Raw genomic sequence first — 115,343 nt, 5'->3', positions numbered from 1 at the left:
ACGAGTCGGGCACCGCGCCGACCGGCGGCCCGCGTTACGAGGCGGCCGACGGCAACGCCTACGGCGACGAGACGTCCACCTACCCGCGTCTGACGGTGACCTACGGGGCTGTGGGAACGTCGCTGAACTCGCCGACCGTGGTCCACTCCACGGGCCCGGAGCTTTCGTGGCCGGCGTACGCCAACAGCAGCGGTGACAGCGGCCTAGACATCGTGGAGTACCAGCTGCACCGTTCCACGCAGCAGGTCTTCACCCCGTCCGCGGCGACGCTGATCGCGCCGATCGCCTTGACCGCGACGACGTACACCGACACCACGGCGGTACCGACCCCGGACTCCAGCAGCGCCGAGATCGGGAAGTCGTACTACTACCAGCTCGCGGTCAAGACCAAGAGCGGGCAGCTCCTCGGGTCGCCGACCCGCATCGTGGGCATTCCCAAGGCCGGCCGGACGATGAAGATCATCCAGGCGGGCCAGACCGACACCACGCTCTCCTCGCTCCAGCCGACCGTCAACCACGACGGTCTGGTCTCCGGCAAGGCACAGACCTGGCTGAGCGTCGGCAACAATTCCGGCACCTACGGCAAGACCCGCGCCGTCCTGAAGTTCCCCACCACGTCCATCCCCACCACCGCCACGGTGCTGGAGAACAAGATGTACATGTGGGGCGCGGAGACCACCAGCACCACCAACGGCACGATCTACGAACTCCACGCCCTGACAAGGGACTTCACCGAGACCCAGGCCACGTGGAACAACGCCACCTCGACGACCCCGTGGACCACCGCGGGCGGTGACTTCTCCGCCACGGTCTCCGACACCGTCCCGCAGATCACCGACGAGGTCGGCCGCCACTGGTGGGACGCCACTGGACTCATGCAGTCCTGGGTGCGCACCCCCACCAACAACAAGGGCGTCCTGGTCAAGCTGAAGGACGAGACCACCACCGGCCCGCAGGAGCGCACCCTGTTCCTGTCGGCGGAGGCGTCCGACCCGCAGCTGCGTCCGTACATGCAGGTCATCTACGTCGACGCGACCACCGAGGACACGTATTACGCGCCGACCACTCCGGCCCGTATGACGCCGAACTCGCAGTACACCGTCGAGTTCACGGTCACCAACACCACGTCTGCGGCGTGGGCGGCCGGTGAGCGGGTGCTCTCCTACACCTGGAAGTTGCCCGACGGCACGGACGTCACCACGGGTGGCAACCAGCTGTCCACCGCGATCCCGGCCCTCCTGCCGGGCAAGTCGGCCACCATCCAGGCGCAGGTCAAGACCCCCATCAACTCCGATGAGGGCAACAAGCGCCTGGACTACGTGCTCGGCTGGGACATCAAGAAGGTCGCCGACGGCACCTGGCTGTCCGCCGGCACCGGCGCCATCCCGTCGCTGAAGCAGAACGTCACGGTCGAGGACCCGACCTCCAACACGCTCGGCCTGGAGAAGTTCTACTCCTACACGGGCAAGAACACCGGCGCCGGCTCGACGGTCATGAACAACCTGGCCTCGGGCAACAGCGTCTGGTCGTACAACGCGTTCACCAATCCCGGCCGAGGCCTGACCACGTTCGCTCGGTTCGCCTACAACTCGCTCGACACCTCGGACACCGTGCTGGGACACGGTTGGTCGGGGCAGGCGGCAGGTCCGACCCGACTGGGCGCGCCGCTGGAGTTCCACCCGAAGCCGAACCCGACGGAGATCCGTCTCCCCGACGGTGACGGCACCACGCACGTCTTCCGCTGGGACGCCACCAACAGCGTGTGGAAGGCACCGGCCGGTGTCCACTACAAGCTGACGATGAAGGCCGGCCTCGACTGCAAGCCCACCAAGGACCCCGTCCCCGACGCCTGGACGCTCACGCGCCCCGACGGCACACGGTTCCTGTTCGGCTGCGACGGCTACATGACGTCTGCCGTGGACAAGAACGGCAACACGCAGACGTACACGTACGAAGAGCGCAAGTCCAACAACAAGCCGACCAAGTTCCTCACCTACATCACCGACCCGGCCGACCGTCAGAGCCTCACGGTCGACTACTACAAGAAGGGCGACGCCACCTACGAGTACATCAACGACTCGGGCGTCAAGGTCAGCGGCACCAACCTGACCAACTCGAAGATCTACGACCACGTGAAGTCCATGACGGACATCTCCGGCCGCAAGATCTCCTTCTACTACACCGACAAGGGCCTGCTCGGACAGTTCACTGACGGTGCCGGCTCCAGCCAGCCGAAGGACTTCAAGTTCACCTACGACGCCACGCAGGGGAACAAGAACGTCAAGCTGGTCAAGGCAACCGACCCGCGCGGCAACGCGACGCAGCTTGCGTACTACGCCCCGCAGGTCGGGGACGACCCGAAGTACCACTGGTGGACCAAGACGATCACTGACCGTCTGAATGGCACCACCAACTTCGCGTACGCAGCGAACGCCGGCAACAGCAAGTTCACCGACACCAAGGCCACCGACGCCGAGAACCACGCCACGGACTACGTGACGGACGACTTCGGCCGCCCGGTCCAGACGACGAACGCCAAGTCCCAGACCGCGAAGATGTCGTGGGATGCCGACAACAACGTCACATACCTGGAGGAGGCCAACGGCGCCAAGACCGCGTACTGCTACGACCAGAAGACCGGATACCCGCTGTGGCAGCGTGACGCCGAGAACAACAAGGCCGGCGTTCCGCCGTCCTCCGAATGCGCGCCTGGCACCTACCCGGTCAACGCGGCGAAGTACGAGTACCAGACCCGACTGGACGGCTACTCCGCCGACCTGTTCAGGAAGACGTCTCCCGAGGGCCGGACCTGGCAGTTCGGCTACGACACCTTCGGCAACCTGAAGACGGTCACGGACCCGAAGGGTGTCGCGACTACGTCGGTTCCGGACGACTACACCACGAAGTACGACTACGACTCGTACGGGCAGCTGGCCAAGGCGACCGATGCCAACGGCAACCCGACCACCAACAGCGGCTTCGGGCCTACAGGCTATCCGGCCACCATCACGGACGCCCTGAACAAGGCGACGACGTTCGTCTACGACGAGCGGGGCCAGGTCACCCAGGCTACTGACGCGCTGGGCAAGAAGACCACGCAGACGTACGACACATTCGGACGTCCGCTGATCAACACGGTGCCCAAGGATCAGAACGCGGGCGTGCTGATCACGACACCAGCGCCGGTGTACGACGCCAACGACAATGTCACCACGTCCACCGCCCCCAATGGCGCGGTCTCGACCGCGGTGTACGACGCGGCGGACCAGATCAGCGAGGCGACCGCGCCGAAGGACACCTCCACCGGGCCAGAGCGCAAGTCCGCCTACACCTACGACAAGGCCGGCCACCTCAGGACGACCATCGAGCCGAAGGGCACCGCGACCACGGCGGACCCGAACGACTACCTCACCACGAACAACTACGACGAGATCTACCAGCTCACCTCGGCCGTCAACGCGGCCGGCGACAAGGTGTCCTACGAGTACGACAACGTCGGCAACATCACCACGGTCGTCGATCCCAAGAAGAACGCGACCGCCGACACCACCGACTACACGTCGAAGACCGCCTATGACCTCAATCACCGGGTCACCACGGTCACGGATGCCGTAGGCAAGACCACCAGCCGGTCCTATGACAAGGACTCCCTGGTCGTCTCCTCCACGGACGCCGAGAACAACACCACCGAGGTCACCTACGACGAACGGGGCAAGCAGACCCAGGTCAAGGCCCCGTACACGGGCACCAGCCCCGGCATCACGTACCGGACGACGAAGTACGAGTACGACCAGGTCGGCAACACCACCAAGGTGATCAGCCCGCGAGGTGTGGACACGGCCGCCGCGGACGACTTCACCGCCCGTACCGAATACGACGCACTGAACCGCCCGGTCAAGAAGTTCCAGCCCTACGACCCGGCGGACGCGCGCTACAACAACCCGAACGTCTACACCCAGACGGTCTACGACGAGGTCGGCCGGGTCTCCAAGACCTCCCTGCCGCCCTCGGAAGGCCAGACGGTCCGCAACGACACCACCTACAGCTACTTCGACAACGGCTGGGCGAAGTCGTCCACCGACCCGTGGGACATCGTCACCACGTACGACTACGACGAGCTCGGCAAGCAGACCGCCCGTACCCTGACGTCCGCCGGCGGTTCCTCGAACCGCACCATGAGCTGGTCGTACTTCCCGGACGGCAAGCTCAAGTCCAAGTCGGACGACGGCGTGCCAGTCGGCAGCGCGGTCGTGCTGGCCGACAACTCCGACACCCAGAACACCACCTCCACGGGCACCTGGACCAAGGGCAGTCTGACCGGCCAGCAGGGCTACGACCACCAGGTCCACGCCGCCGGTGCGGGCACGGACGCCTTCACCTGGACCCTGAACATCCCCAAGGACGGCACCTACACCGCCTACGTCAAGTACCCGCAGGTCACCGGGGCCGCCACGGCCGCGAAGTACACGGTCACCCACTCCACCGGCACCACCGACGTCACCAAGGACCAGAACGCGGCCGCCGGAAGCTGGGTCAGCCTCGGCTCGTTCACCTTCACCCAGGGCAACGCCGCCAAGCTCCAACTGTTCCAGAACAGCGCGGGCGCGGTCGTCGCCGACGGCGTCAAGCTCGTCCGCAACAACGCGGGTGACACCGACAACGAGAAGAAGACCTTCGCCTACGCGTACGACGTCAACGGCAACATGACCTCGATCGACGACACCTCCTCCGGTGCCAAGATCGACGCCTACACGATCGCCTACACCGGACTGAACCAGGTCCAGAAGGTGACCGAGGCGCTCGCCGGCCAGGAGAAGAAGTCCACCTCCTACACCTACGACACCAACGGCCAACCCGAGACAGTCACCCACCCCGACCAGTACTCCAAGTACACGTACGACCTGCGCGGCCTGGTCAAGACGGTCTCCGTCGGCAAGACGGCCACCGACACCAACCCGAAGATCACCAACTACACCTACACCGACCGCCGCCTGAAGCTGCAGGAGACCAAGGCCAACGGCAACACGGTCGACTACACGTACTACCTCAACGCGGCGCTGAAGACCCAGACCGAGAAGAAGCCCAACGGCACCCTGGTCTCCTCGCACACCTACGCCTACGACGCCAACGGCAACAAGGCGCAGGACGTGGCGAAGAAGATGAACGCCGACAACCACGCGGCGTACCTCGACTCGACCACCGACTACATCTACGACCCGGTCGAGCGGCTCGCCAAGTCGGTCAAGACCGGCAACGGCGCGGGCACCGAGAGCTACGTCCACGACGACAACGCCAACGTCATCAGCCAGACGGTCAAGAGCACGTCCACGACGTACTCCTACGACCGGAACCGGCTGCTGAGCGCGACGACGTCCGGCGTCTCTGCGAGCTACAACTACGACCCCTTCGGGCGTCAGGAGTCTTCCACCAGCGGCGGTCAGGTCATCGAACGGAGCCTGTACGACGGCTTCGACCACGTCATCGAGAGCAGCAAGCTCGACGGCGGGTCCATGAAGACCACGAAGTACACCTTCGACCCGCTCGACCGCACCTCCACCAAGACCGCCGACGGCAAGACCACCGACTTCACCTACCTCGGCCTGTCCAACGAGGTTCTGAACGAAGAGGTCGCCGGCGTCCTGACCGCGTCGTACCAGTACAGCCCGTGGGGTGAGCGCCTCTCCCAGGTCAAGCACAACACCGACGGGACGACCGAGGACGGCTACTACGGCTACAACAGCCACACCGACGTCGAAGCCCTGACGACCAAGGACGGGGATACCAAGGCCACCTACGGCTACACCGCCTACGGTTCGGACGACAAGGCCGAGTTCACCGGCATCGACAAGCCCGACGCAGCCGACCCCACCAAGGAGGCGTACAACCCCTACCGGTTCAACGCCAAGCGCTGGGACGCCCAGGCCGGCACGTACGACATGGGCTTCCGTGACTACAACCCGGGCCTGAACCGCTTCACCAGCCGGGACATGTACAACGGCGCCCTCGCCGACATGGGCCTCGGCGCAGACCCGTACACAGGCAACCGCTACGCCTTTACCGGCGGTAACCCCACCAGCAGGGTTGAGCTTGATGGCCACGACTGGTGGGACACCGTCAAGAGCGTCTTCAAGGGTGGCGGAAGCGTGGCCACGAAGACGGCCGGAAGCGGTTGGCTGACCGCCATTGAGGTCTTCGGGAACGTCATCGGCTGGAATTCGGACAACGGGCCGAAGAAAACGCCGTATGACGAAAGCAAGCCGAAGTACAAGTCGGGATTGTTCGTTGAACCGCAAGAAATCAACGAGTACAGCAATTACGACTCGTATCCGAGTTCGGTGACCAAGGATGGCTGCAAGGATAGCGGTAACACGGCCGCGTTCTATATGCCACTCGACAGTGCGGGTCGGGCGCAAGGGGTCATGGCGTGCCTCAACAAGGCAAATATCAACAATTTCGACAAGGAGACCGGAGAAATCGGGGAGGACGGTCCGGGGCTCGTGGGAAGTGAAACGGTGTGGCCCACAGATAATCCTCTTTTCATTCCCGAGGGGATGCGTGAGGGGCAAAGTCTGTATGGGCAGGGCCTCCATCGCGGGCATCTTCTCGGGAACCAATTCGGCGGAACCGGAAGGGATATTCGGAACCTTGTCCCGATGTACCCGACGACGAACCTCTCCAGAATGAAGCGAGTGGAAACGCAAATCGCCAACCATCTCAGGGCGGGGGAGACGGTGTATTATAGCGCAATGGCGCACTATCCGGATGGAAATACGTATATTCCGGACAGTGTGACGATTACGTGGTACAGCGCCGACACGGGCGCCGGGGGTACCTTCCCTGTAGCGAACACGCCTTAGTGGTGTGACTGGATGGGGCGGAGTAGAGTCCCGACTCCGCCCCGTCTGGTTCCTTCTCTGTTTATGTCATTCAGTGAGGTTAGGTATGTGGATCGATCGACTGGTAGAAGTCACCCATTGGGAGCCCCGTCACGCGGATATGCACTGGGGTGAGACCGAGGAGCGTCTCGGCTTGGCCCTGCCCGAAGATTACAAGCGCCTCGCCGAGACCTTCGGCAAGGGGCTCTTCTCGGACTTCCTCCAGATTCTTTCCGTCGCACCCGGAGGGGCCTTTGATCTCTCCACTACCTGGCAGAGTCTCAGCGTCGACGCTCCAGCCGAGGGGGAGGATCCACTGTACGCGCCGTACCGGATCTACCAGCCTGGTCAGATTGGGCTCATCCCATGGGGATTCAGCCAGACCGAAGGCGAGTACTTCTGGCTGGAAAATGGCAAGGCGGCGGATGAGTGGCCCATCGTTACGCGGGGGCGAGGTTACCAGGAGTGGCGCCAGGTCGACATGTCCACACCCGAGTTCATCTACCGCGTGGTGGCTGATCCGCAGTTCGAGCCCTTCTCGATCGCCGCCCTGGTACCAGAGCCCTTTTTCGCGCCCGCTCCGGAAAGTACGTTCTGAGCTAAACGGAAGTTCGCCGGGTCGCTCTATCTGTCGATCTTGGCTTCTTCGTGGGGCATCCATTTCTCGTGCTCCGAAGTGTGGAGCGGGAAAACGCCAGCCGGATAGGGACTTCCAAGCCGCCGCCAGGGCTGCTTTGCAGACCGAGGCATGGCCTTTCAGGAGGCTTCCGAATCCACGGGGGCCGTCGATGGAAGAGGGAGGGCTGGCCCTCCGTGCAGATCGGTGCGGAATCCTCGGCCGACCGGATTCCAGTCTTCGAAGGTGGCCGGCTTTCAGTCGGGCCGGTCCGGAACGGTGGTGGCGTCGGGAGCGGGCGGGCTGCCCCGGCTCTTGTGGCTGCGGGCGGCCTGGACGCTGATGCCCAGGTGGGCGGCGACCTCCGGGTATCACCAGAGCGGCTGGTCGTCTGCCATGGTGTCCTCCTCCTTCGTCGGGGATGAGCGTGCGCACCTGCGGCCGGGCGCACGGCAAGGCCGCCCCTGCCTGATCGGCGAGAGGCGGCCTTCTGCGGTTCTCGGTCAGACCTCGGCGAGGCGGTTCGAGAGGTCCAGGGCGGCGGTCGCGAACGCGAGGGCGGCGCAGAGGCCGGTCACCTCGTGGAGGGTCGGGCGGACCAGGCGCGGCCAGTCGTCCGGGGCGGACGGCCAGGAGGCGAGGTGGACCTCGGTGGTGGCCAGGCCCAGGTGGGCGCTCACGTCCCAGCCGAGCGAGAGGCGGGCTTCCAGCGGAGGCGTATGCGGCCGAGGGGGAGCTTCGGGGTTCTGGCGGCGAGCCACGTGACGTCGAGCGGGCCGTCGTGCCGGGGGGAGACGCGCTGGACCAGCGCGCCGCGGACGCCGTCCGGCATGGGGCGTACGGCGAGGCCGTGCAGAGGGTGTACGTGCGCCGAGATGGAAGCCTCCAGAGAGTAGGAGGGAGGGGATCAGGACCAGTTGAGGGCGTCGCGCACCGACGGGGGGAGGTGGTCCTCTTGGCCATCGTCGACGATGAACGCCTTGCCGTCCCGGACGACGACCTCGGCCGCCAGGTAGTGGGTGAAGGGCCAGTCGGGGTTGACGGCGAGGCGGATCGGCAGGTTGGGGTCGATGTTCTGGAGCTGGTGGAGCAGGTGGCCGACGGTCAGGTACTGGGGCAAGGAGGCCTCCGGGAGAGGTGAGGGCGTACGGGGTGGGAGCGTCAGGAGGCGTCGAGACAGAGCAGGTCCCGGAGGACCTTCGGCCCCTGGGCGTGGCTGGCGAGGTGTCGTCTACGGCACTCGGTGACGTAGCCCTTGCCGCGCTGCCTCATCTCCCAGCCGCCGCACGAACAGACGGCCTGGGTGTACGAGCGTCCCGGGCAGTCGTCGTGGAGCGGCTTGCCGGAGCTCGTGTGCTTGTGGTCTGCCGGGCAGAGGGTGCCGTCGGCGTGGTGGTTGGTGAGCGGGGCGTGGAACGGCATGGTGGATTCCTCGTGTGGGGAAGGAGGTCCGGGCAGCGGGGTCAGGGCGCTCGGTCATTCGAAGAGGTCGCGCTGCCAGTGGTGTTGTTCGACTCGGCGTGTGGCCCGGCGGCGAAGGGGCTTGGCGCGGCGGCTGTACTGGCCGGGGAGGTAGTAGCAGGTGCAGCGACGGGCGAAGGCGCACTTACGGCGGTAGCCGGGGCGGGTGGCCAGGAGCATGCGTGCGATCGGGGCCTCCTGCTGGACTGGTGATAAGGGAGGGGCTCCCGGCCGAGGGAGGGTGAAGTCAGAGGGCCAGTCGGTAGGAACGGGCGGCAGGGGGCGGGCCCGCCTCGGAGGCGACCGTGCCGTCGGCGACCAGCCGCTGAAGGGAGCTGGCGATGCATCCCTCGCTGAGGCCGGTGGCGGCGCTGATCTCGGCGAGAGCAGTATCGGGGTTGTTCGAGAGGTAGGCGACGACCCGGGTGTCGCGGCGGCGGAGGCGGTCCTGGAAGCTACCGGCGGTGTAGACCAGCGTCATCCCGCAGCAGGCCAGGGGAAGACCGAGCGAAGCCGAGCCGGAACCGGCGACAGCGTCGTAGGCCGCGAGCACACTGGCTCCCAGGCCGACGATGTGGCCGGAGGCGCGGACGAGATCGTCTGAATAGATGGTCACTTTCAGGGCCTTTGGTTCGTGAAGGAGGAAGGGCACGCGGATCGTTGGGCGCGAGGCCGAACGGGTATCGGTGGCCGGGGCGGGTCCTCACCGGCCCGTCTCGGCCACCGGGTTCAGCGGGAGGAGTGGGCGACGAGGGCGGCGATGAATCCGGCCACTGCCTCGGCGGGGGTGTGGGTGCCGAACTCCTGGACCCACGCGTCGCCTTCGGTGGGCTGTACCTGGACTCGCCAGACGATGTCGCGCGTCCAGGCGGCGGGGTCCTCGGGGAGCCAGCCGACGTAGACGAGGCCGTCCGGGCTCGTCGCGTGGACGTTGCACTCCGGGGTGTCGACGACCGTCCAGCCGAGGGCGTGGAGGAGTTCGAGGACCGGGGTGGCGCAGTGGTCCGAGGAGAGCCAGTGGCGGTCTTCCACGGAGGGGTGGACGACGGCGGGCAGGAGGGTGGCGGAGGCGTTCACGGTTGGACGATCCCTTCGTTGAACTGCGGTTTTTCCCGACACCCGTACGTTGACATGGGGCGTGCCGAAGTCCGTAGTCGTTTCCGGGGGTGACCCGTCTGCCGTGGGCGAACTGGTCACGGGCAGGCGGCCAGGACGCCGGCGGCGCGGGAATGGAACGGCGGCCGGGGTTGTCGTAACCGAGTTACGGCGGGGAGCCGTACGGAGCCGAAGGGGGAGCAGGGATGGCGGAGCCGAGCAGGTACTGGGACGGGGCCGGGCTGGAGCGCAAGATCCGCGCCGTCGGGCGGCCGTGGACCGTCGGCGACATCGCGATGGTCGCCGAGGGCCAGTGGGGCGTCGAAGCGCAGCCCGACAAATGGCCGGACGAGGACGAGGCGGTGGAGCACCGGGCCGCGGACGGGCGACGCGTCGAGCTGACGGTGGAGGAGCTGGCCCGCGCGGTGGGTGCCCGCACTGAGGGCGCCCACCGCGACGAGGACCTCGCCTGACCAGTCAGCGGCGCAGCCCCGGGGCGGGCGTCGGAGACCCGACGACAGCCGCGGGAACGGGCTGGTCGGGCACCTGGCCCAGGGCGCGCGGAGCGAGCCCCGAGCGGGCGACAGCGGCCCGGGACAGGCTCGCCGCCGGGCCGCGGTCCGCCGTCGAGGAGGCTTCGCGCGCCTCGATGACGCGCCGGATCGCCTGCAGGTGTGCGCCGCCCTCCGCGAGCGCGACGCGAAGGTCGGCGGCCGAGCTGACGATCCGTTCCAGCTCGTAGTACGCCGGCACGTATCCAGGCCGGGTCAGGGCGTGCAGGCGGTCTTGGTGGACGGCCGCCGAGTTGTCGGTGATGGCCAGGGCCGTACGGATGTGCATGGCCGAGCGCAGGAGCGGGTCGTCGCAGGGGCGACGGACCGCGAGGACCTCCAGGACTTCGATGGGCTGGGCCCAGGCTTTCTCGATCATGGAGGTCGCCTGGTCGAGCGCGGTGGCGTCGGGCATGAGGGAACTCCTGGTGTCCGGAGGGGCGGAGAGGGCGTCCGGGTAGGTCCGGGCGGGAGTCAGCGGCTGGGCCGGCGCGCCGACGAATCGATCGGCGCTCGGGCTGCGGCAGCGGGCGTGAGGGTGGACGACCGCATCCGGGCCGAGGACGTGGTACGGCTCTGGGCTGCCATCACGCGGAGGTCAGCGGCTGTCCGAGGAGCGTGCGCGGCACGGCGGACGGCCTCGGTGACGGCGGTACGGCGTACGTCGAGCGGGGTCGGAGCGCGAGAGCCCTGAGGAGCGGCGATTGGGCCTACCGGGGTCAGTGTGACCAGGTGCTCCACCTCGCGGTGGATCATGTGCCGCTCGCGGACCGCCGGAGCCGAACTCGCCATGGCTGCGGCCGTCGCGGCGATCAGGTGGGACGGGGTGCGTGCGGTGAACACCGCCTCCGCCCGCGTGCCCCAGCCCCGAGGGCCGGCCCACAGCGTGACGGCCTCGTCGTCCCAGCGGGGGTGGCTGGTTCGGATCAGGGCGCCTGCTTGCCCGTCGGGAGCCCTGACGTTGACGGTTCCGTGCATGGCCGGCTCATGGCGCCAGCCGGCGTCGAGGAGCGGCTGGAGGGAATCGGTCCAGTAGACCGACGGGTCCGCCAGGAAGCGCCCGTTGTTCTCGTACGGGTCGGATGCGGCGTAGTCCTGGGCCAGGGCGGTGGTGAGGCCGGCGACGATCTCGGCCGGGGTGACGTGGTTGAAGGTCGCCGTCCAGCGGGGCGGGGCGACGGCCTCCTCGGAGGCGGTGATCCTCCACAGCTCGAAGTCGTCGCCGAACCACCCGATCCGGATCCGCTGGTCGGGCGAGGTCACGAGGAGCTGGCAGGGGCCGTCGTCGAGGTAGTGGTGCGGCCAGTGGGCCACGGGGGCGAAGCCGGCGTCACCGGTCCCGTAGGAGCCGGCGAGGTACATGGGGCTGACCAGTACCTCTTCGTAGCGGGAGGGGTCGGGAAGGGCGGACATGGTCGAAGCTCCGGGCGTGGGTGGGAGGAGAGCGGGTCCGCGTGCACGGATGCCGCCGCGGTGACGGGGAGTGGCTGGCTCTCGGTGCCATCCGAATCACCGGGACCGCCCCGGCGCCGGCTGGGCGGTCACGGAGGCCGACACCCGCGGTTGCGGCTGGGGAGCGTGGCTGAACAGGGAGGTCGGCACGGCAGCGCTCCGGCGCAGGGCTGCTGCGGTCCGGGCGCCGTCCGCCCCCAACGGGATGCCGGAGTGAGTCCGCTGGGTCGTCGCGGCGGGGGCAGGGGGAGTTGGGGTCCACCGCGTGGCCAAGGGGACGCTCCAGTGCTCGACGGTCGCGTAGACGGGGCCCAGCGCCTGGCCGGCTTCGGTCAGCATGTAGGGGCGCCGTGTTGCGGTCCCGTGCGGGTGACCAGGCCGTCGGCCTGGAGCCGGAGGAGACGCTGCCGGGTGAAGGCGTCGGCCCGGCCGATGCCCTCGGCGATGTGGCCGAATCGCATCGGGCCGCCGTCAGCAAGGACTCGGATCAGGGCAGTGGAGTGACGCGGACGCAGACGCCGTACAGCGTCCTCGACGCGTTCGGCTTCAGCCGTTACGTCGGGCGCCAGGTAGATCCGGGACCAGTCGGCCAGGGTGCGGTGCACGGGCGTCAGGGACTCACCGAGGCTGCTGAGCCGGTAGGGCGCTCTGTGGCGGGTGTCGGTCCGGGTGACCAGCCCGCCGGTGTGCATGGCGGCCAGCCGCAGGCCGAGCACCTGCTCGCTGACGGAGGGAAGCTTGGCGGCGATCTCCCGTATGCGCAGGGGGCGGCCCTCCTGGGCCAGGGTCATCACCGACCAGGTGGTCCACTTCGGCCCCATCAGGGCGAACGCGTCTTCGATGCGCTGGGCGTCGAACGAGGTGATGGGGAACACGGGCTGGGCGGGGACGTGTGGCTGGTTCATTCGGCTGCCTCCATGCGGGCGAGGAGCGAGCGGACCAGGGTGGGAAGGCCCCCGGGTTCGCCGCCGGTCCAGATGCGGTCGGCCGTCTCGTCGAGGACGTACGCGGCGTCTTCGAGCAGGCCGCTGGAGATTTCCATGCAGGCGTCGGTGATCCGGGAGGCCGCGAGCAGCGACTGGGAGAACACCCCGACGTAGTCGCTGGGCGGGAGGCCAGCGGCCTCGGCGGCGGTGCGGATCGCCGCCAGCTCCAGCGCGCTGAACGCGAAGTCGAACCCGTCTTCCTCCTCGCCGTCCTCGGACGCGGCGAAGGCCAGGTCCTGGGAGTGCGTGGAAATGCCTACGCGCGTGCAGATTTGGTCGACGACGGTGGTCAGCTCCGCGAGGGACTCGGTGAGCCAGCCCAGCGCGGAGGCGTAGGAGGCCAAGGTGAACAGGCCGGCCGGGGTGGCGGGACGCAGTTCGGCGGCCATGAACTCTTCGAGATGTTCGTTCAGTTCCCCGACCACCTGCGGGCCTGCGGACAGCGCGCCCAGGACGGGGTGCAGGTATGAGCGGCTGGCGGGCGTCGGGTACTCGACGGTGAGGATCCCGGAGACGCTCTGCGCGGCCTCGGTGAGGAGGCCGGCCAGGTCGGTACGGGACATGGGAGCTCGGGCTGCGGTCATCGCTGGGGACCTTTCGAGGGGCGGCTGCCGTGGAGGGGGCCACTGTGGAAGGAGCTGCCGGGGCGGCCGGCGGGCGGTCGGAGGTGAGGGAGGAGCGGGACCGGGCGGCCTGGACACGGGCCTCGGCGGCGGAGGCCGCCGCAGTGTTCTGCGGCGGGGCGGTGCGCAGGTGGGCCGTGCGGTAGACCGCGTAGTCCTTACGGCTTCCGGCGGCGACGAGGTAGATCTCGCGCTTGTGCGTTGAGGTCGGCGGGGCCGAGCGGAACTGGATGACCATCCGGTAGGACACGGACGGGTCGACGTAGACCTTGTGGTAGCTGGCGAGACGGCCCTTCAACGGCAGGCAGTCGCCACTTCCGTGGACAAGGTTCTGCAGCTCCAGCAGCGCCAAGTCACGGATCTCATCGGGAAGTTCCCGAAGATCGGCGATGGCGTCCGGGTGCGCGGCGAAGGCGAAGCGGGCGCGACTCACAGCAGCCGCCTCCTCTGTACCGGACGCTGGACCGGTCCCGCCGGAGGTGTACGGGGGGCGTCGAGGCCCGCCTTCGGTGCTGTGGAGGCACCGGCCGACCGGGCGAGGGCGATGCGGGCCACGCGGGCCCGGACGACGGCGCCGTTGCCATCGCCGTACTCCGGCGGCTCGGGCAGCGGCCCGCTGCGGTCGTCCAGCCAGGCGCGGGCGGCGCCGACGTCGGCGAAGGCGCCCTCGCGCATCGTGTATGTGTCGGCGCCCGCTTCCCACTCCTCGTGGAAGACCCGGATCGGCGCCTCGACGGACCGGGAGTCGCGGGTCAGCGTCCACGTCTCGCTCGGGTCGAAGTCCGAGGTGTAGGTGTCGAGGACCTCATATCGGGTGCCGGATTCCTGGATCTTCCGCTCGACCTGGACCGTGAGGTCGTCGGCGGGTTTGACGACGTCGCCGTAGAGCTTGGCGATCTTCTCGGGCGGGCAGCCGCGCTCGACCAGCCACGCCTGGGCGAAGGGCACCGTGGCGTGGTAGCTCGTCTCCAGGGTGAACGTGAACCGGCTGAGATCCCGCGCGACCGCGATCGCCATGATCTCCGGCTCGCCGCGTGCTCCCCACGTAACGGACTGGTCATGGGCGACGACGAAGCCGCAGGAGCCGTCGGGCGTGATGTGGTGCCGGGACAGCGCCCTCAGATCACCGGACCAGAACCGCTCCACCGCTTCCGCGGACGCGTCATCGGAGGGGGCGAGTTCGTCGAGATCGAAATCGAAGTCGAAAGTGTCGTTCACGCCGCCACCTCCGCCTGTTCGGGAGCGGGAGTGGACAGGACCCGGTGGTTGGGGCGGGTCGGGCTCGTCGTGCACGCGGCGAACGGACCGTCTGGGGCGCGCAGGTGCACCAGGGCCTGGTCCAGGTGGTCGCGGTGCCAGGTCGACGGACCGGCCAGGCCGGCCTCGGTGTCGGTGAGCTGCTGCCACGCGAGCCAGAGGGCGTGCAGCCGAGCGACGGCCTCCGGGTGCTCGTACCACTGCGCGCACCACGGACGCGTCGTGCTGATCTCCCTGCCGTACACCGGCAGGAGGAGGTGGTTCACCCAGTTGCTGAGGGCGGCGAGTTCGACGGCGTACGCCTCGCCGCCCAGGGCGACGATGAACACCGAGGCAGGACCCTCGGCCTTCTGGCCGGCCGCCCCGGCTTCCGTAGCGCCGTCCGTCTGCCCGTCGGCAGCGGGGGGATCGGGCTCGGAGCCGAGGCGGTCGAGGATGACGCCGTGGCGCCTGACCTCCGCGATGGTCTTGGCGAGGGTGCTGGCGAGGTCGTCGAGGTTTTCGTCGGAGACCCGGAACGGCTCAGGGCCGGGGGCGGTCGGGCTGGTGTCGGACATGAGAGCGTGCTCCATCTGTGAGACGGCGACATGCCCGAGAGGATGCGGAGAATCCGCGGTTTGGCCCGGCCGGGAAAACCCGGTAGGCAGCCGCTACCCGTCCGCGCAGCGCGGACAGCGCCGGAACGGTGGTGCCAGCAACTGCAGAGCCCGCGCAGCCTGTTGGGGGACGACTCCGTTCCCGAGCGCGGTGAGCTGCGCCGGGCGTCCGAGGCCCGGGGTGGCGGTGACCCAGCCGGCGTCGAGGCCCTGCATCCACTCGACGAAGTCGGCCCGCAGCCGACCGGCCGCGTCGGTGGGCGCCGGTGCGGGGCGGGTGAGCTTCTCCCATCGGGTGATGGCGGCTGCGTATGGTCCCCACCGTCCGCCGTATCCCCGGCTTCCGGCGACGGCGCCGTCCACAGCGGCAGGACCACCGCTGACAGGGGAGGGCGCCACCCCTTGCCGGGGCGGCGGCCCGGGGTGCCCGTGTCGCCGGCCCGGGGTGTGGGCAGCAGCGATGCCGCCGCACTGGGCAGGGTCATGTCCCCGTTGCCGTGCCGCTGGTTGGGCGAGCCCTTGATGCCGTCCGATGCCTTCGGGGTCGGCAGGAGCCACTCGACCTCGTCGGCCAGGTTCGGGCCGTGGCCTCCGCTCTTCCTCTTGGCCGGGTGCTGGGATCCACCGTTCTTCCCGATGTTGCTGGTCGGCGTCTTGAGCAGGGTCTCCGGCGGGCCAGGCCGCCAGGAAGGTCCACTCGCGACGGTGCGGGGCTCCGACGTCGGAGGCGCGAAGCACGAGCCACTTCGCGTCGTACCGGAGGTCGGCCAGGGATCCGAGTACGGCACCGAGTGCCCGCAGAGGAGGCTGACCTGTGGTGTCTCCCAGACACCACGGGCAGGGTTCCACGTCGCCAGGGGAACCGGCGGGGGAGGTGAGGAGGCCGCGCACATTCTCGATCACTACCAAGCAGGGTCGGAGGGCCTCGACCGCACGGGCGACGTGCAGCCACAGCCCGGAACGGGTGTGGGAGTTGAGTCCGGCCCGGCGGCCGGCGACCGAGACGTCTTTGACAGGGGAAGCCGGCCGTCAGGACGCACACCCGGGGGACGGCGGACCAGTCGACGGTCGTGATGTCGCCCAGGTTGGGGACGCCGGGCCAGTGGCGGGCCAGGATGCGCGAGGCGTTCGGATCGACCTCCGCGTGCCAGGCCAGGGTGCCGCCGAGAGCGGCCTGTACCCCCAGGTCGAGGCCGCCGTACCCGGAGCACAGCGACCCGATCAGCGGAGAGCGGGAGAAGGCGGAGGACATGTCACCGGCCCCGTACGGTCCGGGCTGCGGGAGCCGACGCCGCCGCCGACGGGGCGGGGGCAGCCGGTGCGGCCCCGTACACAGGGGTCGCGGTCCGGGTGAGAGCGGCCCGGAGCCGGGAGGACGGCGGCGAGACCGTGGTCGAGGCGGCGTGCAGGGAGTCGGCCGCCTCCCGCAGGGCCGTGTCCGCCGTTTCGAGCCGGTCTTCGATCACCAGCCCCGCAGCTTCCCGGGCGTCCCGGGCGTCGGGCTGCTCGTGCAGGTGCTCGGTCTGCTCCAGGAAGGTGAGCTGCTGGGCCACTTCTCCGAGAGCGGTCGCAGCCTCACCGGCATACCGGACGGCGGCGGAGAAACCGGAGACGGCCGGGGTGGTGCGGGAGCCGGCCTCCTTGTTGACGGTGCGGAAGAGGACCTCATCGCCCAGCTCGGTGATCAGCTTGCCGAGTTCGGAGATCTGCTGGGCGACAACGATGCTTCCGGGAAGGCGGTGGGGGTCGCCGGGGACCGGGAGCTTGCCGCGCTGGGCGTCGAAGGCAGAGGCCATAGCGCGTATGGCCAGGGCGTCGGAAAGGGAGTTCGTGGTCACGGTGGATCCCGTCTATGAGGAGAGGAGCGGTGGAGGGGGGTGTCAGCTGTGGGTGCGTGAGGGTGGGCACGCGGCGGTTGGGGCGGGGCCGAGGGAGAGCCGGTTTGGTGGAGATGGAGCGGCACGCGGGGCGCTGCGGGTGAGGGCCGCGTGCACCCGCGCCGACGGCGGCCCACTCGGGGAAGACGCGGAGGACGGTGCCCGGGAGGCCGGCCGGCCGTGTGCGGTCTCCCAGCGGGCGCGGACCTCGTCGAGCGGGCCGAGCGCGTGCAGGGCGTGGTTGATCAGCCGCCCCGGGGCGAGGGCCTCGTCCTCGGCCAGGGCTCGGACGGCGCGAGCGGAGGTGGCGGCGGTCCGGGTGATTGAGGAGCGCATCACCTGTTTGCCGAGCCATTCGGCGTCGCCGGCGCCCACGCCGTCGCAGATGACGGCGAACCGGTCCTTCGACAGCGTGCCCTTGGCGAGCAGGCCGCGCCGCTGGGCCTCCCAGAGCAGGGTGATCCGGTCGATGGGCTCGCCGCGGTGGTGCAGCGCACCGAGGCACCGGTAGAGCTGTCCGCGGACCGGGTCGGCGAAGTCCCCCGGCCGCAGCCAGTCGACCACCTCGCCCATGGCCCCCGGCCGCTCGACGAGGACGGCCAGAAGGAACGCCTAGTCCTCGGCCGCCTGATCGGCCTGAGCCGGCGGAAGGGCGGACGGGATGGTGGCCGGCGGTGTCGCGGGTGCGACCGGTCGCGGTTCGGTGCCCCACCGCCGGGCGAGATCGGTGAGCACCCCCGTCAGGACGTCCGCGTAGTGCAGCGCGCCCTCGACCTCGCCGCGCAGCGTGCCCGTGCGAGCCTCCTGGTGAAGCCGGATCGCGTGCTGGGTGACGGTGCGGTGGATCGCGCCCTCCAGCACCATGCGGCCGTACACCGGGGCGTGCGCGGGGCGCGGACAGGCCGAGATCAGGGTGTGGGCGTACGAGGCGGTCAGCCCCCGTACGTGGAGGCTGGCCTCGGCGACCGCGTCGGTCACCCACGACAGCGGCACCGGCCCCTCGCCTTCCACCGCGGGATGGCCGTCGCTCCGGAGCTTGCGCAGCGCGCCGAACAGGGCCTGGTGGACCGGCCGGTAGAAGTGATCCGGCGCGAGCCACTCCAGGTGCGCGAGCTGCCCCGGGTCGATTAGCACCGCGCCGAGGACCGCCTGCTCGGCGTCCATCAGCGGGTTCATCGCCAGCCTCCTGTATTGGGAACAGACGCGGACGGCTCACCCGGCCGGGCACGCAGATCGGCGACCGTCCGGTCGGCGGCGGACAACGCCTCGGCGAAGCCGTCCAGCGCGGTGGTGAACGCGGGATCGGAGACGGGAACCGCCCCGGCCCCGCCGACCAGCCACCACCGGCCGTCGAGCCGGACGGCCGGGGACTGCGCGAGGCGCGCGGATCGCGGCGTGGGCGCGCTCATGCCGACAGCCCGAAGTCGTCGTGGCCGACGGACTTCGCCAGGGCCCGATCGGTGATTGCCTTCGTGGCGCGGGCGGAGGCAGGCCCGACGACCTTGGCGGAGGGCTCCTTGTACCAGGGCCGGATGTTGAGCATGGCGATCCGCAGTCCGGTGGCCAGCAGGAGCACCTTGCCCTTGGGCAGGGCGCGGATTGCGTCCGGGGGCAGGATCCGCTCGGTGCGCATGCTGACCGAGGTGGACTTGCCGCCCTCGCTCGTGGAGACCGAGACGGTCTGGACGTCGTGGTCGCCGACCTGCCTGCTGAGGCGGTCGGCGAAGTCCGCGTCGTCGATGCCCGAACCGACGATCTTGACGGTGGCGGCGGACCAGAGGGCGTCCATCCCGGCCTCGCCCCAGCACCGCTGGCCCTGCCGGTAGCTCTGCAGGATGGTCATCGGGATGACGCCCCGGCTGCCCAGGTGAGAGTAGAGGTCCGGGAGATCAGAGATCCGGCAGACGTTGGCGGCCTCGTCGAGGACGCACAGGGCCGGCGGGTCGAGCCGTCCACCAGAGCGCTCGGCGACGATCACGGCAGCGCGCATCACGGCGTCGGCCGCCGCCGCGATGATCGCGGACGCGCTGCCTCCGCCGTCCTTGCTCAGCAGGTACAGCGTGTCGCGGGAGGTGGCGAAGGCGAGGGGCTTGAACTCGGGGAGGTCCTCGCTCGGGGTGACCCAGGCGGCGACGTCCGGGTCGAGCAGGCAGCTCGCGTACTGCCTTGCCGTCTCGTAGATGCCGTCGCGGGTTTCTGTTGCGCCGGAGACGGTGCCCTGGAGCTGGGCGGCGACCGCGTCGTGGCCGGCGTCGGTGAGCAGGTCGACCGGGGTCCGGTCGGCGGGGGAGGCGAGCCAGGCCAGCACGTCGGTGATCGGCCGCCGGTGGCTTGCGGCGGCGAGGAACAGGGCGCTGAGCGTGTTGGACGCGGCGGTGGACCAGAAGTCGGATCCGCTCGATTCGTCCACGCTTGCCGCGACGAAGTGCCCGGCCAGCCGCTTCGCTCCGGCAAGGTCGCGGGCGTCGGCCAGGATGTCCCACCACATCTCGCGCGGGTGGTGGGCGATCTGCTGGGGGTCGAGGGTCCAGACCGTGCCGACCTCGGCTCGGGCGTCCACCGTGGCGGTGAACGCGTCGTTCGCGGCCTTGTTGCTGGTGAGCAGGACTGGGCCGGGAGCCGCGAGGATCGCGGGGATCGCCAGTCCGGAGGTCTTCCCGGAACGCGGGGCCATGATCGCGACGATCACGTCCTCCCAGGACGCGCGAACCTCGGCACGGCCCGGGTCGAGGGTGCCGAGCAGGATGCCGCGGTCGGCGGGAGCGACCTCTTTTACACTCCCGGTCGCCGAGGGACGGGCGCAGGCTCTTGGCCTTGGCGGTGATCTCCTTGTCCAGCAGCGGCGCCAGATCGGCCTTGTGGGCGAGACCGGTCTTGGCACCGGAGCGCCGGCGCATCCAGAGCACCAGGCCGGTGGTGAGCAGGGCCAGGGTGAGCAGGCCGGGCACGACGCGGGCGCCGACCAGCAGCGCGGTGGTGCTCAGGGCTGGCCACAGCACCTCGGGGTGCAGCAGGGCGTCGGTGGCGCGGAACGGAGCCCACTGGCCGCTGCCGACAAGGGAGTTGGTGAGGTTGCCGGTCAGCCAGGCGAGGGAGCCGAAGGCCATGGCGGCGCCGAGGACGCCGAACAGGAGGTAGAGGAGCGCGTCGGAGCCGGTGGTGGTCGACGGCGCGCTGGTGCGCGGGGAAGGCACAGGCGGTTCCTTGGGGTGCGGGCGGGCGGGGGCTGGACGCGCTCGGCTCTCGTGCAGCTCATGGGCCTACTCCTTCGGGATAGAACGGAATCGTTTCAGCGGGAACGTGGGGCGGGACGTCCTGCGGACAGAACCGGCGAGGGGGCAGGAGGGGCGTTGGTGCCGGTGCCGGTGCTGGCCTTGGCCGCGATGGGTGAGGTCTGACGGGCAGCGGCCTGACGCCGGGCATTGGTGTCGGACGTCTCGCCGACGTAGCCGACGGCCAGGGATGGGTCGATCGCGACCCGGTACCCCAGGTCGGCCAGCTGGCTGGCAGCAGCGGAGGCAGCCAGTTGCCGGTCCGGGCCGGTGACATGCGAGTCGAGGCTGAAAGAGGCGGGATCGCCCTGGTCGGCCGGGGCGATGAACCCACAGGAGCGCAGGATCCGCTGGGCTGACCCGGGCAGGCCGGTTCGGCAGTCGGCCCAGACCAGGCCGTCGGCCCAGGGGTAGATCTCGACTTCGGTGCCGTAGGTGTCGGCCAAGTTGCCCATCGGGGATCCTTCCGTAGAACGGGGCGAGGCAGGAGAAGTCGTGGAAGAGGACGTCGGCGACGAGCAGTTGCTCGCGGAGACCGGACGGTCCGCTTCCTTCGGGCTCTGGATGCCGGGAGGCGAGGGGTCCGCGCCGGCGCCGAGGACGTCGTCGAGCAGCTCGCGCGTCCGAAGGACATAGATCATGTTGTGGTGCCGGGGGTCGGTGCGCTCGGCCGGGCAGGCGGCGATCCCGTCCTCGGCGGCCTCCAACTGCTCCCGGACGTCTTCGAGCAGGCCGTGGGCGGCGGCCAGCCTTGTCCAGGTCTCCATGGCGGAGTTGTGGTGCGGGTCGTCGAACGCCAGGCGGACGCGGACCCAGTCGGCGGCAGCGGCGACGAGTTCCGTCAGCTGAGGCAGAGCCCCGACGAGCGCGCCGTTGATCTCTTCGACGATCCCGGCCACCTCGTCAGGCGCGGCGTCCTCGGTGAGTCGGGCGATCATCCCCGGGACGGAGTACGGATCGTCGGCAGCCGACGGGATACGACGGACCTGGAGGGGTGGATCGTCGATGGGCCTCCTGCCGCTGTGGGCGAGCCGGATGTTGTGCTGCATCGCGGCGCCGATGGCCTCGCCGATGCTGGAGTAGTACTCGGGCGCGGGTCCTCCTGGTTGGTGGTGCTGACGGGTCAGGCCGGGTGGGAGCACGTGCTCCCACCCGAGGAGGCGAGATTGGTCTGGTGGCCCAGGGCGGCGGCGGGGTCACGGCGCGACCGACAGGGTCAGGGCGTCGGCCGCCCGCATGAGATACGTACGGGACAGACCGGCGGAGGGCACGGTGGAAGAAGGCATCCCGATCACCGCCGAGGGCCGGAGGCGCGCGGCGGACGGGCAGACGGGACGGATTCCACGACATCGATACCGAAGGCCGTGGTGGCGACCTCGGCCTTGGCCGCCGCAGGCGAGACGGCCAGCGCCGCGCTCCGGGAGGCGAACGGGTTCGAGGAGCGCGTCGGCGCTTCGGCCTCGGACCGGGAAGGGCCGCCGACACGACGCAGCTCGTCCTCCGAGTCGACGAGTTCCGACTGGGCCGAGCAGACGAAGTCCGCCGCGAAGCCGAACCGGTCGGCCAGCCGGTACGCCTCGTCGTCGAGGTCGCTGATGTGCTCGCCGGCGACCTCCAGCGCTTCCCGCACGCGCTCCAGGGCCCCGTGCTCGGGGTGGAGGAGCTGGTCGACCGCTCGCCGGAGGCCCTCGCCGTTCTCGGCCGACCTGATCGCGTCGGTGATCTGGAGAAGTGCGGCGCCGGCGGCGTAGGACTCAAGCGGATTCGCAGGGGTGCTCATCCGAGCCACGTCCAGGGAGGGCGCGAGAGCGACGTCGTAGCGGGCGGCGCGGAGCATCTCGGCGGCGTGGCTGGCGATGGCGACCTGGTCGGCGACCGGTGTGGTGGTGGGAAGCCGGTGACGCCGACCGTGCCAGTCCTGGATCTGCTGGAAGCCGGCGTGCTTGAGGATCATGGCGGAGAGGTCGTCGGTGGCGCCCTTGGCCACGACGCTGCCGCTGAACTCGGAGGAAATGGTGATCGGAGGAGCGGGCACAGAGGTCTCCTGGGCGCGGGAAGTCGGAGGGGAGGCGGTGGCCAGGTGCCCCAGCTCGGCTGCGATCCGGCGGCATTCGGCCTGGAGGCGGAAGGCGTCGCGGTAGCCGTGGTGCAGGCCGCCGTCCTCGCGGGCGAGGGTGGCCACGACGTGCACTTGCCGGGGCTGGTTGCGCAGGGCGATCCACCGGCAGGCGCCCGGATCACCGTCCGGGGCGATCCCGGTGGCCGACACCAGCCGTCGGGCGACGTCGGCCCACTGCGCGTCGGTGAGGTCCGGCAGACGTGGGTCTGACCGCACCGAGCAGACCCACGTCGGTCGAGCGGGCGCACGGACCCCGAGGCGCTCGACGGGAGCGTCGAGCGCCTGCGCCAAGTACGACAGCGAGCCCGGCTCGGTGAGCAGTTCGATCGGCGCCCCATGGCCGTCACCCGCGACCAGCCGGGGGTTGACGTGGTCACCACGTTCACCCGGCCCGTACAGGTAGGTGAGCAGGCCAGCGGTGTCACTGGCGCGCTGCAGGTGGGCGATCACGGCGGCTACCTCGGAAGGGAATGACGGAGCGACGGCCCGGGAGGTCGGACCGACGGGGAGAGGATCCGAAGGATTCGGGATTTGGCCGCGCCGGAGATCACTGATAAACGCCGCGCTCACCGGCCCTGACCTGTGGGAGAGCAGAACCGGTGCCCCGCCGCAGCGGGGCACCGGACGGCTAGAAGTAGGGGTTCTCGTTGGGCCGGTCGGCGTCGGTGGCGGCCCGGAGCAGCTCGGGGAGGTCGTCCGGTTCGGAGGAGCGCTGGTCGATCCACCAGCCGGCGCGGTTGATCGTGCGAGCGGTCTCCTCGATCTCCTCCCACTCCGCTTCGCTGGTGTCCCCTTCGACGACCAAGGCGATGTAGGCGGCGGCCAGGACCTGATGGCGGCAGCGCGCACCCCAGGGGACGGCACGCTCGGTTCCCTCCAGCGGAGGCATCCGGTACTGCTGGGACCAGGCTTCGGACTCGGCCTGTTCCTCAGCCCGCTTGGTCTTCAACCAGGCTGCTTTGTCCTGCTTGTTGACCTCTTTGGAGGCGCGCCAGCAGTCGGTGCATTCCTGAGTGGCGAGCCACTCGGCGAAGCCCGCGCGACGGTCGGCCGGCCGATCGGACAGGTCGCGGTCGGTGTGGTGGCCGCAGGAGTGGTGGATCGGCCAGATGGTCTTCGACCCCGGGGAATTGCGTTGGATGCGTGATCCGGAGTTGGTTGAGCTGGTGTTCTGCGGCTTCATGCCGAGTACCTCTCTTCGAAGTTGAGGCCAGTGGCCTGGGGTGTTGCGCGCACGCGTGCATCTGATGCATGATTCGCGCGGCTAATGGAGGGGGTGAACGGATGCCCGGAGCGGAACTGCGGGAGGCTTCAGCCCCGCTCGTGCTGCTCCAAGGCGTGTCTCTGCTGCATCCCGAGGACGCGGTCTTCGAGGCGATGCTCGAAGGCTGGGGGCGGCAGCAGCGCGGCGGGCGCCGACTGCAGCCGGACACGATCAGCGACCGGCAGAGCGCGGTGCGGCGCTTCGCCGCGTACAGCAACGCCTATCCGTGGCAGTGGTCGGCGTCCGATCTCGACAAGTGGATGACCTACCTGATCGCCGAGTTGAAGCGGGCGGAGTCGACGATCCGCGGGTACCAGGGCGCGATCCGGATGTTCTGCGACTACGTCGCCTCGCCGCACTACCAGTGGCCGGCCGAGTGCGAGACTCGCTTCGGGGCCCACCCGGTGCAGATCTGCCACGAGTGGAACACCGTCGCGCACCTGGTCGACTACGAAGGCGGCGCCCAGCGGCGGCCGATGACGCGGCAGGAGATCCAGATTTTCCTCGACCACGCGGACGAGCAGGTCGACCGGGCCATCCGGCTGGGGCGCAAGGGAGCGCTCGCGGCCTACCGGGACGCCACCGTGTTCAAGTTGATGTACGGCTGGGGTACGCGGTGCACCGAGACCTCCCGGCTGGACGTCACCGACTTCTACCGCAACCCCAAGGCGCCGGAGCTGGGCAACTTCGGTTCGCTGCACGTGCGTTACGGCAAGCGGACCAAGGGGTCGCCGCCGCGTCGGCGCACGACGCTCAGCGTGATGCCCTGGGCGGTGGAAGCGGTCGAGGACTACGTGATCAACGCCCGGCCCCGCTACGCGGCGGCCCCCGAACAGTCGGCGCTGTGGCTGACGGAGCGAGGCGGGCGCCTTCAGGCCCGCGAGATCGAGGATCGTTTCGCGGCTTACCGTGACGCGTTGGGTCTGGACAAGGCCCTGGTCCCGCACTGCCTTCGGCACAGCCACGTGACCCACCAGATCGAGGACGGCGCGGACCCGGCCTTCGTCCAGCGGCAGGTCGGCCACCGCTACGCCTCCACGACCGCGCTCTATACCGGTGTGAGCGGGGACTTCATGAACACGATGATGCGCAAGGTCTTGGACCGCGCTCTCCAGGGCGGACAGTAGGGAGACGACGTGACGCCGAAGCTGGACTACCGCTGGCACCTGCGGGAGGTGATGGCCACCCGCGGCATGTTCTCCACCACCGACCTGCGCCCCCTGTTGGCCGAACGCGGCATCGACCTGTCGCCCAGCCAGACCTACCGCTTGGTGGTGGAACGGCCCGAGCGGCTGAGCCTGAAGACCCTCATGGCGTTGCTCGACATCCTGGGCTGCACCATGGACGAGCTCATCGAGCCCGTCGCGGCGGCCGGTTCGCGGCGCCGTCACAGCGCCGCAGCCGGCGGCGGACTGGCGCCCGGGAAGGACACCGGGCTCGGCGACTTGCGGCCCAAGAGGGCCCGGATCGTGCCCGAGTAGGCGCCGATCATGCCCGACCCTGAGCTGCCGCGCTCCGCTACGGAGCCCGAGGCCGTGATCAGCGAGATCGTCCGGTCGGCCGACCCCGCGTGCGAGCGGATCGACGTCGTCGCCGTGCTCCAGACAGTCTTCCGCCAGCGACCCCAGCTGCGGACGCTCGCCGAGGTCCTCCAGGCCAGGGGAGACCTGCTGACGTCCGGTCGTCCCGACGGACCACGCGCGATCGAACGGCTCGTCCGGGCGCTGCGCGAGGCCGGCGCCGAACAACTGGTGCTGCCCCGCTGCGGCGACTGCGGGCGCGAGCGTCCGCTGACCGGTCTCGGAGACGGTGCACGCATCTGCGGCGCCTGCAGCAACCGCCGCGTTGCGCGCGCCAACCCCTGTGTGATCTGCGGAAGCACCACCCTCGCCGGACGCGACCGCGCCGGCCGGCCCCGCTGCCGGGCCCATCCGCCCTGGGGCGCCACAGACCCGGCCGAGGAACTGGCCAAGCTGATCGCCGCGCGCCCCTTCGGCGTCTCGCCCGCGACCGCACAGCAGGCCATCCGCTCGATCGAACCCACCCGCCCTGGCCAGCTCCGGCTGCTGTGGGCGCTGGAAGGCACCCCCGACCTGCTGACCGGACGCGGCGCTGAAGGCCCGCCCAAGATCTCCGCCCTGGCCCAGGCACTGATCGCCCGCGGCGCCCGCGGCGTAGTCGTCCCCTTGTGTCCGTTCTGCCAGCGCACCACCGACCTCAAACAGCGTCGTGACGGACTGCGCTGCTGCGGGCCGTGCTGGAGCGACACCAAGATCGCCACCTGCGCGGCCTGTGGTCGCGCGCGACCGATCGGCGGCCGCAGGTTCGACGGCCAGCCCCTGTGCGGCACCTGCCGCCAGCACGACCCCTTCAACCACAGACCGTGCAGCGTCTGCGGCGAGATGCGCCTGAGGAATTCGCGCACCGACGACGGCGGAATCTGCGCCGCCTGCCGAGAGATCCCCACCGCCCTCTGCGCGACCTGCGGTGAACGCGGACCCTGCTACTTCGCCGCCACCGACGCCCCCAAGTGCCTGCCCTGCAGCGCCAAGGAACGTGCGGAGGCCGTGTGCGCCGCCTGCGGCAAGCACCGGCGCGTCAACAACCGCACCGCCACCGGCGAGCCGCTGTGCAGCAACTGCGGCAACAAGCCCAAACCCTGCGCCGGCTGCGGCGGGATCTTCCGCACCAGCGGCCGGACCCCCGAAGGCGAGCCCCTGTGCCAGACCTGCTGGGCCAAGCATCCCGCCGCCCACCGTCCCTGCACCCAGTGCGGGTCCGTCGAACGGCTCCACCGGCACGGACGGTGCGCTGCCTGCGCACGCGCCGCTGACCTGCGCCAACTGCTCAGCCCGCCAGGCGGCCTCATGCGCACGGAACTGGAACCCGTCTTCCAGGCCCTGCTGAAGCCGCCGCCCCGCACCGTCTTGCACTGGATCCACAAGGTCCCCGCCCGCAGAGCCGTCCTCCAGACCCTGGCGACCGAGCGTGGGCCGCTCACCCACGAGGTCCTCGACCGCTTCGCCACCGCGCCGACTATCGAATATCTGCGGGCCGCGCTGGTCGCCGCAGGAGCCCTGCCCGACCGGGACGAGCAACTAGCCCGACTGGAACGCTGGTTGGCCAAGACCATCGCCCGCGTCTCGTCCGCCGAGGAGCGCAGGATCCTGCGCAACTACACGAACTGGCACCCCCTGCGCAGACTCCGCCGCCTGCCCGCCGGACAGCTGGTCACCCACGGCCGGGCCGAGACAGTCCGGATCGAGATCCGCAACGTGGCCCGCCTGCTGGAATGGCTCCACGACGGCGGCACCACCCTGGCCACCTGCACCCAGGACCAGATGGACGCCTGGCTCAGCGACGGCCCCACCACCCGCGCCACGGTCCGCGGATTCTTGCTCTGGACCAGCAGGCGCGGCCACAGCCGACCACTGACCGCACCGGTCATCAGCACCTACTTCGCCGCGCGCACCATCGGCAAGGATCAACGCTGGGCCCTGGTCCGCCACCTCGTCCACGACGAGCAACTTCAGGTCGCCGACCGGGCCGCCGGCCTGCTCCTGCTGCTGTTCGCCCAGCCCGTTGGCCGCATCAGCCGCCTCACCACCGAGCACATCGTCGACCGCGGCGACACACTCGCTCTGAACCTCGGGCGCGTCCCCGCCGAGATCCCCGCGCCCCTGGACGACCTGATCCGCCAGCTCGTCGAACGACGGAACGGCCGCGCGGCCACAGTCCCGCTCAAGGAACCCAAGTGGCTGTTCCAGAGCATCTATCCCGGACAGCCGATCGACCCGCACACCCTCGGCCGACGCCTGAAGGCGATCGGCGTCCCGCCGCAGCTCGCACGCCACGCGTCGCTGATGGACATCGCCTCGGAACTGCCCGCCGTCGTCATCAGCCGACTGCTCGGCTTCCACCAGTCCACTGGAGACAACTGGACCCGCGAAAGCCAGGGCTTCGGCGCCGACTACGCCGCAGAAGTCAGCCGCCGGTGAGCTGCCAGCAAGCACTTGCCGGGAATACCCGGTACTTCCAGAGCGTGTGTCCGTGGAACGCTGTCCCTCATGAGCGAGCCGACTCCCTACGACGACGACCGAGCCGCCTACTCCCGACAGGGACTGGCCCGGCTCGTCCTCTCCGACCATGCGCGAGACGTGGCGGACAGCGCCGCTGGGCTCGTGGGCACCCGCCACGATGCCGAGACCGGACTCGCCGGTCGCGCCAGTCAGGCCCGACAGCTGGTTGAACTGGCCGAACAAGCCCTGCTTTCGGCTGTCGTCTATGAAGTCGAACGCGGCGCCTCCTGGGGCCAGATCGCGACCTACCTGGGGATCAGCGCGGACGAGGCGGAAGAGCGATACTCGCCTGGTCTCCAGGCGTGGAAGGGCGCCTTCGAGAAGCCGTATCGACTGGACGAGACGGGGCGCAAGCGCATCCCGCAACTGCCCACTGCGGCATACGACCCCAGCTGGGCGTGCGCCCAGCTCGACCAGTGGGCCCTTCTCCAGCGCATCGGAATCAACGACCAGCAAGCCGTCAGTGCCGGTCTCGTCATGGCCGGCGCGACAGACGAGCCACTCCCGTAGGCGGAGAGAGGTCCAGCGCTCGCGCCCACCATCCTCGGTCCCGAGAGGGCGGAATGAGTCTCGGGTCTCACCATCGACACCGAGGCTGAGCCACCGTCCCATGGTGATCATGACTGTTGGCCCGTGGCATTCCGCAGCCTGCGATAGCCGGGCTTACCGGTAACCTGCGGCCCGGTTCTCCTGCCCGAACACGGTCCGGACGGCGAGAACGGCTGCCGTTGCGACCTCGACCTGCTCGGCGCTGGGGCAGAAGCGGACATATCGCCGGTGGCACTATTGAGTGCCACCGAAATTCCGACAATGTGTCCGCTCCAGCCGCCTAGTGTCCTGGCCATGGACTCTGAACAGCTCAAGCTCTCTTCGCGTAAATGGATGATCGCGGCCTTCACCGCGCTCGCCGAAGGCCCGTCGTCTCATGACCTGGCGGTCCACCACGCCGGGATCGCTGCCGAGCATCTCCTCAAGTCATACCTGGCCAGCCTCCACCCGGCTCTCGTAGTGGAGGGCAAGGACTTCAACTCCTTGCTGCACGCGACGGGTCACGGGGCACACGCTTCGGTTCCCGCGGAGCAGGTCAAGACCATCGGCTTGGCCGAAGCCCATGCTCGAGCGCAGAAGATCTTGCGAAAAAGGATGCCGGTCGATCAGCGGGCGCTTGGACCGCTAGCCAATGCTCGTAACGGCGTCGCACACAGTGGCATGTACGACCGGTCAGAGGTCAATGCCGTCTTCACCACGTGTCTCCGGCTGATCGACCCCTTGCTCGTCGAGCTCAAGATCGACACTTCCTACTGGGGCCGTTACGAGTCCCTGCACGACCGGCTTCTCGAAGAGAACGTGGAAGCTGTCCGTGTCCGGCTGGAGAGCAAACTTGCTCGGGCCAAGGAGGTCTTCTCTGAACGTTACGGCCACTTGCCCCAGAAGGAACGCGAGCTCGTCCTCGGCACGATTGCACGAGTCTCTCCTCCCGGCTACATCGAACACGACGAGCCCGCCACCTGCCCGGCATGCGACTCGCAGGGCTGGCTTAGTGGTGACACGCACGTGGACGAGGATGAGTGGGCGGTCATGTTCACCCCGTTCGTCTTCACCTGCCCAGCCTGCGATCTGCGTGTCGAGCACGAGGAACTTGAAGAGCTGGGGGGGCTTGCGGAGGAGGTCAAGCTGGATGAGCCACCAACCGACTTCTACGCGGACTGGGAGCCAAGTGAAGTCCGTGGATCTTCATGGGATGGAGGACCATTCCACAACTTCTGATAGCCGGACTTACCAACAACTGCCATGGAGGAACTTCCTTACGGGGGTTGGATCAACGGTCGCGGGAGAAGGCGATGCGCGGGTCGACCGGCCGGGCCGCCGCGACGGAGGTGGCGGGAGCGGTCACCGGCCGCTTGCCTGGGAGGCCGGCGAGGGCGGGGCTGGTGGCGAGCGCGGCGGCGCTGATCGGCGAGCGACGGACGCCGACGTCCTGGGCGCGGTCGTGGGACGGGGCCGGCACGGGCGCCGGATGGTGGCGGGTCGCTACGTCCTGCGCGAGGTGAGGGTGTACGGCGACCTGGACACCGGAACGGTCCAGGGCCAGCGTCGCGGCGGCGACCTTCCCCAGGGCCTCGTCGCGTCCGGTGGTGGCGGGCAGCGTGTAGATGTCGAGGCGGGGGTCGTGTCGCCAGCCGTGGTCGAGCAGGGCGAGTCCGGTGATTCCGGAGGCCCGGTCGTCGATGGCCGCGATGATGCCGAGCCGTGGATGCTCGGCGAACGCGACATCGGGCTCGCCGAGCGGGGTTCGGCCCGGGACGGGGCGAGGCCCGGATGCGAGGGAGGGGTTGAACACAGCGTCCGTGTCGACTCGGAAGTCGGCGTTGCGCAGCAGCTCGACGGCCCGGGTGGTGCGGCCCTGTCCGTCACGCTGCTGGTCGGTCAGGGCGTACATGGTCGGCTCGCCCGGGACGGGACGGAAGTCGAGCCGCTCCAGCATCCAGGTGCTGGCGGCGAGGTTCTTGGGGTTCGCGGCGACGATGCCGTAGTCGGGGTGGCGGCCGATGGCGACGTCGGGAAGCAGTTCTTCGGCGGAGTTGGGCAACACGGCTGATCCATCCGGTGCGGGCGCGATGACGGGGGAGGTCGAGGGCCGGAAGGGGTCTGCTGGTGCGAGGCATACGGCGAACTCCGAGGCGGGAAGAGGTCAGCGACCAGGTGCGGTGGAGGGACGCGCGGGCGGCGGCGCGGCACGCTGGAGGGCTTCCGCCGCCAGGCGTGTGCGGACCGTGCGCGAGCCGGTCGACGGCGAGGGTGTGAGAGCAGCGCTCACCCGAGGTGGAACGGAGGCTGGCAGAGCGGCCGGGGCTACCGGGCTTCGGACCGGGTCGGGCTGGGTGGTGAGGACGTCGCCGAGCCGTGCCTCGTGCGGCCGGGCAGGGGGAGTACCGGGCCTGAGCAGGGCCGAATCGCATAGGACGTTGAAGCCATCGGCCTGTAGTGCAGTGAAGGCCCGGGTCACCATCTGCCGCTGTTCGGCCAGGCCGGTCATGGCCGTGGGCAGCCGGTGATAGCGCTCCCCATCGAACGAGATCGCGGAGATGAAGCCCGCCCGGCGGAGAACCTCGTCGGCGGCGCGCTCCCGGGAGGAGCGGTGCTGCCCGGGACGGGGCGGCACGCCGAGCTGGTCCAGACGCGCGTCGACGGCGGCGAGCAGGCTTGAGACGTTGCTGCCGTGCCGGGCATCTGGACCGTCGGGCTCGGAGTCGTAGATCACCTCGTACACCGCGGGCGCGGCCTCCCGGTGACGGACCACCGTCCAGCTCTCGGGGAACTCGGGGTCCTCGGAAGGCGGTTCCTGCGGTGGCGAGATGATCACCGAGCTGCCGTCGGGGAGGGCGACGTCGACGATGTAGTCGCTCAGGCCGTACTCGACGGTGACCTCCAGGCCTCGCTGGCGAAGGGGACCGGTGAGGTAGCCGTACCCGTGATCCTGTTTCGGGCCGTCGGAGACAGCAGGCGAGGAGGAACTGATCCACGCGGTGATCCGCGGTCCCTCCTGCTGGATGGTGATCAGGAGATTGTCCTGGTGCATGGGTTTTCTCCGTGGTGAGACGCCCCAGCGGCCGGCGGCGCACCGCAGTGGGTACGGGCCGGACCGCGTCGGGCGGGCGGTGGTCCACGAGGATCTGGTGATCGGGCGGTTTGGTCCCGCCGGGACTCGGTGCTACGGGCGTCAGCGGGAGCGGCCCGGGACCGGTGCGTTGGGTGCCGACGGTGCCGGGGGAGAGGCGGGCAGGGTTCCACGAGGGCCGGAGGCGGAGCGGGCGAGAGCCACGCGCGCCCGCTCTGCGTGCGCGGACTGCTCGGCGTCCGCCCGGCGGACCAGGTAGTCGGCGGCCCGGCCGAGGGCCGGGCCGCGGATGGCCAGCTCGTCGGCGTAGTGCCAGCCGTCGGCGTTCCGTTCCTCCTGCGCCTGGCTCTCGTAGAGCTTCCGCGAGCCGGGCAGCGAGGCGTCCATGAGGGCCATGATCTGGTCCCACTCGCGCTGGAGCTTTGCCGCGTGTTCCAGGGTGCGGTCGATGCCGCGCAGCGAGCGGAGGTCTTCGCTGATGGGCCCCTCGACGTAGTCGGCGACTTGGGCGGTCGCGCGGACGCCGGCCAGGACCTCGGGGCCGTGGTCGAGGAAGACCTCGACGTGCTGCCATGCCTCGGCGTCGCGCTTCACCTTGCCGTTCTCGTACCCGTGCTCGTCGACGGGCCAGCCGTCGGTGTCGCAGAAGGAGTCCGAGACCGCGTCCCAGGCGTCGGACGCCTGCCGGATCCCGGCGACGGCGGAGGCCAACGCCGGGATGTGCCTCCGCCACGCCAGGTCCTCGGTGGCCGCCGGCTGGTTCTCGGCCGGGGCGGGAGAACTGGGGGAAACGGACTTGATCGTTCCTCCGGACATGTCTAGGCCGCCACCCGGGCGTCGGTGTCGAACAGTTCGCGTTCGGCCGGGTGGAGGATGTGCTGCGTGATGAAGGACCGGCCCGCGACCTTCCACAGGCCCCGGCCCTTGGTCAGGGCGGACACCGCCTGGGTCTCGACGCCGGTCAGGCCGAGCAGGGACGCGGCGGCGTCGAGCTGGTCGGGCTCCTGCCGATAGATGATGCGCGTGGAGCAGTCGGCCAGGAGGCCCTCGGCCAGGACCCGGCCACGCGAGCCGGCGTCGCCCGCCGAGAGCAGGTCGCTGAGCCGGTGGATGACCATCAGGTTCGCGATGCCGAGACCACGGGAGAGCTTCCACTGGGACTGCATCCGCTCCAGCAGGCCGACGTGTCGCATCACCCGCCACGCCTCGTCGTAGATCACCCAGCGCCGGCCGCCGTCGGGGTCGGCGAGGGCCGACTCCATCCACGCGCTCGCGCACGTCATGGCCAACACCAACGCGGTGTCGTCGCCGGCACCGCCGAGGCGGGAGAGATCGATGGACAGCATCGGCGCGGTCGGATCGAACGCGACGGTGCTCGGGGCGTCGAACATCCCGCTCAAGTCGCCGTGCACCAGGCGGCGCAGGGCGTGTGCGACGTCCTGTGCGGCCGTCCCCAGATGCCCGGAGGAGTTGCCGAGGGCCTGGTCGAGGCGCAGGGGGGAGCCGAGGACGTGCGCGATCTCGCCGAGCAGCGGCACCGTGCCGCGGGCGGCGGCCTCGGCGACGACCAGGTCGAGGGCGAGATCCAGGGCGGTGTGTTCCATCGGCAGCAGATCGCGCTTCAGGACGGTGCGCGCCAGGCCGGCCAGGAGCAGCAGGCGGCGCTTTCGGACCTCGCTCGCCCAGTCGTCCTCGTTGACGGAGGCGGGCCGGGCCGGTGCGTCCAGCGGGTTCAGCCGTCCCGGGAGGCCGGGGCCGAGCGCGATGCTGTAGCCGCCGAGGGCCTGCGCGACGCCGGTCCATTCGCCCTTCGGGTCGCAGGGGATGTAGATCCGGTAGCCGTGGGCGATGGACCGGGTGGCGATGGACTTCGCGAGCGCGGACTTGCCCATGCCGATGATCCCCGCCAGGACGGCGTTGGGGTTGGTGAAGCCCTCGATCCGGCCGCTGCCGTACAGGGAGAACGGGTCGAAGCAGAAAGCGGCCTCGGCGTGGACGTCGCGGCCGATGAAGACGCCCTCCGCCCCCAGGCCGCCCTCGGCGACGAACGGATAGGCGCCGCTGGCGGTGGCGGTGGTCATCCGGTGGGCGGGCAGGCGGAGCTTGCCGCCGCGGGCCGACGCCGGACCGGGCCGCCCGGACAGCGGGTAGGCCGGCCGCAGTTCCGGATCGGCGGTCTCCTGGGCACGGTGCCTCGGGGGCGCTTCGGCGCGGCGGGCCTGCCGGTGGGCGTCGGCGAAACCGGCTCGGGCGGCCCTCCGCTGGGTGCGTGAAGCCTTGTGGGGCACGAACAGGTGGGAGGCGCTGGCGCGGGTACGGGGCATGAACGTTTCTCCAGGCAGGTGACGGGGTCAGCGGCGGATGAGGCCGGTGAACGGGGTATGCAGGTCGGCCGGAGTCGTACGGCGGCGGACCAGGTGCGCGGTGCGCTGATGGCGCTGGCAGATGGTCAGCTCCGGCGCGCCTTCGGGAAGGCCCGCCCGGCACGCCTCGCTCTCGGGCACCTCGCCGGAGTCCGCCCGGGGCGCTGCGTGGTAGGCGGCATGGAGGTGGTCGGCGGCCTGCCAGACCCGGGCGCGGGCGGCACGCAGGTGGTCACCCTCGACCGGCAGGAGCTGCCCGACCCGTACGGCGTGCGCGTCGAGCAGCCCGTACAGCGAGACGAGATGGGCGTGCAGGGCGTCCAGCTCGGCGCGGCTGGTGACGAGCGGGCCGCCGGGGAGGTTGAGCGCGCGGTGGAAGTCGAGCGCGGCGGTGGCGAAGGGCACGAAGTCCTGCGCGGTCGTGCTGGGGGGAGTGCGGGACACGGAAGTGCTCTTTCGACAGGGGGCGTCGGGGGTTACGCGGCGAGGGCGAGCGGCAGTGCGGCGGCGGTGAACGCCTCGGCCTGCTGCCAGGTCAGGGGCCGGAGGTCGAGCTGGGCGCCGACGGCGGCGGTCTCCACGACCGCGCACGCGGTGCGCAGCTCCTCCTCGGAGTCGGCCGAGACGGTCAGCAGACCGGTCAGGGCGACATCCGCGTGGCCGGCGATGAGCTGCCGCTCGCGCGCCTTGATGTCCTGGTACTCGATCGAGTCCGCCTCGGAATCGACCTGCCCGCGCCGCGCCCGCTCGGCGGCATCGGCGATGACCGACGCCTTTTTGCGCTGGACGTCTCGCAGGGCGGCGTCCAGTCCCTTCGGCTCGTAAGAGAGCGACAGCGTGCGCCGGACCCCGCCGGTGAACAGGAGCTGGTGCAGGAAACCGGCGCTTGTTTCGGTCCGGGGCCAGTTCTCCACCCAGTACGTGGCGTGGACGGCCGAGTCGGTCGTGATGTGGTCCGCCTTCTCCACGACCACCACCGGACCGGCAGCCGCGGCGTCGGCCTCGGGACGTCCGGTGGCCGACCACCGGTCCAGCGCCGCGAGCGCCTTGGGGTCGTACGCCGTACGTACGACGGCCGCGATCTCGCGGGCGGTGAGCCAGCCGGTCGGGTTGAGCCCGGCGGTCCGCGCGGCCTGCTCGAAGGTCGAGGTCAGCTGCGCCAGGACGCTGAAGGCCCCGGTCAGTCCGCCGCCGGCCTGGTTGATCAGCCGGCGTGCCGCCTTGGTGTCCAGCGACAGCGCGACGTACGCCTCGTGCGGGGCGGCGGCCGGGCCCGCGCTCTGGATCAGCTCGTTGTAGATCGCGCCGGCCACCGGGATGTCGGGGCGGCCGTGCTCCTCCCAGTAGCGGCGCAGGCTGTCACCGGAGTCCGGGACGGTGCGCTCGATCACCTGGACGCGGGCGATCTGCCCGGTCCGGGCGAGAGCGGCCAGAGCTCGTCCCCAGCCGCTGACGTTGGCGTGCTGGGTGCCCGGGTCGAGCAGGGCGTAGGCGCGGGAGGAGACCTTGACCACGGCGGTCAGCGTGCCGTGGTGCGGGTCGTGGACAGCGCCGTACCGACCGTCGGGCGCGGTGGCCACGCGCAGGCTGGCGGCGGTGCCGGGCAGGTGGAGGAGTCCCTCGCGGGTCGGCCGGCGCGAGGGGCGGGTGAGCCAGACGAGCTGGCCGCGCATCCGGCGCAGGGCGTACCGGACGATGATCGGCGTCCAGTCAGCCAGGGCGCGGCCCCGGTGGCGGACGAAGACGAACAGGGCGATGACGGCCCACAGGGGGATGAGCGCGAGAGCGCCGACCACGCCGTGGGTGAGGATCACAGCGAGAAGGAGAAGGCCGGTGAGGCCGGCGACGAGCAGCTGCGGGGCGGTCAGGCCGAGCAGGACGCCGCGCCTGCTGCGGTGGGGGAACTTCACGGTGGCCGAGGGGACTTCGGCCTGGTGCTTACCGGACATGAGGGTTCCAGACGATGGGAGCGAACGAAGGACGGGACGTGCGGCGCTCTTCTGGAGGACATGACGGAACTCCTTTGACGGTCGGGCTGGGAGGGGGCGGGCTGCGGAGGGACAGCCCGCCCCCGGTGGTGACGGGTCAGGAACCCGAGGGCGGCTGAGTGGGGTACACCCAGGTCGTCGGCATCGGGGAACCGACCGCCAGCGGGGTCGAGGCCGGCGGGGGCGCGGCCCGGGCGGCGAACCACGGGGATCCGGAGGCGGCGGACGGCACGGAGACCATGCTGCCGCCTGGAGCCGACGCGCCGGTGAGAACACCGGAAGGGGCCGCCGGGGCCGGGATCTCGTCGGCGGAAGGGGCTGCTTCGCTTCCGCCGGGACGGGTGATGAGCGGCGGGATGCCGGGGCGCTGGATCAGGGCCCGGCCCTTGTCGCCGGGGGCGTTCGGGTCCTCGCCGTACCGGAAGCGGGTCTGCGGCTTGGGCGGGCCGGCGTCGATGCCCTCCTTGCTGAGGTTGCCGCCGGCGGGGTTGATGCCGGAGGCGACACCGTCGGCACCCGCGCCGGGAACCTGGCTCGGCCCCTGGGGAGCGGGGGTTCCGGTCCCGACCCGCATCGCCAGGCTGGCGGCGGTCTTCGCCGCTCCGGCGGCGATGGCCATGCCCGCGACGCCGGTGCGGTGCAGGTCGTCGTGTCCGCCGCCGTCGCTCGCCCAGTGGACGAACTTGTACGTGGCGTAGGGGCACAGGAGGACCAGGACCATGACGACGATGCCGGCCATCGCGTCGGACAGGGCCGACAGCCCGTCGTTGGCGTCGCTCTTGCCCATGGCGGAGACGCCGATCAGGAAGACGATGGTCATCAGGAGTTTCGAGACGACCAGGGTGGCGGTGGCCTCGATCCAGCCGCGCCGCCAGCGCTTGGCGACCTCCCAGCCGCCACCGGCGCCGGCGAACACGGCGAGCGAGACCATGATCAGGACGCCGACCTTCCGGGCGACCATGACACCCCAGTACAGGAAGGCGCCGATCGCGCAGCCCAGGGCGACCAGGGCGGGAACGCCCCAGCCCAGGCCGTACATCGCCCCCAACTCATTGATCTTCACGACGCGGCGGATCGCGTCGTCGACCGAGGTGTTGGCGGCTTGGAACAGGCCGTCGGACAGGGCGTCGACCACGGTGATGGCGACGGTGGTGAAGGCGATGGCGCAGAAGCTGAACAGGACGCCGGTCATGGTGCCGATCGCGGCCTGGGCCAGGGCCCGCTCGTCGCGCCGCCAGGCCGCGAGCATGAGCTGGATGCAGAACGTGCCGACGGTCAGGGCGAGCCCGATGGGAAGCAGAAGCTGGTAGTTGTCCCGGAACCAGCCGGCGTTGAGGTCGATGGCGGTGGTCTGGTTGACGGCCTTGGTGGCGAGGTCCGCCGCGCTGGCCGCCAGTTCTCCTGCCGACTTCGCGATCCACGCGCCGATGCCGTCGGTGACGGCCCCGGCCGGGTTGGTGGCGAAGTCGATGGCGGTGCACACCTTGTCCATCATGGGGATCCCGCAGACGTCCATGGTGGTACCTCCTTTCGGGAACGGGGGTCAGGGCGCGACGGACGGCATGACGCCGGCCAGGGCGCAGGGCTGGTGGGGGCGGCACTGGACCGCGAGGGTGGTGGAGCGGCTCTCCGCACCGCCGGCGGGCGAGCCCTTCCAGGCGATCGACTGCTTGCCGGAGACCGTGACGGCGTAGATGTACGCCTGGGTGATCGCGCCCGGGTCCTCCTGAAGGGCCCGGGTGAACGCGTTCGGGAAGTGCCCCTCGTTCACCGTGGCGGTGGCGAACTGGCCGTTGGCGGCCATCTCCTTCCACAGCACCGCCGAGGGGATACCCCGGTCGACCGAGGCCGCGTCGGCGTACTTGGCCTCCGAGGTCAGCCACGCGTGCAGAGCGCGCCGCAGTTCGGCCTGCGGGTACGCCCGGGTGTCGTACGACCACAACGCCGCTGCGGCTGCCTTCCCGAAGGCGATCGGGTCGGTGGTCCTCGGCGGAACGGGCAGGGAGCGGGGACGGGTGGTCACCGTGGGCGGCCCGGACGGCGAGACGGCCGAGGAAAAAGACGTTGGCGAACTCGGACGCGCCGCCGCGGTCTTGGCTGGGGTCCTGCCGTCGCGGGTGAGGTAGGCGGCCAGGCCGGCGAGGGCGACGAGCACCGCCAGGACGACGGTGCCGAGCAACGCCCGGCGGCGCACGCGAGATGCGCCGCTGGGGTTGGAGGAGTGGGAAGGCATCAGCGGACCTGCGTCCCCAGCGTGCTGAAGAACGCCACCACACCGTTTGCCGCGCCGAGCAGAAGGGCCGCGCCGGCGCTCACCAGGACGCCCTTCTTGCCGTTGGCCTCGGCCTGGTGGCCGCCGGAGTGGTGGCCCCAGGCCCACACGCCCGCGCTGACGGCGAGGGCGCCGACCACGGCGACGAGACCGAAGAGGTTGATGGAGCCCATCACCTGCTTGAGGACGTTCAGGCCCGGCAGTCCGCCCTCGTTCGGCTTGATCCCGGGGTCGTAGGCGAGCTGCATGACCTGGTCGGCGAGATACATAAGGGAACTCCAGTTCGAATGAAGGCACGCCGAAGCCCATGGGGGTGGAGCGGCGGTGCGGGAAAGGGGAGAGAGGGGAGAGGTGCCGGTCAGACGACTCGGCGGACCGCGAGAATCCCGGGTTTCCAGGCGGCGACAGTGGTGATGCGGACGACGTCGCCGGGGCGCGGGGCGTGCACGATCAGGCCCTGGCCGATGGCCATGCCGACGTGCTCGGGTACGGCGGCCGTGCCCTCGGTGAAGATGAGGTCACCCGGTCGAAGGGCGTCGGCCGAGACCGGCTTGCCCTCCTTGACCTGCGTGTACGTCGTCCGCGTCAGGGTGACCCCGGCGGCCTTGTACGCCTGCTGCATCAGGGAGGAGCAGTCGCACCGGCCCATGGCCTCCGTGCCGTGGGAGTTCGTGCAGGTCCCGCCCCACTGGTACGGCGTGCCGAGCTGGCCGAGCGCCCAACGGATCGCCGTCTGGACTTCTCGCGGAGCGTTGGTGGGGATCTTGTACTCGGCTGGCAGCGCGCCGGGCGGGATGGTGCCGAAGTCGGTCCCGTCCCCTTCGGCGCTACAGCCGCCCGCAGTGCCGGGAGAAGGACCGCCGGCACCGTCCGGCGCCGGATCCGGTGACATGCCACCGCCACTGGCCTTCGGCAGCAGAGGCTCGATGGCCTTCTGCAGAGCGGTGGCCAGTGGCTCCCACTTGGCGTACGCCTCGGGGAAGCCCGACCGCTGCACCGCCTGGGCGGCCTGGGTGATCGACAGGGACTCCCAGCCCGAGACCTGCTTGAGCCCTTCGTAGAACTTGGTGCTGGCGTGCACCGGGTCGAGGATCTCGTTCGCCGTGCCCCAGCCCATCGACGGCCGCTGCTGGAACAGACCCAGCGAGTCGCGGTCGCCCCAGGTCAGGTTCCGCAGCCCGCTCTCCTGCAGGGCGGTCGCCAGGGCCACGATCTGCCCGCGGGCCGGGAAGTTCATCGCGACGCCGGTGGCCTGGATCGTCTTGGCGAAGGGGATCTGCTCGGCCGGATTGTTCAGACCGGGCACGGAGACCGACGTCTTGCCGCCCCCTGCCAGGATGGCCTTCACCTGGTCGGCGACGGCCGCGGTGTCCACGGACTGCGCGCCGTCGGTCGGGCAGGAGGCCGAAGCGGTGCCGGCGCCGAAGGCGAGGATCGGCACGACCAGCAGCATCGAGCCGGCCGTGAACAGGCCGACGACGCCCTTGGTGGTCTTCTTCATCGCCGCCGCCGCTCACCGGGGCGGCGGGGTCGGCCGGGTGACGGCGTCGGGTCGGGGCGCGGGGGTATCAGGACATGCTGCATCGCAGCGGCTCCTCGGTGTTCGTAGGAGGCGCGGTGCCGGCTTCTCGTGCAAAGCCGCCGGCACCGCGCCGATGTGCATCCGCCTCTCGGGCGAGCCCGGGGTCAGGGGAGTTGGTGGCTCCCGGACGCCGGTCGCAGGTCACGCGCGGCAGCCAGCCGCGCTCGTAATCTCAGGCAGTACACCGGGGCTCCTGACGGTGTGCGGGAAAGACGAGGGCAACGTGCCTTCGATACCGCTCGACTGGACGAGACAGCACGGATAAGCACAGGTCAGCGGCGGTGGAGCGAGGCTCCTGCCCGGTGACACGGCGAGACAGTAGACCGGGATTCCGGCCGCACCAAACGACTCCCGGCCCCGGGCCCGCAGGACGGCCCGCCTTGCTGGGTGCGGCCGGAGATCGCCGCTAACCTCCGGAACAACCCCGCCCCGGTGGAACACCGTTGAGCGCTGCCTGGAGCGGGCCCAGCCCCGCCATGCCCTGAGAGAGGTCCTTCCCATGAGCTACATGCTGCACCGGGGCGACGCCCTGACCGTCCTGAAGTCCCTTCCGGACGAGAGCGTCAACGCCGTGATCACCGACCCGCCGTACAACTCCGGCGGCCGTACGAGCTCGGAACGCACCGGGCGGACCGCGCGCGCCAAGTACGTCACCAGCAACAGTGCCCACGACCTCGCCAATTTCCCCGGCGAGAACCGCGACCAGCGCTCCTACCGCTCCTGGCTGACCGAACTGCTCACCGAGGCGTACCGGGCCTCGACCGAGCACGCGGTGGCCATGGTCTTCTCCGACTGGCGCCAGGAACCGACAACGTCCGACGCCCTGCAGATGGCCGGGTGGACCTGGAGCGGCACCATCCCGTGGATCAAGCCCGCCAGCCGGCCCCGCAAGGGCGGGCCGAAGCAGGACTCCGAGTTCATCATCTGGGGCGTCAAGGGATCCCTCGACAACACCCGCGACCTCTATCTGCCCGGCCACTACATCGCCTCCCAGCCCCGCAAGGACCGGGTGCACATCACGCAGAAGCCCGTCGAGATCATGCAGCAGCTCGTCCAGGTCTGCCCCGAGGGCGGCACCGTCCTCGACCCGTTCACCGGCAGCGGCTCCACGGGCGTCGCGGCCCTTCGCGAGGGACGTCGCTTCGTGGGCGTCGAGCTGTCCTCGCACTACGCCGACGTGGCAGAGCAGCGGCTCCGCGCCGAGCTGACCAAGGACGACTTCGACCTGGCTGGGCCGGAGGCGTGATCGTGAGAGCGGAGAGAGCCCGGGGCCGGCGGGCCGTAGACACCGAAGGGCGGCTGGTGCATCGAATGACCGATGCACCAGCCGCCCTTCTCGTTGCGTCAGGCTGCCTCGAACGCCCGCCGGATCAACGGCGCCGCCTTCTCCAGGTCGGCCGCCGAGGCGAGACGTACCTCCAGGTCCCCCGTTCCGAGATGCCCGATACCGCGCATGTCCCGGGTGAAGGCCTCCTCCAGCGCGACCGTGTCGGGGTCGAGTCTGAGATAGACCAGGATGACCTCGTGCTTCGGACGGAAGATCACCGAGGCCACGTTTACCAGCCGCCGGTAGGCGATGTAGTGCCGCAGCGGCGCCACCTCGACCTCGCCCCACGCCGTGAGCGCCTCGTCCAGCTCCGCGTACAGGTCCCGCAAGGACTCCGGCACGAGGCCGGCACCCGTCGGTGCAGGAGTCGCCGACGCGCTGCCGGCCACCGTGTCCCGCTCCCGGCTCCGCCGAGACGAAGCGGCGCTCGGCGAGCCGGGTGAGGAATCGACGAGCAGCAGGCTCAGCAGGCCGCCCTCGAAGACCCGGTAGCGCACAAGGTCGATCCGCTCGGGCAGCCACTGCACGGCCACACGGTCGTGGTGGGAGAAGCCGGCCGCGATGCAGACCATCCGCGGACGGCGCCAGTTGATCGATTCGGCGGCCTCCGCGCCCAGCACCTTCCGGACGAGGGCCCCGAACTCGTGCTGCGCCGAGCGCAGCCAGGACAGATATGAGACGGCCTGCGACAGCACCCCGCTGTCGGACCCCTTCTTGAACTCGATCACCACCGGGCTGCCGTTCTCGTCCAGCCCCAGGGTGTCGATCCGGCCCCGGTGCCACGGACCAGTCGCATACTCCGACGCCACGAACCGGATACCGAGCATCTGCTCCAGCCCGGCCTCGACCCGCCGCTGCAGCTCCACCTCGAGCGCCACCGTCGCACCGGACAGCTCGACATCCCGCCCGTCCGCGTCCCGCCGGAACAACATCAGCTCGGCCACCAGCACCCCTCCCGTGATCTCTGCAAAGACCAATCAACGGCAGGCTCCGGGTATTCCGCCGCTGGGTATCGGTAGGGCGGGATGGGTGGGGTGCTGGCTGAAGGCCAGGTGGTTACTGAACTTGAATGGGTGATGTCGGGGGATACGCCTGACGGCCGCCGTCGGGTCCGGTAGGTCTGGGTGGGTGGGACACGCGCAGGGCGGCGGGCTGACCGACGCCGGGAGAGTCGCGCGGGAGCGAGTCCGGTTGCAGGCCGTCGCCGCGCCGATCGATGCGTTCGGTGTGCGCGGTCCCACGCACCGGCGGTCTACCGGGACCCTATGGACTGATCACCAGGCAAATCGTTATCATCCGATGAGTGCCGTTGGCGGCTCAACACGCTTGTGCTGCCCACGCGTTGCCGATGCGCAGCAGTGCAGTCGCGGATCGGGGCGAGCCGAACAACAGTGGTTACGGGGAGCGGGAATGTCGACCATCGGGCTGGCCGCAGCCATAGAAGAGCTGCGGGAGGAGCTGTACCAAGCCCAGGCTCAGAGCGCCCGGCAGCAGTTCGCCTTTCAGATCGAGGATGTCCAGTTGGAGCTGCTTCTCGAGCTCCGGGACGGGCTCAAGGGCGATGGCAAGCTGAACTTCGGCGTGGCGACGACAGGCGCGAGCGGCGAGCACTCCACCGCTCGCACGCACAAGCTGACTTTGAAGCTGCAGGTCAAGGACCGTGCCGCAGGGGGCTCGAGCCCCGAGATCAGCCAGGACGTGTCAGGGTCCTGGGCCGACGAGGATTGAGTTGGACCAGCGAAGGCTGGCACTCATCCGCAGTGGTGGTGTCGACAAGTATCGCTGCGTCGGAACTGGCTATCTGATCGCGCCTCGTCTGGTGCTCACTGCCCGGCATGTTGTGGTGGACAAGAGTAGTGGTGAGCCGTGGTCGGAGATCGATGTTCGAGTTGGACACCCTCGGGATTCCGATAGATCGCCCCGCAGGGCGACCGTGCTGTGGGCGCCTGACCCAGGTCGTGACGTCGCTCTGCTGCGATTGGGGGACCCGGTCGAGATTTCCGGGACGGTGCTGTGGGGCCGCCCGGTCGGCAGCGCTCCGCTGCGCTACGAGGGACTTGGGTATCCCTTGGCAACCGTCAAAGAGGGGCAACGCGGCGTCGAGTATCTGAGGGGAGTGTTACCTCCGCTTTCCGGCGGTGACGACGCCCGGGATCTGTACGTCCTGGACCAGGAACCAGCACCCGGGAAGCGCGCGGATGGCAAGCAGGCGTGGTCCGGAGCATCTGGAAGCGCGGTCTTCTGCGAGGGCCATCTCGTCGGAGTGGTCGTACACGACGACGACGCCTTCGAGAACCGCCGTCTGCACGCCTGCCCGGCTCGCTCCTTCGCCGACGACCCGCAATTCGTGGATCTCCTGCAGAAATACGGCGATTGCTCGCCTCGGCTGATCGACATCAGTGCGGCACTGTCGTCGAGATTGAGCGCACATTCCGGACAGACGGCCCTCTCTGGCAGGCCGCCCGTCCCGCGGGCACTTACACAGGCAGAGGAAGACCTCCTGCGCCCGCTATGGGCATTGCTCGAGGACCCTTCTTTGTGTGTGACCCATGCGCGGACGCTCGTGCAGCGGCTGGGTCTTTCTGTGCCCGACGACTACTCACCATCCGTTCCGGAGCTCGTCCCACTGTTGTCGGAACACCCGCGGGCGCTGGCAACCCTCAGTGAGTCGCTGGCTTCGACGTCTGGTGTGAAGAGCCGGGCCGCGCGGGCGGAACTCACCAACCTCCTCGCCCGCGGCCGGGCCTTGGGCAGCAGTGCTCTGCTGTCGGTTGGCGAACACGAGCGGCTGATGACCGAGTTGCGCGGGATCGTCGAAGACGATCCCGCCTTGGTGCCACGCGCGGCGCTGTCGGCACTGCGGTTCACGCCGCTACCCGAGGTGTTGCGCCCAGTCCGGTTGTCTACCGACGACCTCGAATGTGCCGTGGAGGGGTTGGAAGCCCTTTCAGACAGCGCTCCCGTGCCTGACGGTACCCCGCAGGTTCCTGCCCTGTTGCATCTCGTCGAGTACGTTGCCGCAGCCGTGGACGAGCGGAAAAGGACCACGCTCCGGGAGTGGAATAACCGTGTTTCCGAGCGGCTCGGAATCCATCCCTCGGCACTTGCGGAGCGTCGCTCCGATGCCGGCCGATGGGCAGCGCACCGCCCCGCATCCACGTCCCGCGTACTAGTGGAGGCCAGCCGCGGCGACGACGATCCCGAGGGCCGGTACCGATGCAAGGTCTGGCTCCTTCGTACGGACAGCCCGCCGGCCCCGCTCCCCTCTGTCACTGACCGCCCGCTGACGGCGGAGGAGGTGGCGCGGGCAGTCCGCGACGCCGTCCACGGCGTCCAGTCCAATGACGGCAAGGACCACGTCCCCCTCGTCAGCGTCGTCGTGGACCGGGCGGCACTGCACTTGCCCGTCGACGAGTGGAACCCGGGACCCGAGAACATGTTCGATCAAGGTGTGCCGCTCGGTGCCGAGTTCCAGCTCACGCTCAGCTGCCCTGAGATGAGTGCCCTGGTGAGGAACCGCGAGGACGCGCAGCGCCGCCGCTGGCAGAGCGGGCACGGGACGCCACTCGTCGTCGACGGCGACTGCGGCACCGAGCAGCAGGTCGCCCTGCTGCTGAAGACCAGTCACCGCAACACCCGCCAGGTCGTGCTGCACGGGCCCCCTGGACAGCGCGCCCGGCTACTCGACGTGTGCCTCGCGCTGGGCGTCCCCGTAGTTCTCTGGGACCGCGCAGCCCAAACGTACGAGCACGCCTCCCGGCTCGACCCGTTGCAGCCTACTGGGCCGATGACCGACCTACCCGAACGTGTCTGGGGCTACCGGGGGAATGCCTATGGCGATCCCGTACGGCATCCGGCCCGGCCGTCACTCGTGTGGGAGGACATGGACCCGTCCCCGTTGAGCGGCCTGCAATTACTCGATCCGGCCCCCTTGGAAGGAACCGCTCCCTGATGACAACGGAAGACATCACAATGAGCACTCCGGACGACGGGTGGCGGCTCTTCCGCGGCGACGGAACTGCCCGCCGAGTGGAGTTCCCCGAGGCACCGCCATGGCGTCGGTTCACACCGCCCGCCGAGGTTTCCGCCCTGCCAAGGCCCTATCTCATCGGCCCCGCCGAGGCAGATGTCGTGAACGCGGCTCTCCTCCTGCGTCGACCGCTGCTGGTGTCGGGGTATCCGGGCACCGGCAAATCCTCCCTGGCGCACGCCGTCGCCCACGAACTGGACCTCGGCCGGGTATTGCATTGGCCGATCAACAGCCGCTCGACCCTGCAGGAGGCCTTGTACCGGTATGACGCCGTCGGCCGGCTGCGCGAAGCGAACCTGCACCGCGACAGGCATGACAGCCGTGCCCCCCGTGCCACCGAGCCTGGGATCGGCAGCTACGTCCGGTTGGGTCCGCTGGGCACAGCACTGGTACCGCGCGCCCGGCCCCGGGTCCTGCTTGTCGACGAGCTGGACAAAGGCGATGTGGATCTGCCGAACGACCTGCTGACTGTCTTTGAGGAAGGCGAGTTCGAGGTGCCGGAACTCGCCCGGCTGACAGACCACGAGTCCATGGTCGAGGTGCTGACCGACGACCCCGACGAACGGATCCCCGTCGTACGCGGCCGGATCCGCTGCTCAGAGTTCCCCGTCGTGATCATCACCAGCAACGGCGAGCGGGAGTTCCCTCCCGCATTTCTCCGGCGATGTATCCGACTCGATCTGCCCGAGCCGGACGAACAGACACTCCGCGAGATCGTCGAAGCCCATCTCGGAACTGGCACCCTGCAGGACGTCGATGAGCTGCTCCGGGAGTTCCTCGGTCGCCGCGCGCCCGGCGAGCTGGCCACCGACCAGCTGCTCAACGCGGTGTTCCTCCGCAAGGGAGGGGTGGATCTCGACGCCGGCGGACTGCTGAACGCCGTACTGCACCGGCTCGGCAGGGCGGTGTAGCAACGTGCCCGACCGCCTACGGCGCGTGCTGGCCGACAGCGGAGTGGATCTCTCCGACGAGGAGCTGCTCGACGTTCTGTGGCTGGCCGAGCGTCTGCCGCACAGCGACGGTGCTCCGGTGGCGCGTGCAATGCGGCCTCGGGCCGCTCCGCCCTCCGCACTCGGGGAGGAGCGTCCACTGCCCGATACGGACGAGGCCGGCACTACGGCGCCGCCACCCGCATCCCCGGCGAAGGACGGAGCCCGGGAGCCGGGGGCCCCGCTGCACGCCAGCCCCGGTGCGCCCGGTTCCGGAGCACAGGAGCATTCGGGTCTGCCGGTGCGGACGCCAGAGGGGAAATCCCTCGCGGCACACGAGCTCCACCTCGGCAGAGCACTGCGGCCGCTGAAGCTGCGGCTACCAGACCCCTGGAAGCAAGAGCTCGACGAGGCAAGGACCGTCGCCGCCATGGCCGAGACGGGGCTCCCCGACGCCGTGCTACGACCGGCACGCGCACGCTGGCTCAATCTCGTCCTGCTGGTGGACGACGGCGTCTCCATGCTGCTTTGGCAGCGTCTGGCCTCGGAAATGCGGGTTCTGCTGGAGCGCAGCGGAGCATTCCGCGGCCTTCGCGTGTACGGGTTGGACAGCCGAGGTCGGCAGGCCCCGATGCTCCATAGCCCTCCCTACGAGGACGGCGGCGCACCCCTGCCACCGTCCGTCGTGCGCGATCCGACGGGGAACACGCTGGTCCTCGTCGTTAGCGACGGCGTCGGTGCAGCCTGGCGGGACGGCCGGATGCAGACGGCGCTCGAGACGTGGGCGCGCCAGGGACCCACCGCGATCGTCCATGCCCTGCCCGCCCGCATGTGGCAAGGGTCGGGTATCTGGGCACAGCAGTGGCTGGTGACCACGCGGCGGCGAGGCGGGCCGGCCAGCGCCTGGCACGTGGCGGATCCGGTGCTACCTGCGGACATCGTGGCCTTCGACGGAGTACCGGTGCCGGTACTGGCACCTGAGTCCACGGCCGTGGGGCGCTGGGCAAGCGTTGTCGCGTCCCCGGGCACCACGGCCGTACTGCCCCTCCTGGCGGACAGCGGAACACCCCCTTCACGCCCCTACGCCCACACGCGGCAGAGCAATACGCGGGAAGCCGTGCTGCGATTCCGCCACGCAGCATCGCCGGCCGCATATCGGCTAGCGGCACACCTTGCGGCCGTCGCACCGATGTCGGTGCCTGCTATGCGCCTGGTGCAGGCTGCCTTGGGCCCGACCATGGACGCCGGGCACCTGGCGGAGGTCTTCCTCGGCGGGTTGATGCAGAGCACAGATCCGGCCGACTTTGCCCTGCCGGTCCGGCACCGCGCGTTCGACTTCTCAGAAGAGGCCCGGGACATCCTCCTCGGGACGGTGCCCGCACACGAACTCCTGCACACTACCCGCACGATCACGGACCAGCTCGGCCGGCTGGCCGGCCGTTCGCCGGACTTCCCCGCATGGCTCAGCCACCCCGACGGACCGGAGCGGCTGAACGACGAGAGTCATCCCATCAGCCGGCTGGACAACCGGCTGATGAAGCTGCTGGGGGTACAGCCCCCGGCAGCTCGGACCGAAGACGCGTTCGGGAACGAACCGCAGCGGCGTCCCATCGGCCGGCAGGAACCCTCGCCCCTGCCCGAACCCGTGCTGCCGTCCACGAATCGTGAGGAGCATCCGCCCGCCCCGCCCAAGCGAGAGACTCCCCCGACGGCAGCACCGGACGGTCCCGAAGACGTCTCCTTCCAAGCCCTTGGCCTCGGTGCCTCCTGGGAGCCACTGCTCACGGAGGATCCCCGTAGAGCCGGGCCCTACCGCCTGCACGCCCGCAACGTCGGCGGATGGCAGCGGGTGGTCATGTTCCTGGGGCGCGACGAAACGGGCAGCACCGTAACAGTGCGGGTGCCGCTCCGTACGAGCCCCGAGGAGGCAGCAGAACTGCTCCGCACCGAGGCGGAGGCCCTGATCCGCATGGCCGGGACCGGTGCGCCCAAGCTGCTCGGCCACAGCGTCGAGGACTCCCCACAATGGCTGGCGACGGAATGCGCCCGCGAGCAGAGCGACGACCCGGGGGCCCGTCCCGCGCACAACCTCCGTGCCCTCCTGGAGGACCGGGGACCGCTGGGGGACACCGTGCTCTTCCGGCGCTTGGGACGGGACCTGGCCAAGGCAGTGCGGCACGCCCACAGCGTGGGGCTCGTCCACGGCTCACTGACACCCAACCGTGTGCTCGTCACCGACCAGGACGTGCAGCTCGTCGGCTGGATGACGGCCATCGTGGACGGCGTTCCACATCGCCAACGCGATTCATTCCGGCAGAATTCTGCCTACCAGCCCCCGCGTGAACTGGAGGGATTCAGCGACCCGATCGGCGTCACCGCGGCGAGCGACACGTACTCCGTGGGGGCCATTCTCCTCACCGCCGCGACGGGACGGTGGTCAGGGGACTTCACTCCCAACACGCTGCGCACCGCCTGCGAGCACACGGGCATGAACAGGTCGCTCGGCGGGGTCCTGCTGGGCTGTCTGGACCCGAATCCGGCAGCCAGGCCCACAGCTGCCGAGTTGGTCGCGGCATTCGCCGCGCAGACCGACGGCCACCCGAACAAGAGTGGGGGCGAGCGCGCCAGGACCCAACCCCCCGCCGGTACGGCACTCGGACAGTCCAGCGGCTTTCGGGACAGATTCGCCTTACTCGGTCATATGACCGACTGTCACATCTTTGAAGGCGACGGCACACGACCCATCCACGAGGAGAACGTCCAGATCCTCCACCGGGCTCAACGCGTTGCCCAGCCTCCCGTGGTCCGACAGTGGCGTGCCGAGATTGAGGCCGAGGAAAGCCGCAAGGCAGCTGCTGGTCTCCCGCACCGTTGGAACCGCCCAAGGTTCGCTATCGAACGCATCACCGTCACCCGCACCCATCTCGGCGAGGACCCCATCGTCCAACTGCGTGTGTGCACCGCGGACTACTATGACTTTCTGGCTGCGTCACTCAACCTCGACCGTCCGCATCCGGACCTTGACATAACGCTTCGCCACCAGTACCTGGAGAACCAGGACCCTGTCATGGCTCCGCCATTCCTGTCCTGCAGTTTCGGGGTGCATGTGGCAGTGGAGACCGGGGTCGACGGCAAGATGCTCTTCAGCCACCGCAGCGCCGCCGTCGTAGGCAATCCCGAGCGGTGGAATGCGTCTGCCAGTGAAGGGCTGTCCGGGCACGACGTGCCCACGGATGGCTCGCCAATCAGCCTGCACGCCACAGCGCGCCGGGCAATGAAGGAAGAGCTCGGAGTCTTCCCCGAGGACAGAATCGACCTTGAACTTCTCGGGTTCGGACTGGATCTCCGTCTGCATCAGTGGGCCGCCTTCTTCCGGGCTGTGTTGCCCGACCTCGGCGAGGAGGATCTCAGACGGCGCTGGGCCCGGGGCATAAAGGACAAGTGGGAGCACGACCGCCATGCCTTCGTGCCAGCCGACCCGGACTCCGTCCTCGACTTCATCCTGGAGCAGACGGTGGATGCGTGGGCGCCTTGCGCACCCGTGCTGTTTTACCTAGCGCTGGTACGCGGAGCGGTCACCCGCCGTGGCGGGGACCTAGCAGGACGGCTTGACGTGGACGCCGCCGAGCGGCGGGCCGAGCGACGCGGCCAGGAGATGACCGGTCCGGCATAGCCCTAGAGCCGCAGGCTCCAGGTGTGCGCATCCGCTGAGCAGCACTCACCCCGGCACCCTTGCAGAACAGACGGCGCCCTTGCCGCACTCCCGTCCCATACGCCGAAGCCCGCTCCACGCTGAGCCCATGGCTGGAGGCTGGACAGAGTCCGCCAGGCCCGGGGCGGCTCCCTACGGGACAGGAGTTACTACTGAACGTGAATTGGTGAAGCCGGTCAGCCGCTGAGGGTCAGGCTGGCGCCGGTGAGGCAGCCGTCGATCAGGTCGGGCCGGTACTGGATCTGCTTCAGTCGGCGCTTGACGGACTTCGTGATCTGGGAGAGGTCGGCGGCCGCGAGGTTGCCGACCTCGCGCTTGACCAGTGACCAGATGCCTTCCTGCGGGTTGAGGTCGGGTGCGTAGGTCGGCAGCTGGAACACGGTCAGCCATGCCGCGTTGCGGTCGATGGACTCCCGCATGCCACGCGTGAGATGGAGGCGGACGTTGCCCCAGACCAGGACGATCGGCCCGCTGAGCGGGATGTGTGCGCGGGCCGGGAGACGGCACAGATCCCGCCAGCCGAGGCCCTTCGCCTCGTCCTTGCGGCCCCGGTACTCCCGCAATCCGTAGATCAGACGGGAGCGGGCGCCGGGCTTGGCGGGCGTCTGTGGAGTGCGCCCATGAGATGATCAAGCGGGGCCTGCTTGGTGATGTAGGGGGTTGACCATGGTCAAGGGCGCCGCGCTGCGGGGATATTTGTTGGAGGAGGCGCTGGCCTGGCTTCTGCGCTCCTCCGGTTACCGCCTGCTGGTGCATGAGAGCCAGGACCCAGAAGAGTTGGTGAACGACGGGAACACGCTTCGGGTGCGGGGCCGGGGAGCGCTGCATCAGGTGGATGCACTGGGCGAGTTCGCGTTCACGCCGGCGTTCTCGATGCCGGTGCGGCTGTTCCTGGAGGCGAAGTTCTACCAGGAGCGCTGCGGACTGGAGATCGTGCGTAACGCTCACGGGGTGCTGCACGACGTGAATGAGAACTTCATGGTGCACGCTGGCAGAAGGCCGCGGCAGCGGTATCAGTACGCGTACGCGCTGTTCTCGACTAGTGGGTTCACGGCGGACGCTCAGAAGTACGCCTTGGCGCACCAGATCTCGCTGGTGGATCTGTCGGGTGCCTCGTTCGCGTGGCTGCTCGGGGCGATCGGAACCACTGCGTGGACGCTGGAGCAGGCACAGTTCCACCTCGGCGCATCCGGGACATTCCCGGTGACGTGGGTGCGTACGGAGCTGCGCAAGGAGCTGGGTACCTGGACTGCGTCTGCGGGACTACTGCCGACGGCGGCGCCAGCGGCTGGCAGGTTCAGGGATGAGGCTGCGGCGGCGATCGCCGGCTTCGCAGCCGCGCTCCAGCAGAACAGCGGTGCCGAGTTGCTGCTGGGTTTCCCGTCAGCGCCGTTCATCCTGCCGCTGGCCGCTAGCGATCATCTGGCGTTCACGACGTACGCGGATGCCCAGCCCGACCATGCAGTGCGCATTCGACGACGCGGCAGTGGCGGTTCGGCGGAGTGGACGCTATCGCCGCTGGGTGAGGAAGGTGCTTACGAGCTTGCCTTCAAACTGCCGAATCATGTGGAGGACTGGATCAGCGACATCGATGGGAAGGAGCGGCGGCGCACCCTGGAGGTGAAGGAGCAGTTCCTCTCCGCGATCACGATCTACCGGATGAATGGCGGTGGCGTGCGGGCCTATCAGCTGCGGTACGAGGCCAGTTCCCTCTCGCATTTCTGATCCCACCGAGCAGAAGAATGTCGGCCTCCCCGAGGGTGGGGAGGCCGACATCTGTGTCAGACCGGCAAGTAGGGGCTGGGCTTGCCGTGCCAGCTGATGTTCAGTGCGTCCCGCGCTCGAGTAGTCGCCACGAACAGCAGAGAACGGGCTTTGCGCTGCTCGCGCTCGTACCGGGGCGGATCCTCGGTGCGGTAGCGGTCGATGACGTGGGTGCGGGGGAGGACGCCGTCACTGGCGCCCACGATGGCGAGGCGCTGGTACTCAAGGCCCTTGAAGCGGTGCATGGTGCCGACGTGGACCTCGCCGTCACCCTTGGGACCCTCCTTGGTGAGCTCGGCGCAGGTGATGCCAGCCTTGGTGACCAGGTAGTACATGGTCTGGCTCACCATGTCGCGATCGGCGACGCAGACGGCGACATGGCCGCTCGGGTCTCTGGGCGAGCCGTGCTCGTCCGTGGAGAGCTCCTTGCGCCATGTGGCCAGGGTGGCGGCGAGGCCTGCGAGCTCGTCGTCCCACGTGTCGTAGGGCGTGAAGGCCGGGGCGGGGCCGTGTAGGACGGAGCGGTATCCGGCGAGGTTGTCGGTGCCGTCGTCCAGGTCGTCGTAGCTCACCTTCTGCCCGGCCTTCACGGGGTCCACCACACGCAAGGCCTCGGTGAGGATCTCCTTGGTGGTGCGGTAGCTGAGGGTCAGGCGCGAGGAACGCCCGCGGATGTTGATCCCGAGGGCGCCGAGGGCCACCTGGTGGTCGTAGATGCGCTGGTGGGTGTCGCCGGCGACGAACATGTCGTTGGGCAGGTCGGGGTCGGCCATGGCCCGGAGCATCTTCCAGTGCGCGGGGCTGAGGTCCTGCGCCTCGTCGACGACGATGTGCCGGTAGCGGTAGTTGAGGTAGCGCATGCCGGAGCTGTTGTCGCGGTGGATGAGGTCCTTGCCGCCGACCTCCTCCTTGTACTCGCGCCGGGCCCTGATCTTCGCGGCGCGTTCCATCTCGAAGCGAGCAGCGCGTTCGGATGCCTGGCCCCAGGTCTCCACGCCGAGCTTGTCGAGGCGGGCGGTGAACTGCTCGATGAGCTTCCAGATGTGGTTGCGCTCGGGCCGGGTCAGAGAGCGGCCCCGCCCGGCACGGCGGGCCTGGAAGTAGGCAGAGCGGGTGGGGACGGACTGGCCGAGGATGACCTGCTCCCACTCCTCCAGGAGGAATTCGGGCTCCCAGCGGCGGTCGTCGAGTTCGGCGAGGAGCTGGCGCATCTCGTTCAGCGCCACGTGGTCGTAGACGCGCTGCCGGCCCCTGCCAGGTGCGGTGTTCTCGCCTAGCACGCGGGCGGCGAGCTGGTCGATGTGAGCGATCTCGACACGGGCGAGGAGCTCGGGCTCGACGAGCGACGCCAGACGCAGGCGCAGGTCCGTGGTCAGGTTCTTGGTGAACGTGGTCAGCAGGATCGCCTTGTTGCTGCCGGTGGGCAGCTGCTCAGCCAGGTGCTTGACCCGGTGCAGGGCGACGATCGTCTTTCCGGTGCCGGGCCCGCCGGAGACGCGGGCAGGGCCCTTGTAGTGGCGGTGGACGATGCGCTCCTGCGTGGGGTGGAGGAACACCTTCCAGGCCCGGAAGTCTCCCTCGTCGATGGCCGCCTGCACGGCATCGTCGACGGCGGTGACCTTGGTACGGCTCAGGGCTGCGGCGAAGTCACCGAGATCGGGCTCGTGGCCGAGCTCGACGGGCTGGGTGATCTCCTTGCGGACCTCGTCGATGGACATACCTGCGGCGAGGCCGTAGAGGACGTCCTTGGACAGCAGCGGGGCGCCCTCGACGAGCTGGTCTAGCTCGGTGCTGTCGGTGACAGCGAGGGCCAGCTCGATCAGCTGGTCCGCGACGCCCAGCTCACGCAGCTGATCTGCGCCGTACGCGGCGAGCAGGGGAGGAGGCTCGGTCTCCACCGTCGGCAGAGGCTGCGGCGTCGGCTCGGGTTCGGCCGGCACCGAGATCCGGTCCGGTTCGGCCGGGGTCAGGGTGATGCCGGCGCGGCGCAGGGCGCTGTCGCCGACGACCGCGAGGTCGACGAACTCGATCTCGCCAGTGACACGGTTGACCGCGACCTGGAGCTCTTCGTAGACATCCTTGCGGTGGCGGACGGCGATGACCAGCCAGCTCTCGGTGCCGTCCGTGTCGACCCCGGTCGGGGTGAGCAGGGCGCGGTAGGAGTCGTTGACCCGCGCGGACCAGATGCGCGAGTCACCCTTGAGCTTCTTCAGCTTCAGGCCCGGCTGGTTCGGGTTGTTCCGGAAGACGTGGCAGAAGTCGTAGAACTGGGCCTTGACCGAGCGGTCGAGCTTGTACAGCTCCTGTTCGGCCTTGCGGTACAGGCTGAGCCGGGCGGTCATCGGATTGTGCCTTCCATGTCGGGGAGCTGGTCGAGCAGGGTGTCGAGGTGGTCGATCCATGCAGCGGCGGTCCGGACCGTCCAGCCCTCCTCGGCGTAGGCGGCGTCACGCCGCTGGGACTCGACGTCCTCGTCGCCTTGGTGGGCAGCGACGACGGCGATCTTGAGGTCGGGAGTCTGCCAGGCGAAGTCCGCCTGCCAGCGGCTGTTCCCGAGTTCGAATCCGAAAACCGGAGCCTGCTTACCGTGCTCGGCGAGTGTCTCGGCGAGGCGAAGGAGGTCTGGCGTCTCGTCGGGGTCTTCGCGCAGGATCTCCAGGATGTCCTCGTCCCAGACCGCGTCCCGGATGATCTGACGAAGGGCGGCTTCGGCTGGCGAGTCAACGCTCGGCTCCGAGACCACAGGCCGTACGGCAGGCGTGGGCGCGGGTACAGGTGCGAGGGCGGCGGAGAGCGAGTCGAGTTCGCCCAGACCACCGCAGACGGCGAGGACTTCGACCTCGAAGTCTGCGGCGCGACTGGCGGCGAGCTGTACTCCGTCCCCACCGGCGAGGGACAGGAACTGGGTGATGTTTGTCCAGTACAGCCAGGACCGCCACCGCAGCTTGTGTTCGTCCGTATCGAGGACAGCGTCGCTGTCGTCGAGGACCGCCAGGGCGGTCCACCGCAGGTTGTCAGGGTCTGCGGCGTCCAGCGCGAACACAATCGGAACGCCGTGCTCGTCCTGGGTGCGGAACACGTGGACCGGACCGATGCCGCCATTGTCGGATACGACCGGCTTGTCGTCCCGTCGGCCGGCTCCGAAGGCGCCGAGCTGCTCGCGCAGCGCGGCGACGAGCTCACTGCGCTTGCCGGTGGCAGCCACGGGGGCCGTGGCGGGAACGGCGGTGAGGCCGGTGACCAGGGCGCGGGCCCGCCGGGCCCAGTGGGTCGCATCAGGGTCCCGCAGATAGGCGATGAGCGTGTCGATCGGGTTGGCGAAGATCGCTTCGCCGAAGTGGGCACGGTTGCCGCCGTACTGCTCGTACGCGGCCTTGGCCTGCTCCTGGGCGGTGCCCCGGTACGGCGGCCAGACGGGCTTGGTGCGCCCCGGACGCTGTTCGAACAGGTCGATGTCGGCCCAGGTGATCTGGAAGACGGTCTTTCCGTCGGCACGGAGCAGGGTGCGCTGGGACGCGTTCTTGGCGATGAGGTTGTGCTCCCGGCTTGCGTGGAAGCGGAAACCCTCCAGATAGACGTGCACGCTCTGCACCGGACCGTCGACGCGGGTGAAGGTGAAGTCCGTGCGGGTGCCTTCGAGCTGCCGTTGGGCGGTCAGCCTCCAGTGCATCACGTCCGAGCCGTCGGTGAACCGCAGATGCCCGCTGGCGTGGCCGTCCTCGTCCAGGGTCGCGTCGTCGGTGACCTTCACCCAGTCCCGCAGGGAGGTCAGAAAGCGTGCCTCCAGGTCGGATTCGACCTGGGCGTCCAGCCCGACCAGCCCGGTGTGCTCCACATCGCTGATGTCCCAGCCGTCCTCGCCGTCTCCCTTGAACAGCAGCGACTCCAGCATGCTGAGCGCCGCCTGTCGGGACACGAGGTCCTGGAACTGCTCGGGGGTGTAGCGGTGCAGGCAGCGGTGGCAGGCGCGCCGCTGCTCTTCCGCGCACGGACATGCCTTGAGCTGTTCGTACGCGCGAGCAAGGGTGTCCCGGAAGGCATGGCGATCGGTGAGCCGGTCCAGGTAGCCGGTACCGCCAGGGAGAGAGTCGAAGAGCACCAGGAACCAGCGCCGCTCGCCGCTGGCGACGTCCGGCATGGAGGCCACCGTGGTGTCCAGGTGCTGCGGGTCACCGCCGAAGTGAAGATCGACACCGAGCCGCAGTGCGGCTCGGAAGGAGTGCACCCGTGCGTCCACGTCGGCTGTCGCGGCAGGGATGAGGATCCGCAGGGCCTCGGTCTCCAGCTGGTGGGCGAGCAGCACCTGCTCCTGCGTGACGCCGTCCTTCTTCCCCCGACGCAGCGGACACCACGGGCGGTGGTGCTTGAGCTGCGGGGCACGAGCCGCTGCCGATTCCATGGCATCGGCGTCGTGGTCGAAGACGGGACGGCCGTCCGCGCTCGCGGCCCCGCAGGCGGTGCACACGTGGAACGGGTTCAGCCGGACCAGATGGCCGGCGAAGTCGTCACGGGCGGGAGCGTCGTAGCGGACCGGCCCGACGTTGATCCGGCGGATCATCGCCGTGCGGCAGTAGTCCACGCCGAAGGTTTCGCGGTCGTGCCGCCAGGATTTGCCCCGCTCGATCTTCTCCACAGGAATGTCCACCGCATCCACGACGGTGTACGAGCGGCGATCGCGGTCGTCCTTGTCGTCGCGGATCCGGGCGTCCTCACGTTTGTCTCGCGACGTCACGGTGGCCGGCTCCACGACGTGGAACAGGCAGGAGCCGTCGTCGGCGATCTGGCTCGTCGTGCACCGGGGGCACGGCGAGCGATCGACGGTGGCGTTCTCGGTACGCACGTACCCGCAGCCCGGACACACGCGCCAAGTCCGCCACTCCTGGCGCCCGCCCGTCGACAGTTCCAGGCCGGTGATCTCGTGCCGGTAGCCGTTGACGTAGAAGGTGTTGCCCGGAGCCAGTTCCTGGATCGCGAGGCGGCGGGGCCGCTCGTAGGAGAGAGTCTCGGACGTGAACACCACCTTGTCCGTCTTCGGGTCGATGCCGTCCTCGCCGTACAGGGTTGCCGACAGGGTCGTCGTCGAGTCGATGAGGGCGTAGTTCGGAAGCAGACCCAGGTCGCACAGGGCGCTTTGCGCCGAGGTGTCGCCCAGGTGGAGGAGCTGCCTGCCCACCCCGCGCCGTTCGGCATCCAGCTCCGCCTTCTGACGGGCCTGGTCGGGGTCGCTGTCGTGCAGCTCGCCGTGGGCCTCGTCGATCTCGCGCAGCCGCGCCCGCAGAGCGTCCTCGGCACGTCGCCACTCGCGTTCCGCCTTCTCCACCGTGCTGCGCAGGCCGTGCGCCGCGAAGGCCTCCAGATCGGCCTTGGCCTGCTCGCTGACGCCCGTCGGGAACAGCCGCAGGAACTCCTTGACCAGCTCCTCGCCCTGATCGAGGGCCAGCTCCACCAGGTCGGTCAGATAGCCGGACGGGCCGAACAGACGAGGCGCCTTGTGCGGCAGTGCGCGCAGCACGATGCCGTCCGCGCGGACGAGACGGCCGGCCGCTGCGAGGTCGAGCAGATGTGCCAGGTACTGGCGCCGCAGGATCTCGACGGCCGACAGGTAACACCCGGGCGGCGCGATCGTGCCCGCGATCAGGTCCTTCGGCCGCTCGAGGAAGTACAGGTCACGGCGCCGACGGTCGGGGATGGTCAGCAGGAAGGCATTTCCGGTACGGCGTCCGGCCCGGCCGACCTGCTGCGCGTACGAGGCGGGGCGGCGCGGCAGCGCAGCCAGCACGACGGCGGACAGGTCCCCGATGTCGATACCCATCTCCAGCGTGGGCGTGCAGGAGAGCACGTTGGGGTCCTTGAACCCGCTGCCGTGCTTGAACGCCTCCTCGACCTTCTCGCGCTGGTGACGCGTCAGCATGCCCGTGTGCTCGGCAGTGACCACCTGGTAGGTGCCCGCCCCGAGGTAGAGCCGACGGTAGTAGTCGTTCCTGTAGTCGCGGTCGCGGTGGTGTATCCCCAGGCCCTCGGGCCGGTCGCCAGCTACCAGGCGCCCTCGGCGGCACCGGTAGGAGGGGCAGGGCTGGCCGTGCCACTGGTCCAGCAGGGACGGGTGGACCGTCTGCTCCCAGAAGCACACCGGGCACCGCACGTACGAGACCCGCACCTGCTCGTCGTCCAGCAGCCGGGCCTCGATGTTGCCGGGCTTGAGCCCGTACACCCGTACCGAGGTGTCGTTCGGGGTGCGCACCGACAGCAGACCCATCGAGGCGAGCTCGGGCAGCAACCGGCTCCACAGCTCGGGCGCAAGCTCACGCGGCAGCTCCAGGCACCGCCCGGCCCACCGTTCGTACCAGGACAGCCGACCGGTCGCGAAGTCGAACTCGCTGCCGTTCTTGGGCTGCCCGAGAAGGAACATAGGGGCGGCGATGCCCTTCGGGAAGGCCCGCATGCCCGGAGCCCTCTTGCCCCAGATGTAGTACCGGCTGGTGCCCGCCTCGTCGATGTACTTGTCCAGCCAGCGGTGCGCGACCGCACCGCGGGTACGGAGCCGCTCCAGAAAGATGCGTACGAACGCCAGATAGCGGGCGTCGTCCTGCGCCATCAGCGGCAGCCCGTCCCGTACACACTCCTCGTGCAGCTGCTTGACCAGTGCGATCACGGCCGTCGGGTCGTCGATGCGGACCTGCGCGACGGCAGTGCGGGTCAGCTCGAGCGTACGGCCGTTACGTGACCGGAAGCCGAACTCCATCAGCGTCTCGAACGCCAGCCGCTGACCGATCAGCCGCCACGTCTTCAGGTCTCCACCGCGGCCCTGACCGGACAGGAGTCGGTCCACGCCCTTGAAGCCGTGCAGATCCGGTGGCACCACCGCGGAGAGGGTGTCCTTGTCGGTCGTGGCGGCGACGACGTTCGCAATCAGATCGTTCAGCGCGGTCGGTTCGTCGTGCCGCAGGTGCTCGGCGAGCAGGGCGCGGAGCGAGAAGGTATACGAGCGGTTCGCGACGAACCCGGCCCGGTGTGCGGCATCCTGCACCGAGTCGTTGAACATCAGCGTCTTGGCCTCGCAGAGTTCCTTGTCGAGCTCCCCGCCGGTGAACAGCTGCGTGACGGACGCCGCGGCCATCGCGGCGGCGCCCGTACCGAGGTAGCGGATCGCGTTGCGCTCACCGCACGCCGGACACCAGTCCTCCTTGGCCGCGGTGTTCGCGGTCTCCCCGAAGTTCACCAGCACGAACGCCGAGTCACGGGCCGTCAGCCGGGGCTCCTTGGTCTCCCGGTCGTAGTCGTTCAGCGGATCAGGCAACCGCAGCCGCTTACGGGTGCCGTCCAGCACCATCAGCAGCCCGCCGGCACCCTGCGACGCGGCCGAGCCCCCCTTGCCACTGGTCGCCGTGAGCAACGCGGCCCCGGAACCCTCCCGGGACTCCTGGTCCGTCGCGGCGATCAGGTTCCGCACCCGGGCCTTGTCCTGGCCGAGCGATGCCCGCCGGATCTTGTACGTGTCGAACTGGACGTCGTGATCGTCGCTCTCCGGGGAGAACACGGCCCAACCCGACCGCCCGCAGTCACGACAGTAGACCGCCGGCAGGAACAGGTTCGCGCTCTGCCCCGATGTCGCCGTCGTCACCGGCGCCATACGGCCGCTGTCGGCCGCGCCCGCGTCGGCCGCGCCGGCGGCGTCCCAGCGGAACTCCGCCTTCGGCCAAGGCAGTACGCCGCGCAGCAGCCGCGACACCGAACGCGCCCACTGGTGCACCTCGACGTGCACGAAGGGCCGGGGCTCGGCGGGGGAAGACTCCGGGGCACGCGCGTACGACAGCAGCGCGACGAACCGCGCCAGCGCCTCAGCCGCCTTCTCCGGCTGCCGCGCCACGGCCTGGGACCAGCCGGCCGCGCCCGCCCGCCACATCACGTCCAGTACCTCAGCGCTGGTCTTCACTCCGCCGCCGAGCGCCTGCATCACCGCACGAGTGAACAGATGCCGCTTGAGGTTCCCACCGAGCACGAAGGGATCGAGGTCACGGACGTCCGTCACCTTCTCAATCAGATCCAGCAGCGCCCCGTCGTCGGTCGCCGGATCGGGCAGCGCCAGCAGCTCGTCGGGCGTCGGCATCGGCTGCATGGTCACCTCGCCGAGCGGGATGAACTCCTCGACCGTGAGCCGGTTCTCCCCGACGATGGAGTCCCTCGTGAACTCCGTGCCGAAGACGTGGGCCGCCACCTCCAGCAGCTGCGCCGTGCCGTCCTCGTCCGTACCGGAAGCGAGCGTTGCCGACGTTGCCACCGGACAGATCTTCCCCAGCGGGCGGCCTTCCTCAGCTGCCCCCACGGCAGCGGCCAGCCGACGCAGCAGCATCCCAACATCCGTGCCCTGAGCGCCGTCGTACGTGTGGAACTCGTCCACGACGACGTAGCGGATATCCGACTCCCGCCACAGGGGGGCGTCGTCCGCCCGCTGGAGGAGCAGGTCCAGCATCTTGTAGTTCGTTATCAGGATGTCCGGTGGGGACATCTGCATGTCCGAACGTCTGGTCCGCACCTTCTCGTACTGCGTCGCCGCGCGCTCACCGATGTACAGTCCGGCCGACAACTTCCCCAACTCGGCGTTCTCCGTGAGGAGCTCGTTGATGCGCTGCGCCTGGTCGGCGGCCAGGGCGTTCATCGGGTACAGGAAGACCGCCTTCACCCCGGCCTTGCCCGCGGCCCGCTCGCGACGGCAGTGATCCAGCACGGGGTACAGGAACGACTCGGTCTTACCGGAACCGGTGCCGGTGGTGACCAGCGTCGGCTGCGGGGTGTGGCCGTGCGCCGAGGTCAGCCGCGCGAAGGCGACGGCCTGATGCACGTACGGCTTGAAGCCCTCCCGCTGCCACTCGAGGTGCTTGCGCCACTCCTCGCCGGCCACGGTGAACGGGGTCCGGATCCGCAGATATGGGCCCCGGAACATCCCCGACGTCTCGTCCCCGAGGAACCGGTGCAGCGCCTCACGCGCGCCCTCGTCCGTGAGCGCGTACGTCGTCGACAGATACTGCAGCAGGCTCTCCTTGAGCCCACGTGCCTGAAGCGTCGGTCTCACGGCTTCGGCACCTCCTGCTTCTCCGGATCCCACTCGCCACGGGCGACCGACTCGTCGAGGCGCGTCTGGAAATAGGCGTGCGCGGCCCGCAACTCTGCCTCACGGTCGGCCCTATAGAAGGGAGGGAGGAAGCCGTTGGGCGGCGGAGTTTCCATCGGATGCTCGAGATGGGCCACCAAGCCTTCGTAGTCTTCCTTAGTCTGATTGTGGCCTGCCGCATAGGGATCCTCTGCGATCCTGCGTCCGGCAGAGTCAAACCACATGGCTGATTCGCGGTCGGCAAGAATCGTATAGCGAGACTTGTAGATCGCAATGAGGCGGTCGGCATCCAAGCCAAGCCAGGCGGATACCAGCGCATCAATCTCTACCAGGGCGGCTCGACGCTCGTACTCTGTGCGAAGTGGGACACTTGGCGACCAAAGAGCCGGTAGGTCCCTATTTAGTTCCTGGATGTGAGGCCATTCAAATGCCCAGGTTTCACAATCTTGCCACGCTGGGTCGAACAATTCCTGCCAGAGGTCGGCATATGCTTCAGTGCTGCAGTTGAGCCGGAGTGTGCGAACCAGCAGGGAGTTGGTTAGAGGGTGTCCGGGGGCTGGGGCGGGCATCCTAATGGCTTCGGGACCCCGGAGGTCCGACCTGCCTGTGATGCGAAGCAGGTAATCAAGAGGGAGGGCTGCCCAGAAGCCAGCATTAACTGCAGTGGTGATGCTATTGCCTACGTGCATTGAATGTACGGCATCGACGTGTGCAGGTCCCGGCGGGATTATGGCGGCGAACAGGCTTCGCTCGGTATTCTTTGTGTCGATTCGCCGCCTCCAGGCCATTCGGTAGGTCTCAGTGTACGGGTGACCGTTCCATGTGTCCTGGGCGCTGGAATACTCGCCTGTCGAGCAGGCGCGTGAATATGTCGTGCGAGGCTTGGCGTCTGAGGGCAGGTTTGTGTGCGCCCAAGGGGTCCAGTCCTTGACGTTTCGCATCGGCATATTGGGTTGTTTGGCGAAGATCGTGGAGATTCCTAGGTGTGTCCCTTGGATGATTACCTCCCTCCAATCGGAAGGCTCTCCTACCTCGTACTGGATGATTCCATTGGTCTTGCTCGTTGCTTCGTGGAAGCCTGAGCTGATCAATGGCTGGGCTGCGCCAAGCCGGTATCGGAATTTAGACAGTGCGACAATTGCAGCCTGCTCAGCCGTCGTCACCGGGTATAGAAGCTGTGTTTCGTCCGCCGGTCCGTCAACCTCTCCGCTGAGCTCTTGCCATTCCGCGAGGAGGGAATCAGTTACCTGGATCACACGTGCGCGATGCGGGCGTACATCCCACCGTCCAGCATGCTTCTGTGCCGGGTTATCTCCACTTCCGTCATGAGACAAGGAATCAGGAAGAACCCTGGCTGACCGAAGCTGGCTGAGGTTGGCAAAGTTGATCGACTGACTCTCTTGTCCATAGACGTGCATGCCGAAAGAGACTGTTCGGTCCACGTCTTCAAATGCCCAGTTGGCCGAATTCACGAATCCGGCATGCACCAACAGATGGTGGTATGCGGCCGACCTCAGCTTCCCCTCTTTCACGCCTTCGAGGTGTGTATCAGGATGCAACATTCCTGCGGTGCCATACCGGCCGATGTGTCGCCAAACCTGACACATGAAAGCGCGGTAGAGGTTAACTTGCGTACCAGCGAGGAGGGGGTAGGTAACCTCCGAGCTAAGGATTTCGACGTTGCCGGAGTGTGTGGCGATCTCGCGCAGGAAGAACGCGTGCGCTTCTTTCTGCGATGCCAAAATTTCCGTTCGCCGCTGGAGGCGCTGCCCTGTGGGTGGCTTCTCCGTCAGGACGAACCACGGGTCAAACTCGGCGAGGATTGCATCCTCCTGCCACCGCGGCCGTACCCACGGCGGGTTACCCACCTGGAGATCGAACCCACCGTTGCGAGCGAAGATGAGGGCGAACTCCAGCTCCCAGTGGAGGAAACCCTGCTCCTCCGCGATGTCGTGTACCTCCCGGAGCCACGGGAAGCGGTCTTCCGGGTTGCCGGCGTCCATGCCCATGAAGCTGGGGAGCGTTTCCTCGAAGCTCTTGAGGGCTTCGAGGTCCTTGAAACTGTCGATGAGGGTGCCCTCGGGAACGTCGGCCGTGCCGAGCATAGCCTCCAGGAACTCCAGCCAGTCGTCCAAGTCCTTGAGTGGGACGATCGGCCGACGCTCCGGCGCTTTCGGCTTCGGTGCTGAGGCCTGGGCCCTTCCCCGCGGCCTGATCTGCTTGACTTCTACGACCGAGTCGTCGGCGCTCAGTTCGAGGTCCTCGAAGCTGGTCTGCTCGGGCCCGAGAGCGAACAGGGCCGTCGCCTCGACGAACTGCGGCACGGGTGTGGGCGTGGGCACTGCGGCCGGTTCCGGTTCAACGACTGGAGCAGCGGGGGACTCCAACACCAGCGGCGCGCCGTCGAGCAGGCGGCTGAGGCTGTCCGCTCCAGTCACCTCCAGTCGCGCCGCGTACTCACCAGCCGTACCGTCGAGCAGGCCGGCTTTATCGACAGGCCAGAACCAGAGCGCACACCAGGCGTCCATGATCTTCTTCAGGCGCCAGTACGGAGTGTCCGCGGCGTTGAAGAGATCTTCGAGGACCTGCTCTTTTGTAACCGCCTGGTCAGGGCGGTGGAGGAAGGCATACTCGGGGGCGGCCGGGTCGGCGCCCCAGACGTCGATCCGGCGGGCGATAGCCTGCTCGGAGAGCTCCATGCGCTTGGCTACAAGCGACCAGAGGAATTCGACTCGGCGGGCGGCGTCCCGGAGGCTGGTGAACTGAGACACCGGCTCCTTCTTCGCCCGGCCGGCCTTGCTGCGCTTGGGGCGCTGAAGGATGCCCTTCTTCCAGGCGGCGAGCTGTTCGACACCCTCCTTCGCCAGTTCCTTGGCCTCCTTCGAGCCCGCGACCGCGGCCCACCCGGGACTCGGAAGGAGGAACTGATGAACCGCGTCCGGGGGGAGCGGCTGAGGCTCGCCGTTCTTGAGGAAGGGCAGCGGGAGCGGGGCCAGGGCGCCCTTGGCCTTGAGCCACTCCTTGCCGGTGACATCGTCGGCCGCGTAGACCGCTCGTCGGGCGCCGATGAGGCTGTTTCCTCGGCGCAGGTGAAGGCCGAACCACGGGGCTCGCATGCCGGGGTGCATGGTGTTGAGCCAGAGGGACACCTCGGCGAGCTCGACGCCCGTGGCGTTGAGGTCGACGCCGTACGCGTTGTGCAGAGCGATGTACGCCTTGGCCTTTTGCTTCTCGGTGAGGGCGTCCGCAGTCGGGATGGTGACACCCAGCTCGTCCTGCCTGCGGCGGAGGTACTCCTCGGCGACCTGGTTGATCGCCTCGTTGAGGAAGGCACCGGAGCCGAGGGCTGGCTCACAGATCTTGTACTTGAGCAGTTCGGACGCGCGGGTCTTGACGACGTTGCCGGCGGCGTCGTGCTCCTGGTCGAGGCGGTGCTTGAGGGTGAGCTCAACCGTGACCTGGGTCAGTGACTCGGGCGTGTAGTACGAGGCGGAGGTCTCGCGGTCGCGGCCGGCGAGGCGGTAGACGAAGGAGCCGTGCTCGTACTTCTTGACGCCGCGCAGACCCTTTCGGGCGTCGTCCTCGTCGTAGTGGACGAGGGTCTTGTCGGGGTACTGGTCCTGCTTGTGGGAGGGGATGAGCCAGGAGCCCTTCTCCGGGTCGCCACCCTTGGCGACCTCGCACAGTTCCTCCTCGGCGATGATGCCGGTGTACGACATCAGGCCCTCGTAGACAGCGCCGAGCTGGTTGATGCCGAGGTTGCGGTAGGAGATGAAACCGCCCCGCTCGCCGCGCTTGCCCTTCTTCATGGTGAGCAGGCGCAGTACCTCGTGCAGAGCGGCGTTACGCAGGCGCAGGTCGAGCCAGCGCGGGGCGTCGTCCTCGTCGCTGCGGGGGTCGACGACACCCCTGCCGATGAGGCGGACCGAGCCGGGCTCGAAGAGTTCGCTGCGCAGGGGTTCGAAGCGCAGGCCGCGGTCCTCGCTGCGGCGGGCGGCCTTGGCCGCGCGGGTCTCCTCGTCGTCGCCGGGCTGGTCGTCGTCGTCCTCGGTGCCGTACGGACGGTGGCCGAAGTTGACCTTGTTGAAGAGGACGTCTAGGGATTCGTGCAGGTGGAAGCCTTCGCGGGCCTCCTCCTCGACGAGCTCCTCGTCGCGTTCGACGAGTTCGCGCAGGCGGGCCATGGAGTAGCCGGCCTCGTAGCTTCCGTCGTCTGCGGGGAGGATGCCGAGCTCGGGACGGGCCTCGGCGTAGAGGAGGAACAGGATCCGGTAGAGGTAGCGGAGGGATTCGCGGGTGAGTTCCCGGGAGAAGGGGATCTTGGGGCTTTCGATGTCGGCCGGGGAGACGCCGTTCTTCGGCTCGGCCATCCGCGCGAGGACTTCGTTGGCGATGATTTCGACCGAGCGCTGGAGCCCGTGGCGCAGTTCGCCGGAGACGCCGGCGGCGTTGGCGCCGGAGGACTTCAGCAGGGCGTCGATGGCCCGGCTCTGGTCGTTCTCGCCGGGCCGGAGCACGTCCAGGCTGAACAGCGCAGCGATGGTGGCGAGTTCGCCCTGCTGGGTGCGATCGTTGCGTTCCAGGGCCGCGTCGAGGTTGACGGCGAGGTAGCGGCCCTCGTTCCAGGACTGGCGGTCGGCGAGGACGAGCACGCCGCCGCACAGCAACAGGACGAAACGGGGGCGGGGTCCGCCGGCCTCGCCTTGTTCGCTCTGGAACAGCCAGGACGCCAGGGCCTGGCCGGTCTCGTACGTCTCGCTCGCACTGACACGCAGCGGGTGCAGCAGTCGGCCGGGTCCGGTCGCGTCGAGGGCGGCGTCGTTGTCGGCGGCCCAGCCGCAATCCAGGGCGATGATCCCGTGGCCGTGGTAGGCCACAGGCAGGGAGTGGTCGCGTCCGGCACGGTGGACGGTGATCTCGGTGGGAGTGGCCTCGAAGCCGAGGGCGTGCAGGATCGTCTGGTGCCACTCGGCGAGGCGCTTGCGCCACTCGGGGTTGTTGTGGGTGCTCGGTCGGACCTCGTCCCCGGCGTCGCGCTCGGCGGCGTCGGCGAAGTAGCCACGTACGTCTTCAGAGAGGTAGGCACCGCGCAGCGAGCGGAGCAGTTCCCGAGGTGTCTTCCGCGGGTCGTTCTCATCGCCTTCGCGCAGGGCCCAGGTGGCGAACAGGCCCTTCTTCAGGTCGGTTCCGAGCTGCTCGGCGAAGTAGTGCGCGGCGAAGTACTCGCCGCGGTTGCTGAAGGAGTCGAAATCAGTGCTCATCGGTCGGTGCCTCCCTCAGCGGCGTTGAGCGGTTCCAGGACGGCGAGCAGACGCAGCATCGGCTCGCCCGTGGTCTGCAGGGACTTGAGCAGGCTCAGCCGCCTGCTGGCGCTGAGGTTCACTCCTCGCTTGCCCGTCCCGTCAGAAGAGAACAAGGCTTCCTGCTGCCAGTGCACGACGCGCTTGCGGGACGGGGCGAGGATCTCCTCGATCTCTTCGCCGTACGCCTCCCTCAAGTCCCGGAGGTGCTGCTCCGCCCTGTTGATGGCGCCGGGGACGAGCTCCGTCAGGCCGTCGAGGTCGTGCGGCGCGGCGCGGCCGGGCATCGTCGGACCCAGGCCGTAGTCCTCCAGCACCTCCGGGGTCAGAGGCGTCACCTGAAGGTCGTTCGGTTCGCCGTGGACGGCCATCCACTCGACGATGGTGGGCCGGCCCAGGGCGTTGGAGCAGATGCCCTGGACCAGGAAGGTTGGTGTTTCCACGGAGGCGGCGAGGACGGGGGCCTGGTGGCGGCCCACCTCGACGAGCACCTTGTCGGTCAGCCAGTCCAGGACCGGGTGGACGTCGGTGACGTAGGAGACGTTCGGCCACTGCGACTTGGACGACTCACGGGCCGCCTTCAAACGCCGGTCTGCGAGGTCCTTGGAGAAGGTGATGCGCATCCGTCCCGGCTCGGCCTTCCGGGGCATGATCCGCTGCTCGTCGAGGTACGACTTCGGCAGCGCCTTCAGCCGGTACAGCAGGTCTCGCGGAGGTTCGAAGGCGATCGTGCCGTCGTCGTCGCGGCGCAGCGAGAGCTGGTCCTCGGGGTTGGGACGGCAGACCTGACGCAGTGCCTCGTCGAAGTAGTCAGCGGTGGACGAGAACAGGCGTGGCACGTACGCCTGCCGGACCTCGGGATGCTCCGGAACGGCGCCCACCTGGCCGAGCAGTCCGGAGAGGAACGCGGCGCCCGCCTGCTGGGACTGCTTGATGGACTCCTCGACGGTCCGGCCGGCGATCAGGTCCTGGGTGAGGCGGTTCTCCTCCTCCTTGGCCCGGTACAGGCCGGTGACCGCCTCCACCGATCCCTCGATCTTGTGTGCTTCCTCCTCGCGCTTGAGCAGCTTCTCGCCCACGAGACGGTCGTCCAGCGTACGGGGCTCCCCGGTCGTCTCGTCCGTCCGCCAGGGGATGCCGCTGGTGAGGATCAGAGCCCGGAACTCCGGCCGGTGCTCCTGGCCGTAGCGGTCGATACGGCCGTTGCGCTGCTCGATACGGATCAGGGACCACGGCAGGTCGAAGTGGATCAGCCGGTGGCACTGCTGGTGGAGGTTGACGCCTTCGGAGGCGACGTCGCCGGTGAACAGAATGCGCACGGGGTCGTCGCGCAGCCCGAACTTCTCGACGATGGCCTGCTGCTCCTCGTCGCTGGTGGCGTCCCCGTGCATGACCTGCACCGCGCCACCGAAGGCCAGCCAGGGCTTGTTCTCGTCGGGGTCGGCACCGCGCGGGAAGCCGAGCGCGGTCGGGACTGCGTCCGCGAGCCACTTCAGCGTGGGGATGCGCTCGGAGAACACCACCACGCGGGTCTCCGAGCCGGGTCCGACACCCATGGTGCGCAACTCGTCCAGGAGGGCCGCCAGCTTCGCCGAGTCCTCGTCCTGGATCCGCTCGGCCACACCCCGAAGGTCCAGCAAGGCCGCTCGCTCCGCCTGCCTGGCCGCCTCGCGAGCCGCCGGGTCGACCGGACGTGCCGTCCGCTGCCCGCCTCTCGCGGACTCGGTGGCCGGCTGCTTGTCCAGCGTCGCCAGTCGCGTCTTCACGGTCTCCAGTAGTGCCTTGTGCGAGGACAGGAAGGACTTCAAGAGCTGGTAGGGCACCAGTTGGTGCCGGCTGACCGAAGACTGGTCGGGGTCGGCCGGAATCCAGCGCGTGGCGAGCTCCTGGAAGACGGCGAGCTCCTTCTCGCCGGCCGGTACGTGGATCGGCTGGGACGGTCCACGGTCCGCCCAGGCACCCTTCAGCGAGTCGCGGACCTCCGCTGTCGTCTTCGTACGCCGGATGTAGAGGTGTTCAAGGTCCTTCACCTCGTATTTCGACGGGTTGGCGATGGCCGCTTCGTCCAGCATCTTGATCAACTCGGCGAACGACTCGGCACGACCGTTGTGGGGCGTGGCCGACGCCAGCACCAGCGCATCGGTCTTCCGGGCCAGGAGGCGGGCGAGCTCGTTGTTCTTGGTGCCCCGGTTGACCAGATTGTGGGACTCGTCGATGACGACGGCGTCCCAGTTGGTGTGCTCGAGGTGGTGCGCGTAGACGTCGCTCTTGAGCGTGTCCACGGAGATGATTGCGCGCTTGAAGTACGCGAACGGGTTTCGGCCGGCTGGAATGTCCTGCTGGATGCGCTGGATGCCGGTGGAGTCCAGACGGACGAGCGGGATCGCGAACCGGGTCCACAGCTCCCGCTGGAACTGTTCCAGCACATGCTGTGGGGTCACGACCAGGATGCGCTCACCGCGCCCGCGCCGGATCAGCTCGGCGAGCAGCACCCCGATCTCGAGGGTCTTGCCCAGACCCACCACGTCGGCGATGAGGATCCGCGGCTGCGGGTTCTTCTCCAGCGACAGCGCCAGCTCGGCGGGCCGCAACTGGTGCACCTGCTGGTCCATGAGGAACCCGTCGGCCAGCGCGAGCCCATGCTCGGTCTGCGGCAGGAACGTCTTGCGCATCACCGCTTCAAGGAACAGGCGGCCTCGCCGGTGGTTGGGGGAGTCGTCCGGGACAAGCCGCGTCTCCCGCGGATCCAGCACCTGGATCGCGTCGAGCCGGCTATAGAAGACCGCGTCCGTGCCGCGTACGAAGGACGAGATGCCGGTGACCTCCACCATCCACCCGTCTTCGCCGACGTCCTTGGAGTTCCGGACGAGCCACAGCTCGTCGCGGATCAGTACCTGCGACCCCGGGGCGTAGCCAGCGGACCCGGTGGTCCGCCGCGAAGCCGCAGCGTCCTCCGGCTCCCAGGCGTCCCACGCCGGATCGCCCTGGCCGCCCACGGCTTCCGCCTCGACGCTCAACGTCCGCTCCGATCCATCACCAGCGACCACCGACGGCCGCCCACACTCCAGGCGCCTGCAAACAACGGACTACGCCGTCCGAGCACGCCATTCCGACAAAGACTCTCACCCAGCACTGTCAGCGCAGGTGTCACAGAACGGGATCGGCGGCATACAACGCGCGCAGCTCGTCCGCGATCCGCTTTGATGCAGGGGGGCGTCCCCTGGCCGCCCCCGGCCTTGGTGGGTCGCTCCGCGTCTTGGAGCCCGGGGCCGGTTCGGGCAGGAGAGCCTCAGGCTCGTCCGGATCCGGCTCTGATTCGTCTGCTTCGGCCTGCGATACGCGCGCAGGGTCGTCGAGCGGGCTTGCCGGTTCGTCGTGCTCGATGCGGTCAGCCTGCTCGTGGATGAGCTTCTCGAACGACACCGTCAGCGGCTCACTCGGGGCCGGCGGAGACCCGCCCCCGTTGGTGTGGGCGATCAGCGCGAGACGGGCGGCGGCCGGTGTCGTCCCGGAGTCGGAGAGAACCCTCGCGCACGCATCGGAGACCGCCTGCAGAGTCGGCCGTTCCTCCGGCACGTGGGCAAGCATCGACTCCAACAGGGGCACCAGCGGCGCAGGCACACCAGAGAGATCGGGAGCGATCTCGGCATTGGTCACCTGTGCCGCAATCGCCTCCCAGCGCGATCCGTCATACGGATAGTGGCGAGCCGCCGCATACAGCAGGACCGTGCCCAGCGCGTACACATCCGCTGCAGGTGACACCTGCGGATGGCCGCCGGCCTGCTCAGGCGGCATGCACCGGACCGTGCCAATGATCATGCCGCTGTGCGACAGCGTCTCCTGCGAGGCATCCATGAACGCGCCCAGCCCGAAGTCGATGATCATCGGTCCGTCATCACCCAGGATGACGTTCTGCGGCTTCAGGTCTCGATGGAGCAGCCCTGCGGAGTGGACTGCCGACAAGCCTTCGGCGAGCAATGCCCCGAGGCTGGCCACCAGAGGCAGGGGAAGCAAGCCATCGCTGTCCACGCAGGCCAACAGCGTGCGCCCGGCCACGTACTCCATGGCCAGCCACGGCCGGTCTGCGTAAGGGTCCGCGTCCAGGAAGCGGGCCACCCGGTTCGTGCCGATCACCGTGCGGGCGATCAGCGCCTCCTTCTCGAAGCGCGCACGAGTCAGCGGATCGAGTTTGTCGTTGCGGATCACCTTCACCGCGACAGGATCGCCTGCCGGCGTGTAGGCGAGATAGACCTCACCCATCCCGCCCGAGCCGAGATCCCGCGCCACCGTGTACCGGCCGATCCGCGTGGGCACCCCGCTCATCCGTACCGACTCACCTTTCCACCGCGCCGCACTCGACCGGCGCTCTTGTCCGCCACCACTCTAATCGGCCAAGAGATCAGCCCGAGGTGCTTTCGCCCTGATCAGGACACTGGGCAGGTCCACTGACCGAAAGTGGCCCCGGTATGGACGGCCGTTTGGCGCCGAGGGATCGAACGTCGGCTCGAGCCCCCTCGCTGTGAGTAAAGCGGAATGGATAGATCACCCGAGCGAGTGAATCTCCTATTTGTCCTCCCGGTCCCGGCTGGGGCAAACGGCCAGGTCAAGTGCGGGGTAGGTCGCGGGCGGTCCGCCACGCCCGGCTGGGGTGCTTGCGATCGAGCCTTGAAGGCTCCGGCATCATCGCCTCCGTCACACAGAGCTCTCTGTCAAGAACACTCAGTAAAGTGAGATGGAGGAGTGACGGTGCTTGATGCCGTTATGAGTCGACGTCGGACGAGGTTGGTCAGTGCCACCGTCCGTCTGGGTTATGCCTGGTCGATCCGGCGTGACGAATCCCGGGCCTGGCGCGAAGTCATGAGCATGACCGGGGTGGTCAACTCCATCCTCGGGGCTGAAGGTGAGGCGCTGACGCCTGCTGAACTCGTCGACCAGTTGTCTCGCGGCCCGCTTTGCCGACTTGCTCCCGAAGTCTTCGAGGGCGACCCTCTTGGGCAGATCACGGTCCTGGAATGGGGCGAGATCAGCGACGACGTCTACTCCGACGGCTGCTCGGCGATCGTCGAACTACTTGAACGAGGCGATCGCGGTCGTGGCTGGATGCCCACATGGACGTGGATGCAGCACGAACTCGTCGAAAGAGACGCCTTCTTGGGACTCAAGATGGGTGCGAGCGATGCCGATTACGTAGTTCGTCGGCGCTTCCCGATCGAGCACCCTGCCGGTGAACGGCAGGCCATCGCCGACTGGTGCAGCAAGGCGGGGATTCTGCCTCCAGTCCGCTACGTGCCCCTGCCGCCAGACCGCGCCCACGAGGGACGCTATTGGTGGCCATGCCCGGAGTGCCGCTGGCCCATGCGAGTCAACGGGGCATCAGTGCGCTGCAGCTACCGAGCCCACAACGCCGCATACGCCATCCGCACCTTGCCTGACGGGCAACCTCCCAAGCTCCGCCCGCGTGATGACACGGTGCGCAGACAACCCGCGGCGAAGGTCGTACAGCGCGATGGCAACCGTCAGACGGTGTGCGTGGAGTTCCCGGTGTGGCGCTACATCGTCGTACCCGGCGTCGAGGAGCTCAAGTTGTACAAGAGGTGGGACGGCAAGCCGCCCCTGTCTGTCGAACTGTGGCCTCGACAGGACGCCTACGACTTGAGGTTCACCATCGAGGAACTCGGCTGGACGTGGGCGATCGATCTCAAGGACGTGGCCAGTGCCGCCGCACTGGCCGACGAGGTCGCCAAGAAGCCGCTCGCCGCAAAGACCATCGTCCTCCCGGACCACCGCGGAGCTGCGCAGCGCGCGGAGTTGCAGGACCTCCTGCCCGATTACACCGTTCTGTTGGTCGAGGACGTGAACCGTATGGTGAGGAAGAAGATCGCAGAGGCGAGGAGCGCCCGGTGATCGACGCTCGCGAACGTGATGGTCTTGGGCGGCGTCAGTCCCAACTCCTGTCGCGCCTCATCGCCTGTGCCTGTGCCTGTGCGCAGGCGTACTTCCCCGACGGCAGGTCGGGCACCACGCTGACTGCCGCCCAATACGTGCTCACGGGTAAGTACGACACCTGGGCATCCTTCGCGTCGCTCCCGCTGGACGATCAACGCCGCCTGAGTCGCCTGATCGCTCACAGGGCGAATCCGCTGGCGAACGACACAGCGTTCCGCGACTACGCCAACATCAACTTCTTCGAGCGGCGCGTTCCAGGCTTCCGGCTGCTCGACGGCCAGGAGCAAGTGGTCGCGCACCATGGCCTCGACCCCCGTGCCTGTGCTGACCAGCTGCTGTCGGAGATGGATGACATCCGGGCAGCTCAGCTGGTGTCCAGCTCGATCGCGAAGCCGGGGGAGTACACACACACGCTGCGCGTACCGATGGCAGGCCGACAGAGCGCACCTGTACTCGCCTACTACACCTTCGAGGAGCACCAGGCGCCACCGCGCCGTGCGCAGCCGGCACGGCTGCGCACGGCCCCGGAGCTTCCGGAGGTGGAACTCAAGATCCCGGGTTTCCTTCAGCTGAACGCACAGCTCGATCAAGGGACGGGGAAAGCCTTCCGGGCCGAGACCCTTGAGCCCTTCTTCAGGAAGATGCGGACCGGGCGGGGGGAGGCGGTCGAGGACGTTCTGAGACTGCAGGCGGGTCCGACACAGGTGCTAAGTGCTCCCACTGGCTCCGGGAAGAGCGTCTTGCTCCGAAGCTATGCCACCTGGGCGGTACAAGAGGGGAACACCGTTGCCCTGGTCGTCGACACCAACGCGAATGCCCTGAAGCTCGCCCACGCAATCGAGCGAGATCTCGAGGAATGGGGTGTCCGAGAACGCCTGGGAGCGGAAGCCTCGACGGTGGTCGTCCCGCTGATGTCCCCTAACAGCTTGATGCGGGAAGTGGACAGAGCGGTCAAGGGCTCGCATGATCCTGACTACGTCGACTGGGTATTCGCCCGGATCGGGTACTCCTGCCAGCTGCCCGCGTGCGCATCCGTGGATGAAGCTGTGGACACGTGGGTGCCGGGCGGAGAGCCCTGTACGAAGCTGACCCCCGTGCGCCCAGAGCGCGGAGAACCTTACCGGAGCATGCCGGCCCCGAAGGTCTGCCCCTTCCGGCAGGGCTGCGGCAAATTCCGGCTGGCGCGGCAGGCGGCTGCGGCGCGAGTCATCGTGACCACGCACGCCAACCTTTACGAGGGGCGCATGCACATCCCGTTGGAAGCGGACGACGGGACGGTGGACGAGAAGGTCAGCGTGGAGAAGTTCCTCATGACCCGCGCCCAGGTCGTCCTCATCGATGAACTCGATGCTTTCCAGTCGACGGTGATGGACCGCTCAGGACGTGGGTTGCCGCTGGCGTGGGGCGACCGGGGACACGATCGCCCCTTGCTGGAGGTGGATAGTCAGCTTGTCAGCGCCTTTGGCCGGCTGCCGGGGGCCTTGGAAGAGCGGACACGCTCCAACGTATCGGAGTGCAGGCGCCTGGCTGAGACCTACACCATGCATTTGGCGCGAGGCGATCTCACCTTGAGCGATCAGCTGCCGGACGATCCACAGCAGAAGCCCCGTAAGAGGCGAGGCGGCCGTCGGTGGATCGTTCCCCAGCGGTGGGACGGATGGTTGGCCAGACACCTTGCCGCGTTCCTCTCGGGCGATGAGGCCACAGTGTCCATCGATCCTGAATCGCGGGAGGCATCGGCAGCGGCCGTATTGCTGGAAGCTGTGTACGACAGGAAGGTCGCGACGTACCTTCTTCCCTCTCACGTCCGCGAGTTCGCACGGTTGGTGCGCTCGATCACCGCTCCCGTGGACGCCGCCGGCATCTTGGAGCATGCCCGCGGCGAGCTGTTCGAGATGCTGGCTGCCTGGATTCCTGCGGCGAAGGCACGAGCGGCGGTGATCGATCGGCTGGCACGCAGGATGTTCCTGGTGCCGCTGAGGGAGATGCTGTACAGCTTCGTTCACGACGCCCCGCAACTGAAACTCGCCGGCGTCCCGGCGGCAGAGGAGATCGCCCAAGCCCTTGGCGGCTACGAGAAGTGGAGGGCGATCCCACACGGCCCGCTCGGGCGACTCGTGTTCGCCTTCACCGAGGACCACAACCCCAAGTCCCTGCACGAGACCAAGCTCAGTGCTGCGGCATTCGGCGGTGATCCGCACCGCTACATCACCTCACTGGGACTGATCAACGCGCTCGCGCATTCGGGGCATCCCAGGGTTGTCCTCGGACTGTCCGCGACAGCTTTCATGCCCGGCGCACACCGGCACCACATCCACGTCCGCCCCCAGCTCATCGTGCCGGACGAGGGATCGTCGGTGATCATCGACGCCCGCCCCATTCCAGATCTGGAAGGGGAACTGATCCGGATCTCCGGGCTTTCAGGCAAGAAGCGGCGGGAGGCCACGAAGCAGCTGGGCATGAAACTGTGGAGCGAGCTCTCACGCGAGCTTGAAGCGCTTGCTACACAAGATATTCCTGGTGTTCAGGACGCGATCCTCCTCGCCACTACCTCCTACGAGAGCTGTCGAGATCTGGCCGAAGGCATGCGCCTCGCCGGCGCGCCACCCGGCCTGATCGCCGTAGCGGTGAGGCCCGATGCGGATGCCGACACTGCAGCCGAGCTGGACCCTGAAGATCAGCCCTGGATCGAGATCCCGGGGGACCAGTTGGAGGACTTCGGTGCCCGAGAGCACGCCCGCATCCTCATTGCCCCGCTCAAGCGTGCTGAACGCAGCCTCAACATCCTCACGCCCGGTGAGCGCCGGTCCCGGATCGGCTCCATCTGGCTCGCCGTACGCCCCATGTCGATCGTCGACGACCCCGACGAACTGCTCGCCCACGTGGGTGCCAGGGCCCTCGACGACCATCGAGTCGACGACAAGCCATGGCTCGAGCTTGCGCGGTCCAAGAAGGTTTCCGGCCAGTACTTCGACCAGCTGCTGAGTAGCCAGCGCTACTTCAGCGCCCTGCCGCGCCGCGCCAAGAAGGCCATCGCCGCCGAGCTCATCGCCTCCATCATCCAGCTGGTCGGCCGTGCACGCCGTGGCGGCACACCAGGCCGGATCCGGCTCGTCGACTACGCGTTCCTTGACCCCAAGGGCAACTCCGACCTGCCGAGCCTCATCCGGCAACTCCGCACCGACTGGGCCCGCTCCGGTGAACTCGACACCCTGCTCACCACGAATGGCGAGGCGCTCAGGGCCTTCTTCACCTTCGCCGACAACCACAACGTCACCCGTGACTCATTGGACACCGCATGCTGACGTCCCTCGCTTACCTTCTCGAACCCAAGCGTCTGGGCCGGGTGGTGCTCTACCGGCTGACAGAAGACTTCGCTGAGGCATGGAACCAATTGCCTCGCTATCGTGACAACGACACCTCCAGGCCGGTCCGGCCCGCCTACGCAGGACTCGCCACAGCACTGTCCGCTGTGACCAGTCAGCCTGTCGTGATCATGCCGGACACCATCACCCCACCCGAGGACGATGAAGTTGTCCCCGCAGTCCTCGCAACCACCAAGCCCATCGCGCCGCGTCTGCTGACTCGGGCCGTTCGTAGTTGGGAGCGGCTCATTCGAGGCGGCGCGGACGACGACACCCTCGCCCCGCTCCTGGCGCAGAGCGAGATGGTGAAGCCCAAGCTGCTTGACTTCATCGAGAACGCGGACTCTGGCCGGCCGCGCGCACCACAGTGGTTCTACCGAGTCGCCGCATGGAACTTCGCAGCCGCCCTATGCGAAACGCCGCTCCACCTGCCTGCCGGCACGGCTGACGCAGGAAAGCGCCTCGAATGGCTCATGGACACCAGAGGCAGCCTGCTCGCCTGGGACCACGTTCTGAAAGGCAAGACAGAACGACCGGCGAGGACCGGCTACGGAATGCACAAACTCGACTTCCGTGTCATCACCCTGCCCGGCGAACCGAGAATCGGCATCCATGTTCTGCCGACCTTCAGCAGACTGGCCACGCACTGGGCCGGCACCCGCACCGCGTTCGTCGAGCGCGGCAAGGAGAACATCGTGCTCCGCCTGCCCGTAGGCCACCGCCGTAGCGGCGAGAGCTGGGAACCGTACGCACGCAACTTCACCGCCCAGGTCGTCGCGGCCTGCAACCTGGAGGCGATCGAGCTCGGTACCAACGAGACCCTGGAGAAGATGAGCGGCGCAGCGCGCGCCCTGGTACCCGGGCCCACTGAGCATCCGCTGGGCAAAGGCACAGGCACTCGGTTCAACCTCTACCTCGCCAACTATGTGAAGGAGGCGGCGAAGGAGCTGAAGATCGAGCAGGTCACGTATGAGCGGACAGACGTCGAAGTCATCCGGCACGTGACGGGACCGGTCGTACGAGAGGATCTCGATCACGCCCTCAGCGGTGCAGAGCAGGATCACGTGCGGATCCTTGCTCTTTACGACGATGAGTACACACGTGAACGTATGATCACCGCGCTCACCCCGTACCTTGAGGAACCAGAAGAGACTGCGGGCTGGGAAGACAACCACGACTACCAGCTCACCAAGAGGCTGTGCGTTCGACTCCATCGGATGCCCGCTCTGGTGTCCCAGACGCCGGTCGACTGGGACCGTGAACTTGCCTTTCTTACACCCCTTGTAAGTACTGCGCTCACCGGCGTCTGGGTCGAGACGATCTGGAATCCCAAGAGACGCGCCTCTCGAAAGGGGCAGCAAGCCGACGTCTACGACCCGAAGCGCGACCTCCGCAGGCACTTCCACCGCCGGGGAATGGTCTCCCAATTCATCGCCCAACGTCCGCGGCCGAAGCCGCCCAAGCCGGAGGATGAGGAAGCTCCGACCCCGGAGCTGGCGGCCGACGCTGATCAGCCCCTGGGCGTTGACGGTGCCCCAGAACCTGCGGAAGGCGAGACGCCGAAGAAGCCGAAGCAGAGCAGGCCACGCCTGGACTACCCGGCGATCAACGGACTGCGTGACCTGATGTTTCGCATGGGAGCGGTCGACGGACGACTTGCCGAGGGCGTCTCACTGGACCGTCCCACCATCCTTGTGGGCGTGCACCTGCGTCAGCAGCGGATCAGCGCGAAGATCGGCTCTGCTGACAAGACACAGATGGTGGAAGTCCTCACAGCCCTCCACACCGATCCGGACCCCAGCCAGCCCTGGCGACTGGAGATGTACAGCCGCCGTCATCACGCCTGGCTACCCCTTCCCCAAGGAGAGGCAGCCTTCGGCGCCGGCTCGATCGGCGTGGATCAGCACGCACGCCACAAGGAAGGAGCCGCACTGGTCCGCGAGCACATCAAGGCCGCGCTGCGGATCCTGCCCGGGCAGACGTCGCTCGTCATCTTTGTGGACACGGAAGCGTGCCGAACCATCTGGCCAGGGCTGCAGCACGCCCGCTTCGGCGAAGCGACGCTCCCGAGCGAGGGTCTCGACGACAACGGGCGCTCGGTGGCCGTGGTGAGCATCAACACGTCGTATGGCGAAGTTCCCACGCCGGTCGATCGAGCCGACGCCAGGGGGCGACGCGACCCGGCGCGGCCACAAGCCCCTGACGACTGGCTGCACGAACGGACGACCTCCACCGGGCTGACCAGTTGGTACTTCGCACAGAAGTCACGCAGCTACGACGGCTTCGGGCAAACGGGTATCAATGGCAGTACGTGCACCCGCTTCACGATTCCGGAAAACCTGAAGGAAAAGCTGCTGCGCAAAGACTGGCACAGTTTCACCGCGACTCAGATCACTGTCCCGCAGCCGGGGGAGTACCAGGCGAAGGACCTGGCCGCATTGGCTGCGGCACTGTGCCATCAGTCGCTTGCTTGGGATGCGCGCACCCGCCATCCCGTACCGCTTCATGTGGCGGGAGCCGTTGATCGAAACCATCCGGAGTATCGCGGTCCCAGCTTCGAGGCAGAGGCGGAGCAGCCAGGAGACGACGTCTCCTGATCGCTTCAGGAGCGCATTGTCCAGGCGCTTCATGCAGGTCGCGTAGCAGGCTCAAGCGATATTGCCCGAAGCCAGGCAACGTCGCTTGAGCCTGCTGTTCATGCGACCAGTCGGCATCGCTCTTCCAGCCATTGCCGAACCTCGGCCGGAGAGAATCGAAGCTGTTGGCCTACGCGAAAGCTCGGCAGCTCTTCCTTGAGGTGGTTGTCGTACACCCAAGAAGCTGGCTTCCCGAGATAGGCGGCAAGCGCCTTGACGTCCCACATCGGCTCAGGCATAAACGATTCCCCTATGCTTGCTTCGGCTGCTCGCGAGGACGGTAATGAGGAATGACGGCCGCACCAAGTGAGCGGACACCTGTCGGGCGGCAAGGTGCGTGAGGTCAGCACCGATCCAGCACGACGCACCCGAACGGACCGGAACGGACGCCAGCGGAAGTCAGCACCAGGTCAGCACCAGCGCGTTCGCGCTCGATTTGTCTCGCGCGAACCGAGCCTGTGACCTGCATGTTTGCGCAGGAGGGCGTCGCGTGGTAAGCGGCGCCCTCCCATTTGGAGAACATCTGGCTGCGCACGAAGCGCTACGACGCGAACGGCAAGGTCAGAAGCGGTACAAGCGATGTCTGGCGGGTCCGTCCACGACCTGACCGCGGCACGGACCCACGGGATCATCGACGCGCTCGCCGCGGCCGAGCTGAAGTGCTGGGCGGACAGGGCGCACCAGGGAGCCGGCCACCCGTCCGCGTCCCGTTCCGAGGCCGTCGGCTCAAGCGGTGGAAGCGCCGGCACAACAGCAGTCACGCCAAGATGCCAAGATCCGCTGCCTGGTCGAGCAGGCTATGGCGGTCCTGAAGAGCTGGCGACTCCTACGGAAGCTCCGCTGCGGCACCGACCGCATCACCGCGATCGTCCAGGCAGTACTCGTCCTCCATCACGCGTCAGCATGAGGTTGGAGAAGGCTCATTCCATCTCGGTACTCGAGCAACCGGGAGACAGTGCAGGCGGGTGCGGCTCCGCAGGTCTCATGACTCTGCTGGCTGTTGTGGCCGATTAAACAAATTGGTTGAGATGCAACGATCGGCTCCGGAGAGCATCATGGGAGAAGGGCGCATGCTGCCGATGCCAGCCCATTTGGAATCACCGAACCCCGTCGATGCTGTTCGAACGGAAGTCACTAGACATGACAGCCGAGCAGGATCCTATTAAGTATGCCGTCGAGCAAGCGAGAGACACAGGGACCCTCGCTTTGTCAGGACTTGGCCTAACGCGCATTCCAGATGAGACTTGGGATAGAGGGAATCTCTCTGGCGTGCACACCCTAGATCTTACCAATAACCGTCTTGAGGACCTAAATGGAGCTCCAATAGATCAGCTTCCTAACCTCAAGAAGATAATGCTGGATAGAAACAGATTGCGCTTCTTTCCGCATGGCTTGGACATCTCGGCATCACTAGAGTACTTGTCCCTGGATGGCAACGGCATAAGATCTCTAGAAATCCCGGAAGTACACCTTCCATGCCTGACTACACTCACTGTAGCGAAAAATGGCCTGGAGGAAGTCAGTTCAACTATTGGCGAGCTCAGTAATCTGAAATATCTGGACCTCTCCGACAACCTCCTCGGCTCCCTTCCTCAAAATATCGCAGAATTGCAACAGTTGAGGGAGCTGAAGCTGGGTGGGAACCCGGGTTTCGTACCGCCGGGCCGTATCACCGCCCTTCGGTCGCTCCGGCACCTAGATATAAGCAACAATCATCTCACTGAACTTCCTGTCGAGCTGGGAGGGCTACCAAACGAAATCACTTTGCGACTGAATGGAAATTTCTTCAACGAGACCATCGAGCTTCTCGCGAAGCGCCAGACCTCACATTTGCTGGCCTACCTTCGGTCACTTGATGCAGAGCCATACCGTGAAGCCAAGCTAATTCTTGTCGGGGAAGGAAATATAGGAAAGACGTCCATGATCGAAGCATTGAGAGGAAACCCTTTCGTTGAGGGCCGACCTACAACACATGGCATTGAGATCCATACATTCAAAGTCAGGGATGAGCATTCCGAAGAGAAGGAGGAGGAAGAAGGAGAGGAAGTCACTATACGCTCTTGGGACTTCGGCGGGCAGGAGGTATATCGAATCACACATCAATTCTTCTTCAGTAAGGGTGCACTCTATCTTGTGGTCTGGCGTCCAAGGGAGGGTCAGGAAGCTAACTTTGTCGAAGACTGGCTTAAGCGAATCAAGATAAGGTGCGGCGAGAATGCTCGCGTTTTGCTCGTCTCCACGTATGCCGATGAGGGCCGGTCTCCAGAGATTGATTATTCTCAGCTTCGGAGAAAGTACGGGGATATCCTGGCCGGAAGTCTAGCTATTGACAGCAAGAGCGGCAAAGGGATCAGGGAGCTTAAGACAAAGCTCGCAGTTATGGCGCACACTCTGCCGCGTATGGGCGAGCGCATCAGCCGCAGGTGGCTCGACGTCCAGGAAGAATTGCTGCGGTCGGACAGCCCTTACGTCAAGCGCGCAACGTTCGACCGAATTTGCGATCGACATAACGTTGACGAACTCGAAGCAGAAGCTATCGCCCCGCTTCTTAATGATCTAGGATATATAGTCTACTATCCAGACGATCAAGAATTGCGCGATATTCTGATTCTCCAGCCAGAATGGCTAACAAAGGCGATCAGTTGTGTATTCGAGGATCCCGAGACGCGACAGAATCAGGGCATCTTGTCCCATGCTTCACTGGCCCGAATCTGGGGTGGCGGCGAGATAGGATACGACGAAAAGCTTCACCCGTACTTTTTGCGACTGATGGAGAAGTTCGACGTTTCTTACAGAATCCCCGAAGAGGATGCCAGCCTAATAGCCCAACTGGTCCCCTACGTGAAGCCGGAATTCACGTGGCCGGATTCCGGTCCCGAGCTATCACTCTACTGCGACTTCGCTCACCGTCCGACCGGACTGATTCCGTGGATGACCGTGAGGACAAGGCGGTTTAGCTCAAAGCAATGGCGACAGGGATTCTTGCTCACCCATCCAGAGTACGACGCGAAAGCGCTCGTTGAGCTACTGTCCCCAACTCGCCTTTCCATCAGGGCAGTGGGAGGCTCACACTATTTCATATTCTCGGTACTCAGGGACACCCTGCAGCATCTAATTAGAATCCGCTGGCCCGGGCTGGCATATCGCATCCGGGTCCCCTGCCTTACTTACTCCGACCATATTGGTCAATGTGAGGGATCCTTTCCCATAGAAAACCTTGAAAAATTGCGCTCAGATGGAACCTTGGAGCTTGTCTGTACCGAGTGCCTGGCCGAGAATGACGTGAATCAACTACTTCTCGGATTCCCGGCCGCCAAGCAATTGCAACAAGAATTTGCAATGGTCGAGAGTCTACGACTACTGCATGGCGAAGTGGCAAGTATTGACCAGGTGCTACGCGCTATGTTGCTTTTCATGAAAGCCACCAACGTCGAAGTCACGGACTGCCCAACGCTTTTTACCCTAAGTCGGGTCGAGTCGAAGGCTTACGATGCTCGAAAGCTTTGGAAGGAGGGTCATTTGCTACAACTTTGGTGCGAGGAGCCAGGAAGCCAACATCCAATCGGCGAACCCTATAGCCTTGGCGTGACAAAGGAATGGGTCGCCGATATTGCACCCTATTTGCGATTCACCGCGAAAGCTGTGTCCGTTCTTGCTCCCATTGCGGGGAACCTAGGAGGCCTGCTCGATGCTCAGGACTTGAAGGACAGCTCGCTTCTAATGAAGGCCCTCGCCGATGCTGCAGCTCCACTGAAGATTTCAGAAGCTGCGGAAGAGGCCGACGATCAACTTTCACCTGCCGAAGGGGCAGCGCTGCGTCGATTTCGGGAAATGCTGTTCAAGCTTGATAGTAGCCGCGACTTCCGTGGGCTTCGACGCGTCTATTTGCCGACTGGCCAGTACGTGTGGCTATGCGAAACTCACTATCGGGTTTACGAGCCCTCCCTGCTTCAACTTCCGGAACCACAAAAGTCTATTGACGGCTCCGTGGAGCCCTCTCCTTGACGTGTCGTCCTTAGACCGTGTCCTATGTGGTGAGGCGGACGAGTCGTTTGTAGCAGCAGATGGCGGCTGCGAGGCCGAGGAAGGCCAGGTAGTTGCGGGGGTGTCGTTCGTAGCGGTGGTTGAGTCGGCGGTAGCCGGTCAGCCAGGACATGGTCCGTTCGATCACCCACCGACGCCGGCCGAGTCGTTCGCTGGACTCGATGCCCTTGCGGGCGATGCGGACCCCGATGCGTTTCCCGCGGAGCCATTTCCGCAGTTCAGGTATGTCGTAGGCCTTGTCGGCATGAAGGCGTTGGGGCTTGAAGTGACGGCCGCGGTGGGGGTCGTGTCTCGTTTGGTGGCCGAGCACCATGGGCTTCAGGGCCTGGCTGTCGTGGGTGTTGGCGGCCGAGACGCCGACGAGGAGGGGCAGTCCGTTCGCGTCCGACAGGACGTGCATCTTGGAACCCGCCTTGCCTCGGTCCACGGGGCTCGGACCTGTGAGTTCGCCCCCTTTTTCGCCCTCACATGGGCGGAGTCGAGGACCGCACGCGAGAGATCGAGCAGGCCGGCGTCGTCGAGACGGTGCAGGATCTCCTCGTGCAGCCGGCCCCACACGCTGGCCCTGGACCAGATCAGGAACCGGCGGTGGGCGGTCGACTTCGAGACCCCGAAACAGGGCGGCAAGGCCCGCCAGGCGCAGCCGGAGACCAGCACGTAGATGATCGCGGCGAACAGCGTCTCATCAGGCGTGTCCCGCGTCCCGCCGCCCTGCGGCCGCACCCGAGAGGGCGGGATCAGCGGCTTTGCGATCTTCCACAGCCCGTCCGGAACAATCCAACTCCACGTACCCCGCCCCATGGTGACCTCAACGACCGCCTCACCACATAGGACACGGTCTTATTAGGGGCGGCCGCTTTAGCTCCCTACCATCGGGGCCGAACCACTGGTGAGAGATGAGGTGCCCTATGGGTTGCCGGTTCCTTGGGATCGCTGAAGCGGCCGAATATTTGGACATGTCTCAGCGTTGGATGTACCGCGATTCACGGAGGTACGGCATCCCTCGCTACTACTTCGGAGGGCGGCTCAAGTTCAAGATCGAGGACCTTGAATGGTGGGCGCAGCAACAGAAGGTCTCGTGAAGGAGGGGCCGGGTGGAAAGCCCGGCCCCTTTTGGCTTTCCGTTAGAGTCCGGCCTCAAGGACCTTGGCCGCACGGCCGATGGATGCTGGCATCAGGTGACGGTAGATGCGATACGTCATGTTGATGTTCGAGTGCCCCATCCACTCGGCCACGTCGGTGATGGGGATTCCCCTGGACAGGCAGTTTGAAGCGAAGAAGTGGCGTAGGGAGTACGGGTTCAGCTTCCGTGTGATGCCTGCTCGCTTCCTGGCTGCGCTCCACTGGTAGTCGAGCGTCGAGTATGCCCAGTAGGGGCTGCGCTGAGTGCGCAGCAAGAACCCGTTCTGGTCCGTGCCGACGTCGTGTGCATACCTGAGGAGGGACTCCCGGGCCGTCGTCGGCATGGGGACCTCGCGGAAGTCGCCAGCCTTGCGGTGCTTGAGCGGGGCCCGCTGGCGGGTCCTCCCTTCGATCTGCTCGGTGATGCGGTACACGTCGTCGGCGACCATCCCTTCGAGGCTGGCTGCGAACGCTTCGCCGTTCCGGTGCCCACACCCGGACATCAGGTCGATGACGACGACAAGGGCCTTGGACGCGACCTCCTTGAGGGCGTGGATCTCCTCCACGGTGGGGATGGTGATTCGAGTGGGGATGTACTCCGGTGGGACAACACCCCGGAGGGGATCGTCGGCTATCCCGCCCCTGTGGTGGGCGTCCCGGAGGATCTTCTTGAGGGTGTCGAAGGCGTTCTGCTGTGTGGCCAGGCCGACCTTGCGCTCCTCCATCGACATGATGAAGTCGTCGACGACGGTCGGCGAGAAGCTGTGGATCCGGCGGGACTCGAGGGTCGGGAGTATCTGACGGTCGAGCAATTGCTTGACCGTGCGTACTGTGCCGGGTGCGTAATGTCGCTGGCGCGGCAACCAGGCGCCTGCGTACTCCCCGAAACGCTGCTTGCCCAGCGTGCGCTTCATCTCGGACTGTTGCACGGGAGTGCTGCGCTTCTCCCTGTAGATCTGCGTGAGGCGATCGAGGGCGTCGTCCTGCGTCGGGTAGCCCGACTCCTCGCACTGTCGTCCCGTTCCGTCGCGGAACCGGATAGCGTAGGGGTGTGCGCATCCGCCCTGCCGTTTGCAGCTGCAGGTCTTGAAGAAACTGCCCATCCCACGGATGAGTTTGGTCGCCACTGACACCGCTCCTGACTCATGCTGGGAGTTTGCTGACCAACGGCTCCACAGCATGGCCCTGACCTGCGGCCGCACCAAACTAGGGCACGTTGATCAACATCCTCATGGATACCTCCTGGAGAGCTGAACAGGTGGGTTGACGAGCGGGGTTTTCGCAGTGCAATTATCGACGCAAGGACACGAGCGCGCACGGGTGCGCCACAGGTCGGATCTGGGAACACCCCCCGCTTGCGCGCGGACCACGATGTCGGTGGAGGCCCCACCCGACGCCCCTCCACGTCACTCGAGTGCCTCGGTGCTCGGGCCGGCCGCGATCACCGTGCGGAGGGGGAACGCGATGAGCAGGGCAACGGCGACCAGGAATCCGCTCGACCACAGCGGCCCGAGGTTCCCGGCCGTGGTGCCGAGGGTGGTCGCGGCGATGAGGGGGCCGACGGCGGCGCCGACGTTGAGTGCCGCGGTCGCGTACGAGCCGGCCATGGTGGGGGCTTCCGCGGCTTCGTAGAGGACCCGCGTGATCAGGGTGCCGCCCAGCGCGAACGACAGGGCGCCCTGGACGAACACGAGGGCGAGCAGCGCGGCCGGCTCGCCGGCCAGCACGGCCAGGGCCGGCCAGCCGATGAGCAGCAGGGGGCCGCTGACCGCGATGACCGGGCCGGGGCGCTGGTCGGACAGCCGACCGGCGACCGTCACTCCGGCGAAGGCCCCGATGCCGAAGAGCACCAGGGCGACGGAGATCCACAGTTCACCGAGCCCGGCGGTGTCGGTCACGACGGGGGCGAGGAAGGTGAGGCCGGCGAAGGTGGCCGCGTTCACCAGCGCGCCCAGCAGCATCACCAGGAGCAACCTCTGCCGTGCCAGCTGGGCGAGTTCCGCTCGCAGGGCCGGTCCGCCGGTCATCTGTTCCTTCGTCCGCCCTGCCGGGATTCCCTTCAGGATGCCGAGGGCTGCGGGCAGGCAGAGAGCGGCGACGGCCCAGAACGTGGCCCGCCAGCCGAGCAGCGTGCCGAGCACCGAGCCGCCGGGGACACCGGCGATCGTGGCGGTCGTCGTGCCGGACAGCAGCACGGCCAGCGCACGTCCCTTCTTGTCGGGCGGGACCAGGGTGGCGGCAGCCGTCAAGGCGACGGCGAGGAACCCCGCGTCTGCGAGCGCGGCGACGACCCGGGTGGCGAACAGGACCGGGAAGCTGGTGGTGACGGCGCCCACGGCGTGGGCTGTCGCGAAAGCGAGGACGAACCCGATCAGGCTGGAGCGCCTGGGCCAGTTGCGGGCGACCGCGGCCACAAAGGGGGCTCCGACGACCATGCCGATCGCGAAGGCCGAGGTGAGCACGCCTGCTGTCCCGACGGTGACGTCGAGATCGGAGGCGATGTCCGGCAGGAGGCCGGCGAGCATGAACTCCGAGGTGCCCATGGCGAAGACGGCCACGGCAAGCAGGTACAGCGGAAGAGGCATCGAGTGGCTCCGGGGCGAGGAGAAGCACGACAAGGTCATCTCGTCACCGCGGCCAGCCCTTGAGGGCGCGCTCGTCGCACCGCAGAACGCGGCGCGACGGCAGGTCTAGGAGCTCAGTGGTTCAGGGGGCTGACGGCGTGACCGAAAGCCCCCACCTTGTCTGACTCAGGACTCGACATGGCCCGCACGCTACCCGACCACCGCCCGTCGAGGCACCTGGATTCCACCGGCGTCGGCTTGCACCGCCCACGTCGAAGGCGCCGACCTCGTACACCTTGACGGTGTTCCTGGGCGAGAGCGGAGCCTGGCGGACCACGGCGGCCGCGCTCCACATCCACGTGAGCACGCTCCACTACCGCATCGAACACCTCACCGGCCGCGACCGCGTCGACCTCTACCTCGCCTGCGCCGTCGACTGCCTCTCCGGCATCCCGATTCCCCACCCTGCGCTACTTCTCGCCCCGCCCCACCACGAGCAGCGTGAGGACGGCGAGGGCCGCGCCGATCCACAGCACGCTCGTGGTGGCGATGCCCTCGACGGCGAGGCCGCCGAGGATCCAGGTCTGGAAGCTCACCGGTACGGCGCCGTAGCCAAGGCCCCACAGGATCAGGACGGCGCCTGCGGTGACGGTTGTGTTGCCGACGAGCGCCCCGGCGATGAAGTTGCCGCATATGCCCGCGACGCCGAAGGTCAGCAGGAGCGCGCTGATCATGCTGTCGCCGACGCCGTCGTCCTGGAGGAGACGACGGCGGTCGCCCGCGGGACGTGCTTCTCGGGCACCAGCCGCAGCGCGATGCCGCCGGCTATGGACCAGAAGCCGCCGACGCTGATGCCGATCAGGAAGCGGGCGGCCAGGACGACCGCGAAGCCCGTCGCGAAAGCGGAGGCGAGGTCGGCCGCGCCCACCAGACCGACCAGGCCCGCCAGGACGATACGGCGGTCGACGTGACCGGTGGCCACGGTGACCAGGGGCGCCGCGACGGCGGCGACCAGCCCGGGCACGGTCACCATCAGCCCCGCGGTGCCCTCGGACACGTCCAAGGCGGAGCCCACCGGGGTGAGCAGGCCCACGGGCAGCAGTTCGGAGGTCATCAGGGCGAAGATGCCCAAGGTCACCGCCAGGACGGCGAGCCGGCCCTTGACGGGCGATCGCTCGCCGGCGGCGGACACCGGTGCGTCGAGGGTGGTCAGGGCTCCATCAGCCCTTCGTGAGGTGAGCGTTCCAGGGCATGGCATGGCGTGGCATGGCACGGGCGGGGCGGTGGCCCCGTGGGTCGGCCATCCTCGGCGTAGACCTCATCGGAGACGCCCTCGGGCAAGAGGGTGACGGCCTCGAGGGCGGCCTTGCACACCTGGGGGCGACGGTGGAGAAGTTCATGCGCCGAGGCACCTGAAACGTTGTCATGCCATGAACCTAAGAGCGGAAGCGACCCAGGGTAGGGTGCATTTCCATGGTGGAAGCATGGGTCAATTCTCCGGAGTCCCCCCGCGAGCGAAGCCGGCCGGACCCAGCTGCGGGAACCGACCTCCACCTGGAACTCTCCGGGGAGGGAAGTCTGCGCAGCCGGCTCATGGACGCCCTGCGGGAGGCCATCCGCTCCGGCCGGCTCGCCCCCGGCACCCGGCTGCCGCCCTACCGCAGCCTCGCCCGCGACCTGGGCGTCGCCCGCAATACCGTCGCCGACGCCTACGCCGAACTCGTCGAGGAAGGCTGGCTCACCGCCCGCCAGGGCTCCGGCACCCAGGTCGCCCGGCGCACCACACCGCTCCGGCCGGACCACGCGCGCCGCTCCCAGGGCATGCCCCGCCGACGCATCGAGCACGACCTGATGCCCAGCTCGCCCGACGCCGCCGCCTTCCCGCGCGCCGCCTGGCTCACCTCCGCCCGCAGGGCCCTCGCCGCCGCGCCCAACGACGCATTCGGCGTGGGCGATCCGCGCGGCCGGGCCGAGCTGCGCGGTGCCCTCGCCGAGTACCTGGCACGCGCCAGGGGCGTGCGCACGGAGCCCGACCGGATCGTGATCTGCTCCGGCTTCGCCCACGGACTCCGGCTGCTGGGCGGTGTGCTGGAAGGCCCGGTCGCGGTGGAGTCGTACGGGCTGGACTTTCACCGGGGCATCCTCGACGGGATGGGCCTGCGCACGGTCCCGCTGACGGTCGACCCCCACGGCGCGCGGATCGACGAAGTGCCGGACGCCCGCGTGAAAACCGTCCTGCTCACCCCCGCGCACCAGTTCCCCACCGGCGGACCGCTGCACCCGGAACGCCGGACGGCAGTCATCGACTGGGTTCGTTCCAGCGGAGGGCTGCTCGTGGAGGACGACTACGACGGAGAGTTCCGCTACGACCGCCAGCCGGTCGGCGCGGTGCAGGGCCTTGACCCCGACCGGGTCGTCTACATCGGCTCGACCAGCAAGAGCCTGTCACCGGCGCTGCGGCTGGGGTGGATGGTGCTGCCGGGCCGGCTCGTCGACGACGTACTCGCCGCCAAGGGGCCCCGGGAGATGTGGTCGGGCGTCGTCGACCAGCTCACCCTCGCCGACTTCATCGCCCGCGGCGCCTACGACCAGCACCTGCGCCGCATGCGACAGCGCTACCGGCGCCGCCGCGACCTGCTGGTCGACACGCTCGCCGAACGCGCCCCGCACATCAGGGTCAGCGGCATCGCGGCCGGCCTGCACGCCGTCCTCGAACTGCCCGAGGGCACCGAGGACGCTGCCCTGCGCGCGGCCCGACGGCAGGGACTGGCGCTCGACGGGCTGCGCCCCTATCGCCATCCCGACAGCACGATGCCACCGCGCGACGGCCTGGTCATCGGCTACGGCACACCGCCGGAGCACGCCTTCGCGGCAGCCATGGACGCACTGTGCCTGGCGCTGCCCGATCCGCCGCAGGACGACCGGTGACAGACGACCTTCACCGTGAACACCCGCCCGTCACCAAGGCGCTGCCGCCGGCCTGGGCCGAGAGGTGCCTGGAGCGGGTCTCCGAAGAGCAGGGCGAGCAGGCGCGGGTGCCGAGTCTGCGCACCTCGCACGGGCACCGGCAGCCTCAGGTCCGGCGTGGCGCACGGGTGCGTGACGGCCGATCGTCAGGTCTCGAGTTCGCCCTGTCCGGCGGAGGGCAGGAGGTCCCTGGCCCGGCGCTCCATGAGGACCGGCAGGTACGTCCGCACGCGTGCGTACTTGAGCTCTTCGTACGCCGTCCGCACCGACCCCTGGATCAGGCCGACGTCCACATGGGGATGCGCCTTGATCAGCCGCTCCGCTACGAGGCGGATCGCCTGGGCCCCCTCCTCCGATTCCGTCATCCGGCACCTCAGCCTTCCTCGCGGGGCTCCTCCCCTCAGTTTCGTGGGGGTGTGCTCCGCGGGGAAGTCGATCTTCCGTCGAAGCGTGCGGCCGACTGCCCCACCTCGTCGGCCGGACCTGGGTGCGTGGCGGCTTCGGCGACATCGGATCGGGGGCCGGAGAGGCAGGCTGATGTCGAGCGAGCGCCTTCTCGCGGGAACGGGCAGACCAGGCGGGAGCGGTGTACGGGCGGCGTATCCATTCGGGCGGATGCCGTCAGGGGAGCGTCAGGAGGCCGCCGGGGCAGGTGAGGAACGGGAATAGCGTCGGTGACACCCCGGTGCGACCGCGTCCGGGGTCTCGTTTCCACCTCGGAGGAAGCCATGTCGTCAGCTGCCTTGTACGGAGAAGAGCCCGAGCCCGGAGAACAACTCCCGGCCGGACGCCTCTGCGTGCCCGTCCGGCCGGGCTCCGGCGGGTGTGTGACCCGCCTCTTCCGTACGCCGGTCGGCGGCCGGACCGCCGTCGCCTTCACCGGTCCGGCGCGGTTGAGGGCCGTCCTGGGCGCGGCCCAGCCGTGGATCGTCCTCGCCGAACCGGCGCTGCGCGCGCTCATGGAGCCGCTGGGCGTCCGCGAACTGCGGATCGACCCCGTCCTCACCGCCCCGGCCCCGGCCTCGTCGGCCGCTCCCGCGGCGGTGCCCCTGTCGGGCCCGCGGCCGCTCGCCGTACTCGCGAAGTGAAAGGGGCCGCGGCGATGACCACCCTTCCCCTGCCCGTCGTCCCGACCGACACCGCCGTCGGCACCGACGGCCACCGCTCCGTCTGGCCCGCGACCACCGCCGAGCGACCTCATGGCGACGTCCTCGTGGGAGGCGTGTCGCTGACCGGGATCGCCGAGAGCCACGGCACCCCCGTCTACGTCCTGGACGAGGCCGAGGTCCGCGAGCGCTGTCGCACCTACCGCAGCGCCTTCCCCGACGCCGGGATCCACTACGCGGCCAAGGCGTTCCTGTGCCGCGCCCTCGCCCGCTGGATCGAGGAGGAGGGGCTCGGCCTGGACGTCTGCTCGGCCGGCGAGCTGGAGCTCGCCGTCACCACCGGATTCCCGGCCGACCGGATCCTGCTGCACGGCAACGCCAAGTCGCCGCAGGACCTGGCGCTCGCGCTCCGCCTCGGTGTGGGCCGGATCGTCATCGACACCCCCGCCGAGATCGCCCGCATCGCCGCCGCGGTCGGCACCGGCGGCCACCAGAAGGTCATGGTCCGGGTGACGCCCGGCATCAGCGCGGGCGGCCACCACAAGATCCGTACCGGCTCCGACGACCAGAAGTTCGGCCTGTCCCTCCGCGACGGCCACGCCCAGCACGCCATCGCCCGCATCCTCGACCAGCCGCAGCTCGAACTCACCGGACTCCACTGCCACCTGGGCTCGCAGATCACGGACGTCAGGCCGTACCTCGTGGCCGTACGCCGCCTCGTCGGCCTCATGGCCCGCGTCCGCGACACCCACGGGATCGCGCTGCCGGAGCTCGACCTCGGCGGCGGCCACGGGATCGCCTACCGTCCCGGCGAGCCGGCGCTCGACCTGACGCGACTGGCGGCGAGGGTCCGCGCCGAACTCGCCGAGAGCTGTGCGGCGGCAGGGCTTCCCGTCCCCCGTCTGATCATCGAGCCGGGCCGCGCCGTCGCGGGCCCCGCCGGCGTCGCCGTCTACCGGGTGCTCGCGGTGAAGCGAACGCCCGGCCGGACGTTCGTGGCGGTGGACGGCGGGATGAGCGACAACCCGCGGCCCGCGCTGTACGGAGTGCGGTACGCGCCCCGCCTGATCGGCCGTCACTCACCGGCCGAGGCCGAGCGCATGACGGTGGTGGGCCGCCACTGCGAGGCCGGCGACGTCCTCGCCGAGGACGTGCCGCTGCCGGCCGACGCCCACCCGGGCGACCTGCTCGCGGTGCCGGTGGCGGGCGCCTACCACCTGGCCATGGCCTCCTCGTACAACCTCGTCGGCCGCCCGCCGGTCGTCGCCGTCCTCGACGGCCGGGCCCGGGTCCTGGTGCGCCGCGAGACCCTGGAGGACCTCCGGGTCCGCGACATCGGCCTCTAGCGCCTGTCCGGCGGGCCGGACGGCTCACGGCGGCCGCTTGAAGCCGTCGGCCGACGTGGACGTCCGTCCGCCTCGAGGCCACCGCCCCGCTCGCCGCGATCGACGCTTGGCTGTGACCCGATCTCATCGTTCGGGCCGAACCTACGATGCCGCCATGGTGATCTCCGGGCCGCAGCCCCCAGCAGCGTGGAGTGGTTGGCGGGACCGCTCCACGAGGCGGGTTTCCGTGTCGTGGGGCGGTTCCCCTGCCGGAGATCGCCGAGTCCTGGCGGTCTTCCAAGCGACTCCCGGAGTCGGCGGTCTCGTGACCCGGGAGAGCCTGGCGACCGTGCAGGTGCCGGTGGGGATCCGCTGGGGTGGAGCGGACACGGTCAACCCCTACGAGGTCGACACCCGGCCCTACCTGGACCACATCCCCAGGGCAAGCGGCTGCTCGGCGGGCCCCGACGTCCGCCACGAAGACTTCTTCATGCCGGAACCCGCCGACTCGGCCGTCCGTGTACAGATGGGCAGGGAGGCCGCCGCCTTCTTCGAGCAGCACCTCTTTTCCTGAACCTCGACGTGTTCGGGACGGGAGGCACAGAAGACGCCGGCCTTCCACGCGGAGGTCGCGCGGCCGGAGGCGGCCGGCCGGAGACCGGCCGCGAACGGGTGGCTCAGCCCGCCCCGCTCGCGCCGCACGCCGATCGCACGCACCGGACGCCCGGCCTGATCCGACGCGAACGGTCAGACAGGCCCTAGCCCAGCCCCGACACCTTGAGGACCGACCGCGCCGCCTCGCGGTGGACGTGGCGGGAGAGCCGGGTCAGATCGCTGGTGTCGCGGCTCAGTGTGCCGCGCTGCGTCGAGGTCCTGGCCCCGGCCTCCAGACGGAGCCAGAGCGCCGGATTGGCGGTCAGAACGCGCAGGCCGACCTCCGCTCGACCGCCCTCCGTGTCCCTCAGGACCACGCGAAGCGAGGTGCCCGTGGCCGGCCAGGCCACGGTCGAAAGCCGGTCGGTGCGGACCGTCCTGGTCGTCCACAGGTCCTGGACGATCAGCAGGTCCGGCGTGGCGGTGACCCGCGCGGGCAGCAGGACCACCAGCAGGACCGACGCGAGAGCGATCGATCCCACGGCGCGCAGCAGGGTCAGGTGGTGCGTGCCGGCCTCGACGGTCACCGACACCACGAGAAGGAGGGCCGCGCATCCGACGGCGGCGCGGGCCTCTCCCGGCCAGCCCGCGTCGGACAGGACGTCGCCGGAGGCGTCCGGTACGGGACGGACGATGCGGGGGAGCGGCTTCATGGCCCCCACGCTAGGACCACGGCCCGGCCGTACCACCGAGCTCGTACGCCGTGTTTACGCGGCCGTCCGAAGAATTGACGGAGCGCTGACGGCCACCGGACCGGTCGTGTGGTGGACGTACTCGCGGGCGAGACGGAAGCCGGCGGTCCGGGCCAGGAGGCGGCTGGTGCGATGGGCGCGGGAGCAGCTCCAGGCGGCGGCGCGGCCCCGGGCGGTGATGCCGTCGGTGATGCCCCCGGGCGAGGGCGGTGGGGGCGCCGGCCAGGAGGGCGTGGTCGCCGCAGGTGACGGCGACGACGCGGGATCCAGGGCGGGGTCGCGTACGGGATGTGTCAAGACGGCCGCGGTGCACGTTAGGGGGACGTCAACGGCGGCGGCGTGGTGGCTGGAACGCGATTTCCTCTAACAGGTCCGAACGGATCACTCATCTCAACCACTCACATCCGGGAGCTCACGATGGCCGACGTGGCCTTCGTCGTCACCACGGTCGCGATCTTCGCGCTGGTGGCATTCGTCGCCAAGGGGGTGGCGAAGCTGTGACTGTCGAGAACATCGTCGGTCTGCTGGTCGCCGCCGGCCTGCTGGCCTATCTCGTCCTCGCCCTCGTCAAGCCGGAGAGGTTCTGACGGTGACATCAGTCGCTTCCGCTCCGGGGGATATGAGTCCCGTCCTGGCTGGAATCCTCCAGCTCCTCGCCCTGGTCGTCGCGCTCGGTCTGTCCTACCGGCCGCTCGGTGACCACATGGCCAAGGTGTACTCCTCGGAGAAGCACTACCGGCCCGAGAAGTGGATCTACAAGGCGATCGGCGCGAACCCGAACGTCGAGATGCGCTGGCCCGCGTACCTGCGCGGGGTGCTCGCCTTCTCCGCGGTGAGCGTCCTCTTCCTCTACCTGCTGCAGCGGGTGCAGGGGTCGCTGCCCGGCTCGCTCGGCTTCGTGTCGATCGACCCGGACCAGGCCTTCAACACGGCCGCGTCGTTCGTCGCGAACACCAACTGGCAGTCGTACTACGGCGAGCAGGCCATGGGGCACGTCGTGCAGACCGGCGGCCTCGCGGTGCAGAACTTCGTCTCGGCGGCGGTGGGGATCGCCGTGGCGGTGGCCCTCGTCCGTGGCTTCGCCCGCTCCCGCACCGGTGAACTGGGCAACTTCTGGGCCGACCTGGTGCGCGGAGTCGTACGCATCCTGCTGCCCATCTCGGTGATCGGCGCGCTCGTCCTCGTCGCCTGCGGTGCGATCCAGAACTTCGCCGGGATCCACGAGGTCGGCCAGTTCACGGGCGGCTCGCAGCAGTGGAACGGCGGCGCGGTCGCCTCGCAGGAGGTCATCAAGGAGCTGGGCACCAACGGCGGCGGCTACTTCAACGCCAACTCGGCCCACCCCTTCGAGAACCCCAACGGGCTCTCCAACCTCTTCGAGATCTACCTGATCCTCGTCATCCCGTTCGCGCTCACCCGTACCTTCGGCCGCATGGTCGGCTCGATCAGGCAGGGCTACGCGATCCTCGCCACCATGGCCACCATCTGGCTCGGCTTCACCGCGCTGATGATGTGGACCGAATTCGCCCACCACGGGCCCGCCTTCGACATCGCCGGCGGCGCCATGGAGGGCAAGGAGACCCGCTTCGGCATCGGCGGTTCGTCGATCTTCGCGGTCGCCACGACGCTGACCTCGACCGGCGCGGTGAACTCCTTCCACTCCTCGTACACCGGCTTCGGCGGCGGGATCACGATGCTGGGCATGCAGCTCGGCGAGATCGCGCCCGGCGGCGTCGGCTCCGGCCTGTACGGCATGCTGATCATGGCGGTCATCGCGGTGTTCATCGCCGGTCTGATGGTCGGCCGCACCCCGGAGTACCTGGGCAAGAAGATCGGCACCCGCGAGATCAAGTTCGCCGCGCTCTACATCCTGGTCACCCCGGCGCTCGTGTTGTGCTTCACCGCTCTGGCGATGGCCCTGCCGACGCCGGCGAACTCGATGACCAACTCCGGCGCGCACGGCTTCTCCGAGATCCTCTACGCCTACACCTCGGGCGCCAACAACAACGGCTCCGCCTTCGCCGGCCTGAACGCCGACACGCAGTGGTTCAACTCGACCATCGGCATCGCGATGCTGCTCGGGCGGTTCCTGCCCATGGTGTTCGTGCTCGCCCTGGCCGGTTCGCTGGCCGAGCAGACGCCCGTACCCGAGACCGCGGGCACCCTGCGGACCGAGAAGCCGCTGTTCACCGGCCTCCTGGTCGGCACCATCATGATCATCACCGGTCTCACCTACTTCCCGGCCCTGGCCCTGGGACCGCTCGCCGAAGGGCTCGCGGCATGAACATCGACGTGAAGAAGCAAGAGGGCGCTGTGAACCAGTCGTCTACCGCCACGGCGGCCACGGTGCCGCACGAGGACCTGTCCGCGGGACATCAGGCCTCCGGCCGCGTGGGCGGCGGTCTGTTCGATCCGAAGCAGCTGGTCAAGTCCCTCCCGGACGCGATCAGGAAGCTCGACCCGCGGGTGATGGTCAAGTCGCCCGTGATGTTCGTGGTGCTCGTCGGCTCGGTGGTCACCACCGCACTGGCGGTCAAGAACCCGGGGGACTGGTTCGGCTGGGCGATCACCGCCTGGCTGTGGCTCACCACGGTCTTCGCCAACCTGGCGGAGGCGGTCGCCGAGGGCCGGGGCAAGGCCCAGGCGGACACCCTGCGCAAGGCCAAGACCGACACCGTCGCCCGCCGTCTGACGAAGACGGGCGAGGAGCGCGTCCCCGGCACCGAGCTCAGGATCGGTGACCTCGTGGTCTGCGAGGCCGGAGACGTCATCCCCGGCGACGGTGACGTCGTCGAGGGCGTCGCCTCGGTCGACGAGTCGGCGATCACCGGCGAGTCCGCCCCCGTCATCCGCGAGTCCGGCGGCGACCGGTGCGCGGTCACGGGCGGTACGAAGGTGCTGTCCGACCGGGTCGTCATCAAGATCACGACGAAGCCCGGCGAGACGTTCATCGACCGGATGATCAACCTGGTCGAGGGCGCGGCGCGGCAGAAGACCCCGAACGAGATCGCCCTCAACATCCTCCTGGCGTCCCTCACCATCGTCTTCCTGCTCGCCGTCGTCACCCTGAAGCCCTTCGCGATCTACGCCGGGGCCGACAAGCAGACCTCGATGATCGTGCTGACCGCCCTGCTCGTCTGCCTGATCCCGACGACCATCGGCGCCCTGCTCTCGGCGATCGGCATCGCCGGCATGGACCGGCTCGTGCAGCGCAACGTGCTCGCGATGTCCGGCCGAGCGGTCGAGGCCGCCGGTGACGTGAGCACCCTGCTCCTCGACAAGACGGGCACCATCACGCTGGGCAACCGCCAGGCGTCGGAGTTCGTCCCGGTCAAGGGCACCACCGAGGCCGAACTGGCCGACGCCGCCCAGCTCTCCTCCCTCGCCGACGAGACCCCCGAGGGCCGCTCGATCGTGGTCCTCGCCAAGGAGAAGTACGGGCTGCGCGAGCGCCACCAGGGCGAGCTGGCGCACGCCACCTGGATCGAGTTCACCGCCCAGACCCGTATGTCGGGTGTGGACGTGGACGGCCGTCGGGTCCGCAAGGGCGCGACCGGATCGGTCGTCGCCTGGGTCGAGGAGCAGGGCGGCACGGTCGCGGCCGACGCTCAGAACCTCACCGACTCGATCTCCCAGGCCGGCGGCACCCCGCTGCTCGTCGCGGTCGAGGACGACAGGGGTGCCCGTGTCCTCGGGGTGATCCACCTGAAGGACGTCGTCAAGGAGGGCATGCGGGAGCGGTTCGACGAGCTGCGCCGCATGGGCATCAAGACGGTCATGATCACGGGTGACAACCCGCTGACCGCGAAGGCCATCGCCGAGGAGGCGGGTGTCGACGACTTCCTCGCCGAGGCCACCCCCGAGGACAAGATGGCCCTCATCAAGCGCGAGCAGGCCGGCGGAAAGCTGGTCGCGATGACCGGTGACGGCACGAACGACGCCCCGGCGCTCGCCCAGGCCGACGTCGGTGTCGCGATGAACACGGGCACGTCGGCCGCGAAGGAGGCCGGCAACATGGTCGACCTCGACTCCAACCCGACCAAGCTCATCGAGATCGTCGAGATCGGCAAGCAACTCCTCATCACCCGGGGCGCGTTGACGACCTTCTCGATCGCCAACGACGTGGCGAAGTACTTCGCGATCATCCCCGCGATGTTCGCCGTCGCCTACCCGTCGCTCGACAAGCTCAACATCATGGGCCTGGCCTCGCCCCAGTCCGCGATCCTGTCCGCCGTCATCTTCAACGCGCTGATCATCATCGCGCTCGTCCCGCTCGCCCTGAAGGGCGTGCGGTACCGGCCGAGCAGCGCCGACTCGATGCTCCGCCGCAACCTCGGCGTCTACGGACTCGGCGGCCTGATCGCCCCGTTCATCGGCATCAAGCTCATCGACCTCCTCATCTCCCTCATCCCCGGAATCGGCTGACCCGCGATGAACAACTCCGCAGGAAACACAGGACGCGTGCTCTGGGCCGGGCTCCGCGCCCTCCTCGTCCTCACCGTGATCACCGGCGTCCTCTACCCGCTCGCCGTCACCGGCATCGCCCAACTCGCCTTCCCGTCCAAGGCCAACGGCTCCGAGATCAAGGACGCGAACGGCAAGGTCGTCGGCTCCGAACTCATCGGCCAGACCTACAACCTGCCGCTCAAGGACGGCGAGGAGACCGCGGCCCCGGACCTGAGGTGGTTCCAGCCGCGCCCCTCCAACGGCCTCGGCGGCAACAGCGTCAACACCCGGTACAAGCTGATCCTCTCCGGCGCCACCAACCGCTCCGGCGACAACGAGGACCTGATCAAGTGGGTGACGGACGCGAAGGCCGCCGTCGTCAAGGACAACTCCACCGCCGACTACAAGGTGAAGCCGTCCGACGTCCCCGCCGACGCCGTCACCTCCTCCGGGTCCGGCCTGGACCCGCACATCTCCCCGGAGTACGCGAAGCTCCAGGTCCACCGGGTCGCCGAGAAGAACCACCTCGGCGTCGCCCAGGTCGAGAAGCTGGTCGCCGACCACACCGACGACCGCATCCTCGGCTTCATCGGCGAACCCCGCGTCAACGTCCTCCAGCTCAACACCGCGCTGAAGAACCTGACGGCGGCCAAGGGCTGATGGCCTTACGCCCGACGTACGGGAGCCGGCAGCCGGGGAACGCCCCGGCTGCCGGCTCCCGACGCGCATCCGACGCCACGCTCACGACGAAAGGCAGTACGCCGATGACCCGGGTCCTGGTCGTCGAGGACGACGCGCAGCTCGCGCGCGCCCTGATGATCAACCTCAAGGCGCGCACGTACGAGGTGGCCGCGGCCCACGACGCCGCCACCGCACTCCGGCTCGCGGCCACCGAGCCACCGGACGTGATCCTGCTGGATCTCGGGCTGCCCGACATGGACGGCATCGACCTCATCCGGGCGCTGAGCGGCTGGAACCGGGCTCCGGTGCTGGTGCTCTCCGCCCGCAGCGGGTCCGAGGACAAGATCCGTGCGCTGGACGTGGGTGCGGACGACTACATGACCAAGCCGTTCAGCATGGACGAGCTGCTCGCGCGGCTCCGCGCGGCCACCCGCCGTCTGGAGGAGTCGTCCGCGCGGGCGGGTACCGGAGGGGCGGGGTCCCTGGTCACGACCGACGACTTCACGGTCGACCTCGTGGCGAAGAAGGTCCGGCGCGGTGACCGCGACATCCGGCTCACCCCGACCGAGTGGCACCTGCTGGAGATCCTCATCTGCGACCCCGGCGTCCTCGTCAGCCAGCAGCGCCTGCTCAAGGAGGTGTGGGGGCCGAGCCACAGCACCAAGACCAACTACCTGAGGGTCTACATGGCGCAGCTGCGCCGCAAGTTGGAGGCGGACCCGTCACACCCCCGCCATCTGATCACCGAGCCCGGCATGGGGTACCGCTTCGAGGCGTGACGCCCCGCCCGCACACGTACACGCCCTGTCCGACATCGACGAGAAACGACACCATGGGACGCGGAAAGCTTCGTATCTATCTCGGCGCGGCACCGGGCGTCGGCAAGACGTACTCGATGCTCTCGGAGGCCCACCGACGGGTGGAGCGCGGCACCGACTGCGTCGTCGCCTTCGTCGAGCACCACAGCCGGCCGCGTACGGAGGTGATGCTGCACGGCCTGGAGACGGTGCCGCGCAAGGAGATCGCGTACCGGGACACGGTCTTCACCGAGATGGACGTGGACGCGGTCCTCGCCCGGAAGCCCGCCGTCGTGCTCGTGGACGAGCTGGCCCACAGCAACATCCCCGGCTCGCGGAACGCCAAGCGCTGGCAGGACGTCGAGGAACTGCTCGCGGCCGGCATCGACGTCGTCTCCACGGTCAACATCCAGCACCTGGAGTCGCTCGGCGACGTCGTCGAGTCGATCACCGGGGTACGTCAGCGGGAGACCGTCCCGGACGAGGTGGTGCGCCGTGCCGACCAGATAGAACTGGTCGACATGTCGCCGCAGGCCCTGCGACGGCGCATGGCCCACGGCAACGTCTACAAGCCGGACAAGGTCGACGCGGCCCTCTCCAACTACTTCCGCCTCGGCAATCTCACCGCCCTACGTGAACTGGCCCTGCTCTGGACCGCCGACCGGGTCGACGAGTACCTCCAGGAGTACCGCACCGAACACCGGGTCTCGAAGATCTGGGGCTCCCGGGAGCGGATCGTGGTGGGTCTGACCGGCGGCCCCGAGGGGCGCACCCTGATCCGGCGTGCCGTCCGGCTCGCAGAGAAGGGTGCGGGCGGCGAGGTCCTGGCCGTCTACATCGCCCGCAGCGACGGCCTCACCGCCGCCTCCCCGAAGGAGCTGGCGGTCCAGCGGACCCTCGTCGAGGACCTCGGCGGGACGTTCCACCACGTGGTGGGCGACGACGTCTCCACCGGACTCCTGGAGTTCGCGCGCGGGGTCAACGCCACCCAGATCGTCCTCGGCGTCAGCCGCCGCCGCTCCTGGCAGTACGCCTTCAGCCCCGGTGTCAGCGCCACCGTCGCCCGCGAGTCGGGGCCCGACCTCGACGTCCACATCGTCACCCACGACGAGGCGGCGAAGGGCCGCAACCTGCCCGCGGCGCGTCGCGCGAAACTGGGCCGGTCCCGCACCGTCTGGGGCTGGCTCGTCGGCCTCGCAGGACCGGTGCTGCTCACCCTGCTGCTCGGCGTCACCCCCGAGATCGGGCTCGCCAACGACGTCCTGCTCTTCCTCACCCTCACCGTGGCCGCCGCACTCCTCGGCGGCCTGCGCCCGGCACTGGCCTCATCGGCCGCCGGATCGGTGCTGCTCAACTACTACTTCACCCCGCCGATCCACGAACTCACCATCGCCGACCCGGAGAACATCGTCGCCCTGGTCGTCTTCGTGGGCGTGGCGATCTCCGTCGCCTCCGTGGTCGACCTGGCCGCCCGCCGCACCCACCAGGCCGCCCGGCTGCGCGCCGAGGCGGAGACGCTCTCCTTCCTCGCGGGCAGCGTGCTGCGCGGCGAGACGGGCCTGGACGCGCTGCTCGAACGGCTCCGGGAGACCTTCGCCATGGAGTCCGTCGCGCTCCTGGAGCGCAGCGACGACACCGAGCCGTGGACGTGTGTCGCGGTCGTCGGCCCCGGCCGCCCGGTCGGCCGGCCCGAGGACGCCGACGTCGACATGCCGGTCGGCGACCACCTGGCGCTCGCCCTGACCGGCCGCGTCCTGCCGGGAGAGGACCGGCGCGTGCTCGGCGCGTTCGCCGCGCAGGCCGCGGTCGTCCTCGACCGGCAGCGTCTCGTCGACGAGGCGGAGGAAGCCCGCCGACAGGCCGAGGGCAACAAGATCCGCACCTCTCTGCTCGCCGCCGTCAGCCACGACCTGCGCACGCCGCTCGCCGGCATCAAGGCGTCCGTCTCCTCGCTTCGCTCCGACGACGTCGACTGGTCGGAGGAGGACCGCGCCGAACTCCTCGCCAACGTCGAGGAGGGCGCCGACCGGCTCGACCACCTCGTCGGCAACCTCCTGGACGTCTCACGCCTGGAGACCGGGACCGTGACGGCAGTGCTCCGGCAGACCGGCCTCGACGAGGTCGTCCCGATGGCACTCGTGGGCGTGCCCGACGACAGCGTCGAGCTCGACATCCCCGAGACCCTGCCCATGGTCGTCGTCGACCGCGGTCTGCTGGAGCGGGCCGTCGCCAACATCGTCGAGAACGCGGTGAAGTACAGCCCCGCCGGCACACCGGTCCTCGTCGCCGCCAGCGCCCTCGCCGACCGCGTCGAGCTCCGCGTCGTCGACCGGGGCCCCGGCGTCCCCGACGAGGCCAAGGACCGCATCTTCGGTGCCTTCCAGCGGTACGGCGACGCCCCGCGCGGCGCGGGAGTCGGCCTCGGCCTCGCGGTCGCCCGCGGCTTCGTCGAGGCCATGGGCGGCACGGTCACGGCGGAGGACACGCCCGGAGGCGGCCTGACCATGACCATCGGCCTCCGCATGGAGGAGGGCGCTCCGCCGTTCCACCCCGACACGACGACCGGGACGACGTGACCGCGCGGCAGCCGCGACCCCGGACGTCGGCTACGTGGCGGACCGGCCCGGGTCCTCCAACAAGGCGGACAGGAATTCGGGGCGCTCCTCGACCACGAGGTGCCCGGCGTCGGAGACCACACCCAGCTCGGCGCCGAGCGTGCCGCGCACCGCTGTGGCGAGCCGCCTGGGCGGGAGGAAGACGTCGTGCTCGCCGGTGACGACCAGGCGGGGGACCGGGCGCGCGGGCAGGACGGCCGTGCCGGGTGCTCCGCTGGAGCGCGCGTGCCGGGCGACCAGCGTCATCCAGTCCACCAGCTCCTCGCGCGGTCGACGGCCCGGGGCGAGCATGGCGCGCAGGAGCCGGGCGCTGTGCGTCGGTCGGGGCCGCAGGAACCAGGCCGCGGAGGCGGCCAGTACCGCGGGGGTCAGCCTCAGGCGGGCCAGTCCGCCCGGCGAGACCAGCACGAGCCGGCTGATCCTGGGCGAGTCGGCGGACAGGGCCATCGCGGCACCGAAGGAGTGGCCCATCACCGCCACCGGCTCGGGCGAGACCTTCTCGATCACCTCGCCCAGCCATGCCCCGTACCAGGACAACCGGCCACCGGAGAGCGCTCGTTCGCCGGAGCTGAGGCCGGGCTGGCCCGGGACGTCCAGCAGGAGGACCCGGTGTCCGGCGGCGACCAGGGCCGTGGCGAGCGGCAGGGACGCGGCGGCGTTGAAGTTGGTGCCGGGAACGAACACGACGGTCGTAGGGCCGTCCCCGGCGAGGACCACGTGCGTGCGCGCGCCGTTGGCGGTCACCGTCGTCCGCTCGTGCGGTACCGCCCATGCGTCGAGCCGGTCGTGGCACCAGCGCCGGATCTGCTCCCTGCCCGTCGTACTGCGGTAGATCGAGTCCACAGGTCGAGTATCGCGCTTTCCGCGGACGGCGACGTGGGAACGGGCGGACGGGGTGGGCGAGTTGTGGCGCCTGCCGGGCCCCGTGCGGAGCCCCGGGCGGCGCGTGCCGCTCCCGGACCCCGGGGCGGCGCGGATCCGCCCCCGTGCGGTGCCCCGGGGCGGCGCGTGCCGCTCCCGTGCGGTGCCCCGGGGCGGATCCGGCCGCAGTCCGTCAGGAGGCGTCCGCCGGGTCGGGCTGCTCGGGCACGGTGCCCTTCGGAGTCTCCGGCGCCGGCGTAGGAGCGGCGTCGAGGTTGCGGGCCGCCCGGTCGAAGTAGCGGAGCAGTTCCACCGGGAAGGGCATCACGAGCGTGGAGTTCTTCTCCGCCGCCACCTCGACGACGGTCTGCAGCAGCCGCAGCTGCATCGCCTCGGGGGTGTCGGACATGATCCGCGAGGCGTTGGCGAGCTGCTGGGCCGCCTGGAACTCGCCGTCCGCGGTGATCACCCGGGCCCGCCGTTCGCGCTCCGCCTCGGCCTGCCGGGACATCGACCGCTTCAGCGACTCCGGCAGTTGCACGTCCTTGATCTCGACCCGGTCGATGTGGACGCCCCAGCCGGCCGCCGGGCTGTCGATCATCAACGCGAGCCCTTCGTGCAGCCGCTCCCGGTCGGACAGGAGGTCGTCCAGATCGCTCTTGCCGATGATGGAACGCAGCGACGACTGCGCGACCTGGCCGACGGCGAAGGCGTAGTCCTGCACCTCGATCGCGGCACGGGCGGGATCCGTGACCCGGTAGTAGACGACCGCGTCGACCTTGACCGACACGTTGTCCCGGGTGATGCCCTCCTGCGTCGGGATCGGCAGCGTCGCGACCTGCACGTTCACCTTCCGCATGCGGTCCGCGACCGGGATCAGGAAGGTGATGCCCGGCTGCCGATGGCCGGGCAGCGCCTTCCCGAAGCGGAACACCACCCCCCGCTCGACCTCGTTGATCACACGCATCCCGCTGCGCAACAGCAACAGGAGGAAGACCACCACGACGACGACTCCGACCACTGCGCTCTCCATGGCGCCCTCCTTCGTGAAACCTGTCCGGCATGGGTGAGGACGGCCGGGAGGAACCGACGGATGCGTTCCCCGCGTCAGGAACACGTCAAATCTTCGGCGTCTGCCCGGGGCGAAGAGCAGTCTTGGCTCACGTGACGCCAACCATCCATCTACGCCTGCCACTCGGGCAGCGCTCCCAGCACATGGTGATCTGCGGGGACGACGGTCTCGCCCACCGGCTCGCCGTCGAGCTCGACGCGGTCTGCGGCGAGACGGTGACCGTGGTCCTGCCCTCGCGGCGCGATGTGTACGGGGCGGAGGTCGCCGACCTGCACCGCGACCCACGTTCGCCGGTCGAGCTGCTGGTGTCGGCGAGGCCGGACGAACAGACCCTGCGCGCGGCCGGGATCGAGCGCGCCGCCGCCCTCGCGCTGACGTACGGCGACGACCAGGTCAACGTGACCGCCGCGCTCCTCGCGCGCAGCCTCAACCCGTCCATACGCCTGGTCATCCGCATGTACAACCGCGAGCGCGGGCGCCATCTGGAACGGCTCCTCGACCGGGCCGCCGAGGTCGGGGGACAGGCGGACGACGCGTCCCTGGACACCTCGACCACCGTCCTCTCCGACACCGACACCGCCGTTCCGGAGCTCGTCTCGGCCGCCGCCGTCGGACAGGGCCACACGCTCCAGGTCGAGGGCAAGGTCTTCCGAGGCGTCGTACGCCCGGCGGGGGCACCCGGCCGGCCCACCGATCTGGCCACCCTGGCCGTGCTGTCCGGGGCGCACCAGGACGACCCGGCGAGCGAGGACAGCGCGGAGACCCCCGGAGAGGACGGCACCCAGCTGTTGCCGGACACCCGTACCTCCTACCACCGCCAGTTCACCCACGGCCGGCTCATGCTCGAAGAGGTCACCCATCACCATGACCCGGAGGCCCCGAAGGCCTCCCGCGGCTACCGGGACCTGCTGCTCGGCCACCTGACGCACCTGCCGTGGAAGGTCTTCTTCTCCAAGGAGGTCATCGCCGTCTTCGGGGCGCTGGCCGCCATCGTCGTCCTGCTCTCCGCCGCGACCGCGTTCGTCCTGGACGGCCCGCTGTGGAAGGACGTGTACCTGCCGCTGCTCGACATCTTCACCATGGGGGACCCGGCGACCGACGAGGAGCCGGCCCGCCGGATCCTCCAGCTCGTCGCGGGCTTCGTCGGCCTCGCGATCCTCCCGCTCGTCGTGGCCGCCACCATGAACGCCACCGAGGCCTTCCGCAGCGCCTCCGCGAACCACCCGCCGTCCGCGGACCTGAGCGACCACATCGTGCTGGTCGGACTCGGCAAGATCGGCACGCGGGTCCTGGCCCGGCTCGGTACGACCGACCACAAGATCGTGGCCGTCGAGCGGGACCCGCACGCCCGCGGGGTCCATCTCGCCCGCGAGCTCGGGATACCGCTGCTCCTGGAGGACGCCACCGCGCCCGGCGTCCTCGACCGGGCCCGTGTCGGACAGAGCAAGTCCCTGCTCGTCCTGACCCGGGAGGACAGCGAGAACCTGGACATCGTCATGGCCGCCAGGGAGGCCAACCCGGGCATCAGGGTGGTGATGCGGCTGTACGACGACGACTTCGCGGCCACCGTCTCGCGGACCATGCGCGCCTCGTACCCCGATGCCCTGACCCGCAGCCGGAGCGTGTCCGCGCTGGCCGCCCCGTCCTTCGCCGCCGCGATGATGGGGCGGCACGTGCTGGGGGTGATGCCGGTCGAGCGGGGCTCGCTGCTGTTCACCGTGGTCGACGTCGCCGGCCACCCGGAGCTGGAGGGCCGCTCGATCCACGCCGCGTTCCGCGAGAACGAGTGGCGCGTCCTGGCGGTCGGCGCCGCGGACGCCCGGTTCTCCTCGTCCTCGATGGACACGCTGGCAGGGCTGCGGCTCGACCGGCCGGGCCTCGACTGGCACCCGCCGCACGGGCGGATCCTGCGCGCGGGGGACCGGGCGGTCCTGGCGACGACCCGGCGGGGCCTCGACGTCCTGATGACCGGGGTGCAGCCGCACCCGCCGGAGCGAAGGCACTGAAGACGGCCTTGGCCTTTCTCGCCGTCGACCTCGCCGGCCGGCCGCCGCAGGGCGACGACCCCGTACTCCGGCGACAGGGCCAGGACCGCCCACAGGACGGCGCGTACGGCGCTGAGTGTTCCGTACGCCGCGTCGGCGACGAGCAGCAGAGCCAGGAGGCCCGCAGCCCGGCAACCCGCGTACCGGAGGTCTCCGGCCCCCTACCGGTCGGGTGCGGGTATCCGGCACCCGCAGCCGCTTGACCCGGTACTCCTCCGTCCCGTGCGGCCGCGCGGACCGCGCTCCGGTCGAGCGTGCGGCCGTCGGGAGCGGACCATGGGAGGTGAGGCCGGTGCGGCGTGTGGTGCCGTCGGTGGGCGAGGGGCGGTGTGCGTCGGCCGGGCGTGAGGAGGAGGCGGCCATGATCGTCGACTGTGCACACTACCGGGACGGGCGTCGGCAGCACGAGGGTGCGATGCCCCTGGAGCAGGCGGCCGCGCACTGCAAGCTGGGCGGGTTCGTCTGGCTGGGCGTCTTCGAACCCGGTCCCGAGGAGTTGACCCGGGTCCGTGAGGTCTTCGGACTGCACGAGCTCGCCGTCGAGGACGCGCGGACCTTCCACCTGCGGCCGAAGGCCGAGCAGTACGAGGACGGCACCGAGCTGATCATCCTGCGCACGGCACGCTACGACGACGAGCGCGAGGAGATCGACACCGGCGAGATCAGCATCTTCCTCGCCGAACACTTCGTGATCACCGTGCGCCAGGGCATCGCGAGCGAGCTGCACGGAGCCCGGAGCCGACTCGAGAGCCGTCCCGAACTCCTGAAGACCGGCAGCGCCTCCACGCTCTGGGCCATCTTCGACCAGGTGGTCGACAGCTACGCGCCGGTCGTCGAGGAGCTCGAACGCGACATCGAGCAGATCGAGGCCACCGTGTTCTCCGGGGCCGTGGCCCCGACGCAGCGCATCTACTCCCTGCGCCGCGAGGCGACCGACTTCTACCGCGCCGTACACCCGCTGCTCGCCGTGCTCGGACGGCGCCTGCAGCCCGGCAAGTCGCCGCCCGCGCTCCTGCCGTACATCCGCGACGTGCACGACCACCTGCTGCTCGTCAACGAGGAGGTCTCCGCACAACGCGACCTCCTCGCCACCGTCCTGGAGGCGAACATCGCGGTGATCTCCGTCGAGCAGAACAAGATCAACCTTCGGCAGAGCGCCACGATGGAGCGCCTCACCATCCTCGCCAGCGTGTTCCTCCCGCTGTCCTTCGTGGTCGGCTTCTTCGGGCAGAACTTCGACTGGCTCGTCTCCCACATCACCAGCCTCGCGGCCTTCCTCGTCCTCACCATCGCCGGAATGCTGCTGCCGTGCCTGATGCTCTACGCATGGCTGCGCCGACGGAGCCGCGCCCTTCCGCCGGCGCCGACGACGGAGGCGACCAGCACCGTCCGGCGCGGAGCGGAGGCCCCCACGGAGTGAGGGCGCCACGGACCCCGGACGCCCGGTCGACCGACAGCGGCGCGCCCGGGCCGGGTGCCGAGGCCCGCGCGCCGACGGCGCTCCCGTCCAGCTCCCCCTCCACGTGGGTCCCTGACGCCGGTTCATGGGAGGGCCCGCACGCTCACCGCTGCCCGTCGGACCCGCCGAGCCCCGGCGCGCCCCAGACCGGGAACCAGCGCTCCATGTCGGGTTCCAAGGCGAGATCGCCCGCGAGGAGGCCCCTGACCTCCAGTTCGAGGGCGTTGTCGCGGGTCTCGGCCCGGTCCGCGCGCGGGGCGAAGGGGTAGAAGGTGCCGGGTTTCAATCAGGTAGACAGCCCTTCGAGGGGTTCCCCTTTGTGTTTGGTCAGGCTGTGTGGCTCACAATGCGGCCATGGATGACCAGGGTGGGGACTCGGTGTCGGTGTGGCGGGTGGGTGGGGCGGCTCGCGTGGCGGGCTATGCGATCCCGGCCGTTGTGGGGGTGAAGGCGCTCTTCGGTTGGGCAGGGTGGGCCTCCTCGCCGGGAGCAGAGACGGCACGGCTGGCCGGGCTGTGGACGGGGCTGGCCGTCGGCGTCGCGTTGTTCTTCTGGTGGGCGATTCTCAGGGTCCGGCTTCAGGTCGGTCCTGACGGGATCGTGGCGGTCAATCCGTGGGGGACCCACCGCCTGGGGCTGGACGAGGTGACCTCGGTGCGGCTGGGTGCGTGGGGTGCGGAGTTCCATCACGGAGACGGCTTCAAGACCACGGCCTATGCGCTGAGCGAGCTGGCAGCGGGAACCTCGCAGGACCGGCGCTTCGCGGAGCTGTTGGCTGTTCTGGAGGCGGACCCTGATTCCTCGCCGCGGTGACGCCTGACAGAGACGACGGTCAGGGGCCGGCCGGTCGCGGCTCGCAGAAGATGCCGCGTAACGAGGGCTCAGCCGGCCAGTCCCGGCGCGTCCCATAGCGGGAACCAGCGCTCCAGGTCCTCCTCGATCCGCAGGTCGTTCTTCAGCAGACCAGCCACCTGTAGCTCCAGCGCGTTATCGCGTTTGTGCTGGTCAGGCAGTGTACATAGCGGATAGAACGTGCCGCGCTTGTAGAGGTAGACGAGGGCGAGGTCGCGGGTCCGGTCCGTGCCGCTTCCCGCGCCGCCTTCCGGGGCGTGGAACGCGGTCAGGGAGCAGAGGAGGTTCGGGCCGAAGCCGGCCTCCTCCAGGAGCGCGTTGACCGCGTGCAGGTCGTTGACCAGCGTGATCAGGTCCTCGGCGGGACGCCGGACGGTGAGCCACGTGTAGCCGTACGCGTCCGAGGTGTACGTCACGGGCGACGCCCCCGGCCCGGCACCCGCACCCGGACCGGGATCGGCCGACGCCTCGACGTCGAGGAGGTCCCGTACATCGCCCTTCAGACGCGCGAACGCACCGCCCTCCACCGCGGCGAAGCACACCGCCCCGGCGCCGGTCGGCACGAAGCCCGTGCCCGCCTGCAGGGTCAGCGCGGCGGCCGGGAGTCCGAAGAGCCGGTCCAGATCGGGCCGCACCGGCCGGCTGCGCCCGAGGATGCTGTCGAGGAGTCCCACCGCCGTCACGCCTCACCCAGCCGCGCCGAGATCCGCGCGAGCTGTTCGAGCCGCTGCTCCAGAGTGGGGTGGGTGGAGAGCAGCCGGCTCAGGCTCTCCTTGGACGAGAAGGCGGGAGCGAACCAGAACGCGTTGTACGGCTCCGCCTTGCGCAGGTCCTTCGTCGGGATCCGGGCCATCTCCCCGCTCACCTTGGTGAGTGCGGACGCGAGCGCCGAGGGGCGGCCGGTGAGGAGCGCGGCGGCACGGTCGGCGGCCAGTTCGCGGTAGCGGGACAGCACCCGGGTCAGCAGGAAGCTGACGACGTAGACGGCGGCGCTGACCACGGGCACGAGGATCACGGCGACGCCCATGGTGCTGTCCCGGCTGCGGCCGAGACCGCTGTACAGCGCGACCCGCGTCATCATTCCCGCGAGCACCCCCAGGAACGACGCGATGGTCATGACCGCCACGTCCCGGTGCGCCACGTGCGACATCTCGTGCGCGAGCACGCCCTCCAGCTCCTCCGGCTCGAGGCGCCGCAGCAGACCGGTCGTGACGCAGACCAGCGCGGTCTTCTCGCCGCGGCCGGTGGCGAACGCGTTCGGCACGTCGCTCTCGGCGATCGCGACCTTCGGCTTCGGCATGTCGGCCAGGGCGCAGATCCGGTCCACGGTGCCGTGCAGTTCGGGCGCCTGCTCGCGCGTCACCTCGCGCGCCCCCATGCCCAGCGCGGCGATCCGGTCGCTGAACCAGAACTGCCCGACGAACAGCGCGCCCGTGATCAGCAGGATGACGGGCCAGGACCCGCGCATCAGCACCAGCAGGACGCCGACGAAGACCACGTACAGGAGGCCGATCAGGAACATCGTCGTCGCCATGCGGGTCGCGAGCCCCCGGTCGGGGGCGTAGCGCGAGCGGGACGAGGACCGAGTACCGGACATCCGCGCACCCTCTTCCACGAGTGGGCGGAACGGCCCCTGCCCCGGGCCGGGGCAAGCCCTCCGCCCCCTCCTGCCAGTGTGCTCCCCCGCACGGGAGAACGGGCGCGGGGCGGGCGTGCCCGGCGGGGACCCGGGCTTTCGGCGGCCGTGCGTGCGCGGCGGACGCCTTTGCGTGACCGTTCGCGGGGGAGCACATGACGCGGCACGGCGTCGGCGCGGGCATCGGCGCGGAGCGCCCGGACGGGCCGGCCGCGGTGCGTGCCGACGTCCCCGTCAGCCGGTCGCGGGGTGCAGGCGGTCGCCCAGGAAGGCCAGGATCTCGTCCCGGGCCCGGACGGTGGGGTGGCCGGCCTCGTCGACCAGGTGGGCGGTGACGACGCTGTGCGGCGTACCGACCGTCTCGGCGAAGAACGGCGGGGGAGCGGGGTTCGCGGCACTGTCCGGGAGGACCCGGCCGTCGAAGGCGTCGCCGAGCAGCGCGCGGTACGCCGCGAACCGTCGGCCCGTGCACCAGCGGTCGCCCTCGAAGCGGTACGAGAGGACGGTCAGCCCGTCGCGGGCCACCCGCTCCTGGATCGCGCGCGCGTCCGCCTCGTCGAGTTCGAGTCCGCCGGGGTCGTCGAGGGGCAGGGAGGGGTGGTTGACCACGGGCGCGATCACGGCCGGTTCCAGGGCCATCGTCAGGGCGAAGTTGCCGGTGAAGCACAGGCCGATCGCGCCGACGCCCGGGCCGCCGCACTCGGCGTGCGCCCGGCGCGCCAGACCGCGCAGCCACGCCGCGACCGGGCTCGTACCGCCCCCGGCGAACGCCCGGAACTCCGCGCTGACGCACGCCCGCCGGATCACCTCCTGGCCGCCCTCCACCGTGGGGAAGGCGCCGTCGGTCCCGAAGAGGGAGGGCACGAGGACGGTGAAGCCGGCGTCCCGCACCCAGCGCGCGAGGCGCAGCACGTCGGGACTGATGCCGGGCATCTCGGGCAGGACGACGACGGCGGGCCCGGAACCGGCGGTGTGGACGGTCTTCACCACGCCGTCCACGTCGATGAGCCGAGGGGTGAAGTCGTCGAGGGGATCGTCGGCGGAAGGAGTCATGGGCACAGCCTGGCCCGCCGCCGAGAGCCCGGGGGAGGGGCGAGATCGCCACAGGCACCGGTAATCTCGCCACCATGAGTGCGCTGCGCGTCGGTGTCCTGGCGTATCCGGGCTGCTTCGCGTCCGAAGTCTTCGGCGTCCCCGACCTGTTGACGATGGCCGGACACATCGCGGGGCCCGACGGCCCCGGGTACCAGGTGGCGATCGTCTCGCCGCGCCGCCGGGTCACCGCCTCCGGCGGCGCGCGGCTCGACGTCGGTCCCCTCCGCGAGGTCGACGTCCTCGTCGTCCCGGGCTTCGAACTGCTCCTCGACGCCGACCTGGACGAGCGGCTCGGCGCGCTCGGCCCCGAGATCGCCGCGATCCGCGCGCAGTTCGCCGCCGGCACCGCCGTCGTCTCCCTCTGCGTCGGCGCGTTCCTGCTCGCCGAAGCCGGACTCCTCGACGGGCGGCGCGCCACGACGTCCTGGCTCCAGGCGGACGCGCTGGCCCGCCGCCGCCCGGCCGTCGACGTCCGGCCCGAAGAACTCGTCGTCACCGACACGGGGGTGACGACCACGGCCGCCTTCAGCGCCATGTACGACTTCGCGCTCGACCTGATCCGCCGCCACGGCGGGCCCCGCGTGGCCCGCGCCACCGCCCGCCTCGCCCTCGTCGACGACGCGCGCACCTCCCAGACCCCGTACGTCGACGCCCGGCTCCTCCCGCAGCCCGGCCACGCGTTCTCCGAGCGGGTCATGCGCCATCTCGACCAGCACCTCGCCGACCGCTACGACCTCTCAGCCCTCGCCGCGGCCTTCGGCGTCAGCACCAGGACCCTGCTGCGCCGTTTCTCCGCCGAGACCGGCCGCACCCCGCTCGCCCACCTCCAGTCCTCCCGCGTCCGCCGCGCCCGCCACCTCCTGGAGACCACCGACCGCACCGTCGCCGCCGTCGCGAGCTCCGTCGGCTACCGCGACCCCGGCACCTTCACCGTCCTCTTCACCCGCCACACGGGCCGGTCCCCGAGCGCCTACCGGGCGGATCTCCGCCGGCGCCGAAAGACAGGCGCCACATGAACAACAGAGGTCAAAGCGACATCCGGACAAGGGAGTTGACTGGGCGCTGGGGTACGTTGACGGCGTGACCGACATCGAATCGCGCATCGACACCTCCCGGCCGCACACCGCCCGGATCTGGAACTACTGGACCGGCGGCAAGGACAACTACCCCGTCGACCGGGAGGCCGGCGACCAGATCCGGGCGCTGCACCCCGGCATCGGGGAGTACGCGAAGGCGGACCGGCTGTTCCTCGGCCGGGCGGTGCGGCACCTGGCCGAACAGGAGGGCATCCGGCAGTTCCTGGACATCGGGACGGGACTGCCGAGCGCCGACAACACCCACGAGGTCGCCCAGCGCGTCGCCCCCGACACGCGCGTCGTCTACGTCGACAACGACCCGCTCGTCCTCGCGCACGCCCGCGCCCTGCTGGTCGGGACGCCCGAGGGCCGCACCGACTACCTCGACGCCGATCTGCGGGACGTCGACACGATCCTGGCCGCCGCGGCGAAGACGCTCGACCTGTCGCAGCCGGTCGCGCTGATGCTGCTGGGGGTCGTCATCTTCATCGAGGACGACGAGGAGTCGTACGCGATCGTCCGCCGGCTCATGGACGCGCTCGCCCCCGGCAGCCACCTCGTCCTGTCCCACACGGTCACGCACCCCGACATGCCGGACGTCGACGCGGCGGTGGCGTTCTGGAACGAGCACGGCACCCCGAAGCTCACCCAGCGCACCCCCGCCGCCGTCGCACGGTACTTCGACGGCCTGGAGCTCCTCGACCCCGGCGTGGTCTCCTGCTCCGCGTGGCGGCCGGAGACGCCGGCGGACGACGTCGCGATGTACGCGGGCGTCGGCCGCAAGTAGCGGGCGGCGCCCCCGCCGAGCCGCACGGGACGTGCCCTCCGCGCGGACCGCGCGAGCGCACGTCGAGGCCCGTCGTCGGGCAGCTCGTCGAGGCCCGCGGTGCCACGGCCGCCCCCGGCCCGCCGGGCGGGAACCGGACACCTGAGCCTTTCGCCGGAGGAATGCCGTGTCCCCGGGCCCGCACCTGGGGCAGGATGCGGCGTGGACGCGTGTGCGCCGGACGAGGAGGAACCGTGGGGGACGGCAAGCTGCTCGCAGTGAGCGACATTCATGTGGCGTACAAGGAGAATCGTTCCATCGTCTCCTCGTTACGACCCGGCTCGGACGAGGACTGGCTGATCGTGGCGGGGGACGTCGGCGAGAAGTTCGCCGACGTGGAGTGGGCCCTGACCCTCCTCGCCGAACGGTTCGCGAAGGTTGTCTGGGCCCCGGGCAACCACGAACTGTGGGCCCACCCCGAGGACCCCTGCGACCTGCGGGGCGAGAAGCGCTACCAGCACCTGGTCGACCTCTGCCGCTCCCTCGGCATCGCGACCCCCGAGGACCCCTACCCCGTGTGGCGGGGCGACGGCGGGCCGGTCACCGTGGCCCCGCTCTTCCTGCTCTACGACTACTCCTTCCGCGACCCCGCCCTCACCGTCGAGGAGTCGCTGCACCGCGCCCGCGAGGCCGGAATCGTCTGCACCGACGAGTACTTCCTGCATCCCGACCCCTACCCGGACAAGGCCGCCTGGTGCCACGCCCGGATCGCCCACACCGAGCGGAGGCTGGCCGCCCTGCCCCCGGACGCGCGCACCGTGCTCGTCAACCACTTCCCGATGACCCGCGAACCGACCCGCATCCTGCGCTACCCCGAGTTCGCCCAGTGGTGCGGCACCGAACGCACCGCGGACTGGCACACCCGGTTCCGCGCGCTCGCCGTCGTCTACGGTCATCTGCACATCCCACGCGTCCTGTGGCAGGACGGCGTCCGCTTCGAGGAGGTCTCCCTCGGCTACCCCCGGGAATGGCGACCGCGCCCGCCCCGGGAACCCCTGCACCAGATCCTGCCGGTCCCGCGGGCCGCGGGAGCGATCCTGTGATCGAGGCGATCCTCCCCCCGGACGTCGTGTCCGTGGCGGCACCGGGAGACCTCCCGGACGACGCCCTGGAGCACGGCGAAGGGCTCTTCCCCGAGGAGGAGGCGCTCATCGCGCGCGCCGTACCCCCTCGGCAGCGCGAGTTCACCACCGGACGGATCTGCGCACGCCGGGCCCTCGCCCGCCTCGGCCTGCCCCCGGCCCCCCTGCTGCGCAACCGGCGGGGCGCCCCCCAGTGGCCCGCCGGCGTGGTCGGCAGCATGACCCACTGCCAGGGCTACCGGGCCGTCGCCGTCGCCCGGACCGGCCACCGGGTGACGATCGGCATCGACGCCGAACCGCACGCGCCGCTGCCGGACGGCGTCCTGGAGGCGATCGCGCTGCCCGGCGAACAGCGGGCCATGGCCGCCCTCGCCCGGCACAGCCCCGGAACCGCCTGGGACCGGCTGCTGTTCAGCGCCAAGGAGTCCGTGTTCAAGGCCTGGTACCCGCTCACCGGAGAGGAGCTCGGCTTCGACGAGGCGGACATCACCCTCGACCCGGACCACGGCACCTTCACCGCCCGCCTGCTGCGCCCCGGCCCCCACGTCGCCGGCCGCCCCCTCACCGGCTTCTCCGGCCGCTGGCTGAGCCGTGCCGACCACGTCGCCACGGCGGTGGTGCTGTGACCGCCCAGCCGGTGGGAGGCGCGGGCGCTCCGCCACCGGTCAGTACGATGGCCGCTGCCCGTGGCGGGCGAGCCGGAGCGGCGGACGGGAGGATGACGCGTGGTGGACCGGAGCAGGGGCGGGGCGGAGCCCGGACCGCGCAGGCGGGGGCAGGGCGAGCTGGAGGCCCAGGTGCTCGGCGTCCTGCGCGGAGCGGCCGAGCCGGTCCCCGTGGCCTGGGTGCAGGAGCGCCTCGGCGGCGGTCTCGCGTACACCACCGTCATCACGATCCTCACCCGGCTGCACGCGAAGGGCGCCGTCGCGCGGGAGCGGGCCGGGCGGTCCTTCGTCTGGACCGCCGTCGCGGACGAGGCCGGGCTCGCCGCGCTGCGCATGCGCAAGGTCCTCGACGCCGAGACCGACCGCGAGGCCGTGCTCGCGAGCTTCGTCACCGCGCTCTCGCCGAACGACGAGCGACTGCTGCGTGAACTCCTGGCCGATGTCCCGGAGGAGGCCCCCGGGGAGGGGGAAGACTGACCGCCATGGGGGTTTTCGTCTTCCTTCCGCTGGTCCTTCCGCTCACCGCCTGGCCGGTGGCCCGGCTCGCCGAGCAGCGCCTGCACCCGCGCACCGCGACCCGCCTCCTCACCGCCGTCGCCGGCGTCCTCGCCGTGTGCAGCACCCTGTGCCTCGGACTCCTCGTGATCGTGGGCACGGCACAACTGCCGGGGAACCCGCTGCCCGACGGGTGGTCGGACCCCGAGGTGCGCGCGGCCGTCCCGTACGACGAGGTCGCGGGCCGGGCGGCCATCCCCGCGCTGCTCGCGGTCCTCCTCTCCTGCGCCTGGGCGGCCTGGCGGCACGCGCGGGTCCGCCGCCGCGCGGTGGCGGCGCTCGCCGGCCTGCCGGCCGGACCGGTCGCGGTGCTGCCGGACCCCGACCCGTACGCGTACGCCCTTCCCGGCCGTCACGACCGGGTCGTGGTGAGCGCGGGGATGCTGGCGGGCCTGAAGGCCGCCGAACGCCGGGCCCTCTTCGCCCACGAACGGGCCCACCTGACGGGCCGCCACCACCGGCACCTGCTCGTGGTGCACCTCGCCGCCCGGGCCAACCCGTTCCTGCGCCCGCTCCGTACCGCCGTGACGTACACCGCCGAGCGCTGGGCCGACGAGGACGCGGCGATCGCGGTCGGCAGCCGCCGCACCGTCGCCCGCGCGATCGGCAAGGCGGCCCTGATGTCCCGCGCGCCGCTCTCGGTCACTCTGCCCGCCTTCGCGGCCGCCGGGCCCGTGCCCCGCCGGGTGGCGGCGCTCATGCGGCCGGCCCCGGCGGGGCGCGCCTGGCCGTCGGCGTTCACGGCGGCGGGCCTCGCGGTGTGGGGCGCCGCCGCCGGCGCGACCGTGTCGGCGCTGTCCTCCGCGAACTCCGCCGTGACGCTCTTCGCCATCCTGCGGGCGGCCACCCCGATGTAGCCCTCCCGGGAGGGGCGCTACGGGGTGAGCCAGCCGCGCAGCAGTCTGCTCACCGCGGGCATCGCCACGTACGTCATCAGCACGTTGAAGACGCAGGCGACGACCGCACTGCTCAGCAGCAGGGGGAGCCCGGTGAGACGGGGCACGAGGAAGAGGCTGCCGAGGACGGAGATCGGGTAGATCG

86 protein-coding genes and 10 pseudogenes (2 of these 96 cut by a window edge) are annotated in these 115,343 nt (G+C 69.1%); 41 read left to right on the top strand and 55 right to left on the bottom strand.

The window, feature by feature from the left end; all coding sequences use genetic code 11:
* A protein-coding gene (locus GGE06_RS11965) for a golvesin C-terminal-like domain-containing protein (protein ID WP_246532523.1) crosses the window boundary here: on the top strand, positions 1–6,857 show its 3' portion. Its footprint begins 823 nt before the window's first position; only the last 6,857 of its 7,680 coding nucleotides appear in the window; its start codon lies off the left edge, out of view; the stop codon is at positions 6,855–6,857.
* 172 nt (positions 6,858–7,029) lie between these two features.
* Complete coding sequence (locus GGE06_RS11960; RefSeq protein ID WP_184930798.1) at positions 7,030–7,473, top strand: hypothetical protein; 444 nt, start codon at positions 7,030–7,032, stop codon at positions 7,471–7,473.
* Positions 7,474–7,994: 521 nt separating this feature from the next.
* Here GGE06_RS11960 and GGE06_RS42505 read toward each other — a convergent pair.
* The 7 genes from GGE06_RS42505 to GGE06_RS11930 form a co-directional block, all read right to left on the bottom strand.
* Positions 7,995–8,171: a hypothetical protein gene (locus tag GGE06_RS42505; protein ID WP_246532559.1), complete on the bottom strand. Its 177-nt coding sequence runs from the start codon at positions 8,169–8,171 to the stop codon at positions 7,995–7,997.
* Entirely contained in the window at positions 8,168–8,323 is a 156-nt protein-coding gene (locus tag GGE06_RS42500) for a hypothetical protein (protein ID WP_246532491.1), read from the bottom strand. The genes GGE06_RS42505 and GGE06_RS42500 overlap by 4 nt, the downstream gene beginning before the upstream one ends.
* A gap of 75 nt (positions 8,324–8,398) precedes the next feature.
* Positions 8,399–8,611 carry a hypothetical protein gene (locus GGE06_RS11950; protein ID WP_184930797.1) on the bottom strand — a complete coding sequence of 71 codons (213 nt, stop codon included), beginning with the start codon at positions 8,609–8,611 and terminating at the stop codon, positions 8,399–8,401.
* 41 nt (positions 8,612–8,652) lie between these two features.
* Positions 8,653–8,913: a hypothetical protein gene (locus GGE06_RS11945; protein ID WP_184930796.1), complete on the bottom strand. Its 261-nt coding sequence runs from the start codon at positions 8,911–8,913 to the stop codon at positions 8,653–8,655.
* 54 nt (positions 8,914–8,967) lie between these two features.
* Entirely contained in the window at positions 8,968–9,132 is a 165-nt protein-coding gene (locus GGE06_RS11940) for a hypothetical protein (RefSeq protein WP_184930795.1), read from the bottom strand.
* Positions 9,133–9,199: 67 nt separating this feature from the next.
* Complete coding sequence (locus GGE06_RS11935) at positions 9,200–9,568, bottom strand: winged helix-turn-helix domain-containing protein (protein ID WP_184930794.1); 369 nt, start codon at positions 9,566–9,568, stop codon at positions 9,200–9,202.
* 113 nt (positions 9,569–9,681) lie between these two features.
* On the bottom strand, positions 9,682–10,029 hold the full coding sequence (locus tag GGE06_RS11930) for an SPDY domain-containing protein (RefSeq protein ID WP_184930793.1): 348 nt from the start codon (positions 10,027–10,029) through the stop codon (positions 9,682–9,684).
* A gap of 224 nt (positions 10,030–10,253) precedes the next feature.
* Here GGE06_RS11930 and GGE06_RS11925 point away from each other — a divergent pair, with 224 nt between their 5' ends.
* Complete coding sequence (locus GGE06_RS11925) at positions 10,254–10,520, top strand: hypothetical protein (RefSeq protein WP_184930792.1); 267 nt, start codon at positions 10,254–10,256, stop codon at positions 10,518–10,520.
* Positions 10,521–10,524: 4 nt separating this feature from the next.
* Here the strand turns inward: GGE06_RS11925 and GGE06_RS11920 are convergent, their stop codons facing one another.
* The 16 genes and pseudogenes from GGE06_RS11920 to GGE06_RS11855 all read right to left on the bottom strand — a co-directional run bounded on the left by GGE06_RS11920 (position 10,525) and on the right by GGE06_RS11855 (position 23,963).
* Entirely contained in the window at positions 10,525–11,013 is a 489-nt protein-coding gene (locus GGE06_RS11920) for a hypothetical protein (protein WP_184930791.1), read from the bottom strand.
* A 59-nt stretch (positions 11,014–11,072) separates the two neighbouring features.
* Entirely contained in the window at positions 11,073–12,011 is a 939-nt protein-coding gene (locus GGE06_RS11915) for an SPDY domain-containing protein (protein ID WP_184930790.1), read from the bottom strand.
* 371 nt (positions 12,012–12,382) lie between these two features.
* Positions 12,383–12,955: a winged helix-turn-helix transcriptional regulator gene (locus GGE06_RS11910; RefSeq protein ID WP_246532521.1), complete on the bottom strand. Its 573-nt coding sequence runs from the start codon at positions 12,953–12,955 to the stop codon at positions 12,383–12,385.
* Complete coding sequence (locus GGE06_RS11905; RefSeq protein WP_184930789.1) at positions 12,952–13,620, bottom strand: hypothetical protein; 669 nt, start codon at positions 13,618–13,620, stop codon at positions 12,952–12,954. The genes GGE06_RS11910 and GGE06_RS11905 overlap by 4 nt, the downstream gene beginning before the upstream one ends.
* Positions 13,621–13,630: 10 nt before the next feature.
* Positions 13,631–14,092 (bottom strand): annotated as a pseudogene (locus tag GGE06_RS42495) (hypothetical protein); the annotation flags it as partial.
* Complete coding sequence (locus GGE06_RS11900; RefSeq protein WP_184930788.1) at positions 14,089–14,877, bottom strand: glycosyl hydrolase; 789 nt, start codon at positions 14,875–14,877, stop codon at positions 14,089–14,091. The pseudogene GGE06_RS42495 and the gene GGE06_RS11900, both read right to left, overlap by 4 nt.
* Entirely contained in the window at positions 14,874–15,473 is a 600-nt protein-coding gene (locus tag GGE06_RS11895) for a DUF4913 domain-containing protein (RefSeq protein WP_184930787.1), read from the bottom strand. Before GGE06_RS11895 ends, GGE06_RS11900 begins: the two co-directional genes overlap by 4 nt.
* Before the next feature lie 93 nt (positions 15,474–15,566).
* Positions 15,567–16,469 (bottom strand): annotated as a pseudogene (locus tag GGE06_RS44285) (DNA cytosine methyltransferase); the annotation flags it as partial.
* Between the two features lie 121 nt (positions 16,470–16,590).
* Positions 16,591–16,764: pseudogene (locus GGE06_RS43410) on the bottom strand (hypothetical protein); the annotation flags it as partial.
* Between the two features lies 1 nt (position 16,765).
* A complete protein-coding gene (locus GGE06_RS11885; protein ID WP_221517992.1) occupies positions 16,766–17,308 on the bottom strand; it encodes a hypothetical protein in 543 nt (180 codons plus the stop codon).
* Positions 17,309–17,392: 84 nt separating this feature from the next.
* Positions 17,393–18,565: pseudogene (locus GGE06_RS11880) on the bottom strand (DnaB-like helicase N-terminal domain-containing protein).
* Positions 18,562–18,798, bottom strand: coding sequence for a hypothetical protein (locus GGE06_RS11875; RefSeq protein WP_184930785.1), 237 nt, complete (start codon positions 18,796–18,798; stop codon positions 18,562–18,564). Before GGE06_RS11875 ends, GGE06_RS11880 begins: the two are co-directional and overlap by 4 nt.
* A pseudogene (locus GGE06_RS11870) lies at positions 18,795–20,583 on the bottom strand (type IV secretory system conjugative DNA transfer family protein). The gene GGE06_RS11875 and the pseudogene GGE06_RS11870 overlap by 4 nt, the downstream one beginning before the upstream one ends.
* A 95-nt stretch (positions 20,584–20,678) precedes the next feature.
* Positions 20,679–21,803 carry a hypothetical protein gene (locus GGE06_RS11865; protein ID WP_312883111.1) on the bottom strand — a complete coding sequence of 375 codons (1,125 nt, stop codon included), beginning with the start codon at positions 21,801–21,803 and terminating at the stop codon, positions 20,679–20,681.
* Between the two features lie 149 nt (positions 21,804–21,952).
* Positions 21,953–23,230 carry a hypothetical protein gene (locus GGE06_RS42490; protein ID WP_246532490.1) on the bottom strand — a complete coding sequence of 426 codons (1,278 nt, stop codon included), beginning with the start codon at positions 23,228–23,230 and terminating at the stop codon, positions 21,953–21,955.
* Positions 23,231–23,408: 178 nt separating this feature from the next.
* Complete coding sequence (locus GGE06_RS11855; protein ID WP_246532489.1) at positions 23,409–23,963, bottom strand: hypothetical protein; 555 nt, start codon at positions 23,961–23,963, stop codon at positions 23,409–23,411.
* A gap of 101 nt (positions 23,964–24,064) precedes the next feature.
* Here GGE06_RS11855 and GGE06_RS11850 point away from each other — a divergent pair, with 101 nt between their 5' ends.
* The 5 genes from GGE06_RS11850 to GGE06_RS11830 all read left to right on the top strand — a co-directional run bounded on the left by GGE06_RS11850 (position 24,065) and on the right by GGE06_RS11830 (position 29,890).
* A complete protein-coding gene (locus GGE06_RS11850) occupies positions 24,065–25,171 on the top strand; it encodes a tyrosine-type recombinase/integrase (protein WP_184930783.1) in 1,107 nt (368 codons plus the stop codon).
* Positions 25,172–25,180: 9 nt separating this feature from the next.
* Positions 25,181–25,525, top strand: a complete 345-nt coding sequence (locus tag GGE06_RS11845) for a helix-turn-helix domain-containing protein (RefSeq protein ID WP_184930782.1) — start codon at positions 25,181–25,183, stop codon at positions 25,523–25,525.
* Positions 25,526–25,534: 9 nt separating this feature from the next.
* Positions 25,535–28,042 (top strand): hypothetical protein, encoded by a 2,508-nt coding sequence (locus GGE06_RS11840; protein WP_184930781.1) that lies wholly within the window; start codon positions 25,535–25,537, stop codon positions 28,040–28,042.
* Positions 28,043–28,111: 69 nt separating this feature from the next.
* On the top strand, positions 28,112–28,633 hold the full coding sequence (locus GGE06_RS11835; protein WP_184930780.1) for a hypothetical protein: 522 nt from the start codon (positions 28,112–28,114) through the stop codon (positions 28,631–28,633).
* A 333-nt stretch (positions 28,634–28,966) separates the two neighbouring features.
* Positions 28,967–29,890: a hypothetical protein gene (locus tag GGE06_RS11830; RefSeq protein WP_184930779.1), complete on the top strand. Its 924-nt coding sequence runs from the start codon at positions 28,967–28,969 to the stop codon at positions 29,888–29,890.
* Positions 29,891–29,942: 52 nt separating this feature from the next.
* On the opposite strand, the gene GGE06_RS11825 is transcribed toward GGE06_RS11830, so the two are convergent.
* The 10 genes from GGE06_RS11825 to GGE06_RS11780 all read right to left on the bottom strand — a co-directional run bounded on the left by GGE06_RS11825 (position 29,943) and on the right by GGE06_RS11780 (position 39,866).
* On the bottom strand, positions 29,943–30,716 hold the full coding sequence (locus GGE06_RS11825; RefSeq protein WP_312883110.1) for a hypothetical protein: 774 nt from the start codon (positions 30,714–30,716) through the stop codon (positions 29,943–29,945).
* A gap of 99 nt (positions 30,717–30,815) precedes the next feature.
* The gene (locus GGE06_RS42485) at positions 30,816–31,703 is read right to left on the bottom strand and encodes a hypothetical protein (protein ID WP_246532488.1); all 888 of its coding nucleotides are present in this window, start codon (positions 31,701–31,703) and stop codon (positions 30,816–30,818) included.
* A gap of 141 nt (positions 31,704–31,844) precedes the next feature.
* Positions 31,845–32,480, bottom strand: coding sequence for a hypothetical protein (locus GGE06_RS11815; RefSeq protein WP_184930976.1), 636 nt, complete (start codon positions 32,478–32,480; stop codon positions 31,845–31,847).
* An 80-nt stretch (positions 32,481–32,560) separates the two neighbouring features.
* The gene (locus tag GGE06_RS11810) at positions 32,561–34,066 is read right to left on the bottom strand and encodes a putative type IV secretion/conjugal transfer ATPase (RefSeq protein WP_184930778.1); all 1,506 of its coding nucleotides are present in this window, start codon (positions 34,064–34,066) and stop codon (positions 32,561–32,563) included.
* Positions 34,067–34,093: 27 nt separating this feature from the next.
* The gene (locus GGE06_RS11805; protein ID WP_184930777.1) at positions 34,094–34,549 is read right to left on the bottom strand and encodes a DUF6238 family protein; all 456 of its coding nucleotides are present in this window, start codon (positions 34,547–34,549) and stop codon (positions 34,094–34,096) included.
* A gap of 32 nt (positions 34,550–34,581) precedes the next feature.
* A complete protein-coding gene (locus GGE06_RS11800; RefSeq protein ID WP_184930776.1) occupies positions 34,582–36,054 on the bottom strand; it encodes an SCO6880 family protein in 1,473 nt (490 codons plus the stop codon).
* 136 nt (positions 36,055–36,190) lie between these two features.
* Positions 36,191–37,609 carry an SCO6881 family protein gene (locus GGE06_RS11795; RefSeq protein WP_184930775.1) on the bottom strand — a complete coding sequence of 473 codons (1,419 nt, stop codon included), beginning with the start codon at positions 37,607–37,609 and terminating at the stop codon, positions 36,191–36,193.
* 27 nt (positions 37,610–37,636) lie between these two features.
* Entirely contained in the window at positions 37,637–38,326 is a 690-nt protein-coding gene (locus tag GGE06_RS11790; protein WP_184930774.1) for a hypothetical protein, read from the bottom strand.
* Entirely contained in the window at positions 38,326–38,634 is a 309-nt protein-coding gene (locus tag GGE06_RS11785; RefSeq protein ID WP_184930773.1) for a DUF6112 family protein, read from the bottom strand. The genes GGE06_RS11790 and GGE06_RS11785 overlap by 1 nt, the downstream gene beginning before the upstream one ends.
* An 89-nt stretch (positions 38,635–38,723) precedes the next feature.
* Positions 38,724–39,866: a C40 family peptidase gene (locus GGE06_RS11780; protein ID WP_184930772.1), complete on the bottom strand. Its 1,143-nt coding sequence runs from the start codon at positions 39,864–39,866 to the stop codon at positions 38,724–38,726.
* A 580-nt stretch (positions 39,867–40,446) separates the two neighbouring features.
* Here GGE06_RS11780 and GGE06_RS11775 point away from each other — a divergent pair.
* Positions 40,447–41,193, top strand: coding sequence for a DNA-methyltransferase (locus GGE06_RS11775; protein WP_184930771.1), 747 nt, complete (start codon positions 40,447–40,449; stop codon positions 41,191–41,193).
* Positions 41,194–41,291: 98 nt separating this feature from the next.
* On the opposite strand, the gene GGE06_RS11770 is transcribed toward GGE06_RS11775, so the two are convergent.
* On the bottom strand, positions 41,292–42,218 hold the full coding sequence (locus tag GGE06_RS11770) for a DUF5655 domain-containing protein (protein ID WP_184930975.1): 927 nt from the start codon (positions 42,216–42,218) through the stop codon (positions 41,292–41,294).
* A gap of 466 nt (positions 42,219–42,684) precedes the next feature.
* On the opposite strand from GGE06_RS11770, the gene GGE06_RS11765 reads away from it, so the two are divergent.
* The 4 genes from GGE06_RS11765 to GGE06_RS43705 are packed head-to-tail and all read left to right on the top strand — an operon-like array spanning position 42,685 to position 49,906.
* Positions 42,685–43,002, top strand: a complete 318-nt coding sequence (locus GGE06_RS11765; RefSeq protein ID WP_184930770.1) for a trypco2 family protein — start codon at positions 42,685–42,687, stop codon at positions 43,000–43,002.
* A 1-nt stretch (position 43,003) separates the two neighbouring features.
* The gene (locus tag GGE06_RS11760) at positions 43,004–45,226 is read left to right on the top strand and encodes a VMAP-C domain-containing protein (RefSeq protein WP_184930769.1); all 2,223 of its coding nucleotides are present in this window, start codon (positions 43,004–43,006) and stop codon (positions 45,224–45,226) included.
* Entirely contained in the window at positions 45,226–46,215 is a 990-nt protein-coding gene (locus GGE06_RS11755; RefSeq protein ID WP_376773530.1) for an AAA family ATPase, read from the top strand. The genes GGE06_RS11760 and GGE06_RS11755 overlap by 1 nt, the downstream gene beginning before the upstream one ends.
* A 25-nt stretch (positions 46,216–46,240) precedes the next feature.
* Positions 46,241–49,906: an SAV_2336 N-terminal domain-related protein gene (locus GGE06_RS43705; protein ID WP_312883109.1), complete on the top strand. Its 3,666-nt coding sequence runs from the start codon at positions 46,241–46,243 to the stop codon at positions 49,904–49,906.
* A gap of 215 nt (positions 49,907–50,121) precedes the next feature.
* Here the strand turns inward: GGE06_RS43705 and GGE06_RS11745 are convergent.
* Positions 50,122–50,541, bottom strand: a pseudogene (locus tag GGE06_RS11745) (transposase); the annotation flags it as partial.
* 70 nt (positions 50,542–50,611) lie between these two features.
* Here GGE06_RS11745 and GGE06_RS11740 point away from each other — a divergent pair.
* Complete coding sequence (locus GGE06_RS11740) at positions 50,612–51,670, top strand: PDDEXK family nuclease (protein ID WP_184930768.1); 1,059 nt, start codon at positions 50,612–50,614, stop codon at positions 51,668–51,670.
* Between the two features lie 56 nt (positions 51,671–51,726).
* On the opposite strand, the gene GGE06_RS11735 is transcribed toward GGE06_RS11740, so the two are convergent.
* The 5 genes from GGE06_RS11735 to GGE06_RS11715 form a co-directional block, all read right to left on the bottom strand.
* The gene (locus tag GGE06_RS11735; protein ID WP_184930767.1) at positions 51,727–54,051 is read right to left on the bottom strand and encodes a UvrD-helicase domain-containing protein; all 2,325 of its coding nucleotides are present in this window, start codon (positions 54,049–54,051) and stop codon (positions 51,727–51,729) included.
* Positions 54,048–60,779 carry a DEAD/DEAH box helicase family protein gene (locus tag GGE06_RS11730; RefSeq protein WP_184930766.1) on the bottom strand — a complete coding sequence of 2,244 codons (6,732 nt, stop codon included), beginning with the start codon at positions 60,777–60,779 and terminating at the stop codon, positions 54,048–54,050. Before GGE06_RS11730 ends, GGE06_RS11735 begins: the two co-directional genes overlap by 4 nt.
* Positions 60,776–66,079, bottom strand: a complete 5,304-nt coding sequence (locus tag GGE06_RS11725; RefSeq protein ID WP_184930765.1) for a hypothetical protein — start codon at positions 66,077–66,079, stop codon at positions 60,776–60,778. The genes GGE06_RS11730 and GGE06_RS11725 overlap by 4 nt, the downstream gene beginning before the upstream one ends.
* Positions 66,076–69,135 carry an SNF2-related protein gene (locus GGE06_RS11720; protein ID WP_221517990.1) on the bottom strand — a complete coding sequence of 1,020 codons (3,060 nt, stop codon included), beginning with the start codon at positions 69,133–69,135 and terminating at the stop codon, positions 66,076–66,078. The genes GGE06_RS11725 and GGE06_RS11720 overlap by 4 nt, the downstream gene beginning before the upstream one ends.
* 130 nt (positions 69,136–69,265) lie before the next feature.
* Positions 69,266–70,441 (bottom strand): serine/threonine-protein kinase, encoded by a 1,176-nt coding sequence (locus GGE06_RS11715; RefSeq protein ID WP_184930764.1) that lies wholly within the window; start codon positions 70,439–70,441, stop codon positions 69,266–69,268.
* A gap of 423 nt (positions 70,442–70,864) precedes the next feature.
* Here GGE06_RS11715 and GGE06_RS11710 point away from each other — a divergent pair, with 423 nt between their 5' ends.
* The 3 genes from GGE06_RS11710 to GGE06_RS11700 are packed head-to-tail and all read left to right on the top strand — an operon-like array spanning position 70,865 to position 78,026.
* Positions 70,865–72,022: a restriction endonuclease-related protein gene (locus GGE06_RS11710; protein ID WP_184930763.1), complete on the top strand. Its 1,158-nt coding sequence runs from the start codon at positions 70,865–70,867 to the stop codon at positions 72,020–72,022.
* A complete protein-coding gene (locus tag GGE06_RS11705; protein WP_184930762.1) occupies positions 72,019–75,369 on the top strand; it encodes a P-loop NTPase family protein in 3,351 nt (1,116 codons plus the stop codon). Before GGE06_RS11710 ends, GGE06_RS11705 begins: the two co-directional genes overlap by 4 nt.
* Positions 75,363–78,026 carry an RNaseH domain-containing protein gene (locus GGE06_RS11700; protein WP_184930761.1) on the top strand — a complete coding sequence of 888 codons (2,664 nt, stop codon included), beginning with the start codon at positions 75,363–75,365 and terminating at the stop codon, positions 78,024–78,026. Before GGE06_RS11705 ends, GGE06_RS11700 begins: the two co-directional genes overlap by 7 nt.
* Positions 78,027–78,124: 98 nt before the next feature.
* Here the strand turns inward: GGE06_RS11700 and GGE06_RS11695 are convergent, their stop codons facing one another.
* Positions 78,125–78,304, bottom strand: a complete 180-nt coding sequence (locus tag GGE06_RS11695; protein WP_184930760.1) for a helix-turn-helix domain-containing protein — start codon at positions 78,302–78,304, stop codon at positions 78,125–78,127.
* Between the two features lie 349 nt (positions 78,305–78,653).
* Here GGE06_RS11695 and GGE06_RS42480 point away from each other — a divergent pair.
* Both GGE06_RS42480 and GGE06_RS11685 read left to right on the top strand, forming a co-directional pair.
* Positions 78,654–78,972 (top strand): annotated as a pseudogene (locus tag GGE06_RS42480) (transposase family protein); the annotation flags it as partial.
* Positions 78,973–79,205: 233 nt separating this feature from the next.
* A complete protein-coding gene (locus GGE06_RS11685) occupies positions 79,206–82,070 on the top strand; it encodes a COR domain-containing protein (RefSeq protein ID WP_184930759.1) in 2,865 nt (954 codons plus the stop codon).
* A 22-nt stretch (positions 82,071–82,092) separates the two neighbouring features.
* Here GGE06_RS11685 and GGE06_RS11680 read toward each other — a convergent pair.
* Positions 82,093–82,910, bottom strand: a protein-coding gene (locus GGE06_RS11680) for an IS5 family transposase (protein ID WP_184930758.1) whose coding sequence is annotated in 2 segments (ribosomal slippage) — positions 82,093–82,568 and positions 82,568–82,910 — 819 coding nt in all. Because the reading frame shifts where the segments join, the coding sequence is not laid out codon by codon here.
* A 95-nt stretch (positions 82,911–83,005) separates the two neighbouring features.
* Here GGE06_RS11680 and GGE06_RS11675 point away from each other — a divergent pair.
* Positions 83,006–83,191 (top strand): helix-turn-helix domain-containing protein, encoded by a 186-nt coding sequence (locus GGE06_RS11675; protein WP_312883108.1) that lies wholly within the window; start codon positions 83,006–83,008, stop codon positions 83,189–83,191.
* Positions 83,192–83,233: 42 nt separating this feature from the next.
* Here GGE06_RS11675 and GGE06_RS11670 read toward each other — a convergent pair whose 3' ends face one another.
* Positions 83,234–84,358 (bottom strand): tyrosine-type recombinase/integrase, encoded by a 1,125-nt coding sequence (locus GGE06_RS11670; protein WP_312883107.1) that lies wholly within the window; start codon positions 84,356–84,358, stop codon positions 83,234–83,236.
* A gap of 279 nt (positions 84,359–84,637) precedes the next feature.
* On the bottom strand, positions 84,638–85,816 hold the full coding sequence (locus tag GGE06_RS11665) for a Cmx/CmrA family chloramphenicol efflux MFS transporter (protein ID WP_184930756.1): 1,179 nt from the start codon (positions 85,814–85,816) through the stop codon (positions 84,638–84,640).
* Between the two features lie 281 nt (positions 85,817–86,097).
* Between GGE06_RS11665 and GGE06_RS44055 the strand changes: the two are divergent.
* Positions 86,098–86,181, top strand: a pseudogene (locus tag GGE06_RS44055) (helix-turn-helix domain-containing protein); the annotation flags it as partial.
* Positions 86,182–86,265: 84 nt separating this feature from the next.
* On the opposite strand, the pseudogene GGE06_RS44050 reads toward GGE06_RS44055, so the two are convergent.
* Positions 86,266–87,008: pseudogene (locus tag GGE06_RS44050) on the bottom strand (MFS transporter).
* Between the two features lie 260 nt (positions 87,009–87,268).
* On the opposite strand from GGE06_RS44050, the gene pdxR reads away from it, so the two are divergent.
* Positions 87,269–88,723 (top strand): MocR-like pyridoxine biosynthesis transcription factor PdxR, encoded by a 1,455-nt coding sequence (gene pdxR / locus GGE06_RS11650; RefSeq protein ID WP_184930755.1) that lies wholly within the window; start codon positions 87,269–87,271, stop codon positions 88,721–88,723.
* 185 nt (positions 88,724–88,908) lie between these two features.
* Here the strand turns inward: pdxR and GGE06_RS11645 are convergent, their stop codons facing one another.
* Positions 88,909–89,127 carry a three-helix bundle dimerization domain-containing protein gene (locus tag GGE06_RS11645; protein ID WP_116162769.1) on the bottom strand — a complete coding sequence of 73 codons (219 nt, stop codon included), beginning with the start codon at positions 89,125–89,127 and terminating at the stop codon, positions 88,909–88,911.
* Between the two features lie 363 nt (positions 89,128–89,490).
* On the opposite strand from GGE06_RS11645, the gene GGE06_RS11640 reads away from it, so the two are divergent.
* The 3 genes from GGE06_RS11640 to GGE06_RS11630 all read left to right on the top strand — a co-directional run bounded on the left by GGE06_RS11640 (position 89,491) and on the right by GGE06_RS11630 (position 91,767).
* A complete protein-coding gene (locus tag GGE06_RS11640) occupies positions 89,491–89,850 on the top strand; it encodes an SAV_915 family protein (protein WP_116162771.1) in 360 nt (119 codons plus the stop codon).
* Positions 89,851–89,864: 14 nt separating this feature from the next.
* Positions 89,865–91,214, top strand: coding sequence for a diaminopimelate decarboxylase (gene lysA, locus GGE06_RS11635; RefSeq protein ID WP_116162773.1), 1,350 nt, complete (start codon positions 89,865–89,867; stop codon positions 91,212–91,214).
* 304 nt (positions 91,215–91,518) lie between these two features.
* Positions 91,519–91,767, top strand: coding sequence for a hypothetical protein (locus GGE06_RS11630; RefSeq protein WP_246532486.1), 249 nt, complete (start codon positions 91,519–91,521; stop codon positions 91,765–91,767).
* A 184-nt stretch (positions 91,768–91,951) separates the two neighbouring features.
* On the opposite strand, the gene GGE06_RS11625 is transcribed toward GGE06_RS11630, so the two are convergent.
* The gene (locus tag GGE06_RS11625) at positions 91,952–92,500 is read right to left on the bottom strand and encodes a hypothetical protein (RefSeq protein WP_181924724.1); all 549 of its coding nucleotides are present in this window, start codon (positions 92,498–92,500) and stop codon (positions 91,952–91,954) included.
* A 54-nt stretch (positions 92,501–92,554) separates the two neighbouring features.
* Positions 92,555–92,836, bottom strand: coding sequence for a hypothetical protein (locus GGE06_RS11620; RefSeq protein ID WP_184930754.1), 282 nt, complete (start codon positions 92,834–92,836; stop codon positions 92,555–92,557).
* Positions 92,837–92,878: 42 nt separating this feature from the next.
* Here GGE06_RS11620 and GGE06_RS42010 point away from each other — a divergent pair, with 42 nt between their 5' ends.
* The 7 genes from GGE06_RS42010 (at position 92,879) to GGE06_RS11590 (ending at position 101,039) form a co-directional block, all read left to right on the top strand.
* On the top strand, positions 92,879–93,040 hold the full coding sequence (locus tag GGE06_RS42010) for a hypothetical protein (protein ID WP_181924930.1): 162 nt from the start codon (positions 92,879–92,881) through the stop codon (positions 93,038–93,040).
* A complete protein-coding gene (kdpF, locus tag GGE06_RS42470; RefSeq protein WP_116162779.1) occupies positions 93,037–93,126 on the top strand; it encodes a K(+)-transporting ATPase subunit F in 90 nt (29 codons plus the stop codon). Before GGE06_RS42010 ends, kdpF begins: the two co-directional genes overlap by 4 nt.
* A 32-nt stretch (positions 93,127–93,158) precedes the next feature.
* Positions 93,159–94,823, top strand: coding sequence for a potassium-transporting ATPase subunit KdpA (gene kdpA, locus GGE06_RS11610; RefSeq protein WP_184930753.1), 1,665 nt, complete (start codon positions 93,159–93,161; stop codon positions 94,821–94,823).
* Positions 94,820–96,964, top strand: coding sequence for a potassium-transporting ATPase subunit KdpB (gene kdpB / locus GGE06_RS11605; protein ID WP_184930752.1), 2,145 nt, complete (start codon positions 94,820–94,822; stop codon positions 96,962–96,964). The genes kdpA and kdpB overlap by 4 nt, the downstream gene beginning before the upstream one ends.
* A gap of 6 nt (positions 96,965–96,970) precedes the next feature.
* Entirely contained in the window at positions 96,971–97,645 is a 675-nt protein-coding gene (locus GGE06_RS11600; protein WP_116162785.1) for a potassium-transporting ATPase subunit C, read from the top strand.
* 104 nt (positions 97,646–97,749) lie between these two features.
* Positions 97,750–98,445 (top strand): response regulator, encoded by a 696-nt coding sequence (locus GGE06_RS11595; protein WP_184930751.1) that lies wholly within the window; start codon positions 97,750–97,752, stop codon positions 98,443–98,445.
* Positions 98,446–98,498: 53 nt separating this feature from the next.
* Positions 98,499–101,039, top strand: a complete 2,541-nt coding sequence (locus tag GGE06_RS11590) for a DUF4118 domain-containing protein (protein ID WP_184930750.1) — start codon at positions 98,499–98,501, stop codon at positions 101,037–101,039.
* A gap of 30 nt (positions 101,040–101,069) precedes the next feature.
* Here GGE06_RS11590 and GGE06_RS43400 read toward each other — a convergent pair whose 3' ends face one another.
* Positions 101,070–101,921, bottom strand: a complete 852-nt coding sequence (locus GGE06_RS43400; protein WP_116162789.1) for an alpha/beta fold hydrolase — start codon at positions 101,919–101,921, stop codon at positions 101,070–101,072.
* A gap of 211 nt (positions 101,922–102,132) precedes the next feature.
* Positions 102,133–102,972 carry a slipin family protein gene (locus GGE06_RS11580; RefSeq protein ID WP_116162791.1) on the bottom strand — a complete coding sequence of 280 codons (840 nt, stop codon included), beginning with the start codon at positions 102,970–102,972 and terminating at the stop codon, positions 102,133–102,135.
* A gap of 131 nt (positions 102,973–103,103) precedes the next feature.
* Between GGE06_RS11580 and GGE06_RS11575 the strand changes: the two genes are divergently transcribed.
* Together GGE06_RS11575 and GGE06_RS11570 are read left to right on the top strand one after the other, a co-directional pair.
* Complete coding sequence (locus GGE06_RS11575; protein ID WP_312883104.1) at positions 103,104–105,017, top strand: NAD-binding protein; 1,914 nt, start codon at positions 103,104–103,106, stop codon at positions 105,015–105,017.
* Positions 105,018–105,417: 400 nt separating this feature from the next.
* Positions 105,418–106,476, top strand: a complete 1,059-nt coding sequence (locus tag GGE06_RS11570) for a magnesium and cobalt transport protein CorA (protein ID WP_116162795.1) — start codon at positions 105,418–105,420, stop codon at positions 106,474–106,476.
* A 142-nt stretch (positions 106,477–106,618) separates the two neighbouring features.
* Here GGE06_RS11570 and pspAB (GGE06_RS11565) read toward each other — a convergent pair.
* Positions 106,619–106,798 (bottom strand): annotated as a pseudogene (pspAB, locus tag GGE06_RS11565) (PspA-associated protein PspAB); the annotation flags it as partial.
* Positions 106,799–106,869: 71 nt separating this feature from the next.
* Between pspAB (GGE06_RS11565) and GGE06_RS11560 the strand changes: the two are divergent.
* Positions 106,870–107,328, top strand: coding sequence for a PH domain-containing protein (locus GGE06_RS11560; protein WP_246532485.1), 459 nt, complete (start codon positions 106,870–106,872; stop codon positions 107,326–107,328).
* A gap of 68 nt (positions 107,329–107,396) precedes the next feature.
* On the opposite strand, the gene pspAB (GGE06_RS11555) is transcribed toward GGE06_RS11560, so the two are convergent.
* From pspAB (GGE06_RS11555) to GGE06_RS11545, 3 genes are all read right to left on the bottom strand, one after another.
* Positions 107,397–108,041, bottom strand: a complete 645-nt coding sequence (pspAB, locus tag GGE06_RS11555; protein ID WP_184930749.1) for a PspA-associated protein PspAB — start codon at positions 108,039–108,041, stop codon at positions 107,397–107,399.
* Positions 108,042–108,046: 5 nt separating this feature from the next.
* Entirely contained in the window at positions 108,047–108,964 is a 918-nt protein-coding gene (gene htpX / locus GGE06_RS11550; protein WP_116162797.1) for a zinc metalloprotease HtpX, read from the bottom strand.
* A 273-nt stretch (positions 108,965–109,237) separates the two neighbouring features.
* Positions 109,238–110,056, bottom strand: coding sequence for a dienelactone hydrolase family protein (locus GGE06_RS11545; RefSeq protein WP_116162799.1), 819 nt, complete (start codon positions 110,054–110,056; stop codon positions 109,238–109,240).
* A 74-nt stretch (positions 110,057–110,130) separates the two neighbouring features.
* Here GGE06_RS11545 and GGE06_RS11540 point away from each other — a divergent pair, with 74 nt between their 5' ends.
* The 6 genes from GGE06_RS11540 to GGE06_RS11515 all read left to right on the top strand — a co-directional run bounded on the left by GGE06_RS11540 (position 110,131) and on the right by GGE06_RS11515 (position 115,159).
* Positions 110,131–111,114 (top strand): GlxA family transcriptional regulator, encoded by a 984-nt coding sequence (locus tag GGE06_RS11540; RefSeq protein ID WP_116162801.1) that lies wholly within the window; start codon positions 110,131–110,133, stop codon positions 111,112–111,114.
* 64 nt (positions 111,115–111,178) lie between these two features.
* Positions 111,179–111,961 (top strand): SAM-dependent methyltransferase, encoded by a 783-nt coding sequence (locus GGE06_RS11535; protein ID WP_184930748.1) that lies wholly within the window; start codon positions 111,179–111,181, stop codon positions 111,959–111,961.
* 194 nt (positions 111,962–112,155) lie between these two features.
* Positions 112,156–113,043, top strand: a complete 888-nt coding sequence (locus tag GGE06_RS11530; protein ID WP_184930747.1) for a metallophosphoesterase family protein — start codon at positions 112,156–112,158, stop codon at positions 113,041–113,043.
* A complete protein-coding gene (locus tag GGE06_RS11525) occupies positions 113,040–113,708 on the top strand; it encodes a 4'-phosphopantetheinyl transferase family protein (protein ID WP_312883102.1) in 669 nt (222 codons plus the stop codon). The genes GGE06_RS11530 and GGE06_RS11525 overlap by 4 nt, the downstream gene beginning before the upstream one ends.
* Positions 113,709–113,807: 99 nt before the next feature.
* A complete protein-coding gene (locus tag GGE06_RS11520) occupies positions 113,808–114,224 on the top strand; it encodes a BlaI/MecI/CopY family transcriptional regulator (RefSeq protein ID WP_116162809.1) in 417 nt (138 codons plus the stop codon).
* Between the two features lie 5 nt (positions 114,225–114,229).
* On the top strand, positions 114,230–115,159 hold the full coding sequence (locus tag GGE06_RS11515) for a M56 family metallopeptidase (protein WP_184930746.1): 930 nt from the start codon (positions 114,230–114,232) through the stop codon (positions 115,157–115,159).
* A gap of 17 nt (positions 115,160–115,176) precedes the next feature.
* Here the strand turns inward: GGE06_RS11515 and GGE06_RS42465 are convergent, their stop codons facing one another.
* Positions 115,177–115,343, bottom strand: the 3' portion of a protein-coding gene (locus GGE06_RS42465; RefSeq protein WP_246532484.1) for a putative antibiotic biosynthesis monooxygenase. It continues 79 nt past the right edge of the window; the window shows 167 of its 246 coding nt (coding positions 80–246); its start codon lies beyond the right edge, outside the window; the stop codon is at positions 115,177–115,179.

It is taken from the genome of Streptomyces nymphaeiformis (assembly GCF_014203895.1).
Taxonomy (GTDB): domain Bacteria; phylum Actinomycetota; class Actinomycetes; order Streptomycetales; family Streptomycetaceae; genus Streptomyces; species Streptomyces nymphaeiformis.
This window is presented reverse-complemented; position numbering and strand designations above follow the sequence as displayed.

Coding starts and splice junctions, on each gene's coding strand:
- GGE06_RS42500 (WP_246532491.1), bottom strand. CDS start 8,323: ATGCCGGACGGCGTCCGCGGCGCGCTGGTCCAGCGCGTCTCCCCCCGG.
- GGE06_RS11945 (WP_184930796.1), bottom strand. CDS start 8,913: ATGCCGTTCCACGCCCCGCTCACCAACCACCACGCCGACGGCACCCTC.
- GGE06_RS11940 (WP_184930795.1), bottom strand. CDS start 9,132: ATGCTCCTGGCCACCCGCCCCGGCTACCGCCGTAAGTGCGCCTTCGCC.
- GGE06_RS11925 (WP_184930792.1), top strand. CDS start 10,254: ATGGCGGAGCCGAGCAGGTACTGGGACGGGGCCGGGCTGGAGCGCAAG.
- GGE06_RS11920 (WP_184930791.1), bottom strand. CDS start 11,013: ATGCCCGACGCCACCGCGCTCGACCAGGCGACCTCCATGATCGAGAAA.
- GGE06_RS11915 (WP_184930790.1), bottom strand. CDS start 12,011: ATGTCCGCCCTTCCCGACCCCTCCCGCTACGAAGAGGTACTGGTCAGC.
- GGE06_RS11910 (WP_246532521.1), bottom strand. CDS start 12,955: ATGAACCAGCCACACGTCCCCGCCCAGCCCGTGTTCCCCATCACCTCG.
- GGE06_RS11905 (WP_184930789.1), bottom strand. CDS start 13,620: ATGACCGCAGCCCGAGCTCCCATGTCCCGTACCGACCTGGCCGGCCTC.
- GGE06_RS11895 (WP_184930787.1), bottom strand. CDS start 15,473: ATGTCCGACACCAGCCCGACCGCCCCCGGCCCTGAGCCGTTCCGGGTC.
- GGE06_RS11885 (WP_221517992.1), bottom strand. CDS start 17,308: ATGGCCTCTGCCTTCGACGCCCAGCGCGGCAAGCTCCCGGTCCCCGGC.
- GGE06_RS11875 (WP_184930785.1), bottom strand. CDS start 18,798: ATGAGCGCGCCCACGCCGCGATCCGCGCGCCTCGCGCAGTCCCCGGCC.
- GGE06_RS11855 (WP_246532489.1), bottom strand. CDS start 23,963: ATGAAGCCGCAGAACACCAGCTCAACCAACTCCGGATCACGCATCCAA.
- GGE06_RS11850 (WP_184930783.1), top strand. CDS start 24,065: ATGCCCGGAGCGGAACTGCGGGAGGCTTCAGCCCCGCTCGTGCTGCTC.
- GGE06_RS11840 (WP_184930781.1), top strand. CDS start 25,535: ATGCCCGACCCTGAGCTGCCGCGCTCCGCTACGGAGCCCGAGGCCGTG.
- GGE06_RS11835 (WP_184930780.1), top strand. CDS start 28,112: ATGAGCGAGCCGACTCCCTACGACGACGACCGAGCCGCCTACTCCCGA.
- GGE06_RS11830 (WP_184930779.1), top strand. CDS start 28,967: ATGGACTCTGAACAGCTCAAGCTCTCTTCGCGTAAATGGATGATCGCG.
- GGE06_RS42485 (WP_246532488.1), bottom strand. CDS start 31,703: ATGCACCAGGACAATCTCCTGATCACCATCCAGCAGGAGGGACCGCGG.
- GGE06_RS11810 (WP_184930778.1), bottom strand. CDS start 34,066: ATGCCCCGTACCCGCGCCAGCGCCTCCCACCTGTTCGTGCCCCACAAG.
- GGE06_RS11800 (WP_184930776.1), bottom strand. CDS start 36,054: ATGTCCGGTAAGCACCAGGCCGAAGTCCCCTCGGCCACCGTGAAGTTC.
- GGE06_RS11795 (WP_184930775.1), bottom strand. CDS start 37,609: ATGGACGTCTGCGGGATCCCCATGATGGACAAGGTGTGCACCGCCATC.
- GGE06_RS11790 (WP_184930774.1), bottom strand. CDS start 38,326: ATGCCTTCCCACTCCTCCAACCCCAGCGGCGCATCTCGCGTGCGCCGC.
- GGE06_RS11785 (WP_184930773.1), bottom strand. CDS start 38,634: ATGTATCTCGCCGACCAGGTCATGCAGCTCGCCTACGACCCCGGGATC.
- GGE06_RS11780 (WP_184930772.1), bottom strand. CDS start 39,866: ATGAAGAAGACCACCAAGGGCGTCGTCGGCCTGTTCACGGCCGGCTCG.
- GGE06_RS11775 (WP_184930771.1), top strand. CDS start 40,447: ATGAGCTACATGCTGCACCGGGGCGACGCCCTGACCGTCCTGAAGTCC.
- GGE06_RS11765 (WP_184930770.1), top strand. CDS start 42,685: ATGTCGACCATCGGGCTGGCCGCAGCCATAGAAGAGCTGCGGGAGGAG.
- GGE06_RS11755 (WP_376773530.1), top strand. CDS start 45,226: ATGACAACGGAAGACATCACAATGAGCACTCCGGACGACGGGTGGCGG.
- GGE06_RS11740 (WP_184930768.1), top strand. CDS start 50,612: ATGGTCAAGGGCGCCGCGCTGCGGGGATATTTGTTGGAGGAGGCGCTG.
- GGE06_RS11735 (WP_184930767.1), bottom strand. CDS start 54,051: ATGACCGCCCGGCTCAGCCTGTACCGCAAGGCCGAACAGGAGCTGTAC.
- GGE06_RS11725 (WP_184930765.1), bottom strand. CDS start 66,079: ATGAGCACTGATTTCGACTCCTTCAGCAACCGCGGCGAGTACTTCGCC.
- GGE06_RS11715 (WP_184930764.1), bottom strand. CDS start 70,441: ATGAGCGGGGTGCCCACGCGGATCGGCCGGTACACGGTGGCGCGGGAT.
- GGE06_RS11700 (WP_184930761.1), top strand. CDS start 75,363: ATGCTGACGTCCCTCGCTTACCTTCTCGAACCCAAGCGTCTGGGCCGG.
- GGE06_RS11695 (WP_184930760.1), bottom strand. CDS start 78,304: ATGCCTGAGCCGATGTGGGACGTCAAGGCGCTTGCCGCCTATCTCGGG.
- GGE06_RS11685 (WP_184930759.1), top strand. CDS start 79,206: ATGACAGCCGAGCAGGATCCTATTAAGTATGCCGTCGAGCAAGCGAGA.
- GGE06_RS11675 (WP_312883108.1), top strand. CDS start 83,006: ATGAGGTGCCCTATGGGTTGCCGGTTCCTTGGGATCGCTGAAGCGGCC.
- GGE06_RS11665 (WP_184930756.1), bottom strand. CDS start 85,816: ATGCCTCTTCCGCTGTACCTGCTTGCCGTGGCCGTCTTCGCCATGGGC.
- pdxR (WP_184930755.1), top strand. CDS start 87,269: ATGGTGGAAGCATGGGTCAATTCTCCGGAGTCCCCCCGCGAGCGAAGC.
- GGE06_RS11645 (WP_116162769.1), bottom strand. CDS start 89,127: ATGACGGAATCGGAGGAGGGGGCCCAGGCGATCCGCCTCGTAGCGGAG.
- GGE06_RS11640 (WP_116162771.1), top strand. CDS start 89,491: ATGTCGTCAGCTGCCTTGTACGGAGAAGAGCCCGAGCCCGGAGAACAA.
- lysA (WP_116162773.1), top strand. CDS start 89,865: ATGACCACCCTTCCCCTGCCCGTCGTCCCGACCGACACCGCCGTCGGC.
- GGE06_RS11625 (WP_181924724.1), bottom strand. CDS start 92,500: ATGAAGCCGCTCCCCCGCATCGTCCGTCCCGTACCGGACGCCTCCGGC.
- kdpA (WP_184930753.1), top strand. CDS start 93,159: ATGAGTCCCGTCCTGGCTGGAATCCTCCAGCTCCTCGCCCTGGTCGTC.
- kdpB (WP_184930752.1), top strand. CDS start 94,820: ATGAACATCGACGTGAAGAAGCAAGAGGGCGCTGTGAACCAGTCGTCT.
- GGE06_RS11600 (WP_116162785.1), top strand. CDS start 96,971: ATGAACAACTCCGCAGGAAACACAGGACGCGTGCTCTGGGCCGGGCTC.
- GGE06_RS11595 (WP_184930751.1), top strand. CDS start 97,750: ATGACCCGGGTCCTGGTCGTCGAGGACGACGCGCAGCTCGCGCGCGCC.
- GGE06_RS11590 (WP_184930750.1), top strand. CDS start 98,499: ATGGGACGCGGAAAGCTTCGTATCTATCTCGGCGCGGCACCGGGCGTC.
- GGE06_RS11580 (WP_116162791.1), bottom strand. CDS start 102,972: ATGGAGAGCGCAGTGGTCGGAGTCGTCGTCGTGGTGGTCTTCCTCCTG.
- GGE06_RS11570 (WP_116162795.1), top strand. CDS start 105,418: ATGATCGTCGACTGTGCACACTACCGGGACGGGCGTCGGCAGCACGAG.
- GGE06_RS11560 (WP_246532485.1), top strand. CDS start 106,870: ATGGATGACCAGGGTGGGGACTCGGTGTCGGTGTGGCGGGTGGGTGGG.
- htpX (WP_116162797.1), bottom strand. CDS start 108,964: ATGTCCGGTACTCGGTCCTCGTCCCGCTCGCGCTACGCCCCCGACCGG.
- GGE06_RS11545 (WP_116162799.1), bottom strand. CDS start 110,056: ATGACTCCTTCCGCCGACGATCCCCTCGACGACTTCACCCCTCGGCTC.
- GGE06_RS11540 (WP_116162801.1), top strand. CDS start 110,131: ATGAGTGCGCTGCGCGTCGGTGTCCTGGCGTATCCGGGCTGCTTCGCG.
- GGE06_RS11530 (WP_184930747.1), top strand. CDS start 112,156: ATGCGGCGTGGACGCGTGTGCGCCGGACGAGGAGGAACCGTGGGGGAC.
- GGE06_RS11515 (WP_184930746.1), top strand. CDS start 114,230: ATGGGGGTTTTCGTCTTCCTTCCGCTGGTCCTTCCGCTCACCGCCTGG.